This window comes from Cellulosimicrobium sp. SH8, assembly GCF_025818875.1.
GTDB classification, from domain to species: domain Bacteria; phylum Actinomycetota; class Actinomycetes; order Actinomycetales; family Cellulomonadaceae; genus Cellulosimicrobium; species Cellulosimicrobium cellulans_D.
Map to the genome: position 1 here is coordinate 57,672 of NZ_JAMXMH010000005.1, position 113,631 is coordinate 171,302.

At 74.2% G+C, this 113,631-nt stretch carries 105 protein-coding genes, 7 tRNA genes and 1 riboswitch (2 of these 113 running past the window's edge); of the genes, 66 read left to right on the forward strand and 46 right to left on the reverse strand.

Annotation, left to right across the window (positions count from 1 at the left end):
* A protein-coding gene (sepH, locus tag NF338_RS08345; protein ID WP_264030345.1) for a septation protein SepH crosses the window boundary here: on the reverse strand, positions 1-637 show its 5' portion. The gene continues 506 nt to the left of window position 1, outside the view; only the first 637 of its 1,143 coding nucleotides appear in the window; its start codon is at positions 635-637; its stop codon lies off the left edge, out of view.
* A 257-nt stretch (positions 638-894) separates the two neighbouring features.
* Between sepH and NF338_RS08350 the strand changes: the two genes are divergently transcribed.
* The 3 genes from NF338_RS08350 (at position 895) to NF338_RS08360 (ending at position 3,026) form a co-directional block, all read left to right on the forward strand.
* A complete protein-coding gene (locus NF338_RS08350) occupies positions 895-1,548 on the forward strand; it encodes a trimeric intracellular cation channel family protein (protein WP_255318895.1) in 654 nt (217 codons plus the stop codon).
* A gap of 3 nt (positions 1,549-1,551) precedes the next feature.
* Positions 1,552-2,403, forward strand: coding sequence for an inositol monophosphatase family protein (locus NF338_RS08355; RefSeq protein ID WP_264030346.1), 852 nt, complete (start codon positions 1,552-1,554; stop codon positions 2,401-2,403).
* A 323-nt stretch (positions 2,404-2,726) separates the two neighbouring features.
* Complete coding sequence (locus NF338_RS08360) at positions 2,727-3,026, forward strand: DUF4193 domain-containing protein (RefSeq protein ID WP_047234722.1); 300 nt, start codon at positions 2,727-2,729, stop codon at positions 3,024-3,026.
* Between the two features lie 93 nt (positions 3,027-3,119).
* On the opposite strand, the gene NF338_RS08365 is transcribed toward NF338_RS08360, so the two are convergent.
* On the reverse strand, positions 3,120-3,638 hold the full coding sequence (locus NF338_RS08365) for a DUF3093 domain-containing protein (RefSeq protein ID WP_264030347.1): 519 nt from the start codon (positions 3,636-3,638) through the stop codon (positions 3,120-3,122).
* Between the two features lie 76 nt (positions 3,639-3,714).
* Between NF338_RS08365 and dut the strand changes: the two genes are divergently transcribed.
* The 4 genes from dut to NF338_RS08385 all read left to right on the forward strand — a co-directional run bounded on the left by dut (position 3,715) and on the right by NF338_RS08385 (position 6,522).
* Entirely contained in the window at positions 3,715-4,191 is a 477-nt protein-coding gene (dut, locus tag NF338_RS08370) for a dUTP diphosphatase (protein WP_244286133.1), read from the forward strand.
* Positions 4,192-4,352: 161 nt separating this feature from the next.
* Entirely contained in the window at positions 4,353-5,102 is a 750-nt protein-coding gene (locus tag NF338_RS08375; RefSeq protein ID WP_264030348.1) for a DUF3710 domain-containing protein, read from the forward strand.
* A gap of 1 nt (position 5,103) precedes the next feature.
* Positions 5,104-5,478 (forward strand): OB-fold nucleic acid binding domain-containing protein, encoded by a 375-nt coding sequence (locus tag NF338_RS08380; protein ID WP_047234725.1) that lies wholly within the window; start codon positions 5,104-5,106, stop codon positions 5,476-5,478.
* A gap of 117 nt (positions 5,479-5,595) precedes the next feature.
* Entirely contained in the window at positions 5,596-6,522 is a 927-nt protein-coding gene (locus tag NF338_RS08385) for a DUF3159 domain-containing protein (protein ID WP_264030349.1), read from the forward strand.
* 27 nt (positions 6,523-6,549) lie between these two features.
* Here NF338_RS08385 and NF338_RS08390 read toward each other — a convergent pair whose 3' ends face one another.
* Positions 6,550-7,278 carry a potassium channel family protein gene (locus NF338_RS08390; RefSeq protein ID WP_264030350.1) on the reverse strand — a complete coding sequence of 243 codons (729 nt, stop codon included), beginning with the start codon at positions 7,276-7,278 and terminating at the stop codon, positions 6,550-6,552.
* Positions 7,278-7,931: a potassium channel family protein gene (locus NF338_RS08395; protein ID WP_264030530.1), complete on the reverse strand. Its 654-nt coding sequence runs from the start codon at positions 7,929-7,931 to the stop codon at positions 7,278-7,280. The genes NF338_RS08390 and NF338_RS08395 overlap by 1 nt, the downstream gene beginning before the upstream one ends.
* 94 nt (positions 7,932-8,025) lie before the next feature.
* Here NF338_RS08395 and NF338_RS08400 point away from each other — a divergent pair, with 94 nt between their 5' ends.
* The 6 genes from NF338_RS08400 to NF338_RS08425 all read left to right on the forward strand — a co-directional run bounded on the left by NF338_RS08400 (position 8,026) and on the right by NF338_RS08425 (position 16,031).
* On the forward strand, positions 8,026-10,029 hold the full coding sequence (locus tag NF338_RS08400) for an APC family permease (RefSeq protein WP_264030351.1): 2,004 nt from the start codon (positions 8,026-8,028) through the stop codon (positions 10,027-10,029).
* Between the two features lie 104 nt (positions 10,030-10,133).
* The gene (locus tag NF338_RS08405) at positions 10,134-11,522 is read left to right on the forward strand and encodes a class I SAM-dependent RNA methyltransferase (protein WP_264030352.1); all 1,389 of its coding nucleotides are present in this window, start codon (positions 10,134-10,136) and stop codon (positions 11,520-11,522) included.
* 100 nt (positions 11,523-11,622) lie between these two features.
* Positions 11,623-11,889 carry a hypothetical protein gene (locus NF338_RS08410; protein ID WP_264030353.1) on the forward strand — a complete coding sequence of 89 codons (267 nt, stop codon included), beginning with the start codon at positions 11,623-11,625 and terminating at the stop codon, positions 11,887-11,889.
* 208 nt (positions 11,890-12,097) lie between these two features.
* Positions 12,098-14,848, forward strand: coding sequence for an aconitate hydratase AcnA (gene acnA, locus NF338_RS08415; protein ID WP_264030354.1), 2,751 nt, complete (start codon positions 12,098-12,100; stop codon positions 14,846-14,848).
* A gap of 85 nt (positions 14,849-14,933) precedes the next feature.
* Complete coding sequence (locus tag NF338_RS08420; protein WP_264030355.1) at positions 14,934-15,551, forward strand: hypothetical protein; 618 nt, start codon at positions 14,934-14,936, stop codon at positions 15,549-15,551.
* A 21-nt stretch (positions 15,552-15,572) separates the two neighbouring features.
* Complete coding sequence (locus NF338_RS08425; RefSeq protein ID WP_264030356.1) at positions 15,573-16,031, forward strand: DUF1801 domain-containing protein; 459 nt, start codon at positions 15,573-15,575, stop codon at positions 16,029-16,031.
* A 35-nt stretch (positions 16,032-16,066) separates the two neighbouring features.
* On the opposite strand, the gene NF338_RS08430 is transcribed toward NF338_RS08425, so the two are convergent.
* Together NF338_RS08430 and NF338_RS08435 are read right to left on the reverse strand one after the other, a co-directional pair.
* Positions 16,067-16,777, reverse strand: coding sequence for an NUDIX hydrolase (locus NF338_RS08430; protein ID WP_412846496.1), 711 nt, complete (start codon positions 16,775-16,777; stop codon positions 16,067-16,069).
* A complete protein-coding gene (locus NF338_RS08435; protein ID WP_264030358.1) occupies positions 16,771-18,222 on the reverse strand; it encodes a GuaB1 family IMP dehydrogenase-related protein in 1,452 nt (483 codons plus the stop codon). The genes NF338_RS08430 and NF338_RS08435 overlap by 7 nt, the downstream gene beginning before the upstream one ends.
* A 203-nt stretch (positions 18,223-18,425) precedes the next feature.
* Here NF338_RS08435 and dxs point away from each other — a divergent pair, with 203 nt between their 5' ends.
* Both dxs and NF338_RS08445 read left to right on the forward strand, forming a co-directional pair.
* Positions 18,426-20,339 carry a 1-deoxy-D-xylulose-5-phosphate synthase gene (gene dxs / locus NF338_RS08440; protein ID WP_264030359.1) on the forward strand — a complete coding sequence of 638 codons (1,914 nt, stop codon included), beginning with the start codon at positions 18,426-18,428 and terminating at the stop codon, positions 20,337-20,339.
* 64 nt (positions 20,340-20,403) lie between these two features.
* Positions 20,404-21,066, forward strand: a complete 663-nt coding sequence (locus tag NF338_RS08445; RefSeq protein ID WP_264030360.1) for an HAD family hydrolase — start codon at positions 20,404-20,406, stop codon at positions 21,064-21,066.
* Between the two features lie 42 nt (positions 21,067-21,108).
* Here the strand turns inward: NF338_RS08445 and NF338_RS08450 are convergent, their stop codons facing one another.
* Positions 21,109-22,206, reverse strand: a complete 1,098-nt coding sequence (locus NF338_RS08450) for a glutamate--cysteine ligase (protein ID WP_264030361.1) — start codon at positions 22,204-22,206, stop codon at positions 21,109-21,111.
* A gap of 380 nt (positions 22,207-22,586) precedes the next feature.
* Between NF338_RS08450 and pflB the strand changes: the two genes are divergently transcribed.
* The 6 genes from pflB (at position 22,587) to NF338_RS08480 (ending at position 30,163) form a co-directional block, all read left to right on the forward strand.
* Entirely contained in the window at positions 22,587-24,899 is a 2,313-nt protein-coding gene (gene pflB / locus NF338_RS08455; RefSeq protein WP_264030362.1) for a formate C-acetyltransferase, read from the forward strand.
* Between the two features lie 20 nt (positions 24,900-24,919).
* The gene (gene pflA / locus NF338_RS08460) at positions 24,920-25,921 is read left to right on the forward strand and encodes a pyruvate formate-lyase-activating protein (protein ID WP_264030363.1); all 1,002 of its coding nucleotides are present in this window, start codon (positions 24,920-24,922) and stop codon (positions 25,919-25,921) included.
* 132 nt (positions 25,922-26,053) lie between these two features.
* On the forward strand, positions 26,054-26,686 hold the full coding sequence (locus NF338_RS08465; RefSeq protein WP_264030364.1) for a GrpB family protein: 633 nt from the start codon (positions 26,054-26,056) through the stop codon (positions 26,684-26,686).
* Positions 26,683-27,093: a hypothetical protein gene (locus NF338_RS08470; protein WP_264030365.1), complete on the forward strand. Its 411-nt coding sequence runs from the start codon at positions 26,683-26,685 to the stop codon at positions 27,091-27,093. The genes NF338_RS08465 and NF338_RS08470 overlap by 4 nt, the downstream gene beginning before the upstream one ends.
* A complete protein-coding gene (locus NF338_RS08475; RefSeq protein ID WP_264030366.1) occupies positions 27,090-29,348 on the forward strand; it encodes a DEAD/DEAH box helicase in 2,259 nt (752 codons plus the stop codon). The genes NF338_RS08470 and NF338_RS08475 overlap by 4 nt, the downstream gene beginning before the upstream one ends.
* Positions 29,349-29,407: 59 nt before the next feature.
* On the forward strand, positions 29,408-30,163 hold the full coding sequence (locus NF338_RS08480) for a PIG-L deacetylase family protein (RefSeq protein WP_264030367.1): 756 nt from the start codon (positions 29,408-29,410) through the stop codon (positions 30,161-30,163).
* Between the two features lies 1 nt (position 30,164).
* On the opposite strand, the gene NF338_RS08485 is transcribed toward NF338_RS08480, so the two are convergent.
* The 6 genes from NF338_RS08485 to NF338_RS08510 all read right to left on the reverse strand — a co-directional run bounded on the left by NF338_RS08485 (position 30,165) and on the right by NF338_RS08510 (position 37,459).
* Positions 30,165-30,728, reverse strand: coding sequence for a hypothetical protein (locus NF338_RS08485; protein WP_264030368.1), 564 nt, complete (start codon positions 30,726-30,728; stop codon positions 30,165-30,167).
* A 116-nt stretch (positions 30,729-30,844) separates the two neighbouring features.
* Positions 30,845-33,010 (reverse strand): 3-hydroxyacyl-CoA dehydrogenase NAD-binding domain-containing protein, encoded by a 2,166-nt coding sequence (locus tag NF338_RS08490; RefSeq protein WP_264030369.1) that lies wholly within the window; start codon positions 33,008-33,010, stop codon positions 30,845-30,847.
* Between the two features lie 2 nt (positions 33,011-33,012).
* A complete protein-coding gene (locus tag NF338_RS08495) occupies positions 33,013-34,308 on the reverse strand; it encodes a thiolase family protein (protein WP_264030370.1) in 1,296 nt (431 codons plus the stop codon).
* Between the two features lie 191 nt (positions 34,309-34,499).
* Positions 34,500-35,543, reverse strand: a complete 1,044-nt coding sequence (locus tag NF338_RS08500) for a lipid II:glycine glycyltransferase FemX (protein ID WP_264030371.1) — start codon at positions 35,541-35,543, stop codon at positions 34,500-34,502.
* A 21-nt stretch (positions 35,544-35,564) separates the two neighbouring features.
* Entirely contained in the window at positions 35,565-36,839 is a 1,275-nt protein-coding gene (locus tag NF338_RS08505) for a ribonuclease D (protein WP_264030372.1), read from the reverse strand.
* Complete coding sequence (locus NF338_RS08510; protein WP_264030373.1) at positions 36,836-37,459, reverse strand: DUF3000 domain-containing protein; 624 nt, start codon at positions 37,457-37,459, stop codon at positions 36,836-36,838. The genes NF338_RS08505 and NF338_RS08510 overlap by 4 nt, the downstream gene beginning before the upstream one ends.
* Before the next feature lie 265 nt (positions 37,460-37,724).
* On the opposite strand from NF338_RS08510, the gene gndA reads away from it, so the two are divergent.
* Together gndA and NF338_RS08520 are read left to right on the forward strand one after the other, a co-directional pair.
* Positions 37,725-39,161, forward strand: coding sequence for an NADP-dependent phosphogluconate dehydrogenase (gene gndA, locus NF338_RS08515; protein ID WP_264030374.1), 1,437 nt, complete (start codon positions 37,725-37,727; stop codon positions 39,159-39,161).
* A 153-nt stretch (positions 39,162-39,314) separates the two neighbouring features.
* Positions 39,315-40,484 (forward strand): DegT/DnrJ/EryC1/StrS family aminotransferase, encoded by a 1,170-nt coding sequence (locus tag NF338_RS08520; protein WP_264030375.1) that lies wholly within the window; start codon positions 39,315-39,317, stop codon positions 40,482-40,484.
* Between the two features lie 93 nt (positions 40,485-40,577).
* On the opposite strand, the gene NF338_RS08525 is transcribed toward NF338_RS08520, so the two are convergent.
* The 3 genes from NF338_RS08525 to NF338_RS08535 are packed head-to-tail and all read right to left on the reverse strand — an operon-like array spanning position 40,578 to position 43,135.
* A complete protein-coding gene (locus NF338_RS08525; RefSeq protein ID WP_264030376.1) occupies positions 40,578-41,810 on the reverse strand; it encodes an ATP-grasp domain-containing protein in 1,233 nt (410 codons plus the stop codon).
* Positions 41,811-41,858: 48 nt separating this feature from the next.
* Complete coding sequence (locus NF338_RS08530) at positions 41,859-42,542, reverse strand: HAD family hydrolase (RefSeq protein WP_264030377.1); 684 nt, start codon at positions 42,540-42,542, stop codon at positions 41,859-41,861.
* The gene (locus NF338_RS08535) at positions 42,539-43,135 is read right to left on the reverse strand and encodes a GNAT family N-acetyltransferase (protein WP_264030378.1); all 597 of its coding nucleotides are present in this window, start codon (positions 43,133-43,135) and stop codon (positions 42,539-42,541) included. Before NF338_RS08535 ends, NF338_RS08530 begins: the two co-directional genes overlap by 4 nt.
* A 72-nt stretch (positions 43,136-43,207) precedes the next feature.
* Between NF338_RS08535 and NF338_RS08540 the strand changes: the two genes are divergently transcribed.
* Positions 43,208-43,948: an aspartate/glutamate racemase family protein gene (locus NF338_RS08540; protein WP_264030379.1), complete on the forward strand. Its 741-nt coding sequence runs from the start codon at positions 43,208-43,210 to the stop codon at positions 43,946-43,948.
* A gap of 58 nt (positions 43,949-44,006) precedes the next feature.
* Here the strand turns inward: NF338_RS08540 and NF338_RS08545 are convergent, their stop codons facing one another.
* Positions 44,007-44,492, reverse strand: coding sequence for a hypothetical protein (locus NF338_RS08545; protein ID WP_087471929.1), 486 nt, complete (start codon positions 44,490-44,492; stop codon positions 44,007-44,009).
* Positions 44,493-44,497: 5 nt separating this feature from the next.
* A complete protein-coding gene (locus NF338_RS08550; RefSeq protein ID WP_264030380.1) occupies positions 44,498-45,361 on the reverse strand; it encodes a dihydrofolate reductase family protein in 864 nt (287 codons plus the stop codon).
* A 124-nt stretch (positions 45,362-45,485) separates the two neighbouring features.
* Between NF338_RS08550 and zapE the strand changes: the two genes are divergently transcribed.
* Entirely contained in the window at positions 45,486-46,526 is a 1,041-nt protein-coding gene (zapE, locus tag NF338_RS08555) for a cell division protein ZapE (protein ID WP_264030531.1), read from the forward strand.
* A 31-nt stretch (positions 46,527-46,557) separates the two neighbouring features.
* Here zapE and NF338_RS08560 read toward each other — a convergent pair whose 3' ends face one another.
* The 4 genes from NF338_RS08560 to glgX are packed head-to-tail and all read right to left on the reverse strand — an operon-like array spanning position 46,558 to position 54,243.
* Positions 46,558-47,484 carry a PPK2 family polyphosphate kinase gene (locus tag NF338_RS08560; RefSeq protein WP_264030381.1) on the reverse strand — a complete coding sequence of 309 codons (927 nt, stop codon included), beginning with the start codon at positions 47,482-47,484 and terminating at the stop codon, positions 46,558-46,560.
* A 14-nt stretch (positions 47,485-47,498) separates the two neighbouring features.
* A complete protein-coding gene (treZ, locus tag NF338_RS08565; protein ID WP_412846424.1) occupies positions 47,499-49,397 on the reverse strand; it encodes a malto-oligosyltrehalose trehalohydrolase in 1,899 nt (632 codons plus the stop codon).
* Positions 49,394-52,051, reverse strand: a complete 2,658-nt coding sequence (gene treY, locus NF338_RS08570; RefSeq protein WP_264030383.1) for a malto-oligosyltrehalose synthase — start codon at positions 52,049-52,051, stop codon at positions 49,394-49,396. The genes treZ and treY overlap by 4 nt, the downstream gene beginning before the upstream one ends.
* Positions 52,048-54,243 carry a glycogen debranching protein GlgX gene (glgX, locus tag NF338_RS08575; protein WP_264030384.1) on the reverse strand — a complete coding sequence of 732 codons (2,196 nt, stop codon included), beginning with the start codon at positions 54,241-54,243 and terminating at the stop codon, positions 52,048-52,050. The genes treY and glgX overlap by 4 nt, the downstream gene beginning before the upstream one ends.
* Positions 54,244-54,473: 230 nt before the next feature.
* Between glgX and NF338_RS08580 the strand changes: the two genes are divergently transcribed.
* A complete protein-coding gene (locus NF338_RS08580; protein ID WP_087471935.1) occupies positions 54,474-54,689 on the forward strand; it encodes a hypothetical protein in 216 nt (71 codons plus the stop codon).
* Between the two features lies 1 nt (position 54,690).
* Here NF338_RS08580 and NF338_RS08585 read toward each other — a convergent pair whose 3' ends face one another.
* From NF338_RS08585 to NF338_RS08625, 9 genes are all read right to left on the reverse strand, one after another.
* Positions 54,691-55,008, reverse strand: a complete 318-nt coding sequence (locus NF338_RS08585; RefSeq protein WP_318783010.1) for a hypothetical protein — start codon at positions 55,006-55,008, stop codon at positions 54,691-54,693.
* Between the two features lie 86 nt (positions 55,009-55,094).
* A complete protein-coding gene (locus NF338_RS08590; RefSeq protein ID WP_264030385.1) occupies positions 55,095-55,418 on the reverse strand; it encodes a DUF2277 domain-containing protein in 324 nt (107 codons plus the stop codon).
* A gap of 53 nt (positions 55,419-55,471) precedes the next feature.
* Positions 55,472-56,371 carry a hypothetical protein gene (locus NF338_RS08595; RefSeq protein ID WP_264030386.1) on the reverse strand — a complete coding sequence of 300 codons (900 nt, stop codon included), beginning with the start codon at positions 56,369-56,371 and terminating at the stop codon, positions 55,472-55,474.
* 57 nt (positions 56,372-56,428) lie between these two features.
* Positions 56,429-56,503: transfer RNA gene (locus NF338_RS08600), tRNA-Val, on the reverse strand.
* A gap of 19 nt (positions 56,504-56,522) precedes the next feature.
* Positions 56,523-56,593 (reverse strand) — tRNA-Cys (locus NF338_RS08605).
* A gap of 56 nt (positions 56,594-56,649) precedes the next feature.
* Positions 56,650-56,722 (reverse strand) — tRNA-Gly (locus NF338_RS08610).
* A 159-nt stretch (positions 56,723-56,881) separates the two neighbouring features.
* Positions 56,882-56,953, reverse strand: a tRNA-Val gene (locus tag NF338_RS08615).
* Positions 56,954-56,974: 21 nt separating this feature from the next.
* Positions 56,975-57,045: transfer RNA gene (locus NF338_RS08620), tRNA-Cys, on the reverse strand.
* A 48-nt stretch (positions 57,046-57,093) separates the two neighbouring features.
* Positions 57,094-57,166 (reverse strand) — tRNA-Gly (locus tag NF338_RS08625).
* A gap of 176 nt (positions 57,167-57,342) precedes the next feature.
* Between NF338_RS08625 and NF338_RS08630 the strand changes: the two genes are divergently transcribed.
* From NF338_RS08630 to NF338_RS08660, 7 genes are all read left to right on the forward strand, one after another.
* The gene (locus NF338_RS08630; protein WP_264030387.1) at positions 57,343-58,446 is read left to right on the forward strand and encodes a chorismate-binding protein; all 1,104 of its coding nucleotides are present in this window, start codon (positions 57,343-57,345) and stop codon (positions 58,444-58,446) included.
* Positions 58,443-59,363, forward strand: coding sequence for an aminotransferase class IV (locus NF338_RS08635; protein WP_264030388.1), 921 nt, complete (start codon positions 58,443-58,445; stop codon positions 59,361-59,363). Before NF338_RS08630 ends, NF338_RS08635 begins: the two co-directional genes overlap by 4 nt.
* Positions 59,364-59,417: 54 nt before the next feature.
* Positions 59,418-59,489, forward strand: a tRNA-Val gene (locus tag NF338_RS08640).
* A 204-nt stretch (positions 59,490-59,693) separates the two neighbouring features.
* Complete coding sequence (locus tag NF338_RS08645; RefSeq protein ID WP_264030389.1) at positions 59,694-60,212, forward strand: TrmH family RNA methyltransferase; 519 nt, start codon at positions 59,694-59,696, stop codon at positions 60,210-60,212.
* A 131-nt stretch (positions 60,213-60,343) separates the two neighbouring features.
* On the forward strand, positions 60,344-61,438 hold the full coding sequence (locus NF338_RS08650) for an ABC transporter permease (protein WP_264030533.1): 1,095 nt from the start codon (positions 60,344-60,346) through the stop codon (positions 61,436-61,438).
* Positions 61,435-63,237 (forward strand): ATP-binding cassette domain-containing protein, encoded by a 1,803-nt coding sequence (locus NF338_RS08655; RefSeq protein ID WP_264030390.1) that lies wholly within the window; start codon positions 61,435-61,437, stop codon positions 63,235-63,237. Before NF338_RS08650 ends, NF338_RS08655 begins: the two co-directional genes overlap by 4 nt.
* Positions 63,234-63,896, forward strand: a complete 663-nt coding sequence (locus NF338_RS08660) for a TetR/AcrR family transcriptional regulator (protein ID WP_264030392.1) — start codon at positions 63,234-63,236, stop codon at positions 63,894-63,896. Before NF338_RS08655 ends, NF338_RS08660 begins: the two co-directional genes overlap by 4 nt.
* Positions 63,897-63,989: 93 nt before the next feature.
* Here NF338_RS08660 and NF338_RS08665 read toward each other — a convergent pair whose 3' ends face one another.
* The 3 genes from NF338_RS08665 to NF338_RS08675 are packed head-to-tail and all read right to left on the reverse strand — an operon-like array spanning position 63,990 to position 65,903.
* The gene (locus NF338_RS08665; protein WP_264030393.1) at positions 63,990-65,078 is read right to left on the reverse strand and encodes a hypothetical protein; all 1,089 of its coding nucleotides are present in this window, start codon (positions 65,076-65,078) and stop codon (positions 63,990-63,992) included.
* Positions 65,075-65,479, reverse strand: coding sequence for a hypothetical protein (locus tag NF338_RS08670; protein WP_264030394.1), 405 nt, complete (start codon positions 65,477-65,479; stop codon positions 65,075-65,077). The genes NF338_RS08665 and NF338_RS08670 overlap by 4 nt, the downstream gene beginning before the upstream one ends.
* On the reverse strand, positions 65,472-65,903 hold the full coding sequence (locus NF338_RS08675; RefSeq protein WP_087471973.1) for a hypothetical protein: 432 nt from the start codon (positions 65,901-65,903) through the stop codon (positions 65,472-65,474). Before NF338_RS08675 ends, NF338_RS08670 begins: the two co-directional genes overlap by 8 nt.
* A 172-nt stretch (positions 65,904-66,075) precedes the next feature.
* Here NF338_RS08675 and NF338_RS08680 point away from each other — a divergent pair, with 172 nt between their 5' ends.
* The 9 genes from NF338_RS08680 (at position 66,076) to NF338_RS08720 (ending at position 74,320) form a co-directional block, all read left to right on the forward strand.
* The gene (locus NF338_RS08680) at positions 66,076-66,255 is read left to right on the forward strand and encodes a hypothetical protein (RefSeq protein ID WP_087471974.1); all 180 of its coding nucleotides are present in this window, start codon (positions 66,076-66,078) and stop codon (positions 66,253-66,255) included.
* Between the two features lie 129 nt (positions 66,256-66,384).
* Positions 66,385-68,412: a threonine--tRNA ligase gene (thrS, locus tag NF338_RS08685; RefSeq protein ID WP_412846432.1), complete on the forward strand. Its 2,028-nt coding sequence runs from the start codon at positions 66,385-66,387 to the stop codon at positions 68,410-68,412.
* 96 nt (positions 68,413-68,508) lie between these two features.
* Positions 68,509-69,063 carry an HIT family protein gene (locus NF338_RS08690; RefSeq protein ID WP_264030535.1) on the forward strand — a complete coding sequence of 185 codons (555 nt, stop codon included), beginning with the start codon at positions 68,509-68,511 and terminating at the stop codon, positions 69,061-69,063.
* On the forward strand, positions 69,063-69,725 hold the full coding sequence (pgsA, locus tag NF338_RS08695) for a phosphatidylinositol phosphate synthase (protein ID WP_264030395.1): 663 nt from the start codon (positions 69,063-69,065) through the stop codon (positions 69,723-69,725). The genes NF338_RS08690 and pgsA overlap by 1 nt, the downstream gene beginning before the upstream one ends.
* Complete coding sequence (locus NF338_RS08700) at positions 69,725-70,699, forward strand: phosphatidylinositol mannoside acyltransferase (RefSeq protein WP_264030396.1); 975 nt, start codon at positions 69,725-69,727, stop codon at positions 70,697-70,699. The genes pgsA and NF338_RS08700 overlap by 1 nt, the downstream gene beginning before the upstream one ends.
* 2 nt (positions 70,700-70,701) lie before the next feature.
* On the forward strand, positions 70,702-71,907 hold the full coding sequence (locus tag NF338_RS08705; RefSeq protein ID WP_264030536.1) for a glycosyltransferase family 4 protein: 1,206 nt from the start codon (positions 70,702-70,704) through the stop codon (positions 71,905-71,907).
* Positions 71,904-72,566: a hypothetical protein gene (locus tag NF338_RS08710; RefSeq protein WP_264030397.1), complete on the forward strand. Its 663-nt coding sequence runs from the start codon at positions 71,904-71,906 to the stop codon at positions 72,564-72,566. The genes NF338_RS08705 and NF338_RS08710 overlap by 4 nt, the downstream gene beginning before the upstream one ends.
* Before the next feature lie 189 nt (positions 72,567-72,755).
* A complete protein-coding gene (pdxS, locus tag NF338_RS08715) occupies positions 72,756-73,697 on the forward strand; it encodes a pyridoxal 5'-phosphate synthase lyase subunit PdxS (RefSeq protein WP_087472941.1) in 942 nt (313 codons plus the stop codon).
* A gap of 59 nt (positions 73,698-73,756) precedes the next feature.
* Complete coding sequence (locus NF338_RS08720; RefSeq protein WP_264030398.1) at positions 73,757-74,320, forward strand: NUDIX hydrolase; 564 nt, start codon at positions 73,757-73,759, stop codon at positions 74,318-74,320.
* Positions 74,321-74,364: 44 nt separating this feature from the next.
* Here the strand turns inward: NF338_RS08720 and NF338_RS08725 are convergent, their stop codons facing one another.
* On the reverse strand, positions 74,365-75,078 hold the full coding sequence (locus tag NF338_RS08725; protein WP_264030399.1) for a hypothetical protein: 714 nt from the start codon (positions 75,076-75,078) through the stop codon (positions 74,365-74,367).
* A gap of 65 nt (positions 75,079-75,143) precedes the next feature.
* On the opposite strand from NF338_RS08725, the gene pdxT reads away from it, so the two are divergent.
* The 11 genes from pdxT to NF338_RS08780 all read left to right on the forward strand — a co-directional run bounded on the left by pdxT (position 75,144) and on the right by NF338_RS08780 (position 87,298).
* Positions 75,144-75,806, forward strand: a complete 663-nt coding sequence (gene pdxT / locus NF338_RS08730) for a pyridoxal 5'-phosphate synthase glutaminase subunit PdxT (protein WP_264030400.1) — start codon at positions 75,144-75,146, stop codon at positions 75,804-75,806.
* Positions 75,807-75,812: 6 nt separating this feature from the next.
* Positions 75,813-76,571, forward strand: coding sequence for a YebC/PmpR family DNA-binding transcriptional regulator (locus tag NF338_RS08735; protein WP_264030401.1), 759 nt, complete (start codon positions 75,813-75,815; stop codon positions 76,569-76,571).
* A gap of 207 nt (positions 76,572-76,778) precedes the next feature.
* Entirely contained in the window at positions 76,779-77,348 is a 570-nt protein-coding gene (ruvC, locus tag NF338_RS08740; protein WP_087471981.1) for a crossover junction endodeoxyribonuclease RuvC, read from the forward strand.
* 163 nt (positions 77,349-77,511) lie between these two features.
* Positions 77,512-78,150: a Holliday junction branch migration protein RuvA gene (ruvA, locus tag NF338_RS08745; protein WP_264030402.1), complete on the forward strand. Its 639-nt coding sequence runs from the start codon at positions 77,512-77,514 to the stop codon at positions 78,148-78,150.
* Positions 78,151-78,176: 26 nt separating this feature from the next.
* A complete protein-coding gene (gene ruvB / locus NF338_RS08750; protein WP_412846500.1) occupies positions 78,177-79,229 on the forward strand; it encodes a Holliday junction branch migration DNA helicase RuvB in 1,053 nt (350 codons plus the stop codon).
* A 197-nt stretch (positions 79,230-79,426) separates the two neighbouring features.
* The gene (gene yajC, locus NF338_RS08755) at positions 79,427-79,876 is read left to right on the forward strand and encodes a preprotein translocase subunit YajC (protein ID WP_264030404.1); all 450 of its coding nucleotides are present in this window, start codon (positions 79,427-79,429) and stop codon (positions 79,874-79,876) included.
* 78 nt (positions 79,877-79,954) lie between these two features.
* Positions 79,955-81,961, forward strand: coding sequence for a protein translocase subunit SecD (gene secD, locus NF338_RS08760; protein ID WP_264030405.1), 2,007 nt, complete (start codon positions 79,955-79,957; stop codon positions 81,959-81,961).
* On the forward strand, positions 81,961-83,076 hold the full coding sequence (secF, locus tag NF338_RS08765; protein ID WP_264030406.1) for a protein translocase subunit SecF: 1,116 nt from the start codon (positions 81,961-81,963) through the stop codon (positions 83,074-83,076). The genes secD and secF overlap by 1 nt, the downstream gene beginning before the upstream one ends.
* On the forward strand, positions 83,073-83,678 hold the full coding sequence (locus NF338_RS08770; RefSeq protein ID WP_264030407.1) for an adenine phosphoribosyltransferase: 606 nt from the start codon (positions 83,073-83,075) through the stop codon (positions 83,676-83,678). The genes secF and NF338_RS08770 overlap by 4 nt, the downstream gene beginning before the upstream one ends.
* Positions 83,679-83,752: 74 nt before the next feature.
* The gene (locus tag NF338_RS08775) at positions 83,753-86,098 is read left to right on the forward strand and encodes a RelA/SpoT family protein (RefSeq protein ID WP_087472942.1); all 2,346 of its coding nucleotides are present in this window, start codon (positions 83,753-83,755) and stop codon (positions 86,096-86,098) included.
* 93 nt (positions 86,099-86,191) lie between these two features.
* Complete coding sequence (locus tag NF338_RS08780; RefSeq protein ID WP_264030408.1) at positions 86,192-87,298, forward strand: ATP-dependent DNA ligase; 1,107 nt, start codon at positions 86,192-86,194, stop codon at positions 87,296-87,298.
* A gap of 24 nt (positions 87,299-87,322) precedes the next feature.
* Here NF338_RS08780 and ligD read toward each other — a convergent pair whose 3' ends face one another.
* From ligD to NF338_RS08800, 4 genes are all read right to left on the reverse strand, one after another.
* Positions 87,323-88,399, reverse strand: coding sequence for a non-homologous end-joining DNA ligase (ligD, locus tag NF338_RS08785; protein WP_264030409.1), 1,077 nt, complete (start codon positions 88,397-88,399; stop codon positions 87,323-87,325).
* Positions 88,400-88,409: 10 nt separating this feature from the next.
* Positions 88,410-89,054: a hypothetical protein gene (locus tag NF338_RS08790; protein WP_264030410.1), complete on the reverse strand. Its 645-nt coding sequence runs from the start codon at positions 89,052-89,054 to the stop codon at positions 88,410-88,412.
* A gap of 102 nt (positions 89,055-89,156) precedes the next feature.
* The gene (locus NF338_RS08795) at positions 89,157-90,881 is read right to left on the reverse strand and encodes a DUF349 domain-containing protein (RefSeq protein WP_412846502.1); all 1,725 of its coding nucleotides are present in this window, start codon (positions 90,879-90,881) and stop codon (positions 89,157-89,159) included.
* A gap of 236 nt (positions 90,882-91,117) precedes the next feature.
* Entirely contained in the window at positions 91,118-91,876 is a 759-nt protein-coding gene (locus NF338_RS08800; protein ID WP_264030412.1) for a peptidylprolyl isomerase, read from the reverse strand.
* Between the two features lie 211 nt (positions 91,877-92,087).
* Between NF338_RS08800 and NF338_RS08805 the strand changes: the two genes are divergently transcribed.
* From NF338_RS08805 to NF338_RS08815, 3 genes are all read left to right on the forward strand, one after another.
* On the forward strand, positions 92,088-92,897 hold the full coding sequence (locus tag NF338_RS08805) for an MBL fold metallo-hydrolase (protein ID WP_318783011.1): 810 nt from the start codon (positions 92,088-92,090) through the stop codon (positions 92,895-92,897).
* A gap of 73 nt (positions 92,898-92,970) precedes the next feature.
* Complete coding sequence (gene hisS / locus NF338_RS08810; RefSeq protein ID WP_264030413.1) at positions 92,971-94,365, forward strand: histidine--tRNA ligase; 1,395 nt, start codon at positions 92,971-92,973, stop codon at positions 94,363-94,365.
* 39 nt (positions 94,366-94,404) lie between these two features.
* On the forward strand, positions 94,405-95,073 hold the full coding sequence (locus tag NF338_RS08815) for a M23 family metallopeptidase (protein ID WP_264030414.1): 669 nt from the start codon (positions 94,405-94,407) through the stop codon (positions 95,071-95,073).
* A gap of 62 nt (positions 95,074-95,135) precedes the next feature.
* Here the strand turns inward: NF338_RS08815 and NF338_RS08820 are convergent, their stop codons facing one another.
* From NF338_RS08820 to NF338_RS08830, 3 genes are read right to left on the reverse strand one after another with little or no spacing between them, the layout of a single operon-like run.
* Positions 95,136-95,924: an energy-coupling factor transporter transmembrane component T family protein gene (locus NF338_RS08820; protein WP_264030415.1), complete on the reverse strand. Its 789-nt coding sequence runs from the start codon at positions 95,922-95,924 to the stop codon at positions 95,136-95,138.
* Positions 95,921-97,774, reverse strand: coding sequence for an ABC transporter ATP-binding protein (locus NF338_RS08825; protein WP_264030416.1), 1,854 nt, complete (start codon positions 97,772-97,774; stop codon positions 95,921-95,923). The genes NF338_RS08820 and NF338_RS08825 overlap by 4 nt, the downstream gene beginning before the upstream one ends.
* Positions 97,767-98,429, reverse strand: a complete 663-nt coding sequence (locus tag NF338_RS08830) for an ECF transporter S component (protein WP_264030417.1) — start codon at positions 98,427-98,429, stop codon at positions 97,767-97,769. The genes NF338_RS08825 and NF338_RS08830 overlap by 8 nt, the downstream gene beginning before the upstream one ends.
* A 107-nt stretch (positions 98,430-98,536) precedes the next feature.
* Positions 98,537-98,656, reverse strand: a riboswitch (TPP riboswitch).
* An 87-nt stretch (positions 98,657-98,743) separates the two neighbouring features.
* Between NF338_RS08830 and NF338_RS08835 the strand changes: the two genes are divergently transcribed.
* Positions 98,744-99,184, forward strand: a complete 441-nt coding sequence (locus tag NF338_RS08835) for a hypothetical protein (protein WP_264030418.1) — start codon at positions 98,744-98,746, stop codon at positions 99,182-99,184.
* Between the two features lie 63 nt (positions 99,185-99,247).
* The gene (locus tag NF338_RS08840; RefSeq protein WP_264030419.1) at positions 99,248-100,912 is read left to right on the forward strand and encodes an Rv2578c family radical SAM protein; all 1,665 of its coding nucleotides are present in this window, start codon (positions 99,248-99,250) and stop codon (positions 100,910-100,912) included.
* 27 nt (positions 100,913-100,939) lie between these two features.
* Here NF338_RS08840 and NF338_RS08845 read toward each other — a convergent pair whose 3' ends face one another.
* Positions 100,940-101,263, reverse strand: coding sequence for a DUF1330 domain-containing protein (locus NF338_RS08845; RefSeq protein WP_264030420.1), 324 nt, complete (start codon positions 101,261-101,263; stop codon positions 100,940-100,942).
* Between the two features lie 23 nt (positions 101,264-101,286).
* Here NF338_RS08845 and NF338_RS08850 point away from each other — a divergent pair, with 23 nt between their 5' ends.
* A complete protein-coding gene (locus NF338_RS08850; RefSeq protein WP_264030421.1) occupies positions 101,287-102,030 on the forward strand; it encodes a hypothetical protein in 744 nt (247 codons plus the stop codon).
* On the opposite strand, the gene NF338_RS08855 is transcribed toward NF338_RS08850, so the two are convergent.
* Both NF338_RS08855 and NF338_RS08860 read right to left on the reverse strand, forming a co-directional pair.
* Positions 101,993-102,460, reverse strand: coding sequence for a PPOX class F420-dependent oxidoreductase (locus NF338_RS08855; RefSeq protein WP_264030422.1), 468 nt, complete (start codon positions 102,458-102,460; stop codon positions 101,993-101,995). The two genes, NF338_RS08850 and NF338_RS08855, sit on opposite strands and share 38 nt — an antisense overlap.
* An 85-nt stretch (positions 102,461-102,545) precedes the next feature.
* Positions 102,546-104,477 (reverse strand): sigma-70 family RNA polymerase sigma factor, encoded by a 1,932-nt coding sequence (locus NF338_RS08860; RefSeq protein ID WP_264030423.1) that lies wholly within the window; start codon positions 104,475-104,477, stop codon positions 102,546-102,548.
* 213 nt (positions 104,478-104,690) lie between these two features.
* Here NF338_RS08860 and aspS point away from each other — a divergent pair, with 213 nt between their 5' ends.
* Positions 104,691-106,484: an aspartate--tRNA ligase gene (gene aspS / locus NF338_RS08865; RefSeq protein ID WP_264030424.1), complete on the forward strand. Its 1,794-nt coding sequence runs from the start codon at positions 104,691-104,693 to the stop codon at positions 106,482-106,484.
* Between the two features lie 68 nt (positions 106,485-106,552).
* Here aspS and NF338_RS08870 read toward each other — a convergent pair whose 3' ends face one another.
* On the reverse strand, positions 106,553-108,799 hold the full coding sequence (locus NF338_RS08870; protein WP_318783012.1) for an MMPL family transporter: 2,247 nt from the start codon (positions 108,797-108,799) through the stop codon (positions 106,553-106,555).
* Positions 108,800-108,925: 126 nt separating this feature from the next.
* Between NF338_RS08870 and NF338_RS08875 the strand changes: the two genes are divergently transcribed.
* The 6 genes from NF338_RS08875 to alaS all read left to right on the forward strand — a co-directional run.
* Positions 108,926-110,431 (forward strand): replication-associated recombination protein A, encoded by a 1,506-nt coding sequence (locus NF338_RS08875; protein WP_264030426.1) that lies wholly within the window; start codon positions 108,926-108,928, stop codon positions 110,429-110,431.
* A gap of 381 nt (positions 110,432-110,812) precedes the next feature.
* On the forward strand, positions 110,813-111,583 hold the full coding sequence (locus NF338_RS08880) for a hypothetical protein (RefSeq protein ID WP_264030427.1): 771 nt from the start codon (positions 110,813-110,815) through the stop codon (positions 111,581-111,583).
* A gap of 244 nt (positions 111,584-111,827) precedes the next feature.
* Positions 111,828-112,454, forward strand: coding sequence for a 30S ribosomal protein S4 (gene rpsD, locus NF338_RS08885; RefSeq protein ID WP_047234514.1), 627 nt, complete (start codon positions 111,828-111,830; stop codon positions 112,452-112,454).
* Positions 112,455-112,632: 178 nt separating this feature from the next.
* On the forward strand, positions 112,633-113,028 hold the full coding sequence (locus tag NF338_RS08890) for a DUF948 domain-containing protein (protein WP_264030428.1): 396 nt from the start codon (positions 112,633-112,635) through the stop codon (positions 113,026-113,028).
* Positions 113,028-113,387, forward strand: a complete 360-nt coding sequence (locus NF338_RS08895) for a hypothetical protein (RefSeq protein WP_053370881.1) — start codon at positions 113,028-113,030, stop codon at positions 113,385-113,387. Before NF338_RS08890 ends, NF338_RS08895 begins: the two co-directional genes overlap by 1 nt.
* Before the next feature lie 70 nt (positions 113,388-113,457).
* Positions 113,458-113,631: the 5' portion of an alanine--tRNA ligase gene (gene alaS, locus NF338_RS08900; RefSeq protein ID WP_264030429.1), read on the forward strand. It continues 2,514 nt past the right edge of the window; the window shows 174 of its 2,688 coding nt (coding positions 1-174); the start codon lies at positions 113,458-113,460; its stop codon lies off the right edge, out of view.

Consider the following 113,631-nt stretch of genomic DNA (forward strand, 5'->3'; position numbering starts at 1 on the left):
GGAGCCCGCGGCCGCCGCGCGCCGTCGCGTCGACGTCGAACACCGCGACGGCCCCGGGCGTCGGGTCGCGCGGGGCGTCCGTCCCCGAGAGCCAGCGGGCCTCGTCGTCGAGCGCGTGCAGCGCCCGCGTCCCCGCGTCGTAGGTCCACCGGGCCGTCCGGCTGCCCGTCCCGACCTCGAACGCGGCCGTCACGACCCACGACGCCCCGGGCTGGCGTGCGGCGCTCCACTCCACGGCGTCGGGCTCGACGTCGCGCGCGGCGAGGCGTTGCGCGACGAGCTCCCCGACGGTCGGCGAGTCCTCGTCGTGCCCCTGGCGGGAGGCACGGACCCGGTCGACGACGTACTCCTGCTCCGCGACCACAGGGCCCGCGAAGCGCCGCACGTGCTCGACGCCGAGGCCGGCGGCCTCGGCGACCGTCTCGACCGACTCGCCGGCGCGCAGCCGGGCCTGGATCTCGCGCGGGGCGAGGTTGCGCTCGCCCTCCGCGCGCAGGTGCTCCAGGTGCGGGCGGTCGCGGCGCACGGCCGCGCGCAGCGCCTCGGAGATCGGCAGCGTGAACTGCGCGCCGCCCGTCGCGCGCAGGACGAGGTGCTCCCCGTCCTCGTGCAGTCTCACCAGCTCCAGCTCGTCCATGGACCCTCCCGTGTCGCCGCGCCCGGTGGCGCTCGCGGTGCCGCTCCCGATGCCGTCCCGGTCGCCCGATGCCGCTCGAGTCGCCCGGTGCCGCCACGAGCCCGGTCTCCCGGGCCGGCGGACCGCGACGCCCGCGTCACCGCTCCCTCGAGGGTGCCATCGTCCCACCCGCGAGCCGCGCAGCACGCGCGGTGTGCCGCGGACTCGGCGCACGCTCGTCCGCGCCCCGAGGGCGGTCGGCTGGGATGATGCCGGGTGTGATCCTCGACCTCGTGCCCGGCGACGCCCTCGAGCTCGGCGGCGTGTTCTTCGCGGCGCTCTCGGGCGGGCTCGCCGCCGTGCGCAAGCGGTTCGACCTCGTGGGTGTCCTGGTGCTCGCCTGGGTCGCGGGGCTCGGCGGCGGTCTGCTGCGCGACGTCCTGATCGGTGCGATCCCCCCGGTCGGGATCTCCGACTGGCGCCTCGTCGCGGTCGCGGTCCTCGCGGGCGTCGTGACCTTCTTCTGGCACCCGCGCCTCGAGCGGCTCCGGCGGAGCATCATCGTCCTCGACGCGGGCGCGCTCGCGCTCTTCGTGCTCTCCGGCACGATGAAGGGCCTCGACTACGGCGTCGGCCCGCTCGCGGCGATCTTCGCGGGCGTCATCACCGGCGTGGGCGGCGGGATCCTGCGCGACCTGCTGACCAACGAGGCGCCGCTCCTGTTCCAGGACAAGCAGCTCTACGCGATCCCGGCGCTCGCGGGCGCCGCGCTCACCGCCGGGCTCGCGGAGGCCGGCGCGCTCGGGCTGCTGTCCCAGGCGGCGGTCCTCGCGCTCGTGTTCGGCTTCCGCCTCCTCTCCCTCCGTCTCGGCTGGTCTGCCCCCGGTCCGTGGGAGGGTCGCACCGCACGCCGCGGGTCGGGCAGGATGTGAGCCGTGCGCCTCTTCATCGACGACCCCCGACAGCCCGACGACGTGACCGTGGCCGACCTGCGCGACCTTGCCGAGCACCTCGCTCGCGAGGCCGGCGACCTCGTCCGCTCCGGTCGCCCCGACCGTGTCGAGGTGGCCGCCACCAAGTCGACGGCCACGGACGTCGTGACGCGCATGGACGCCGACTCCGAGGCGCTCCTGCGACGCGGCATCGGCGCGGCCCGCCCGGACGACGCGATCCTCGGCGAGGAGGAGGGCGCGTCGTCCGGCACGTCCGGCATCACCTGGGTGATCGACCCCGTCGACGGCACGGTCAACTACCTGTACGGGATCGCGTCGTACGCGGTGTCCGTCGCCGCCGTGGTCGGCCCGCCGGACCCGCTCGAGTGGACGGTCCTCGCCGGCGCGGTGCACTCCGTCGTCGACGGGCGCACCTGGACCGCGGGACTGGGGGCGGGCGCGACGGTCGACGGCCGCCCCGTGCGCGTCAACGCCGAGACGGACCTGGGACAGTGCCTCGTGGGCACGGGCTTCGGGTACGACGCGGAGCGGCGCCGCGCGCAGGCGCGCGTGCTGGTCGACGTGCTGCCGCAGGTCCGGGACATCCGCCGCCTCGGCTCCGCCGCGATCGACCTGTGCCTCGTCGCCTCGGGCGAGCTCGACCTGTACTACGAGCGCGGCCTCAACCCCTGGGACATGGCCGCGGGGGCCCTCGTCGCGCACGAGGCGGGTGCGCGCGTGACGGGCCTGCGCGGGCGCGCCGCCGACCGCGAGATGACCGTCGCGGGGCCGCCCGAGGCGGTCGCGCGGCTCGTCCGGATCCTCGAGGACGCGGACGCCGACACCGACTCCTGACCGCACCGGGGTGGCCTGGGAGCGTTCCCGTGCCCGCGGTCCGGGCGACCCGGTGTTCGCCCGTGACGAACGACACCGGGCGGGCGGGGCGCCACAGGGTGCATCCCTCCCGGAAATGGTGCAGAATCCGGTGGCCCGCCGGGAACAATTCCGGTGCGCCGTGCATTGTTCAGCGTGCAACGCCTCGACGACCTCGGGGCACGACACGTCACGGGGTGCCCCCCGCGCCCCGCACCCGTGCCGCCCGGCACGACCGGCCATCGCCGGTGGTTCCGGACGGGCACTGTCGCGATCGACGAATACTCCGGAGAGTGACCCCACAGATGGCAACAGACTACGACGCCCCCCGCAAGAGTGAAGAGGAGCTCAGCGAGGACTCGCTCCAGGAGCTCCAGGCTCGTCGCTCCGACAAGAGCTCGGGCGTCGTTGACGAGGACGAGACCGAGGCGGCCGAAGGATTCGAGCTGCCCGGTGCCGACCTGTCCGGCGAGGAGCTCTCCGTCCGGGTCCTGCCTCGTCAGGCCGACGAGTTCACGTGCTCGAGCTGCTTCCTCGTGCACCACCGCAGCCAGCTCGCGTACGAGAAGAACGGGCAGCAGATCTGCTCGGAGTGCGCCGCCTGACCTGCATGACGCCCGAAGGCCGTCGTCCCCTCCCCGGGGCGGCGGCCTTCGTCGTCGGCGGAACCGCCGTGCGGACCTCCTGTCGGGGTGCCGTCAGGAGGTGCGTGCGGCCGCCCGGAGCGCGTCCGCGAGGCGCTGCGGGTGCCGCGTGGAGACGAGCCAGTACGGCGTCGGGTCCTGCGGGTCGTCGAGCGTGACGTGCACGCCGGTGCGGGCCCACGCGCGCAGGCACACGTAGGCGCGGGCGTCGAGGCGCGGGCCGAGCTGCACGCGCATCGCCTCCGCGTCGAGGGTCGTGACCTGGCCGAGCAGGGACACCGGGATGTGCGCCCGCCCGGCCCGGAGCTCGCCGTCCGCCACCGCGACGACCGGCGAGGTCCACCAGAGACCGGCGACGCCCGCCACCGCGGCGAGCGTGCCCACGCCGAGCGCGATCGCGTGGCTCGCGGGCCACAGCGCGATCCCGAGGACCAGCGCGAACCCGAGGGCCGCGGCCCAGCCGCCGACGCCCGGGACGAGCCGCTCGCGGTACGGCGTCAGGCCCTCGGGTCCGGGTGCCCCGGCGGCTCCCGGGGTCGAGGAGGGCGTGCTGCGGTCGGCGGGGTCCGTCATGGGTCCATCATCCCAGCAGTCGGGGCGTCGCCCGACGTGCTCGCAGGGCCCGCCCGCGACCACTAGGCTCTGCCGGGTGCCGAACCACCACCAGCCCGAGACCGGGGACGTCGACGTCCTCATCACGCTCCTCGACGACGTCCCCCTGCCGTCGTACGCCCACCCGGGCGACGCGGGCGCGGACCTCGTGACGACCGTCGACGTCGAGCTGGCGCCGGGGGAGCGCGTCGTCGTCCCGACCGGCGTCTCGATCGCGCTGCCCGACGGCTACGCGGCGTTCGTGCACCCGCGCTCGGGCCTCGCCGCGAAGCACGGCCTCACGGTCGTCAACGCGCCGGGCACCGTCGACGCCGGCTACCGCGGCGAGATCAAGGTGACGCTGCTCAACACCGACGCCCGCGAGGCCGTCGTCCTGCGGCGCGGCGACCGGGTCGCGCAGCTCGTCGTGCAGAAGGTCGAGCGGGCGCGGTTCGTCCAGGCCGAGCGGCTGCCCGGCTCGCACCGCGGCGAGGGCGGGTTCGGGTCGAGCGGCGGGTGGGCCGCGGCGACCTGACCTGTCGCGGACGGGCGGTCGCCGCGGAAGCCGCGCGCCCGTCGTCGCGCAGCGAACGTCGCACCACGACCGTCGCTGCGCGGGCTAGTGTGGAAGCAGTGCGGGGCGAGCGCCCCGTCAGGAGTCCCGGCCGAGGGCCGGGCAGGTGAAGGAGTTCCTCCGTGGGTCTGTTCCGTCGCTCCAGGTCGTCCGAGCCGACCGAGTCGCCCGAGCCGTCGGCGCCGTCGGGCACGACGTCCGAGCAGGTCGACGACGGCGCTCCCGCCGCCGAGGCGACCGACGCGAAGCCGGCCCGCGGCCCGTACGACTCCTCCCAGGTGCCCGAGCGCGGGCCCCGTCTCGACCTGGGTGCCGTGTGGCTGCCCGGCGTGCCCGGCATGGAGCTGCGCATGGAGGTCGACAAGAAGACCCAGCGCATCACCGGCGTCGCGTGCGCGGTCGCGGGCTCCGGGCTGCAGGTGCAGGCGTTCGCGGCGCCCCGCACGGACGGCATCTGGGACGAGATCCGCGGCGAGATCGCCGCGTCGGTGACCAAGCAGGGCGGCACGGTCGACGACCTTCCCGGCCCGTTCGGTCGCGAGCTGCTCGCCCGCATCCCCGCGCAGACGCCGGACGGGCGCCCGGGCGTGCGCCCCGCGCGCTTCGTGGGGGTCGACGGCCCGCGCTGGTTCCTCCGCGGCGTCCTCACGGGCAAGGCGGCGGTCGACCCGGCCGAGGCCCGGCTGCTGGAGTCCGTGTTCGCCAACATCGTCGTCGTGCGCGACCAGAGCCCGCGCCCGCCGCGCGACCTCCTCACCCTGCACCTGCCGGGCAAGGGCCCGGCCGCGACGGCCCCGGCTCCCGCCGGCGCGCCCGAGACGCCCTCGTTCGACCCGCTGACGCGTGGGCCGGAGATCACGGAGATCCGCTGACATGGCCCCCACCCTGCGGGAAGCCTGGCGCACGGCCCTCGCCTCCCAGGAGGAGCTCGCGGCCGACGAGGAGCGCTCCGAGGCGGCGCGGCAGAAGGGTTGTCGTGCCGTGTCCGAGCTGCCCAACCGGCGTCGGGCCAAGATCTCCGGCGTCCTGCGGTCGGTGGTGCTGCGTCCGCGCGAGGGCGTCCCGACGGTCGAGGTCGAGCTGTTCGACGGGTCCGGCGTCGTGGACCTCGTGTGGCTCGGTCGTCGTCGCATCGCGGGGATCGAGCCCGGGCGTCGCGCCCTCGTCGAGGGCCTGGTGTGCGACGTCGACGGGCGCCGCACGATCTTCAACCCGCGCTACGAGCTCCTCGCCAAGCCGGGGGAGTGACCTCGCTCCCGCCGACGCGCGGCGGTGCCGTACGATCCTGCGGACGTGCAGCGGCCGACCTGGGACCCGCGCCCGGACCGTGACCGACCGACCCCGAGCCACCGAGGACGCCACGAGATGACGAGCAGCAGCGACGCGAGCGGCGGCCCCGTGGACGGGCGTCCCGGGCCCGGGCACGCCCCGGAGGGTCTCGCGCACGACGCGAAGGTCGCGGAGACCGTCGTCGACGACGTCGCCGCGCCCGAGGACGGTCGCGCGCGCGGGGTCCGCGCGCTCGCCGGGCAGGACTTCTCCGTGGCCGACGCCATCGGGGGCGTGCGCGGGCTCGTCGAGTCGGTCGCCCCGGGTCTCGTGTTCGTCGTCGTCTACGTGGCCACGACGAACCTGCAGTGGGCGCTCGTGACCTCGGTCGCGGCGGCGCTCGTCGCGGTCGCGGCGCGGCTGATCCAGCGCACCCCGGTGACGCAGGCGTTCGGCGGCCTCCTGGGCGTCGGCATCGGCGTGATCTGGGCGTGGCGGTCGGGCGAGGCGCAGGACTACTTCGCGTGGGGCCTGTGGACCAACGCCGCGTACCTCGTCGCGCTCCTCGTCTCGGTCCTGGCCCGCTGGCCGCTCGTCGGACTCGTGGTCGAGGGCTTCCGCAGCGGCTTCGGCGCGGGGGCCGCGTCGGGGTCGGCCGGGGCGACGACGGACCCGTCCCCGGACGCGGTCGACGCCGCGGAGGCCTCGACCGAGCAGCCGGCGGCGGCCGCGACGCCTGCCGACGCGCACGCCGTCGCGCCCGGCGCGTTCGCCCGCTGGGCGCGCACCTGGCGGTCCGACCGCACGCTGATGCGCCGGTACACCGCCGCGACGTGGCTCTGGATCGGGCTGTTTGCCGCCCGGCTCGCGGTCCAGGTCCCGCTCTACCTCGACGGCGACGTCGGCTGGCTCGGCACCGCACGCCTCGTCATGGGCATCCCGCTGTGGGCGCTCGTCCTGTGGCTCACGTGGATCCTGGTGCGGCGACCGCACGGCGCTGCGGCCCCGCAGCCGACGGCGTAGTCCGGGCGGTCGCCGGGACGAGCCCCGTCAGAGGACGGCGTCGCCCGCCTCGGGCGCCTCGACGGGCGCGTCCGACGCGGTCGGCTCCGCCTCGGGCGTCCCGGCGAGGAGCCGGGCGAGAGCACCCTCGTCCGACTCGTCACCCGTGACGAGCAGGAGCTCGTCCCCGGCCTCGAGGGTGTCGTCCTGGCTGGGCGCGATCGGGCGCGTGCCGCGGACGATCGCCGCGAGGACCGTGTCCGCGGGCCAGCTCACCTCGCCGACGCGGTGGCCGACGAGCGGGGAGGTCGGCGGCAGGGTGACCTCGAGGATGTCCGCGCCGGACTGGTGGAACGTGAAGATGCGGACGAGGTCGCCGACGGCGACGGCCTCCTCGACCATCGCGGTCATGATGCGCGGCGTCGAGACGGCGACGTCCACGCCCCACGACTCGTCGAACATCCACTCGTTCTTCGGGTTGTTCACGCGCGCGACCGTGCGCGGCACCCCGAACTCGGTCTTGGCGAGCAGCGACACGACGAGGTTCACCTTGTCGTCGCCCGTCGCGGCGACGATGACGTCGCACTCGTCGACCTTGGCCTCGGCGAGCGACGAGAGCTCGCACGCGTCGGCGAGCAGCCAGTCCGCCTCGGCCACCTGGGCGACGCGCATCGCGGCGGGCTGCTTGTCGACGAGCATGACCTCGTGGTCGTGGCTGAGGAGCTCGCGGGCGATCGAGCGGCCGACCGACCCCGCTCCGGCGATGACGACGCGCATCACTCGGCCTCGACCTTCGGTACGTGGGTGAGCTTGCGTTCGACGACGGCGGCCTGCTCGTCGTCCATGAGCACGTGCAGCACGTCGTTCTCCTGCAGGACGGTGCGGTCGGTGACGAGGACCCCGTCGCCGAAGCGGCTGACGAACGCCACGCGCGCGCCCGTGGCGTCCTCGATGGCGCGGACGGTGCGCCCGACCCAGTCGGGATGGAAGTCGACCTGCGCGAGCCGCACGCGGCCGGACGGGTCGCGGTACTCGTCGGTCGCGCCGAACGGGAGCATGCGGCGCAGCACCTGGTCCGCGGTCCAGCGCACGGTCGCGACCGTGGGGATGCCGAGGCGCTGGTAGATCTCCGCGCGCTGGGGGTCGTAGATGCGGGCCACGACCTTCTCGACGCCGAACGTCTCCCGCACGACGCGCGCGGAGAGGATGTTCGAGTTGTCGCCGTCGGAGACCGCGGCGAACGCGTACGCCTCCTCGATGCCCGCCTGCACGAGCGTGTCGCGGTCGAAGCCGACCCCGGTCACCTTCTTGCCCGTGAACTCGGCCGGGAGGCGCCGGAACGCGTCGGGGTTCTGGTCGACGACGGCGACCGAGTGGCCGCTCGACTCGAGCGACTGCGCGAGCGTCGCGCCGACGCGGCCGCAGCCCATGATGACGAAGTGCACGCACCGAACGCTACCGCTCGCGGGGCCGCCGGGCGCGCACCAGCGCGACCGGGCGCCGTCGGGCATAGCATGAGGCCTCGTGTCGGAGATCGCTGATGCCGCGAAGCGGCTGCTGCTCGGGCGGCCCGTCCGCAGCGAGCACCTGGGGCACACGCTGCTCCCCAAGCGTGTGGCCCTGCCCGTGTTCGCGTCCGACGCCCTGTCGTCGGTCGCGTACGCCCCGGACGAGATCCTCCTGACGCTCGCTCTCGCGGGCCTCAGCGCGACGATGATCTCGCCGTGGGTGGGCCTCGCGGTCGTGGTCGTGCTGCTGACGGTCGTCGCGTCGTACCGCCAGAACGTGCGCGCCTATCCGTCGGGCGGCGGCGACTACGAGGTCGCCACGGTCAACCTGGGTCCGTCGGCGGGCGTCGGCGTCGCGTCGGCGCTCATGGTCGACTACGTGCTCACGGTCGCGGTCTCGATCTCCTCGGGCGCGCAGTACGCGGCCAGCGCGATCCCGGCGCTGCGCGACCACGAGGCCGCGTTCGCCATCGGGCTCGTCGTCGTCCTCACGCTCGTCAACCTGCGCGGGGTCAAGGAGTCGGGGACGTTCTTCGCGATCCCCGTCTACCTCTTCATGCTCGCCATCGGGACGACGGCGGTCGTCGGGTTCTTCCAGTACGTGACCGGCAACCTCGGCCCGGCGGAGAGCGCGGAGTTCGAGCTCACGGCGCAGAGCGGGTTCGACCAGGGACTCATGGGCATCGCGGGCGCCTTCCTCGTGGCGCGGGCGTTCGCGTCCGGCTGCGCCGCACTCACCGGCGTCGAGGCCATCAGCAACGGCGTCCCGGCGTTCCGCAAGCCCAAGTCGCGCAACGCCGCCACGACGCTCGCCCTGCTGGGCGGCATCTCGGCCGTCATGATGCTGTCGATCCTCTTCCTCGCGCGCGCGACCGGCGTGCACTACGCCGAGGACCCGCACACGCAGCTCTCGCTGAACGGGGAGCCGCTGCCCGTGGACTACGTGCAGCACCCGGTGATCGGGCAGCTCGCCGAGACGGTGTTCAGCGGGGCGCCCGTGCTCTTCTACGTGGTGTCCGCGGTGACGGGGCTCATCCTCGTGCTCGCCGCGAACACCGCGTTCAACGGCTTCCCGGTCCTCGGCTCGATCCTCGCCAAGGACGGCTACCTGCCGCGCCAGCTCCACACGCGGGGCGACCGGCTCGCGTTCTCCAACGGCATCGTCACGCTGGCCGTCGCCGCGATCGTGCTCATCTGGGCGTTCGACGCGGAGGTCACGCGCCTCATCCAGCTCTACATCGTGGGCGTGTTCGTGTCGTTCACGCTGTCCCAGCTCGGCATGGTGCGGCACTGGACGCGGGCGCTGCGCACGGAGCACCAGCCCCGCGAGCGGGCACGCATGCGTCGCTCGCGCGTGGTCAACACGGTGGGGCTGGCGATGACCGGGACGGTGCTCGTCATCGTCCTCATCACGAAGTTCACGCACGGCGCGTGGATCGCGATCCTCGCGATGGCCCTCGTCTTCGTGCTCATGAAGTCGATCCGCAAGCACTACGACCGGGTACGCGACGAGCTCGCGCTCGGTGACGAGGCCGCCGCGGCCCGCGCCCTGCCCAGCCGCGTGCACGCGATCGTCCTCGTCTCCAAGATCCACCGGCCGACGATGCGGGCGCTCGCGTACGCGCGCGCCTCGCGCCCGTCCGTCCTGGAGGCCGTCACGGTCGGCGTGGACTCCGAGGACGTCGAGGACCTCATGCGCCAGTGGGAGGCGCTCGACCTCCCCGTCCCGCTGCGCGTCCTGGACTCGCCCTTCCGCGAGATCACGCGGCCGGTGCTGTCGTATGTCCGTTCTGTCCGCCGCGAGTCGCCGCGCGACCTGGTGGTCGTCTACATCCCCGAGTACGTCGTGGGCCACTGGTGGGAGCAGCTCCTGCACAACCAGAGCGCGCTGCGGCTCAAGGGCCGCCTGCTCTTCACGCCGGGCGTCGTCGTGGCGTCCGTGCCCTGGCAGCTCTCCTCGACCGAGGGGCAGACCGGCCTCGAGGGCGAGGGGTTCCGCCAGCGCTTCACGGGGTACTGACCGGCAGTCGTCGTGGCGTGAGAAGGGCCTGGTTCCGGCGTCGGGACCAGGCCCTTCGCACGCCCACGGCGGGTGGGCCGGGCCGTGTCCGGGATACTAGAGGGATGCCGTCCTCCTCGCGTGGTCCCGCCGTGCCCTCCGACCGACCGTCCGACCCCTTCGCGGACGGTCGCGCCGCACGCGGCGGGCGCCGCACGACCCGCCGCCAGGGCGGACGCCCGACCCGTCAGTCCGCCCGTGTCGACCCTCGACCTGAGGTCGAGGTCGAGCTCGAGGTCGGCCCGGTCGCGCACGGCGGCCACTGCGTCGCGCGGTACGACGGGCGCGTCGTCTTCGTGCGGCACACCCTGCCTGGGGAGCGGGTGCGCGCCCGTGTCACGGAGGGCGGGGACGCCGCGAAGTTCTGGCGTGCGGACGCCGTCGAGATCCTCGAGGCGTCGCCCGACCGGGTCCAGTCCGTGTGGCCGGAAGCCGGTCCCGGGGGCGTCGGCGGCGGCGAGCTCGCGCACGTCGCGCTCGACGCACAGCGTCGCTGGAAGCGGGACGTGCTGGCCGAGCAGCTCCGCCGGCTCGGGAAGGTCGACCTCGACGACCTTGACCCTCAAGTAGAGGTCGAAGGTCTGCCCGGCGACGCCGAGCGCGGCGGCCTCGGCTACCGGACGCGCGTCGACCTCGTCGCCGACGGTACGGGCCGCGCGGGCATGCACCGCTTCCGGTCGCACGACGTCGTCGCGCTGGACGGCATGCCGCTCGCCACCGAGGACGTCGCGGAGCTCGCGGCGCGCGAGAAGGTCTTCACGCGCACCTGGCGTCCGGGCACGCGGATCGAGCTCGTCGCCCCCGTCGGCACGGCGCCGGTGCTCCTCGTGGACGGTGAGCCGTGGCGGTCGGGGTCGCCCGACCAGCGCCCCAACGCGCGCCGCAGCGTGACGGAGCGCGTCGTCCTCGGCGACCAGCAGCACGAGTACCGCGTCGCGGCGGGCGGGTTCTGGCAGGTGCACCGCGAGGCGCCGGCGACGCTGACGCGGGCGGTGCTCGACGGCGTGGGGGACGTCGACGGCGCGCGCGTCCTCGACCTCTACGCGGGTGCCGGGCTGTTCACCTCGCCCCTGGCGGCGGCCGTCGGGGCGACCGGCTCGGTGGTCGCCGTGGAGGGCGACGAGCGGGCCGTGCGCGACGCGCGCCGCAACGCGCACGGGCTCGACCGGGTGGAGCTGCACCACGGCCCCGTCGAGCAGGTGCTCGCCGACGACCCGACCGGCGCGGACGTCGTCGTCCTCGACCCGCCGCGCGTCGGTGCCGGACGCGCCGTGGTCGAGGCGATCGCGTCCCGGCAGCCGTCCCGGGTCGTGTACGTCGCGTGCGACCCGGCCGCGCTCGCGCGCGACGTCTCCTACCTCGCCGGCCACGGCTACGGGCTCGCGTCCCTGCGCGCGTTCGATCTCTTCCCGATGACGCACCACGTCGAGGCGGTCGCCGTCCTCACGCGTTGACGCCCGCGGGCGCGCTCGGCCTTGCGCGAGCCCGGGTGCGCCCCGGCGCGTGCCGGGAGGACGATGGGGGAGACGGTCGGACGGGCGGGACGGTGGGGACGTGACGAGCACCAGCACGACGAGCGGGACCACGACGGACGGGACCACGGCGAGCGAGACAGCGGCGAGCGGGACGGTGACGGTGGTGGAACAGGCGTTCCCCGCGTCCGACGACGTGCGTGACGTCGTCGGCGTCGGCGTCCTGCTGCCGAACGGGCGGCTCGCCGGGCGGAGCTTCGCGTCGCGCGCCGAGGCGGAGGCGTGGGCGCGCCCCGCCGAGGGGGAGCAGGTCGTCGAGCTCAACCTGCTGTGCGACTGCGACCTCTGACGGTCGGGACGGCCATATATCTTGACGTCAAGATATATGGGGTATGCTGGTCGCGGTGCAGGTCGCAGCGGGTCGTGGACGAGCCGCCGACCACCGCCAGGGCGGTCCTCCGGACCCGTCCTGAGCGGCGCGCCGGCCCGGCGTAGGCTGGGCGAAGCCCCCTGAACCATGGCATCCGTGCCACCGTCTCGCCACGAAGGAGCTACGAGTGAGCAGCGTCGACACGTTCGGGTCGAAGGGAACGCTGGAGGTCGGTGAGAACTCGTACGAGATCTTCCGCCTGTCCGCCGTCGAGGGTGTCGAGCGCCTCCCGTACAGCCTGAAGATCCTCGCCGAGAACCTCCTGCGCACGGAGGACGGCGCCAACATCACCGCGGACCACGTCCGCGCGCTCGCGTCCTGGGACCCGGACGCGCAGCCCGACACCGAGATCCAGTTCACGCCCGCGCGCGTGATCATGCAGGACTTCACGGGCGTGCCGTGCGTCGTCGACCTCGCCACCATGCGTGAGGCCGTCGCGGAGCTCGGCGGCGACCCGTCGCGCATCAACCCGCTCGCGCCGGCCGAGATGGTCATCGACCACTCGGTGCAGATCGACGTCGCGGGCCGCGCGGACGCGTTCGAGCGCAACGTCGAGTTCGAGTACCAGCGCAACCACGAGCGCTACCAGTTCCTGCGCTGGGGCCAGACGGCGTTCGACGACTTCAAGGTCGTCCCCCCGGGCACCGGCATCGTGCACCAGGTGAACATCGAGTTCCTGGCGCGCACGATCATGACGCGCGAGGTGGGTGGCACCCTGCGCGCGTACCCCGACACGTGCGTCGGCACCGACTCGCACACGACGATGGTCAACGGCCTCGGCGTGCTCGGCTGGGGCGTCGGCGGCATCGAGGCCGAGGCGGCCATGCTCGGCCAGCCCGTCTCGATGCTCATCCCGCGCGTCGTCGGCTTCAAGCTCAACGGCTCGATCCCCGCGGGCGTCACCGCGACCGACGTCGTGCTCACCATCACCCAGATGCTGCGCCAGCACGGCGTCGTCGGGAAGTTCGTCGAGTTCTACGGCGCGGGCGTGGCCCAGGTGCCGCTCGCGAACCGCGCCACGATCGGCAACATGAGCCCCGAGTTCGGCTCGACGGCCGCGATCTTCCCGATCGACGGCGTGACGATCGACTACCTGCGCCTCACGGGCCGCAGCGACGAGCAGCTCGCGCTCGTCGAGGCGTACGCCAAGGAGCAGGGCCTGTGGCTCGACCCGGAGTCGGACAGCTACGTCGAGCCGGTGTTCTCGGAGTACCTCGAGCTCGACCTCTCGACGGTGGTCCCGTCGATCGCCGGCCCCAAGCGCCCGCAGGACCGCATCGAGCTGTCGAACGCCAAGTCGGCGTTCGAGCGCGACCTGCCGACCTACGCGCCCGAGGTTCGCGACCTCGTCGACGAGGCGGAGAAGGAGTCGTTCCCGGCGTCCGACTCGCCCGCGATCACGCCCAACGGCCGCAAGACCGTGAGCGTGACGGACACGGACGGCAAGACCTTCGACCTGTTCCACGGCGCCGTCGCGATCGCCTCGATCACGAGCTGCACCAACACGTCGAACCCGTCGGTCATGCTCGCCGCCGCGCTCCTCGCGAAGAAGGCGGTCGAGAAGGGCCTCGCAGCCAAGCCGTGGGTCAAGACCTCGATGGCCCCGGGCTCGCAGGTCGTGACGAACTACTACGAGAAGGCCGGCCTGTGGCCGTACCTCGAGAAGCTCGGCTTCCACCTCGTGGGCTACGGCTGCGCGACGTGCATCGGCAACTCGGGCCCGCTCGACGAGAAGATCTCCGAGGCGGTCAACGAGCACGACCTCGCCGTGGTGTCGGTCCTGTCCGGCAACCGCAACTTCGAGGGCCGCATCAACCCCGACGTGAAGATGAACTACCTCGCGTCCCCGCCGCTGGTCATCGCGTACGCGCTCGCGGGCACCATGGAGTTCGACTTCGACCACGACCCGCTGGGCCGTGACGAGGCGGGCCACCCGATCTTCCTGCGCGACATCTGGCCCACGCCGGACGAGGTCCAGGCGACGATCGACGCGTCGATCGACCGCGACATGTTCACCAAGGACTACGCGGACGTCTTCACCGGCGACGACCGGTGGCGCGCGCTCGAGACGCCCGAGGGCGACACGTTCGCGTGGGACGCCGAGTCGACCTACGTGCGCAAGCCCCCGTACTTCGAGGGCATGGGCATGGAGCCGTCGCCGGTCACGGACATCTCCGGTGCGCGCGTGCTCGCGAAGCTCGGCGACTCGGTCACGACCGACCACATCAGCCCCGCGGGCGCCATCAAGGTGGACTCGCCGGCCGGGAAGTACCTCGCCGAGCACGGCGTCGCGCGTCGCGACTTCAACTCCTACGGCTCGCGCCGCGGGAACCACGAGGTCATGATCCGCGGAACGTTCGCGAACATCCGCCTGCGCAACCAGCTCCTCGAGAACGTCGAGGGTGGCTACACCTTCAACTTCGTCAAGGGCGCGCAGGACACGATCTACGACGCCGCGCAGGACTACGCCGCGCAGGGCACGCCGCTCGTCATCCTGGGCGGCAAGGAGTACGGCTCCGGCTCGTCGCGCGACTGGGCGGCCAAGGGCACGGCGCTCCTGGGCGTCAAGGCCGTCATCACCGAGAGCTTCGAGCGCATCCACCGCTCGAACCTCATCGGCATGGGCGTCCTGCCGCTGCAGTTCCCGGCGGGCGAGAGCGCCGGGTCGCTCGGCCTCGACGGGACCGAGACCTTCGACATCGCCGGCATCACGGCGCTGAACGACGGCTCCACGCCCTCGACCGTGCAGGTCGCGGCGACCAAGGCCGACGGCACGAGCGTCGAGTTCGACGCGGTCGTCCGCATCGACACCCCCGGCGAGGCGGACTACTACCGCAACGGCGGCATCCTGCAGTACGTGCTGCGCTCGCTCGTCTGAGCACCGCGCGAGGGACGGCGCCCCGTCCGGCTCCGGCCGGACGGGGCGTTGGCGTTCTCGGCACCGGGCTCGCTATCGTGCGCTCATGCCGACACGGACGGCGCCGGCCCCCGCAGCGCTCATCGTCGTGCTCACGTGCGCAGCGCTCACCGGCTGCACCGCCCCGGCACCGGATGCTGCCGAGACCCCCGGCACGACGCAGTCGAGCGTCGATCCGGAGCCGAGCGTCGCGTCCGCTCCCGCGACGGAACCGAGCACTGCGCCCCCTCCCGCTACGGCGAGCGCCGAGCCCCCTTCCGGCACGGCGCCGGAGTGTCGGAGCGCGAGCGACATCGTGAACAACGATGAGCCGCTCGACGTCAGCATGTACGAGGGCATGGTCGACCACGGGCCTCGAGCGGGCGCGAACGGGACGGTGAGCCTGGCCGCTGACGGCACCCCCGCGTCGTACGTCGTGGCGGCCGGGGACTTCCGGGACGCGATCGCCGGACGGCTCTGCCTCGGCCCGTACGCCCTCGAGGCGCTGAACGCCGTCCGCCGGGGAAGCGTGCACTCGGTCGACCCGACGAACGAGGCGTACCTGACGCCGCTCTACGCGGGTGACACGCTGAACCTCAGCCCTTACACGATCACGAGCGTCGGTGATGTGAACGGCGTGGTCCACTCGTACGAGACGGTCTACGTCCTGCCGCCGCAGGGCTGAGGGCTGCCCCACACTGGTTCCATGGTGGAGAACAAGACCGGACCTACGGAGGACTACGTCGAGGCGTTCGTCGCGTCGGTCGAGAATCCGGTCCGGCGACGTGACGCGCAACGACTCGTCGAGCTGATGGGTCGGGTCACAGGGGAGCCGCCGCGGATGTGGGGCCCGTCGATCGTCGGGTTCGGCACGTACCACTACCGCTACGCGAGCGGTCGCGAGGGCGACATGGCTGCGGCGGGCTTCTCGCCGCGCAAGGCGGCGACGACCGTGTACCTCATGGACGGCGTCGACGCCCACGCCGCGCTGCTGGACCGCCTGGGCCCGCACGCCGTCGGCAAGGGCTGCGTCTACGTCAAGGACCTCGACGCCGTCGACCTCGGCGTCCTGGAGGAGGTCGTGCACCGCTCCTACGCGACCCTCACGGGCGACCGCGAGTTCGGCCGCAGGCTCTCCGGCCCGTCGGCGCAGGATCCCTCCTGACCGCGACCGCACCGTGACGCGACCGCGCGGTGGGGTCAGAGCGGGGCGTCGAGCGTGCGGGTCCGGTCCCAGGGCTCCGTCCAGCCGAGCCGGTCGAACAACGCGTCGAGGATCCCGCCCGTGAACCCCCAGACGAGGTGCTCGCGCCCGTCCGCCTCGACGAGGAACCCGGGGCTCTTGTGCACCCGGCGGTCGCGCCGGACCGTCACCGTGCGCCGCCGCTCGGGGTCGAGGAGGTCGGCGACGGGGACGCGGAAGACGTGCGCGGACTCGGCCGCGTCGACCGCGCGGACGGGCGTGGGGCGCGACCACCACGCGAGGACCGGGGTCACGAGGTGGTTGCTCACCGGCACGGGCAGCTCGCCGAGCGTGCCGAGCACGTCGACGCCGTCGGGCTCGAGCCCCGTCTCCTCCTCGGCCTCGCGCAGCGCGGCGCCGACCGGGCCGTCGTCCTCGGGCTCGAGCCGCCCTCCGGGGAAGGCGACCTGACCGGGGTGGTGGCCGAGCGTCGCGGCCCGCGCGAGGAGGAGCACGTCGAGGTCTCGCGGCACCGAGACCGCCGCGTGCTCGGCGGGGACGCGGTCGAGCGCGCCGAAGAGCAGGAGCACGGCGGCCCCGCGGGCGTCGTCACGCAGGGCACCGACGGCGTGCCGCCACGGTTCGGGCCAGGCGCCGCCGTCGCGCGCGAGCGCGGCGAGCTGCTCGCGCGCGGGCCCGTGAGGGCCCTGCGGTGCCGTGGTCACCAGCTCACCGGGAGCGGGCGGCCCTCCTCGTAGCCCGCGGCGGACTGGATCCCGACGACGGCGCGGTCGGCGAACTCCGCGAGGCTCGACGCCCCCGCGTAGGTCGCGGAGCTGCGCAGCCCCGACGTGATCTGGTCGAGGAGGTCCTCGACGCCCGGGCGCTGCGGGTCGAGGAACATGCGCCCCGAGCTGATGCCCTCCTCGTAGAGCGCCTTGCGCGCGCGGTCGAACGGGGAGCCGCCCGCGGTGCGCGCGGCCACGGCGCGTGCCGACGCCATGCCGAAGCTCTCCTTGTAGAGCCGGCCGGTGCCGTCGTCGTGCAGGTCGCCGGGGGACTCGTACGTGCCCGCGAACCACGAGCCGATCATCACCTGCGAGGCACCCGCGGCGAGCGCGAGGGCGACGTCGCGGGGGTGGCGCACACCGCCGTCGGCCCACACGTGCTTGCCGAGCTCGCGCGCTGCGGCGGCGCACTCGAGGACGGCGGAGAACTGCGGGCGCCCGACGGCGGTCATCATGCGGGTCGTGCACATCGCGCCCGGGCCGACGCCCACCTTGACGATGTCGGCGCCCGCGGCGACGAGGTCGCGCACGCCGTCGGCTGTGACGACGTTGCCCGCGACCACGGGGACGTCCGGGCCGACCGAGCGGACGGCGTCGAGCGCCTGGAGCATCTTGGCCTGGTGGCCGTGCGCCGTGTCGACGACGAGCACGTCGACGCCGGCCGCCAGGAGCTCCTTGGCCTTGGCCGCGACGTCGCCGTTGATGCCGACCGCGGCACCGACCCGCAGGCGGCCCGCTGCGTCGAGCGCGGGCGCGTAGACGGACGAGCGCAGGGCGCCCTTGCGCGTGAGGACGCCGACGAGGGCCCCGTCGCGCGTCACGGGCGCGACCTTGAGGCGCGCGGTGTGGAGCTGGTCGTAGGCCGCCTCGAGCCCGGCGCGGCCGCCGTCGAGGACGGACGCGTCGAGGACCAGGGGGTGGGTCGTCATGACCTGGTGGACCTGGGTGAACCGGTCGACGTCGGCGCAGTCGGCCTCCGTGACCACGCCCACGGGCCGCCCGTCGTCCACGACCACCGCGGCGCCGTGCGAGCGCTTGCCGATGAGGGTGAGGGCCGTGTGGACCGTGTCGTGCGGGCCGACGACCACGGGCGTCTCGATGACGGGGTCCTTGGACTTCACGTCGGCGACCACGTCGGCGACGACGTCGGTCGGCACGTCCTGCGGGATGATCGCGACGCCGCCGCGGCGCGAGACCGTCTCCGCCATGCGGCGGCCCGCGACGGCGGTCATGTTCGCGACGACGACGGGGATCGTGGTCCCCGTCCCGTCCGCGGAGGAGAGGTCGACGTCGAAGCGCGAGGCGACCTCGGAACGCGACGGCACGAGGAAGACGTCGCCGTACGTGAGGTCGGTCGCAGGGGTCTGTCCGGGCAGGAAGCGCATGCCCCCATCCTACGAGGTCGCGCCCCTCCGATGTCCGCAGGGCGGAAGTGACCTTCCACGCCCGGGTGGTCCGTGCGTCCGGCGCCGGAGTGTGCGTCAATGACGTGAAGGTCCCGTCGCCCCGCGCACCGCTGCGCAGGTCACCTGCCCGGACGGCCTAGAGTTGTCGGGCTGGTCGCACGGGAACGGAACGGAGCATCTGCATGAGCCTGCTTGGCACGATCACCTCGCCCGAGGACGTGCAACGGCTGACCCTCGAGCAGGCGCGGGAGCTCGCCGGCGAGATCCGTGCGTTCCTCGTCGACTCGGTCTCGCGCACCGGCGGGCACCTCGGCCCGAACCTCGGGGTCGTCGAGCTCACGATCGCGATGCACCGCGTGTTCTCGTCGCCGACCGACACGTTCGTGTTCGACACGGGCCACCAGTCCTACGTGCACAAGCTCCTCACGGGGCGCCAGGACTTCTCGGCGCTGCGCAAGCAGGGCGGCCTGTCCGGCTACCCGTCGCGCGCCGAGTCCGACCACGACGTCGTCGAGAACTCGCACGCGTCGACCGCGCTCTCCTGGGGCGACGGCATCGCGAAGGCGAACGTCGTGCGCGGCCTCACCGACCGGCACGTCGTCGCGGTCATCGGCGACGGTGCCCTCACGGGCGGCATGGCCTGGGAGGCACTGAACAACATCGCGGAGAGCCAGGACCGGCGCCTCGTCGTCGTCGTCAACGACAACGGCCGCTCCTACTCGCCGACCATCGGCGGGCTCGCGCACCACCTGTCGACGCTGCGCACCACGCACGGCTACGAGAGCTTCCTGCAGTGGGGCAAGCGCACGCTCAACCGGTCCGGCGCGCCGGGTCGGTTCGCCTACGAGTGGCTGCACGGCCTGAAGAAGGGGCTCAAGGACGTCGTCGCCCCGCAGGGGATGTTCGAGGACCTCGGCATCAAGTACGTCGGCCCGGTCGACGGGCACGACGTCGAGGCCATGGAGCACGCGCTGCGCCGGGCCAAGGCGTACGGCGCGCCCGTGATCGTGCACACCATCACCGAGAAGGGCCGCGGGTACACGCCCGCCGAGCAGGACGTCGCCGACCGCTTCCACGCCGTCGGGAAGATCCACCCCGAGACCGGTCTGCCGGTCGCGCCGTCGCGGTTCGGCTGGACGAGCGTCTTCGCGGACGAGATCGTGCAGATCGGGCGCCGCCGGTCCGACGTCGTCGCGATCACCGCGGCGATGCTCGAGCCCGTGGGGCTCAAGCCGTTCGCGCAGGCGTTCCCCGAGCGCACGTTCGACGTCGGGATCGCCGAGCAGCACGCCGCCACGTCCGCCGCGGGCATGGCGTTCGCGGGCCTGCACCCCGTCGTCGCCGTCTACGCGACGTTCCTCAACCGCGCGTTCGACCAGGTCCTCATGGACGTCGCCCTGCACAAGGCCGGCGTGACGTTCGTGCTCGACCGTGCCGGCATCACGGGCGACGACGGCGCGAGCCACAACGGCATGTGGGACATGGCGATGCTGCGCATCGTGCCCGGCCTGCGGCTCGCCGCGCCGCGCGACGAGGAGACGCTGCGGACGGCGCTGCGCGAGGCCGTGGACGTGGACGACGCGCCGACGGTCGTGCGCTACCCCAAGGGGGCGCTCGGGGACCCGCTGCCCGCCGTCGACACCGTGGACGGCGTGGACCTGCTCGCCGTGCCGGGCGAGGCGCCGAGGACCGCCCCGCAGGGCGCGGCACCCCGCGCTCGGGTCCTGCTCGTCGGCCCCGGGTCCATGGCGCGCGTCGCGCTCGACGCGGCGGAGTCGCTCACGGCCCACGGCGTCGACGTGACCGTCGCGTCCCCGACGTGGGTCCTGCCGATGCCGAGCGCGCTCGTCAAGCTCGCGGGCGAGCACGACCTCGTCGTGAGCGTCGAGGACGGCGTCGCGGACGGCGGCGTGGGCGCGCTCCTCGCGCAGCGCTCGCTCGAGGGCGGCGTCCGCACACCGGTGCACGCGCTCGGCCTGCCCGCGCAGTTCCTCGACCACGCGACCCGGGACCAGGTGGCCTCGGCGTACCGGCTCACACCGGCCGACGTCGCGCGCGACGTGCTGGACGCGCTCGCGGCGCTCGCGCGCGGCTGACCGTCCCGGACGCCCGCCGCGGACGCCTCGGCGCCGCGCGGGTCGTCCGGGCTAGGGTCCAGGCGTGATCTGGCTCCTCGACCTCGACAACACGCTCGTCGGCCGCGACGCCGCGTTCGCCGCCTGGGCGGCCGACGCCGTCGCGCGCGCCGGGCGTGACGCCTCCGACCTCGCCGCGATCGTCGCCGCCGACCAGGGCGGGTTCGCGGTCAAGACGGAGGTGGCACGCGTCATCGTCGACCGCCTCGGCTGGGACGAGGACCTGCCCGCCGCGGTCGACCGCTTCCGCGCCGGCATCCTCGACCACGTCCGCGCGTACGACGGCGTGCTCGACCTGCTCGACGCGCTGCGCGCCGACGGCGACGTGGTCGTCGTTGTGACGAACGGGACGTCCGCGCAGCAGCGCGGCAAGCTCGCCCGCTGCGGGGTCGGGGCGCACGTCGACGCCGTCGTCGTGTCCGGCGAGGAGGGCGTCGACAAGCCGGACCCGCGGCTCCTCGAGATCGCGCTGGAGCGCGTCGGTGCGACCGACGTGGACCGTGCCGAGGTCTGGATGATCGGAGACGCGGCGCACGCCGACGTCGCTGCGGGCCGGGCCGCCGGCACCCGCACCGGATGGGTCTCCCACGGGCGCGCGTGGGCGGACGGTCCGCGGCCGGACGTCCTGGGACCGACCGTGCACGACGTCGTCGCCCGCGCCCGCGAGGCGGCCCTCACCGCGCCGTAGCGCGCAGCGCGTCCTGTCAGCGGTGCGCCGGTGCCCGGGGCGTCAGGAGTGCGTGACCTCCACGGCCTGCTCGACGACGGCCCGCAGGTCTCCGCCGGACGCCGCGTGCCAGGCGCGCTGGCGCTGGGCACCGTTCCCGCCGGACCAGAGGCGTCCGAGCAGCTCCGTCACGGCGTCGAGGTCGCCCGCGTCGACGAGCGCGTCCCGCACGTGCGCGACGAGCAGCCCGACGACGTCGTGCGCCGGGGCGGGGCGCCACGTGAGCGGCGAGACCAGGTCCTCCTCGAGGCCCGAGCGCCCGGCGCGCCATGACGCGGTCCGCAGGATCTCCGGGCGGAGCTCCGGGGGCGCGGCGCCGTCCGCGGCCTCGCGCGCCGCCGTCTCGACGAGGCCGCGGCTGAGGGCCGCGAGGAGCGTCGCCGTGTCGGGGTCGAGGCACACGTCGGCGACGCGGATCTCGACCGTGGGGTAGCGCGAGGACAGCCGGGCGTCGAAGTAGACCATGTTCTCGTCGAGGATCGTGCCGGTCGCGACGAGCCCGTCGACCGCCTCCCGGTACGCCTCGGGCGTGCCGAACGCCCGGGTCGGCCCCGATGTCGGCCAGCGGGACCAGACCTGGGACCGAAAGCTCGCGTACCCGCTGTCCTGGCCCTGCCAGAACGGGGAGTTGGTGCTCAGCGCGAGGAGCGTGGAGAGCCACGGCCCGATGCGGTCGAGGACGGCGACCCCCTCGGTGTCGTCCGCGACGGCGACGTGCACGTGGCACCCGCTCGTGAGCTGCTCGCGCGCCGTGAGCCCGAACGCGGCGCGGGCCTCGAGGTAGCGCAGGCGGGAGACGGTGGTGCCCTCGAAGGGCAGGGGCGAGGTGGAGAGCGCGGCGACCCGGGCGCCGACGCGGTCCGCCGCCTCCTGGGCGCGCTGCCGGCCCGCGCGGATCTCCGTCGCGAGGTCGTCGAGCTCGCGCCGCGGGTGGGTCGCGGTCTCGAGCTGCTCCTCCATGAACTCCGACTCGAGCGAGCCGGTCCCGCCGCCCTTCTCGTCGGTGCCCGACGCCTCCAGGGCCTCCGCGGCCCGGGCGACCGGGTGGCCGTCGTCGCCGACGAGCAAGAACTCTTCCTCGACCCCTACGGTGCGCTTCACCCGGGCAGTCTCACACGGAAGCCGGAAGCACGTCCGGCGAGGGTGTGACATGCGTCCGTGTCGTGCGTCACGGGCGCGCGCTGCCGTGGCCATCACCGGCTTCTAAGGGCTTGTGAAGGTCATCACAAGAGATGGTCGCGGTGGGTGGTGGGAGGCGAGAAAGCCGCGGGATGTCGCGGTTCCCGCGGGGTCCCGCCCGGGTCGGGACCTAGGTCCCCGGGCGGCCCGAAACCCCTCCGCGCGGCGCCCCGTGAACCTAGCCTGGAGGTGGCGAAGGAGCCCGTCGGAACCTCGACCGAGGGCCTCCACCCGAGGCCCCCACGAGACCGACGGGTCCGGCCGGCGCGCGGACCCGCGCGTCAGGCACGAGGGAGGTCCAGATGACCAGCGTTTCCGAGGCACCCGGCACGACGAGCGGCGGCCGTGCGGTGGAGGGCGGCGTCGACTCGCAGCACGACACCGCGCACGTCCCCGCGTGGGAGGGCTTCACCGACGGCCCGTGGCGCGACACGGTCGACGTGCGCGACTTCATCCAGCGCAACTACCGCCCGTACACGGGCGACGCGTCGTTCCTCGCCGGGCCCACGGAGCGCACGACGGGGATCTGGGACACGCTGTCCGCGATGTTCCCCGAGGAGCGCGAGATGGGGATCTACGACGTCGACCCCCACACGCCCGCGGGGATCACGGCGCACGCGCCCGGCTACATCGACAAGGCGCACGAGGTCATCGTCGGACTCCAGACCGACGCGCCGCTCAAGCGCGCGATCATGCCGAACGGCGGCTGGCGCATGGTCGAGGGCGCGCTGCAGACCTACGGCTACGAGGTCGACGAGACCCTGAAGAAGGTCTTCACCGAGTACCGCAAGACCCACAACCAGGGCGTGTTCGACGTCTACCCGCCGAACGTGCGCGCGGCCCGCAGCTCGCACATCATCACGGGCCTGCCCGACGCCTACGGCCGCGGCCGGATCATCGGCGACTACCGCCGCGTCGCGCTCTACGGGGTGGACGCGCTGATCGCCGCGAAGAAGCTCGACAAGCTCGGTCTCGACACGCAGCCGTTCAGCGAGAAGGTCGTGCGCGAGCGCGAGGAGCACGCAGAGCAGATCCGCGCGCTCGGCGAGCTCAAGGAGATGGCGGCCGAGTACGGCTACGACATCTCCGGCCCGGCGACGTCGGCGCGCGAGGCCGTGCAGTGGCTCTACTTCGCCTACCTCGCCGCGGTGAAGGAGCAGAACGGCGCCGCGATGTCGCTCGGGCGCACCTCGACGTTCCTCGACGTGTTCATCGACCGCGACCTCGAGGCGGGCCGCATCACGGAGTCCGAGGCGCAGGAGATCATCGACGACTTCGTCATCAAGCTGCGCATCGTGCGGTTCCTGCGCACGCCCGAGTACGACGCGCTGTTCTCCGGCGACCCGACCTGGGTCACCGAGACGATCGGCGGCATGGGCGAGGACGGGCGCCCGCTCGTCACGAAGAACTCGTTCCGGTTCCTCCAGACGCTCTACAACCTCGGCCCGGCCCCCGAGCCGAACATGACGGTCTTCTGGAGCCCCGAGCTGCCGCAGGGGTTCAAGGACTACTGCGCGCAGGTCTCGATCGACACCTCGGCCGTCCAGTACGAGTCGGACGAGCTCATCCGCCAGCACTGGGGCGACGACGCGGCGATCGCGTGCTGCGTGTCCCCGATGCGCGTCGGCAAGCAGATGCAGTTCTTCGGCGCGCGCGTGAACCTCGCCAAGACGCTGCTCTACGCGATCAACGGCGGGCGCGACGAGATCTCGGGCAAGCAGGTCTCGCCCGTGGCGGCGCCCGTCGAGGGCGACGTGCTCGACTTCGACGACGTCATGGCGAAGTTCGACGCGACGATGGACTGGCTGGCCGAGACCTATGTCGAGGCGCTCAACTGCATCCACTGGTCGCACGACAAGTACGCGTACGAGCGCATCGAGATGGCGCTGCACGACAAGGACGTGCTGCGGACCATGGCGTGCGGCATCGCCGGCCTGTCCGTCGCGGCGGACTCGCTGTCGGCGATCAAGCACGCGAAGGTCTCCGTCGTGCGCGACGAGCGCGGCCTCGTCGTCGACTACGTGACCGAGGGCGAGTACCCCACGTACGGCAACGACGACGACCGGGCCGACGCGATCGCCGTCGACCTCGTCGAGCGGTTCATGGCGAAGGTGCGCACGCACCCGACCTACCGCGACGCGGTGCCGACGCAGTCGGTCCTGACGATCACGTCGAACGTCGTGTACGGCAAGGCGACGGGCAACACGCCCGACGGCCGCCGCGCCGGCGAGCCGTTCGCCCCGGGCGCCAACCCGATGAACGGGCGCGACACGCACGGCATGCTCGCCTCCGCGCTCTCGGTGGCCAAGCTGCCGTACGACGAGGCGCAGGACGGCATCTCGCTGACCAACACGGTCGTGCCGAGCGGCCTCGGGCGCACCAAGGAGGAGCAGGTCACGAACCTCGCCGGCCTCCTGGACGCCTACATCGGGTCCGAGGGCTACCACATGAACGTCAACGTGCTGAACCGCGAGACGCTCCTGGACGCCATGGACCACCCGGAGAACTACCCGCAGCTGACGATCCGCGTGTCCGGGTACGCGGTGAACTTCGTCCGCCTCACGCGCGAGCAGCAGCTCGACGTGCTCTCGCGCACCTTCCACGGCGCGCTCTGACGAGCGCTGAGGAGCCAGCCATGACCGTCACCCTTCCCGGCCCCACCGCCCGCCGACCCGGCGCGGCGCGCGGGTGCGGCGTCGCCGGGGGCACCCTGCCCGACGACGCCACGCGCCTCGACGTCCCGGGCGTCCCGACCTCCGCGGCCGAGCCCGCGGCGTCGGGCACGCCCGTGGGCCACGCCCGTCGGGCGGGCGCGGGCCTGGACGGGCTGACGGTCGTGGACGTGGACCGGGCCGACAAGCTCGCGGCGATGCGCGCGGGCGAGCTCGGCTCGGTCCACTCCTGGGAGCTCGTCACCGCCGTGGACGGCCCGGGGACCCGGCTCACGGTGTTCCTCAACGGGTGCCCGCTGCGGTGCCTGTACTGCCACAACCCCGACACGTTCGCCATGAAGGACGGTCGGCCCGTCACGGCGGACGAGCTCCTGGGGCGGGTCAAGCGCTACCTGCCGGTCTTCCGGGCCACGCACGGGGGCCTCACGCTCTCCGGCGGCGAGGTGCTCATGCAGCCCGCGTTCGCGGCCCGCGTGCTGCGCGGCGCCAAGGCGATGGACGTGCACACCGCGCTCGACACGTCGGGCTTCCTCGGCGCGAACGCGACCGACGCGATGCTCGACGACACGGATCTCGTGCTGCTCGACGTGAAGTCGGGCGACCCCGACACCTACAAGAAGGTCACGAGCCGCGACCTCGAGCCGACCCTGAGGTTCGGACGACGGATCGCCGAGCGCGGCCTCACCGGCCACGCGCCCGAGGTGTGGGTGCGCTTCGTCCTCGTCCCGGGCCTCACCGACGACGTGGACAACGTGGAGAAGGTCGCGGAATACGCGGCCTCGCTCAACGCGATCCGCCCCGGCACGGTGACACGCGTCGAGGTGCTGCCCTTCCACCAGATGGGCCGCGACAAGTGGGACGCCCTCGGGCGCACCTACGAGCTCGACGACACGCCCGCTCCGTCAGCCGAGCTCACCGAGCGCGTGCGCGACCAGTTCCGCGCCCACGGCCTGACGACGTACTGACCCCGACCTGCCGACGAGCGCCCGCTCGCCGAGACCCGAGAAGTGGCCCCGGACCGCCGTGGTCCCGGGGCCACTTCTCACGTCTCGGTGGGCCTGCGCTCCCGAGGCGGGGCCGGGTCGTAGGGTTCACGGGTGCCCGCAGCGACCGTCGACATCCACGACCCCCGATGGACCGACGCCGGGAGGCGGTGGACGGAGCGCGTCGCCGGCGCGCTCGCCGACCTCGCGAGCCCCGACGGCACAGGCCCGGTCGTCGTCGAGCACATCGGGTCCACGGCAGTGCCCGGGCTCGCGGCGAAGCCGATCATCGACCTCCAGGTGCGCGTCGCACCGCTGCCCTCCGAGGCGGTGCTGGAGGCGGCGCTCGGGCCGCTCGGGTTCTCGATCGAGCGCGGGGCGCGCCCCGACTCGCCCGGCGTGTACCGGGACATCCCGCGCCCGGGCGCCGACCCCGCCCCGGAGCTCTACGCCAAGCGCCTGCTCACCCGCGCCGGTGGCGAGGGCGATCCGCCCGTCATCCTGCACGTCCGACGCCTCGACTCGCCGTTCGCCGCGTACGTCGTCGCGTTCCGCGACTGGCTGCGCGCCGTCCCTACCGAGGCCGCGGCCTACGAGGCGACCAAGCGGAGCCTCGCCGCGCGGCACGCAGACGCCGACGACTACGACGACTACACGCGCGACAAGACGGCGTTCCTCGACGCGGCGCAGGGCCGGATGGAGCATTGGTTCGCCGAGCGCGCCGACGCGGAGAAAGGTCACCGATGACCAGCGCCTCCCTTCTCGGTGGGCTCTCGGCCTACCTGCACCACGGTGTGCTCGTCGTCGAGGACCCTGCCAGCGAGGCGAGCCACCAGGAGTGGGACCCGGAGCGGCAGGCGTACGACATCGAGGACGGTTCCGTCCTCGTGCGGGTCCGTCCCGCGGTCGACGGGCCTGTCGAGGTGGAGGTCCACGACGTCCATGACGCGGACGGCGACCCGACCTCCGGACTCGTGCGCCTCGTCGGGACGAGCATCGACACGCCCGACGACAGGGTGCGCGTCCACGACCCGGAGGATCGTGTCTCTCTGGTCGTGCAGTCCGAGCGCGAGGGTTCCCCGACACCGCTCCCGGTCGGGGTGTTCGTCGACGACGTCGAGCACACCGCGCGCGTCGTCATCCTGCTGGGATGACAGCTCCCGACGCACGGCCCGACGTCGCTTCCGCACGGGCGGTCGTCGCGGAGGCGGACGCCCTCGCCGCGCTGCTCGCGGCGCTCTCCGCCGCGCCGGGGACGGCTCGTGAGCAGGTGCGCGCGGCGTTCGGCGACAGTCGCGAGGAGAAGGTCCTCGCGCGGCTCGACACGGTGGACGTCGCGTCGCTGCGCGACGTCACGCGCGAGCGGCTGCGGCTCGGGGCGCTCGCGGACGCGGGCGTGCGGACGGTCGGGGAGGTCGCGCGGCTCGGGCGCGACGGCCTGGAGAAGCTCCCCGACATCGGGCCGCAGACCGCGACGCACCTGCTCGCCGCCGCCGAGCAGGTCGCGCGCGCGGCGCGCGAGAGCCTGCGCTTCCGGATCGACCTCACGCCGACGGACCCGGTCGCGACCGCGCTCGTCCAGGCGCTGCACACGCTCGACCAGGCCGACGACGCCCTCGCCCGGTACGGCGACCAGGTGCGCGCCGCGCTCGCGGAGCACGAACGCGTGCGCGACGACGCGCTCATCGCGGCGAGCGGGCCGCGCCGCCTGCTCGCGTGGGGCGAGCGGCGCCGTCGGGCGTTCGCGGCGGTGGCGACGCTCGCCGGGATCGCGGAGCAGGCCCGGGAGACGGGGCTGGTCGAGGAGGCCCGCCGCGTCACCGCGCTCCTCGCGGAGCCTGCGCGCCCCTACGACGCCTGGGCGGACTTCCGGCGCCGGTCCGCGGCGTACTACGCGCTGCTCGACGGCGTCGCCCCCACCGGGCGCGACGTCGCCGCCGCGGCGGGCCACCTGCCCGCGGAGCTCGTGGACCGCGTGCAGACGCAGGCGCTCGACGAGACCCTGCTGCGGGTGTCGCTGCGCGGGTACCAGGCGTTCGGGGCGCGCTTCGCGCTCGCGCAGCGGCGCGTCGTCCTCGGCGATGAGATGGGGCTCGGCAAGACCGTGCAGGCGATCGCCGTCGTCGCGCACCTCCTCGCGCGCGGCGCGACGCACGCGCTCGTCGTGTGCCCCGCGAGCGTCCTGGAGAACTGGGTGCGCGAGCTGCGCGCGCACGCGGGCCTCCCGGTCCACGCCGTGCACGGCGAGGATCGCGACGAGGCCGCCGAGGCGTGGCGCGCGACCGGCGGCGTCGCGGTCGTGACGTTCGCGGGCCTGCGTCGCGTCGGGACCGAGGCCTTCGCGACGGCCGGGTCCGTCGGCCCCGCGGTGCTCGTCGTGGACGAGGCGCACTACGTGAAGAACCCGCTCGCGAAGCGCTCGGTCGCCGTCGCGGCGCTCGCGGACAGGTCGCAGCACGTCCTGCTCCTCACCGGGACGCCGATGGAGAACCGGGTCGACGAGTTCCGCACCCTGCTCGGCTACCTCCAGCCCGAGCTCGCCGGGAGTCTCGACGCCGCGCACGGCGCGGCGGGCCCCGACGCGTTCCGGCACGCCGTGGCGCCCGCCTACCTGCGGCGCAACGCCGAGGACGTGCTCGAGGAGTTGCCCGAGCTCGTGCAGGTCGACGAGTGGGAGCGGCTCGGTGTGGTCGACGGCGCGGCGTACCGCGAGGCCGTCGCGGCAGGGTCGTTCATGGCGATGCGGCGGGCGGCGTTCGCGGTCGACCACCCCGAGGACTCGGCGAAGCTGCGCCGGCTCGTGGAGCTCGCGCGCGAGGCGGCCGACAACGGGCGCAAGGTCGTGGTGTTCTCGTACTTCCGGGACGTGGTCGACGCCGTCGTGCGCGCGCTCGGCGACCTCGCGCTCGCTCCGCTGACCGGCTCGGTGCCCGCCCGGACGCGCCAGACGATCGTCGACGACTTCACGGCGGCCGAGACCCCGCGCGTGCTCGTGAGCCAGATCGATGTCGGGGGAGTGGGCCTCAACATCCAGGCCGCCTCCGTCGTGATCCTGTGCGAGCCCCAGACCAAGCCCACGACCGAGGCGCAGGCCGTCGCCCGCGCCCACCGCATGGGTCAGGTCGAGACGGTCCAGGTGCACCGCCTGCTCACGGTCGACAGCGTCGACGAGCACCTCGTGCGCCTGCTCGGGACGAAGGCGCGGCTGTTCGACGCGTACGCGCGCCGCAGCGCGCTCGCCGAGGAGGTCGCGGGCGCGGTCGACGTGTCCGAGGCGTCGCTCGCGCGCGCGGTCGTCGACGCCGAGCGTGCCCGGCTGTTCGTCGACCCGGCAGTCACGTCCGTCGAGGATGCGCCCGCCGTCGACGCCGGCGACGCCGTCGGGGAGGACGAACCGGTCGAGCGATGACGCGGCGCCGTGCACCCGGTCGGCGCGCCCGCTGGCGTGGCGCGGCATAGCGTGGCGTCATGACCGCTCCGGACGCCCTGCCCCCGCTCACCCCGCTGCCCGAGGACTGGTCCACGGCGCTCGCCGTCGTCGCCCATCCCGACGACATGGAGTTCGGCGCCGCCGCGGCGGTCGCCCGGTGGACGGGCCAGGGCAAGCGGGTCGTGTACTGCATGGTCACGAGCGGCGAGGCCGGCATCGACGGCATGGACCCCGACGAGGCACGACGCGTCCGCGAGGCGGAGCAGGTCGAGTCCGGGCGGATCGTCGGCGTCGAGGAGGTCGAGTTCCTCGGGCTGCCCGACGGCGTGCTCGAGTACGGCCTGCCGCTGCGGCGGGCGATCGCGGGCGCGATCCGGCGCCACCGGCCGGACGTCGTGATCACCGGGAACTACCGCGAGACGTTCCCGGGCGGGATGCTCAACCAGGCGGACCACATCGCGACGGGACGGGCCGTCGTGGACGCCGTGCGCGACGCGGGGAACCGGTGGGTGTTCCGCGAGCAGGTCGAGACGGACGGGGTCGAGCCCTGGGGTGGCGTGCGCCAGGTCTGGGTCGCGGCCTCGCCCGACGGCGCGCACGGCGTCGACGTGAGCGCGACGTTCGACGCGGGGGTCGCGTCCCTGCGCGCGCACGCCGCCTATCTCGACGGCCTCGGCTGGGCGGACTTCGACCCGGCCGCGTTCCTCGCGTCCATGAGCGTGCCCACGGGCGACCGCATGGGTGTCACTCACGCGGTCGCCTTCGAGGTCCTGCGCATGGGCTGGGAGGACTGACTCAGGCCGGGTCCGGCTGCTCCTCGACCTCGACGACCTTGAGCTCGGGCGCGAACCCGTAGAGCCTGCCGTCCCGCGCGCCGACCCACCACTTCCCGCACATCGCGGTGGCGCCCTGCTCCGTGCCCTCCTCCCACCACGACGCCCTGAGCGTCGCCGCCGTGCGGAAGTCCGCCGCGGTCAGGTCGCCGCGCTCGGGTCGAGGCTCCAGCGGGTGCTCCGCCGAGACCGGCGTGCAGCTCTCGGGCAGGGCGCCGAGGTCGGCCGTCATCGTGAGGATCCGCTCGTCGCCCGTCGTGCGGACCACCTCGCGCACGTCGGTGGCGGAGTCGGGCACCCAGTCGGGCAGGACGCCCTCGGCCTTGCCGGTCTCGCCCGTCGCGAACTCGTAGGTCTTGGTGTGGCCGGCCCGATTCTCCGCGACCGCCTCGCCGATGCTGCCGCACGCAGAGAGCAGGAGCGCGGCACCGGCGGCCAGCGTGAGGGCGCCGAGCATCCGGCGCTCGGTCGTGCCGCGCGGGGTCGTGGTCAGGGGGAGGTCGGTGGCGGGGGTGCTGTTCGTCATGCCCACGACGCTACGGAGCAGGCGAGGGCGACGGATCGGGCCGCGAGCGGAACCTCCGCGCGGTCGTCGTACGACCACGGGAGGGCGCTCGCGGCCCGAGATCCGACCGCGGTCGGTCAGACGCGCGCCGCCGCCGGGACGTTCGCGACGCCGTCGGGCAGGAACCGGCGGCCCAGGACCTTCTCGCTGTAGCCCGTGCGGTCGAGGTACGGCGTGATGCCGCCGAGGTGGAAGCCCCACCCGGCACCGAGGATCATGCACAGGTCGATCTGCGACGGGCTCGCGACCACGCCCTCGTCGAGCATGAGCCCGATCTCGTGCGTGAGCGCCGTGAGCACGGAGTCGAGGACGCCCGCCTCGTCGAGCGCCCCCGGACCGCCAGCCTCGCCCGAGCCGAACACGGCCTGGATCGCCGGGTCGACGGGCTTGGGCAGGCTCTTTGGCGCGTCGAGGACGACGGGGATCTGCTCGTCGACGATGCGCTGGAGACCGGGGGACTCGGGGAACCGCTCGCCCAGGTCCTCGCGCAACGACGTGAGGACGTGCAGGCCGACGGCCGGGCCGACGAGGTCGAACAGCGCGAACGGCGGCATCGGTAGCCCGAGCGGTGCGCCGGCGCGGTCCGCGACCTCGACCGACGTGCCGTTCTCGACCGCCTCGACGATCTTGCCCATGAGCAGGATGAGCAGGCGGTTGACGACGAAGCCGGGGCGGTCGGCGACGAGCACCGCCGTCTTGCGGAGCTTCTTCGTCATGGCGAACGCCGTGGCGAGCGCGGCGTCGTCGGTCTTCGCCGCCTGGATGATCTCGACGAGCGGCATCTGGGCGACGGGGTTGAAGAAGTGCATCCCGACGACGCGCTCGGGGTGCCGGAGGTCGGCCGCCATCTCGGTGATCGACAGCGCGGACGTGTTGGTCAGCAGCACGGCCTCGGGCGACAGGACGCCCTCGAGCTCGGCGAAGACCTTCTTCTTGAGCCCGAGGATCTCCGTGACCGCCTCGATGACGACGTCGCAGCCCGCGAAGTCGCCGAGCTCGGTCGTGCCGTGGACCGAGCCGACGATGCGCGCGCCCGTGTCCGCGGACATGCGGCCCGAGCCGACGAGCTTCTCGACCGTCGCGCGGACGTAGCCGAGGCCCTTGTCGACGCGCTCCTGGTCGAGGTCGCGCATGACGACCGGCACCTGGAGGCGCTGGGCGAACAGCAGCGCGATCTGCGCCGCCATGAGCCCGGCGCCGACGATCCCCACGCGGGTGACCGGGCGGGCGAGCTTCGCGTCGGGCGCGCCCTGGGGCCGCTTGCCCTTCGAGACGAGCTGGAACGCGTAGACGCTCGCGCGCATCTCGTCGCTCATGATGAGGTCCGCGAGGGCCTCGTCCTCGGCGGCGAACGCCTCCTCGCGCGACGCGGTGCGCGCGGCCGCGACGAGGTCGAGCGCGCGGTACGGCGCGGGACGCGAGCCGGCGACCACGGCGTCGAGGCGCTGGCGCGTCCCGGCGACGACGGCGTCCCACACGGGCTGCGGGTCGAGCTCGCGCCGCTCGACGACGATCTCGCCGCGCAGCACGGCCTCGGCCCAGCGCAGCGAGGACTCGAGGAAGTCGGGCGCCTCGAAGAGCGCGTCGACGAGCCCGATCTCGTGCGCCTCCTTCGCCTTGAACGGCTTGTTCGCGGCCGGGCGGGCGAGGATGACGTCCATCGCCTTCTCGACGCCGAGCAGGCGCGGTACGAGGTAGGCGCCGCCCCAGCCGGGGACCAGGCCCAGGCCGACCTCGGGCAGCGCGAGCGCGCCCGCGTCGGACGCCACGGTGCGGTACGTGCAGTTCAGCGCGACCTCGAGGCCGCCGCCGAGCGCGACCCCGTTGACGAACGCGAACGTCGGCACGCCCATGTCCTGGAGCAGCGTGTACGCGGCGTGCCCGGCCCGCCCGAGGGCGAGCGCGTCGTCGCGCACCTGCACGGCCGCGGCCTGCGTGAGGTCCGCGCCCGCGGCGAGGAAGTACGGCTTGCCCGTGATCGCGACGGCGATGATCTCGCCGTCCGCGGCCCGGCGCCGCAGGGTCTCGAGGGCCGCGTGCAGCTCGGCGAGGCCCTCGGGGCCGAGCGTCGTCGGCTTGGTGTGGTCGAGCCCGTTGTCGAGCGTGACGAGGGCGAGCGTGCCCGTCCCGCCGGGGAGCGCGACGTCACGCACCAGCGAGTGCGTGACGCGCTCGCCGCGGGAGGCGTCCTTCGTCGCGTCCTGGGAGGCCGCGGGGGTCTGGGTGTCGGTGGGTGCGCTCATCGTCAGTTCTCCGCGGTCTCGAAGGTGTGGCCGGAGTAGTCGGCGTGGTGCGGGTTCTCCCAGATCACGGTGCCGCCCATGCCGAGGCCGACGCACATGGTCGTCAGGCCGTAGCGCACCTCGGGGTGCTGCTCGAACTGGCGCGCGAGCTGCGTCATGAGGCGCACGCCCGACGACGCGAGCGGGTGGCCCATGGCGATGGCGCCGCCGTACTGGTTGACGCGCTCGTCGTCGTCCGCGATGCCGAAGTGGTCGAGGAACGCGAGCACCTGGACCGCGAACGCCTCGTTGATCTCGAACAGGCCGATGTCGTCGATCGTCAGGCCCGCGGACGCGAGCGCGCGCTCGGTCGCGGGGACCGGGCCGGTGCCCATGACCTCGGGGTCGACGCCCGCGTACGCGTACGCGACGAGGCGCATGCGCGCCGGCAGCCCGAGCTCGTCGGCGACGTCGCCCGCGGCGAGCAGGCACGCCGTCGCGCCGTCGGTCAGCGGCGACGCGTTGCCCGCGGTGACCTTGCCGCCGGGGCGGAACGGGGTCTTGAGGTCGCGGATCGAGTCGACCGTGGTGCCGGGGCGCGGCAGCTCGTCGGCCGTGGCCAGGCCCCATCCGAGCTCGGTCGACCGGGTCGCGACCGGCACGAGGTCGGGGGAGATGTCGCCGTTCGCGAGGGCCTTGGCGTACTTGGCCTGGCTCGCGACGGCGTACGCGTCGGCACGCTCCTTGGTGAGGTGCGGGTACCGGTCGTGCAGGTTCTCGGCCGTCGCGCCCATGACGAGCGCGGAGGAGTCGACGAGGCGCTCGGCGACGAACCGCGGGTTCGGGTCCGACCCCTCGCCCATGGGGTGGTGGCCCATGTGCTCGACGCCGCCCGCGACGACGACGTCCTGCGCGCCCACGGCGACGTTCGCCGCGGTGGTCGTGACCGCCGTCATCGCGCCCGCGCACATGCGGTCGATCGCGAAGCCGGGCACCGACTTCGGCAGCCCCGCGAGCACCGCGACGCTGCGGCCGAGGGTGAGGCCCTGGTCGCCGGTCTGCGTCGTCGCGGCGAGCGCGAGCTCGTCGATGCGCTCGGCGGGCAGCTCGGGGCGGCGACGCAGGAGCTCGCGGATCGTCTTCACGGCGAGGTCGTCCGCGCGGGTCTCGGCGTAGATCCCGTCGGGGCGCGCCTTGCCGAACGGGCTGCGAACCCCCTCGACGAAGACGACGTCGCGCACGGGGCGGTGACGCGAGCGCTGGCTGGCCGCCTGGGTGGGTGCCGAGGTGGGAGAGGGGGCCTCGTTGGCCACGGTCATGGCATCTCCATCCGATGCAGATGGTCGGGACGGCGGTGTCCGGGAGCGGCACCGCTCGGGGGTCGTGCGTGCGATACACGCTACCGCGAGTATCGGTAAAGCACGAGACCGATGCTACGACATGAAGAGACCCGGTATCGCATCGCGCGATACCGGGTCTCTCCGAGGTTCGGGGTGGTCGGAAGTCCGCGTCAGCGGCTCCCGCGGAGCTTGCGCACGACCTTCTTCGCGGTCGGCAGGCCCTTGTTCCACGCCGAGTACCACATCGAGAACGGCACGTCGACGCTGTGCACGAGCTCGTCGTCGTGCTGGGCGAAGCTGCGCTTGAACTCGCTGATCCCGTCGTTGAGCAGCCCGTTCATGTCGTAGCGGACCAGCCCGGCCTCCTGCGCGAGCGTGATCGCGTGCCACTTCACCGGGGCGTTCGCGCGCAGCTTGCGGCCCGCGTCGTTGATCCCGCCGTAGAGCTCGAACGACGTCGTCGCGGACGACACGCACCACACGAACGACACCGGCGCGCCCTCGGAGAACGCCGCGACGAGCACCGAGTGCTCGGCGAGCTCGCGGTGGATCGCGAGGTAGTACTCGTCGTCGTGCAGCGCGAAGCCCGCGCGCTCGGCCGTCTCGTGGTAGACGTCGAGGACCTGGCGCACCTCGGCCTCGTCCGTCACGCGGCGCACCTCGAGCCCGGTGCGCGCGGCCTTGCGGATGTCGTACCGCGTCGACTTGCCCATGGCCTTCGTCAGCTCGTCCTCGGACTTCGTCAGGTCGAGGATCAGGGTCACCGGGTAGAGGATCGGGTTCGCCGCGGGCCGGGCGTCCGGGAGCGCGAGGTGCGTCCCGACCGGCCAGTCGGGCTCGATCGTGACGCCCACGCCACCGACCGTCGACTTGCACCACGCGACGACCGCCCGGGTCACGGCGTCGCGCGTCGCGTCGTCGCCCACGCCCGGTCCGGCGCCCCAACCGTCTCCCGCGGGTGCGATCACAGGCCCGCGCGGCACGTGGCACAGCGCCTTGAACTGCGCCGGGAGCGACCGCACGAGCACCTGCGCCAGGCCGCGGACGCGGCCGTCGGCGTCCACCGCCTCCACGCGGTGCGGGGTCCACGCCCCCGTGGCCTTGACCTCGCCCCAGCCCCAGAGCTGGAGGGGGTGGCCGCCGAGCTCGTTCACCCGGGCGTCCCAGGAGGCGCGGTCGGTGACTGTCCGGATCGTCAGGTTCGCGTCGTGCACGCGGACGACCCTACCCGTTCGCTACGCCCGGTCGATGCTCCCGAACGCGTCCGCGAGGGGCTGCGCGACGAGCGCCACCTGCCAGTCACGGGCGCCCCGCCCGTGCAGGAACGCGGAGATCCGCGCCGCGTCCAGCGCCTCCGGCGGCGTCCAGCACAGGCGCCGCAGCGCGTCGGGCTGGAGCACGTTCTCCACGGGGATCGCGAACCGCTCCGAGATCCCCTGGATGACGCCGCGCGCCGCCTCCAGACGGGCCGCGGCGCCGGGGTCGCGGTCGGCCCACGCGCGCGGCGGCGGCGGGGCGTCGGTGCGTGGTCCCCGCGTCGTCGGGAGAGCGCTCGCGGGCAGCGCGAGCGCGGTGTCGATCGCGCGCTGCCAGTAGGCGGCCCGGCGGCGCGTGCCCTTGCCCGCGAACGGGGCGAGCTCGACGAGCTGGCCGGCCGTGCGGGGCAGCGCCTCCGCCGCGGCGACGATCGCGCGGTCGGGCAGCACCCGGCCCGGAGCGATGTCCCGCGCGCGAGCGGTCGCGTCGCGGGCCTCCCACAGGCTCCGCACGACCGCCAGCCGACGCGGGTCGCGCAGCGTGTGCGTGCCGGACGTGCGCCGCCACGGCTCGGGGCGCGGCGGGGGCGGTCCCGCGGTGCGCACGGCCTCGAACTCCTCCGCCGCCCAGCCGGCCTTGCCCGCGTCCTCGAGCCGCTCGCCGAGGGCCCGGCGCAGCGGGACGAGCACCTCGACGTCGAGCGCGGCGTACCGCAGCCAGTCGTCCGGGAGCGGGCGGGTCGACCAGTCGACCGCCGAGTGCTCCTTCGCGAGGCCGAGGCCGAGCACGTCCGCGACGACGGCCGCGAGGCCGACGCGCTCCATGCCGAGCAGCCGTGCGGCGAGCTCGGTGTCGAACACGCTCGCCGGGACCACGCCGTGCTCCGCGAGGCCCGGCAGGTCCTGCGACGCGGCGTGCAGCACCCACTCGGCGTCGCCGACCGCCTCGCGCAGCGGCGACAGGTCGGGCACCGCGACCGGGTCGACGAGCGCCGTCCCCGCGCCCTCGCGGCGGACCTGGACGAGGTAGGTGCGCTGACCGTAGCGATAGCCCGACGCGCGCTCCGCGTCGGCGGCGACCGGGCCGCTCGCGGCGGCGAACGCGTCGACGACGCGTGCGAAGGCCGCCGGGGTGTCGACGACGCGGCCGAGCCCGTCGGACGGCTCGGTGAGCGGCGTGACGACGGCCTGCTGCGTGCCGGTCGCGGGGGTCGGGTCGAGCGGCGGGGGAGCGGGTGCTGCGGTCGAGCTCATGGGTTCACGGTATTGCGTCGGGCGGGGGGTCGAGCACCGAGCGGCGTCACGCCGTCGGGCAGGGGAGGCAGCCCGGCGGCCGTGCACAGCAGCTGCGCCCAGGCCGCGAGGTGGTCGCCGAGGTCCGCCGCAGCGGCGCTCCCCGCGGGCACCGGGGTCCACGACGCGCGCATCTCCAGCTCGACGTCGTTGTGCTTGCCGGCGAGCGCGCCGAAGCTCTGCGACAGGACGCGCGTCACCGTGCCGCCCTCCGCGCGCACGGCCGCGCCGGTGTCGTGGAGCGCGTCCTCGAGCCACGTCCACGCGACCTCGGCGAGCATCTCCTCGGACGCCATCTCCGGCTCGAGCGTGGCACGCACCATCGTCACCACGCGGAACGTGCCCTGCCACGCCTCCTGGCCGTCGGGGTCGTGGAGCACGATGAACCGCCCCGACGCGAGGTCGGGGTCCTCGGCGCGCGGTGCCTCGACCTCGCCCGTGAGCGCGACGGACCAGGGCGCGATCCGGCGGGGGGCGGGGACCTCGCGCAGCGTCACCTCGGGTCGCAGCCGCCGCGCGCCGAGGGCGTCGAGGACGGCACGGAACTCCGGGGGAGCGTCGGTCCCGTGAGCGGTGATCACTCTCGGCACACTACGAGCCGACCGGACGAACCGGACGCACGCCGCGCGGCTGTCATCGAATCGTGATCCCGACTTCGTCAAGAACGCTGCGGGTGACCGGATCGTGGCCCCTCGGGAGCGGTCCGGCGCACGAGGACTAGGCTGGCCGCGTATCCATCACCGGTGCACCCGGCCGCGCGCCCGCGCCCGGCCCGGACCGGCTCCGCGCCCTCCCCGCGCGCAGCCGTCGTGCGCCGGGACCGACCCTCGAGGAGCAGGGAAGCAGATGTCAGCACGCGCACAGATCGGTGTGACCGGACTCGCCGTCATGGGTCGCAACCTGGCCCGCAACTTCGCCCGGCACGGCTACACGGTCGCGGTGCACAACCGCTCGTACGCCAAGACCGAGTCCCTGATCGCCGAGGCGGGCAGCGAGGGCGACTTCGTCCCGTCCGAGGCGATGGCCGACTTCGTGGCGTCGCTCGAGCGCCCCCGCAAGGTCGTCATCATGGTCAAGGCGGGCGCGGCCACCGACGCCGTCATCGACGAGCTCGTGCCGCTGCTGGAGGAGGGCGACATCGTCGTCGACGCCGGCAACGCGCACTTCCCGGACACGATCCGCCGGGAGAAGGCGCTCGCGGCCCAGGGCCTGCACTTCGTCGGCACCGGCGTCTCGGGCGGCGAGGAGGGCGCGCTCAACGGCCCGTCGATCATGCCCGGCGGCACGCGCGAGTCCTACCAGAGCCTGGGCCCGATCCTCGAGGACATCTCGGCGAAGGTCGACGGCACGCCGTGCTGCACCTACGTCGGGCCCGACGGCGCCGGCCACTTCGTCAAGATGGTGCACAACGGCATCGAGTACGCCGACATGCAGCTCATCGCCGAGGCGTACGACCTGCTCAAGCAGGGGCTCGGCGCGTCCGCGCAGGAGATCGGCGAGATCTTCGCGCAGTGGAACACGGGCGACCTCGAGTCGTTCCTCATCGAGATCACCGCGGACGTGCTCCAGCATGTGGACGCGGAGACCGGCAAGGCGTTCGTCGACGTCGTGCTCGACCAGGCGGAGCAGAAGGGCACCGGCCGCTGGACGGTGCAGAACGGCCTCGACCTCGGCGTGCCGATCACCGGCATCGCCGAGGCGACGTTCGCCCGCGCGCTGTCCGGCTCGGTCCCGCAGCGCGAGGCGGGCCGTGCGGCGCTGCCGGCCGACGCCGCGGCGTGGGACGTGCAGGACCGCGACGCGTTCGTCGAGGACGTGCGCCTCGCGCTCTACGCGTCCAAGGTCGTCGCGTACTCGCAGGGCTTCGACCAGATCGCGGCGGCGTCCGCCGAGTACGGCTGGGACATCGACCGCGGCGCGATGGCCCGCATCTGGCGTGGCGGCTGCATCATCCGCGCGCGCTTCCTCAACCGCATCACCGAGGCGTACGAGCGCGACGCGCAGCTCCCGCTGCTCCTCGCCGACGAGTACTTCACCGGCGCGGTGGGCAACGGTCTCGCCGCGTGGCGTCGCGTCGTCGCGCAGGCCGCCCTCAACGGCGTCCCGACGCCGGCCTTCTCCTCGTCGCTCGCCTACTACGACGGCGTCCGGGCCGAGCGCCTGCCCGCCGCGCTCATCCAGGCGCAGCGCGACTTCTTCGGCGCGCACACCTACCGCCGCGTCGACAAGGCGGGCACGTTCCACACCGAGTGGTCGGGCGACCGGACCGAGTCCGACGCCTGACGGCTCGCCCCGCACGCACCGACGGCGGTCGTCGCGCTCCGGCGCGGCGGCCGCCGTCGGCGCGTACACCCAGGTCTCGCGACGTGGCAGGCTAGGCCGGGCGGTCCGCAGCACGGGGCCGTCGACCCGCCGCCGGACACGACACGGAGAACGATGAGCCGCCACCCGCAGGACGCGACCGCGACGAGGATGCTCGCCGACCGGACGGGCACCGACCCGGCCGACTGGTTCCTCGTCTTCAAGGCCCGCTACGGGATGGAGGTCGTGTTCCGGGCGCTCGCCGAGGCGCGCGGCGCGGGCGACGTGGTCACCCAGGTGTTCACGTGCTCGACGGCCGTCGACCCCGTCCTCGTCGCCGGTCTGCGGCCCGTCTACGCCGAGGTCTCCCCGGCGACCGTCGCGATCGACCCCGACCGGCTCGCGGTCGGGCCGGACACGCGCGCCGTCGTGCTGCAGAACACGTTCGGCATCGTCGACGACGCGACCGCGCTCCGGCTGCGCGCCGCCGCGCGCTCCGTCGGCGCGCTGCTCGTCGAGGACAGCGCGCACTGCGTGACGCGCCTCGCGCGCGACGCCGACGGGTCGCCCGTCGCGGACGTGTCGTTCCACTCGTTCGGCGTCGAGAAGATGCTCCCCACGCGATTCGGGGGAGCCGTCTGGGTGAACCCGGCGCTCGACCCGGCGCTGCGCGCCGCGATCGTGTCCGCGCTCGACGCGCTGCCGGTCGTCGGGGCCCGGCTCGACCTCGCCGCGCGCAGCTTCCGGACGCAGGTGCGCGTGCTCAACCGGCTCCCGGGCGGCGCGGCGGGGACAGTGCGTGGCGCGCTCACCGCCGTCGGCGCGTACGAGCCGGCGATCGCCCCCGTCGAGAACCGGGGCGGCCTCGCGCACCCGCCGCAGCGGCCGTCGCCGTGGGTCACCGGCCGGATGGTCGACGCGCTGCGGTCGAGCGGCGACGTCGAGGCGCGCCGCGCGGACACCGTCGCGGAGTACGTGCGCGGGCTGTCCGACGTCGTCGAGGTGCCGGCGGGCATCGGCGAGCGCGCGCCGCTGGTCCGGTTCCCCTTCTTCGCGCCCGACGCGCCGACCGCCGACCGGCTCGTGCGCGAGCTGACGGCCGCCGGGTTCTACGTCGGCAAGTGGTACCGGCCCGCGCTGTTCCCCGGCCCGGACGACCCGACGGTCTACGGCTACACGCCCGGCGACCCCGCGCTCGCGACGACCGAGGACCTCGTGGCGCGCGTCGTCAACCTGCCGACGACGGTGGGTGTCGCGACGGCGCGCCGCATCGTCGAGGCCGTGCGGTCGGCACTGGGCGCCTGAGCCCCTCGACCAGGCGATCCCCGCCGGCCGAGCAGGCGATCGCCGCGCGTCGGTGACGCGGCACGCGCCGGGACCGCCTGGTCGGCGGGAGGGTCACGCCGACGGGCGCGAGCGCGCGAACTTCACGTAGTCGAGCGTGTGGCGCAGGTCGACGCGCCACACGTCGACCCGGCGGCGCAGGCTCCTGTCGGGCGCGTAGCGCAGCGTGTGCCACACCCCGTGCTTGCGCGCCTTCTTCACGCGGTGGCGCAGCGACACGGGCACGAGGGCGCGCACGACGGGGTAGGGCACGTTGACCCACAGCCGAGCCTCCGACGTGACCTGCTCCGGCAGCTCGCGCCCGTGCACGAGGTCCTCGACGTAGCAGCGCGCGAGGTTGCCGCCCGCCGCCATCGTGTAGAAGCTCGCGGCGCCCTGGCGCAGGTTGACCTCGAGGATCTTGCTCGTGCCGGTGCGGCGGTCGTACATGACGTCGAGGTTCGCGGCGCCGACGTAGCCGAGGCTGTCGAGCAGGTGCCGGACCGACTCGGTGAGCTTGTCGTCCTTCATCGTCACGACGGCGTTGTAGTTCCCGACGAGCTTCGGGTCGTACTCGCCGAGCACGATCTGCGCCGCGGAGAGGAACCGCAGACGGCCGTGCCGGTCGGAGTACGTGTTGACCACGCGCATCACCGACTCGTCGCCCGCGAGGTACTCCTGGACGATGAGGTCGTCCGTGTACCCCGCGGCGTAGACGCGGCGCGCGACGTCGCGCAGCTCGGCCGCGTCCTGCACGAGGTAGACCTTCTTCTTGCCCTCGAACTGCAGGCGCGGGTACGTGTCCGTGTCCGACGGCTTGAGGATGAGCGGGTACGGGAACGGCAGGTTCTCGCCGAAGCCCGGGGCGTCGACGTCCGCCGCCGTCGCGATCACCGTCTCCGGGTGCGGCACGCCCAGCTCCGCGCAGGTGCGGTAGAAGTCCGTCTTGTTCATGAGGCGCGCGGCCAGCTCCTGGCCGACGAGCGGGATGACGTACAGGTCCTCGAGCTCGGCGCGGTGCGCGATCACGACGTTCGTGTAGAACTCGATGTTCGCGATGAGCAGGCGCTTGCGGCCCGGGAACTCCTCGGCCAGCTCGCGCAGGACCGCGACGATGCGCTCCGGGTCGTCGAAGTCGCGGTAGGTGCGCACGTCGACGATGCGGGAGTCCGCCGTCTCCCGCAGCGGGAAGCGGCCCAGGGCCAGCGTGCGGACGCCGTACGCCTCGTGCAACGACCTCGCGATGTTGTAGGTGTTGAGGTTGGTCCCCAGGACGATGGGGAGGAACTCGGCGTTGCCGTACGTCATCGCGGAGGGTCGTCCGTTTCTCTGTGTGGTCGGCGGGCGTCCGCCATCCTACGGGCCGGGTACGGCCGCGCCCGGGCTGCCGTCGCTCGTGACGCCCTCAGCCGCGGTGCCCTGACCTGCCCGGACGGCGACGCCGTGCCCGGCCAGCACGCGCACGAGCTCGTCGTGTCCCCGCGAGACGTCCCAGTGCACCCCGACCATGCCCGCGGCGCGCGCGCCCTCGACGTTGCGCGCGGTGTCGTCGACGAACAGCACCTCGCCCGGTTCCGCACCGATGCGTCGGGCCGCCTCGACGAAGAACCGCGGGTCGGGCTTGGCGAGCCCGAGCTCGCACGAGTACCAGCTCGTGTCGAACTCGGCGTCGTAGCCGAGGGTCTGGCGCATGAACGGCACGCGCCGGCTCTCCTGGTTGGTGCCGAGGTGCACGCCGTAGCCGCTCGCGCGCAACCCGCGCACGAGGTCGAACGACTCCTCGACGACCTCGAGCGCGTCGAACCAGATCGCGCGGTAGACGTCCTCCGCCGGCTCCGCCACGCCGTAGCGCTCCAGACCCGCGGCGAGCACGGGGAGGTAGTCGCCGTCGCCCACGAGCATGGGCAGGTCCTCGCTCCACGTGTCGCGGACGAAGTCGTGCGCCCGGTCGCCCAGGTAGCGCGCGACCGCCCCGTACCAGCCGTCGGGGATGTGCTGGAGCACGCCGTCGGCGTCGAACAGGACGTGGCGCACGGTCATGGCCGCCACCCTAGCGACGGGCCCGGGGCGATCCGGGCATGGGTGTGCATGTCGTGCCACCCGTCGGCGTGCAGCACGGCCGAGCGCCGGACCCCTTCCGCGTCGAAGCCCGCCGAGGCGGCCGCGCGGCACGACGGTGCGTTGTCGACCGAGTGCTCGAGCCACAGCCGGTGGAAGCCGGCGCCGAAGGCCCATCGCGTCGCGGTGCGCAGCGCGCGCGGCGCGACCCCCTCGCCGCGGGCCGCGGGCACCGTCCAGTAGGCGACCTCGGCGCTCCCGTCCTGCAGCGACACGTCGCGCAGCGCGACGCGCCCGCAGAGCGTGCCCTCCTGGTCGACGACGGCCCACGAGGCCCCGACCGCCTCGCCCCAGCGCGCCGCCCACCCGAGCGCGACGTCGCGCGCCTCGTCGTCGGTCGTGAGCGACCGGACGTGCCACCGCCGGACCGCCGGGTCGTCGTACACGGCACGCAGCGCGGGGGCGTCGTCACCGGTCCACGGGCGCAGCCGCAGGCCGTCGCCGGTGTCGAGCACGGGCTGCGGCACGGCGAAGGCGCGCGGGTCGACCGCCGGTCCGGCGAGCATCGGAGCCATGGGCACAGCATGGCGGGGTCGGCGCGGGGGCCGAGGGGGTGTCCGGGACGTGGGCCGCCGTAGGATCCACGGGTGACGTCGCGACCGGACCAGGACCACGCCCAGCCCCTCGTCGGAGTGCTCGGAGGTGTCGGACCGCTCGCCACGGCGTACTTCCTCCAGCTCCTCGTCGAGCTCACGGAGGCGGAGCGCGACCAGGACCACGTGGACGCCGTCGTGCTCAACCACGCCACGATCCCCGACCGCACGGCGTTCATCCTCGGCCGCTCGGACGCGGACCCGGGCCCGGTGCTCGCTCGCGACGCGCAGCGGCTCGAGCGCTTCGGGGCGGACTTCCTCGTCATGCCGTGCAACACCGCGCACTACTTCACCCAGCAAGTGCTCGACGCGATCAGCGTCCCGTTCGTGTCCATCATCGACACGACGGTCGACGCGGCCCGCTCACGGGTCGCGGACCTGCGCGCCGTGGGGCTGCTCGCGACGGCGGGGACCGCGACGTCGGGCGTCTACCAGGACGCGTTCGCGCGCCACGGCGTCGACGCGCTCGTCCCGGACGAGGCGGACCAGGCCCACGTCTCGCAGATCATCTACGAGCAGGTCAAGGCCGGCCGGCCGGTCGACATCGAGACGTTCCGCGCCGTCGCCGGCCGGCTCGTCGAGCGCGGTGCCCAGGTGATCGTGCTGGGCTGCACGGAGCTGTCCGTCGTCGCCGTCGACCACGACCTGCTCGCCGACCCGCTCTACCTCGACTCGACCGACCAGCTCGCGCGCGCGACCATCCGCCGCGCGGGGCACCGCGTCCGCGAGGCCTGACCGGGCCGCTCCCTCGACGGGCCGGGCCACTGCCTCGGCAGAGAGGTCCGACGCCGGGTCAGCCCAGCTCGCTCGTGCCCGAGTAGAGGTGCAGCACGGGGACGTGGAGCTCCTCGCGCGCGCGGGAGGCCCAGTCCGTGTGGAACGTGTCCTCGACCGCGTGCGGGTAGGTCACCACGACGATCTCGCGCACGCCGTCCGCGGCGACGGCCTTGCGCAGCGCGGGCAGCGGGTCGTCGTCGACGACGGAGCCGTCGGCCTCGCGGCCCGCCGCGCGCAGCTCGGCGACGCTGCGCTCGAGCTGCTCGCCCGCCGTCGCCGTGGCCTGGACGGGCGAGGGCTCGCGACCGAGGACCTCGTCCCACGCCTCCTTGAGCTCGCCCACGCTGAGGTGGTCGATGATCCCGGAGATCACGTTGCGCTCGGTGTCCGCGGGCACGAGCACCCGGTAGGCGAGCTGCTCGTCCTCGTGCAGCGACAGGATGTGCTGCACGTCGGCCGGGTTCAGCGTGTCTTCGGTCAGGACGAGGATCGTGTCGGTCACGCGGGTCAGCCTATCGGCAGGAGCCAGCGCGCGGCGGTCGTACCGGCGGGGGAGCCGGGACGGTCCTCGGGGCTGTGCAGCAGGTGGGCGAGGCGCGCGCCCCGGGGCGGGAGCGCGGTCGTGCCCGACGGCGCCGCCCCGGCCACGATCCGGCCGGGCCCCTGCCCGACGACGGTCGGCGTCGTGGTGACGCACAGCTCGTCGACCAGGTCCGCCGCGAGCAGGTCGCCCAGGAGCGTCGGCCCGCCCTCGGTGAGCACGCGGGCCAGGCCGCGGTCGGCGAGCGCGGCGAGCCCCGCGGCGAGGTCGACGGCGGCGTCCGGCCCGGGCGAGGTGCCCTCCGCGTCGTGCCCGACGACGAGCACCCGGTCCGCGGGCACGGCGCCCCTCGCCGCGGCCGCCCCGGCGGGGCCGGTGAGCACGAAGGGCGCACGGTCGCCGCGGGCGAGCGCCTCGGGGACGCGGCCGGTCCGGGTGACGATCGCGAGCTCGAGCGGCGCGTCGTGCAGGTGTCGTAGACCGCGCGGCCGGTCGAGCGCGGTGTACCCCTCGGCGCGGGCGGTCCCCGCACCGACCAGGACGACGTCGGCCAGCGCGCGCAGGACGCGGAAGACGCGCCAGTCCGCGTCGTCGTTGATCGACCCCGAGCGGTGGTCCGGGCCCCACGCCGCGCCGTCGACGCTCGCGACCATGTTGGCGCGCACGACGTGCGCTCCGCGGGCGGGCGGGCCGTACGCGTAGAGGGCCGCGAGGCGTTCCTCGCGCGGGTCGGGCGGCAGGTGCTCCGCGGCGGGGAGCAGGACGTCGAGCGGGGGCAGGTCCGTGCGCCCGCCGGCGGACTCGGGCGGGGGTGCCGTGGTGGAGGTCACAGCGGCCAGGTTAGCCGCGGGCGTAGGCTGGATCCTCGTGACTGCGCCCGTCGCCGGCGGCTCCTCGGCCCCGGCAGCCCTCCCCGGCACCGCCCGCGCGTCGGCCCCCGACGCTGCTCCCGACGTGCCCGGACGCACGCGCGCCCTGGCCGACGTCCGTCCGTCCGTCCCGCCCGCGCGCCTGCTGGCCGACCTCCTGCCGCCGCGGCACTTCGCCGACGCCCGCTTCTCGACCTACCGCGCGAACGCGGCGTACCCGAGCCAGGCGCGCACCGTCGCGCGGCTCGAGGAGGTCGCGGCCGCCGTCGTGAAGCCCGCGCGCAAGGGGCTCTTCGGCGCTCGGAAGCAGACCGCGCCCGCGGTGTACATGGACGGCGGCTTCGGCGTCGGCAAGACCCACCTCCTGACCTCCCTCGCGCACGCCGTGGGCCTCGACGCGAGCGCCTACGGCACGTTCGTCGAGTACACGAACCTGGTGGGCGCGCTCGGCTTCCAGGCGACGGTGGACGCGCTCGCGACGAAGAAGCTCGTGTGCATCGACGAGTTCGAGCTCGACGACCCGGGCGACACCGTGCTCATGTCCCGGCTCCTGCGCGAGCTCGCCGACCGCGGCGTCGCGCTCGCGGCGACGTCGAACACGCTGCCCGAGGCGCTCGGCGAGGGCCGCTTCGCTGCCGAGGACTTCCTGCGCGAGATCCAGGCGCTCGCGGCCCGGTTCGAGGTGCTGCGCGTCGACGGCGAGGACTACCGCCACCGTGCGGTCGTCACCGACTCGGCCCCGCTGCCCGAGGATGCGGTGCGGGCCGCGGCCGTGGGCCGCCCCGGCACGACGCTCGACGCGTTCGACGACCTGCTGGCGCACCTCTCGCACGTGCACCCCAGCCGCTACCGCGCGCTGCTCGACGGCGTCGAGGTCGTCGCGCTCACCGGCGTGCACACCGTGACCGAGCAGGCCGCCGCCCTGCGGCTCGTCGTCCTCGTCGACCGCCTCTACGACCGCGACGTGCCCGTGCTGCTCGCCGGGTCGGGCGAGTACACGGGGGAGCGGAGCCTGTTCACGGACGAGATGCTGCGCGGCGGGTACCGCAAGAAGTACTACCGCGCGCTCTCACGCCTCGGCGCGCTCGCCGAGGACGGTCGCGAGGTCGCGCGCGCGTCGGCCTGACGCCGGGCACGAGCGAGCACGGTGCCGCGGCTCACGTCGCGGCGAGGCGCTCCTTCTCGACCTCGATGTCGAAGTCGGCCGGGGGCCAGCCGAGGTCGAGGCGGCGCAGCGCGTCGAGCAGGAGCTCGCTCACCGCGAGGCGTGCGAACCACTTGCGGTCGGCCGGGACGACGTGCCAGGGCGCGGCCTCGGTGCTCGTCCGGTCGAGGACGGCCTGGTAGGCCTCTTGGTACGCGGGCCACTTCTGGCGCGAGTCGACGTCGTTCGGGTTGTACTTCCAGAACTTGTCCGGGCGCTCGAGGCGCTCCATGAGCCGGGCCCGCTGCTCCTCGTAGGACACGAGCAGCGCGACCTTGACGATCGTCGTGCCCGAGGCGACGACCTCCTCCTCGAAACGGTTGATCTCGTCGTACCGCGCCTCCCAGACCTCGGGCGGCACGAGGCCGTCGACGCGCGCTACCAGGACGTCCTCGTAGTGCGAGCGGTCGAAGACGCCGATGTAGCCGGGCTCCGGGAGAGCCTTGCGGATCCGCCACAGGTAGTCGTGCTCGCGCTCCTCGGGCGTCGGGACGCCGAACGACCGGTGCGCGACGCCCTGCGGGTCGACGAGGCCGACGACGTGCCGCACGATGCCGCCCTTGCCGGCCGTGTCCATGCCCTGGAGCACGAGCAGGACCGAGCGCGACCCGCCCGAGCGGCCCTCGGCGAACAGGCGTTCCTGGAGCTCGGAGAGCTCGTCCGCGTGCCGTGCGACGAGCGCCTGGCCGGCCGCCTTGTCGCCGGCGAACCCTGGCGTCGACCCCCGGTCGAACGCCGCGAGGTCGAAGCCCGCGGGAACGCGCAGCGACTCCGTGGGGGCGACCTCCCAGTCGGCGTCGAGCGCCGGCGCGGAGCCGGACGCCGAGCCGGACCCCGAACCCTTGCCGTGCTTCTTCTTCGCCTTCTTCGTCGTCGACATGGGCGTGAGCGTAGTCACACCCAGGACAGGACGGCGACCGAACGCGCGGGCAGGTCGACGTGGCGCCGGTGCACGCTCGTCGCCGGGTCCCACGCGGCGAGGACGCGCGGCGTGCCGCCGAGCGCGAGCCGGAGCCGCCGGGGCTCGTGCCCGAGGTTCACGGCGACGGCGACGGTGCGCCGGTCCACGACGAACGCCGGCCCGTCGAGCGCGGCCCCGTCCGTCTGCGTCCTCTCCCCGGACGCGTCGTCGTCCACGCCCCCGGGCCCGTGCACCCGCACGACCGAGAGGTCGCCCGAGCGGACGTCCGGGCGCGACCGCAGCGCCACCAGCGACCGGTACCAGGCGAGCAGCCGCGCGTGCTCGCCCCGGTCGCGCTCGTCCCAGTCGAGGACGCTCGCGTCACGCGTCTCCGGGTTCTGCGGGTCGGGCACGGGCGCGCTGTCGCCCCACCCGTGGTCGGCGAACTCGGCGGCCCGCCCGCGCCGGACCGCCTCGGCGAGCTCCGGCTCGGCGTGGTCGGTGAAGAACTGCCACGGCGTGGACGCGCCCCACTCCTCGCCCATGAAGAGCAGCGGCGTGAACGGGGAGACCAGCACGAGCGCGGCGGCCGCGGCGAGCCCGCCGCCGTCGAGCGTGGCCGACGTCCGGTCCCCGAACGCGCGGTTGCCGACCTGGTCGTGGTTCTGCGCGCTCACGACGAAGGCGTGCCCGTCGGTCCCCGCGGGCACCGGGTGGCCCCACGTGCGGCCGCGGAAGGTGGAGAACGTGCCGTCGTGCACGAACACGCCCGTGAGGGCCTTGCGCAGCACGGCGACCGAGCCGAAGTCGACGTAGTAGCCCTGCCTCTCGCCCGTGAGGAGCGCGTGCACGGCGTGGTGGACGTCGTCGGCCCACTGGGCGCGCATGCCGCGCCCGCCCTGCTCGACGCCCGTGACCGTGGCCGGGTCGTTCTCGTCCGACTCCGCCACGAGGGTGAGCGGCCGCCCGAGCTCCTGCTCGACCCGGTCGACGCGTCGCGCGAGCTCGGACAGCAGGTGGGTGGGGGAGTCGTCGACGAGCGCGTGCACGGCGTCGAGGCGCAGCGCGTCGACGTGGAACTCGACGAACCATCGCTCGGCGTTGTCGATCACCCATTCGCGCACCTCCCGGCTGCCCGGCCGGTCGAGGTTCACGGCCGAGCCCCACGGTGTCGTGTGCGCGTCGGTGAAGTACGGGCCGAACTCCGGCAGGTAGTTCCCGGACGGCCCGAGGTGGTTGTAGACGACGTCGAGCACGACCGCGAGCCCGCGCGCGTGCGCGGCGTCCACGAACCGCTGGAGCGCGCGGGGACCGCCGTACGGCTCGTGCACCGCGTACAGGTGCACGCCGTCGTAGCCCCAGCCGCGCTCGCCGCCGAACGCCGCGACCGGCAGGAGCTCGACCGCGCCGACGCCCAGGTCCACGAGGTGGTCGAGCCGATCGACCGCGGCGTCGAGCGTGCCCTGCGGCGTGAACGTGCCCACGTGCAGCTCGTAGAGGACCTCGCCGCGCACGTCGCGGCCCTCCCACGCGCCGTCGGTCCACGCGAACGCGGCGTCGAACGTGCGGCTCGGCCCGTGCACGCCGTACGGCTGCCACGGGCTGCGCGGGTCCGGGCGCCCCGGGCCGCCGTCGACTGCGAAGCCGTAGTCCGTGCCCCACGGCAGCTCGTGGTCGTAGCCCCACCACCCGGGGACGTGCGCGCCCACGAGCCGCAGAGGAAGGCGCTCCGCGCCTGCGAACGTCCCGGAGCCGGGCTCGGGCAGGAGCAGCTCGACGCGGCGCGCGGTCGGAGCCCAGACGACCGGCCGCGGCCCGGGCACCGAGAGGAGCGGGGTCGCGCGGGGCGCTGGGACACGTGGGGCCGGGGGCGGTGGCTCCGGCGCCGTCATGCCGCACCCCCGGCCGGGGCGGCGCTCGCGGCCGCCGCGGTGCCCGCGTCCACGAGGAGGGCGACGGGAAGGTCGGCGAGGAGGTCCGCGACCCGCACGGTGCCCGCCGGGTGCGCGCGCCCCGTGAGCACGTCGACCCACCTGCCCGTCCCCCCGGGGAGCGCGACGACGTGGTCCCGCCACCCGCCGAGCCGGTCGACCGTCCCGGCGAGCCGCGTCGCGACCGTCACGACGCGCGCGACCGGGTCCGCGCCGGTTCCTGTGCCTGCGTCAGTGCCCGAGCCGACGCCCGGGGCGCCCGGCGTCGTGCGCGCGAACGCCAGCGCGCACGGCGTCGACGACGCGACGGGGGCGTAACCGGCGCCCGCGCCCACGAACGTGTCGGCGAGGGCGCGGCGCAACCGCAGCGCGCGCGCCGTGACGAGCAGCTTCTCGTCCGCGAGGGTGCGCGGGGGCGCGCCGCCGTCGAGCCGTGCGAGCCGCTCGGTCAGCGCCTCGACGTCCACGGGGCGGCGGTTGTCCGGGTCCACCAGGGTCGGCACGTAGGACTCCGCTCCCTGGTACACGTCCGCGACGCCGGGCGCCGTGAGCCGGACGAGCGTGATCCCGAGGCTCGCGGCGCGCAGCTCCTCACGGTGCTCCCGGGACCACCGGGCGAAGGCGCCGGTCACGGCCGGGTCGGCGAGCGCGCGCCGCGCGAGGTCCGCGACGGCCTCCTCGTAGGCGTCGTCCGGGCTCGTCCAGGACGTCGCGACCTTGGCCTCGCGCAGCGCCTTGCGCAGGTAGTCGACGAGGCGGCCGGGCGCGATCGCCGCGCCGGACGTGCCGCCGGTCGTGACCTCGGCAAGGTCGGCTCCGGCACCTGCGTCGGGCAGCCACGTCCCCGCGACCGTCTGCCACAGGAGGTTCTCCGCGAGCCCGTCCACGAGGACCCCGCGGTAGGGCGCGGTCGCCGCGCGGACCTCGTCGACGAGCCGTGACCATCCCGCCGTGTCCTCGGAGAGCACCCCGAGCGCGGCGCGCGTGTCCTCGCCGCGCTTGGTGTCGTGCGTCGACCCTGCCGTGAGGGCGTGCGGGGTGAGCGCGGCGAACCGCTGCGCGAAGGCGTGCCAGTCGTGCACGCCGAGGCTGAACCGGTCCGGCTCGCCCCCGACCTCGCACAGGCTCACGAGCTCGGTCCACCGGTAGAACGCGGTGTCCTCCACGCCCTTCGCGGTCACCGCGCCGCAGACCTGCTGGAACCGCACCACGAGCTCGTCGCGGCGCGCCTCGCGGCGCCGGCCCGCGCTCCCGACCTCCCGGCCCAGCACGAGGTCGACCACGACGTCGAGCGTCTCCGCGCGCTGCGGGTCGAGCCGCGCCCGGGCGCGCGCGGCGGCCTCCTCGACCGCGCGCACCGCCTCGTGCCGCGGCGGGGTGCCTGGCACGACGTACGCCCGGTAGCGGTCGAACGCGACGAGCAGCTCGCGCAGGCACTGGTGCAGGCCGCGCCACGTGTGGTCGCGCAGGCGCGGGTCGTCGTGGCAGACGGCGGCCGCGAGGTCGGTCAGGCGGTGCAGCTCCGCATAGAGCGGGCCCGCGACGACCTCGCGCTTCGCCTCCTCGACGAGCGCGCCCAGCCCGCCCGGAACGGCGCCCGTGAGGCGCGTCATCACCGCGTCCAGACCCGACCGGCCGCCCGGGTCGACGAAGAGCTGCTGCAGCCGCCACGCGACGTCGTAGCCCGTCGTCCCGACCGTCGCCCAGTCCGGGGGCACCTGCTCCTCGCCCGCGAGGATCTTCTCCACGACGACCCACGCGCCGTCGGTGCGGTCGGCGAGGCGCTGGAGGTACTGCGCGGGGTCGGCGAGGCCGTCCGGATGGTCGATGCGCAGGCCGTCGACCGTGCCGTCGGCGACGAGGTCGAGGATGAGCGCGTGCGTCGCGTCGAACACCTCCTCGTCCTCGACCCGGACGGCGACGAGCGACCCGACGTCGAAGAAGCGCCGGTAGTTGAGCTCCTCGTCGCCCACGCGCCAGTACGCGAGGCGGTAGTGCTGGCGCTCCACCAGCTCGGTGAGCGGCAGGTCCTCCGTGCCCGCCCGCACGGGGAAGACGTGGTCGTAGTACCGCAGCACGCGGCGCGACCCCGGCGACCCGGGGACCTCGACCTCGTCGAGAGCGATCTCGCCCGCCGCGAGCACGTCGCCCAGGCGCGCGCCGAGGACCGGCATGAGCACCGCACCCTCGCCCGCCGACCAGTCGACGTCGAACCACCGGGCGTACGGCGAGTCGGCACCGTCCTCGAGCACCGACCACAGCGCGTGGTTGTGCCACGCGGGCGTCGGGACCGCCATGTGGTTCGGCACGACGTCGAGCACCAGGCCCAGGCCTGCCGCGCGCGCGCTCGCGGCCAGGCGATCGAGCCCGTCGCGGCCGCCGAGCTCGGCGCTGACGCGAGAGTGGTCGACGACGTCGTACCCGTGCGTCGAGCCGGGCGCGGCCTGGAGCACGGGGGAGAGGTAGAGGTGCGTGACCCCGAGCGACGCGAGGTAGGGCACCTGGCGCGCGGCGTCGTCGAACGTGAGGTCGGGGCCGAGCTGCAGCCGGTACGTCGAGACCGGGACGCGCGGCGGCGCGCCGGTCGCGCGGACGTCGGGGGAGGCGGCCGTCATCGCAGCGGCGGGCGGGTCAGGACGATGACGCTGCGGCCCGTCACGGAGACCGTGTCGCCCGGGCGCAGGGCGTCGCCGACGTCCACCGTGCCGTCGGTGTCCAGCACGACGTCCCACGCCTCCCCGTACATCGCGGGCGGCACGGTGAACTCGAGCGCGTCGGAGTGGGCGTTGAGCAGCAGGAGGAACGAGTCGTCGACGATCGGCTCGCCGCGCCGGTCCTGCTCGGGGATCGCGTCGCCGTTGAGGAACACCATGACGGTGCGCGCGTACGCGTGGTCCCAGTCCTGCTGGTCCATGCGCGACCCCGTGATGTCGAGCCACTCGATGTCCGGCAGCTCGTCGTCGGCCGTCCCGGCGCCGCCGCGGCCCAGGAAGAAGCGCCGCCGGTGCAGCACGGGGTGGTCGCGGCGCAGCCACACGACGCGGCGGGCGAAGTCGAGGAGCGCGGCCCGCTCGTCGTCGAGGCCCTCCTCGCCGCCCCAGTCCATCCACGTGATCGCGTTGTCCTGGCAGTAGCCGTTGTTGTTGCCGCCCTGCGTGCGCGCGATCTCGTCGCCGTGCGCGAGCATCGGCACGCCCTGGGAGAGCAGCAGCGTGGCGAGGAAGTTGCGGCGCTGGCGCGCCCGCAGCGCCCGCACGTCCGGGTCGTCCGTCGGCCCCTCGACCCCGCAGTTCCACGACCGGTTGTGGCTCTCGCCGTCGTTGTTGCCCTCGCCGTTGGCCTCGTTGTGCTTCTCGTCGTAGGAGACGAGGTCGTTCAGCGTGAAGCCGTCGTGCGCCGTGACGAAGTTGATCGACGCGATGGGCTTGCGACCGCTGTGCTCGTAGAGGTCGGACGAGCCCGTGAGCCGGCTCGCGAGCTCGGGCAGGGTCGAGGGCTCGCCGCGCCAGAAGTCGCGCACGGTGTCCCGGTACTGCCCGTTCCACTCCGTCCACAGCGGCGGGAACCCGCCGACCTGGTAGCCGCCGTCGCCGAGGTCCCACGGCTCGGCGATGAGCTTGACCTGGGAGATCACCGGGTCCTGCTGCACGATGTCGAAGAACGCGGAGAGGCGGTCGACCTCGTGGAACTGCCGGGCCAGCGTCGCCGCGAGGTCGAAGCGGAACCCGTCCACGTGCATCTCGGTCACCCAGTACCGCAGCGAGTCCATGATGAGCTGGAGCACGTGGGGCGAGCGCATGAGCAGCGAGTTCCCCGTGCCCGTGGTGTCGAAGTAGTGGGCCTCGTCGCCGTCGACGAGCCGGTAGTACGCCTTGTTGTCGATACCGCGGAAGCTCAGCGTCGGGCCGAGGTGGTTGCCCTCCGCGGTGTGGTTGTAGACGACGTCGAGGATGACCTCGATGCCCGCCTCGTGCAGCGCCTTGACCATGGTCTTGAACTCCATGACCTGCTGCCCGCGCGTCCCGTACGCCGCGTACCCGTTGTGGGGCGCGAAGAAGCCGATGGTGTTGTAGCCCCAGTAGTTCGACAGCCCCTTCTCGACGAGCGTGGGGTCGTTGACGAACTGGTGCACCGGCATGAGCTCCACGGCGGTGACGCCGAGCGTCACGAGGTGCTCGATCACGGCCGGGTGGGCCATCCCGGCGTACGTGCCGCGCAGCTCGTCGGGCACGTCGGGGTGGAGCATCGTCATGCCCTTGACGTGCGCCTCGTAGATCACGCTGTCGTGGTAGTCCCGGTTCGGCGGGCGGTCGTGCCCCCAGTCGAAGTACGGGTTGATGACGACCGAGACCATCGTGTGCCCCGCGGAGTCGTCGTCGTTGAGCGGGGGAGCGGGCGGCGGGGCGTCCTCGGGCTCCTCGCCGTCGGCGACGGCGTCCGACGGGGCGACCTCGCCGCCGTCGCCGAACCGGTAGGAGAAGAGGGACTCGTCGCCGTCCACCCGGCCCTCGATCGCCTTCGCGTACGGGTCCAGGAGGAGCTTGGCCGGGTTGCAGCGGTGGCCGTTCGCCGGGTCGTACGGGCCGTGCACCCGGTAGCCGTAGCGCGTGCCGGGACCCTTGCCGGGCAGGTAGACGTGCCAGACGTGCGCGTCGACCTCCTCGAGGTCGACGCGTGTCTCGGTGCCGTCGTCGCCGAGGAGGCACAGCTCCACGCGCTCCGCGACCTCGGAGAACAGGGCGAAGTTCGTCCCCGTCCCGTCATAGGTGGCACCGAGCGGGTAGGGGTGGCCGGGCCAGGTCTGCATGCCCCTGAGGATTCCACGCACCCCGGGTCGCTGTCGTCGCAGACGGCGCTCGGGCCCGAGTGACGACGAACACCGTGGACTAAATAGTGTGCCAAGCGATGTCGACCGTCCGGCTCGGCGACGCGGTCGCCTCACCACCACGAGCCCCGAACGAGCCAGTGACACGACGGCGCAGGCGACTCTGGGCGGACGGTCGTGCATCGCGGCGTCGGACCTGGTAGACCCGTGCCATGAGCACCCACGCAGATCACCGCGACGACCTCAACGAGTCGGACGTCGCCTCCGCACGCCTGTCCCCGCGCCGCGAGGAGGAGGGCGAGGCCGTGGGCGACGTGCTGACCGGAGGGGACGCGACCAAGGCCCCGCAGTCGCTGTCGGAGAACGAGCGCCGGCCGATCGACGGCGCGTCGTCGGGCACGTCCTGGGACGACCCCGACGAGCTCTGACTCAGTCGACGCGCGGCAGCCGGTCGGCGTCGACCGGGATGAGGCGCGGCATCCCCGCGGGGGCCACCGCGCTCAGCGCGAGGTAGCGCGCCTCCGCGCGGTGGAGGCGGATGTGCTCGTCGACGGTCCAGTCCGGCCCGTTCGTGAGCGACATGCCGCACGAGCAGTCGATCGTCACGCGACCCGCCCCGTCCTCACGGACCTGCCCGATCGTCACGTGCGCGGAGCGCGCGTCCGCCTTCGCGCGGCGCATGCTCGCGCTGACGGGTTCGGGGCGCATGGCGTCCGGCGACGGGTTCGGGTCGGGTGCGGCACTCACGGGTCCCGAGCCTAGACGGCGTCGCCGCGGAAGGGCGCACGCGATGCACGCTCCGCCCGGCGGCGCGCCGGACCCGGGGACCAGTCTCAGTGGGTGTGGGCGATCCCCAGGGCGTGCGCCCGCTCGTGCTCGAGCTCCGCGGCCTCGCGCGCGGCGATGCGAGCCCGGATCTCCTCGCGGCGGAGCGGGGGGACGGTCGTCGGCGGGTTGCGGCGCTCCGGCAGCTCGTCGAGCAGCCGCGCGACGATGGTCGCGACCTCGTCGACCGCCCGCTCGAACGGCTCCTGGGTCGTGGCGCTCGTGCGCTGGATCCCCGTGACCTTCCGGACGAACTGGCGCGCTGCCGCCTCGATCTCCTCGTCGGTGGCGGGGGGCTCGAGGCCGCGCAGGGTCGTGATGTTCCGGCACATGCCCTCGACGCTACGTGCGCACGCGGGCCGCCACAAGGGCGCCCCCCGCCAGGTCAGGCGAAGCGGGCGGTGACGGCGAGCGTCTCGCCGACCTCGACGCGCACGTCCGCGAGACGCACGCCGGGAGGCAGGTCGGACACGAGGTCGACCTGGTGCCCCTCGGCCTTGGCCAGCTCGCCGCGCGCGGCCAGGAGCAGGGCCGCGACGACGGGGTTGCGGCTCGACAGCTCGAGGTCCCGGACGGTGAGCACCATGTGCGCGTCGACCTCGGCGGTCGCCGTCGCGCGCACGCTCGCGGAGAGGATCCCCTTGCGCACCCGGGCGAACCCGCGGAGCGTGACGCTGCGGGGTCCGCCGGCCGCGAGCTCGACGTCGAGCGACGCCAGCGTGAGACCGAGGTTCTGGAGCTCCGTCGCCACGAGGCGCCGGGCGGTCTCGACGACGGCGTCGCGCGGCGCGGCGACGCGGACGTGGCCGCTGAGAGGAGCGGCGTCGTCCGGCTCGACAGGCTCGATCCCCAGCGCGCCGGTGGTGTCCTCGACCCAGCGGAACCGCAAGCCCTCGGCCTCGGCGACGACGTCCACCGGCACGTCCTCCACCAGGAGCGGGTGCGCGTCGACGCGGAGCCGACGCAGCACCGCGTCCTCGCGCGAGAGCACGTCCTCGACGTCCCGGGTCTCGGGCGCGTCCGCCGTGCCGTGCTCCGTGCCGTGGACCGAGCCCTGACCCGATCCGCCGACGCGCACGCGCACCCCGGTCAGGTCGACGTCCAGCCGGGCGACGTCGGGCCCGTCGAGGTCGGCGTCGAACCGGGCCCGGTCGGCACCCTCGACGGTCGGCCCGAGCAGGTCGAGCAGGACGGGCCGCAGCCGGGCGAGGAGCTCGGCGGAGGTCGTGGGTCGCGGCGCGGTGCCGAACGGCAGCACGTCGTGGGCGGGGCGCAGGTCGGGCATGGGCCGAGGGTAGTGGACGACGAAGGCCGCCCCGGGGAACCGGGACGGCCTTCGTGCTGGTGGGCGATACTGGGATCGAACCAGTGACCTCTTCCGTGTCAGGGAAGCGCGCTACCGCTGCGCCAATCGCCCGGGGTGCTGCACTGCTGCGAGGTGGAGATGGGATTCGAACCCACGTATACGGCTTTGCAGGCCGCTGCCTCGCCTCTCGGCCACTCCACCTTGAGACGCGTCCTCTCTCACGCTCCCGGAGGAGCAGGCCAGAGAGTGGGCCTCCGAGCGGATGACGGGACTCGAACCCGCGACCCTCACCTTGGCAAGGTGATGCTCTACCAACTGAGCCACATCCGCGCGGCCGGTCCTGCGAGAGCTCTGGTGAGCCCTCCGGTGTTCCGGCGCGAAGCACATACTAGCCGACTTCCGACCTGAACCGTGCATCCGGTCCGGGTGATGGTCGGCACGCGAGAGGCCGCTCCGGACGTAGCCGGAGCGGCCTCTCGCAGGTGCTCGTGGGCGATACTGGGATCGAACCAGTGACCTCTTCCGTGTCAGGGAAGCGCGCTACCGCTGCGCCAATCGCCCCAAAAGGGTGGTGCTGTTGCGAGGTGGAGATGGGATTCGAACCCACGTATACGGCTTTGCAGGCCGCTGCCTCGCCTCTCGGCCACTCCACCGCGACCTGCCCTCCGCCGCCGCGAGAGCGGACGGAGAGTGGGCCTCCGAGCGGATGACGGGATTCGAACCCGCGACCCTCACCTTGGCAAGGTGATGCTCTACCAACTGAGCCACATCCGCGCGGCCGGACCCTGGAAGGTGTCGAGGAATCGCTTCCCGCTGCCCTCCGGCGTTCCGGCGCGTCCCAGACATTAGTCCACGTTCGCGCCCGGAGTCCAACCGGCACCGTCCCGTGCGCGTCGTGCGCGTCCCGGACCCCTGCCGGCTGGTGCGCACGCGGTCGGTAGCGTGGTCCCGTGCCAGGACCTGGGAGAACGTCGTCGAGGCCGGGGCTCGCTCACTTCGCGGACCGCGCCGCCACGGGTGTGGTGGAGGTCGTCGACCTGTGGCGCGACCCGGAGCGGCTCGCCGACGACGGGCCCTGGTTCGTCGTGGCGGACTTCGACGCACCCGCTCGCGGCGGGCGGGCGCGCGCGTGGCGGTTCGCCGAGCGCATCGACCCGGCCGAGCTCACCCGGAGCGACACGGGCGCGGACGCGTGGCGCGGCCCCGCGCCGTCGGGCTGGACGAGCTCGATGGACCGGGCCGCGTACGAGGCGGCGGTCGCCCGCGTGCGCGACGAGGTCCTCGAGGGCGAGGTCTACCAGGCCAACGTCTGTCGCGTGCTGTCCGCCCCGCTCGTCGGCCCGGACGGGGGCGAGCCGGACGCCCTGGCCCTCGGCCGTCGGCTGGCCCGGGGGAACCCGGCACCGTACGGGGGCGTCCTGCACGTCCCGGCCGGCTCCGGCGTCGATCCGGTGTGGGTCGTGAGCGCGTCGCCCGAGCTCTATCTCCACGTCGCGGACGCGGCGATCACCTCCGGCCCCATCAAGGGCACCGCGCCCACCCCGGACGGGCTCACCCCCAAAGACCGGGCGGAGAACGTCATGATCACCGACCTCGTGCGCAACGACCTCCAGCGCGTGTGCGACCCGGGGACCGTCGAGGTCACGGACCTGCTCGCGGTCGAGCCGCACCCCGGCCTCGTGCACCTCGTGAGCACGGTCACCGGCCGTCTGCGTCCCGGGCTGCGCGACAGCGCGGCGCTGTGGCCGGCGCTGCTCGACGCGACGTTCCCGCCCGCGTCCGTGTCCGGCGCCCCCAAGTCGTCCGCGCTCCGGATCATCGACGCGCTCGAGCCCGTCCCGCGCGGCCCGTACTGCGGCGCGATCGGCTGGGTGGACGGCGACGAGGCGGTGCTCGCCGTCGGGATCCGGACCTTCTGGTGGGCCGACGGCGTGCTCCGGTTCGGCACCGGGGCCGGGATCACGTGGGGGAGCGACCCGGCGCGCGAGTGGGAGGAGACCGAGCTCAAGGCGCGACGCCTCGTCGGCCTCGCCTCCGGCACACTGGAGCCATGAGCACCCCTGCGGCCACGACGCCGACGTCCGACCGTCCGTCCGAGAACCTCGTGATCTGGGCCGACGGGCGCCTGGTCCGCCCGGGCGAGGAGGCGCTGAGCGCGGTGGACCACGGACTCACGGTCGGGGACGGCGTGTTCGAGACGTGCGCCGTGTTCGACGGGCAGGCGTTCGCCCTCACGCGGCACCTGCGCCGGCTCGCGCGGTCCGCCGCCGGCCTCGGGCTCGACGCGCCGGACGAGCACCGCGTGCTCGACGGCGTCGCGGCCGTCCTCGCGGAGGCGGACGCCCGGACGCGGTCAGGGGCGGGCGACGTCGGGCGCCTGCGCATCACCGTGACCGCCGGTGTCGGCCCCCTCGGGTCCGGCCGCACGCCCGGCGCGCAGACGGTCGTCGTCGCCGCGGGACCCGCGAGCATCAGCCCCGCCGGCCGAGCCGTGCGCTCGCCGTGGACGCGCAACGAGCGGTCCGCCGTCGCCGGGCTGAAGACGACGTCGTATGCCGAGAACGTCGTCGCCCTTGCTGACGCCGTCGCGAAGGGCGGCGACGAGGCGCTCCTCGCCAACACCGCGGGCGACCTCTGCGAGGGCACAGGGGCGAACGTGTTCGTCGAGCGTGGCGGCGAGCTCGTCACGCCGCTCCTGGCGTCAGGCTGCCTCGCCGGCATCACGCGCGAGCTGCTGCTCGAGTGGGCCGCGGAGGACGGGCTGCCCGTGCGCGAGGCCCGCCCCGGAGAGCTGCCGTTCGCGGTGCTCGACGAGGTGACCGCGGGGGAGGCCGCTCTGCTGCTGACCGGCTCGGTCCGCAACGTCCAGCCCGTGACCTGGATCGACGGCGTCGAGGTCGCGGCCGGGGAGCTGTCGCTCGCCGCGCGCGAGCTCTTCGAGCGGCGTCGTCGCGAGCGTCTCGACCCCTGATCCGGGCCGGTTTTTCGATCCGGTCCGTTTCAGGCTAGTATCGACCTCGCACTCGGGCGATTGGCGCAGTGGTAGCGCGCTTCGTTCACACCGAAGAGGTCACTGGTTCGAACCCAGTATCGCCCACCCGAGATCGAGGCCCGGAACCGCATGGTTCCGGGCCTTTGTCGTGTCGAGGACATGCGTCGTGACGGCCGGTGGACAGGCCGACGCGATAGCCTGGCGCTCCGCACGACGACGCACCGTCGTCGTCCGACGATGGCCCGGCGCCGCCGCTGAAAGGCGCCTCACGATGAACGACCACTCCTGGGGAGTCCCCGCGCCGCGCCGATGAGCGAGGCCAGGTCGAAGCCGCGCGAGCTGCGTCGCGCCCGTCGGTCGTCCCGGCACGGCTGCTGGGGACACCTGGTCGTCGCCCCGTTGTGGGTCGCGTACGACGCCAACCTCGGCACCCTCCTGCGCACGTGCGACGCCGTGGGGGCGTGCCTCGCCGTGCCGAGCACCCCGCACTACCGGCGGGCGCTCGCCGTCGGCGACACCCTCAAGGGGCGCCGTCCGTGCCTCCACTGGGTGGCGCCGTCGAAGGAGGGGTGGCTCGACGCCGAGCGGGCCGCCGGGAAGCGGCTCGTCGCCGTCGAGCTCGCCGAGGGGGCGACGCCCCTGCCGCGGCTCAGTGCCGCGCGGGAGCCGACAGTGCTGCTGCTCGGGCACGAGCGGCACGGCGTGCCGGACGACGTCCTCGCGCGTGTCGACGAATGTGTCGAGATCCCGATGGCGGGCTGGGGCGCGAGCCTCAACGTCGCGGTCGCGGGCAGCCTGGTGCTGTACCGCCTGGCGGGCCTGGCCTGACGAGCGGGCCGTCCGCCGTCGTCGGCTGTTGACCTCGCGGGGGACCGGCTCTAGCGTGGAGTTCAACAGTCGTTGAATTCCGCCTCCGGGCTCCCGGGACGGTCGCTCCCCAGGAGGTCACCGTGCGCGCGATGGTCGTCAAGGAGTTCCGTGAGCTGCGCCGGGACCGGCGCACGGTCGCGATGCTCGTCGGGATGCCGCTGCTGCTGCTCGTCGTCTTCGGGTTCGCGGCGAACTTCACGGTCGAGACGCTGACCGTCACGGCCGTGGGGCCGGGTGCCGAGCAGGCGGTCGGCGCGATCGAGGCGAACCCGGCTGCCGCGGACGCGCTCGACGTCGTGAGCGTCGACCCCGCGGGCACGGACGCCGATGCCCGCGCGGCGCTGCGCGACGACCGCAGCGACGTCGCGGTCGTCGCGCCGGCGCCGGGGGAGGACCGGCCGACGGTCTACATCGACGGGTCCAACCTGTTCGCCGCGCAGTCGGCGAAGGTGCTCGTCGCGTCCCTCGGGGACGCCGTCGACTCGGAGATCCTCTTCAACCCCGACCTCGACACCTCGTGGGTGATGGTGCCGGCGCTGATCGGCCTCATCCTCACGTTCATCGGGACGATCATCACGTCGATCGGGCTCGTCAAGGAGCGCGAGGCGGGGACGTTCGAGCAGCTCGCGGTGATGCCGCTCGGCCCGGCCGCGGTGATCCTCGGCAAGATCACGCCCTACTTCCTGCTCGCCTGCCTGGACATGGTCGCCGTGACGCTGCTCGGCATGTGGATCTTCGACGTGCCGTTCGCGGGACCGGTGGCCCCGTTCGTGGTGGGCGCCGCGCTGTTCCTCTTCGTGGTGCTCGGCATCGGCGCGCTGATCTCGACCGTGTCGCAGACGACCGGCCAGGCGGTGCAGGTCGCGCTCATGACGATGCTCCCGCAGGTCCTGCTCTCGGGCATGATCTTCCCGCTCGACGCCATGGCGGCGGGGGTGCGCTGGATCGGGTACCTCCTGCCCCTGACGTGGTTCACCGAGGTCTCGCAGGGCGTGATGGTCCGCGGGGCGTCGTGGTCCGCGCTGTGGCTGCCGCTCGTCGTGCTCGCGGTGATGGCGGTGGTCGTGTTCGGGCTGGCCGTCCTGCGGCTCTCGCGGGAACTCTCGCCCGCGCGGGAGCACCGCCGACGCCGCGCGGCCGCACCCGCGGCCGCGGCCCCCGCGACGAGCGGAGCGCTCCGGTGACCTGGGGCGTGCGCGGGCTGGACGTCTCCTTCGGTGCCGGGCACGGGCACGTGGTCCAGGCGCTCGCGGGCGTGGACCTCGACCTCCCGCGCGGGCAGGTCACCTCGGTCGTGGGCGGCGACGGGGCGGGCAAGACGACTCTCGTGCGCGCGCTGCTCGGGCAGGTACCGGTCGCCGGCGGGGCCGTGGACGCCCCGCCCCGCGAGCGGGTCGGCTACCAGCCGTCGTCGAGCGGGGTGTGGCCCGGGCTGACCGTGGCAGAGAACGTCGAGCTCGTCGGCGACGCGTACCGCATGTCGGCGGGGCGCCGGGAACGTCGCGCGGACGAGCTGCTCGACCGCGCGGGGCTCGCCGGCGCGCGCGACCGGCTCGGGTCGCAGCTCTCCGGGGGCATGCGGCAGAAGCTCGGCGTGTGCCTCGCGATGCTGCACGAGCCCGACGTCCTGCTCCTCGACGAGCCGAGCACCGGCGTCGACCCCGTGAGTCGTGTCGAGCTGTGGCGGCTCGTCGCGGAGTCGGCCGCGTCCGGCGCGGCGGTCCTCGTCACGACGACGTACCTCGACGAGGCCGAGCGGGCCGCCGACGTCGTCGTCCTCGACTCGGGCACCGTCCTCGCGTCCGGGACGCCCGACGACGTGCGCGCCGCCGCCCCGGGCCGGATCACGGTCGCGCCCGTCCCGCCTGCGGGCCGGGACGGGCGGACGTGGCGCCGCGGGCCGGCTTTCCACACCTGGTGGCCCGACGGCGCTCCCTCGCCGTCCGGGGACGCCGTGGACCCCGACCTGGAGGACGCCGTCGTCGCCCTCACGCTCGGTCGTGGCGCGGACGGGACTGACGGCAGGGACGGTGCCGGGAACGGCGCGGCGGGTGCGGTGACCGCGCCCGCGGCCCCGCGGGAGGTCGGCGCGGTCGCGGCGGGCGCGACCCTCGTCCGGGTCGAGGGGGCCGAGCGGCGGTTCGGGGACGTCGTGGCCGTCGACGACGTCTCGCTCGTCGTGCGCCCCGGCGAGGTGGTGGGGCTGCTCGGCGCGAACGGGGCGGGCAAGACGACGCTCCTGCGCATGATCCTCGGCCTCGACCGGCTCGACGGCGGTCGGGTCGAGGTCCTCGGTGCGCCACCGGACCGTGCGGGCCGCCGGTCGGTCGGCTACGTCCCGCAGGGCCTCGGGCTCTCCGGCGACCTGAGCGTCGAGGAGAACGTCGAGTTCGTGGCGGCGGTGTACGGGGTGCGGGACGTGCCCGCGCTCCCGCAGGCGCTCGCGGCCGTCCGCCGTCGCCTAGTCGCGGAGATCGGGCTGGGGCGTCGGCGGCAGCTCGCGTTCCACTGCGCCCTGCTGCACGCGCCGCGCCTCCTCGTCCTCGACGAGCCGACGTCCGGCGTCGACCCGCTCGCGCGTGCCCGCGCCTGGGACGCGATCCACGAGCAGGCCGACGCGGGCGTCGGCGTCCTGGTGACGACGCACTACCTGCAGGAGGCCGAGCAGTGCGACCGCCTGCACGTCCTGTCGCACGGGCGGTCCGTGGCGTCGGGCACGGTCGCCGACGTCGTGGGCGGACGCGAGGCGGTCGTCGTGCGGTCCCGGGACTGGCAGGCGGCGTTCGCGGCGCTCGACGCCGCGGGCCTGCCCGTCATGCTCGACGGCCGGGCCGCGCGCGTCGCGGGGACGACGCTCGCGACGGTCCGGGACGCGCTCGCCGCGGCGGGCGTCGTCGCGACGTGCGACGTCGTCCCGGCGACGCTCGAGGAGACCATGGTGCTCGTGGACCGCGCGGCCGCCACCCGGGCGGGAGCGGCGTGACCGGGCGGCGAGGGCGGCGCCCGGGCACGTCCGACACGCGGTCCGACATCCTGTCCGCCGCGCGGGACGCCTTCGCGGAGCACGGCTACGATCGCGCGACCGTCCGCGACATCGCCGCCCGGGCGGGCGTCGACGCCGCGATGGTGCACCACTGGTTCGGGACGAAGGAGAAGCTCTTCCAGGCAGCCGTCGACGTGCCCTTCGACCCGCAGGAGCTCCTCCTCGACGGCGCGCCCGACGACGTGGCGCGACTGGGCGAGCACGTGGTCCGCACGCTCCTGCGCGCCTGGGACTCGCCGCGCGGACGGGTCGCGCTCGCGCTCCTGCGCTCGGCGACGAGCTCCGAGCGGGCGGCGCGGATGCTGCGCGAGTTCGTGCTGGCCAGGGTCGTGCGGCCGACGGTGGCGCGGTGCGAGCCGGACCCGCACCGGGCCGCGTGGCGGGGGGCGCTCATGGCGAGCCAGCTCGCCGGGCTGGTCGTCGCGCGGTACGTGCTCCGGGTCGAGCCGCTCGCGGGGTCCTCCGCGGAGACCGTGGTCGGGGCGGTCGGACCGACGATCCAGGGCTACCTCACCGATCCGCTCCCGGGCGCCGTCGTCGAACGCGCGCACGGTGCCGGAAACGTTGAGATTTCAACTGAGAGGCATGTTGCGCCGTAGGTCGTCTGTCTGTAGGTTGAGCCCCGCCGGCCGAGGCTCGGCGCGGGGCCAAGCGCGCAGGGGGAGCTTGGCGTCGAGCCACGGCGGCCCGTCTCAGACGCCCGCGAGGACGCGGGTCGTCCCCTCCCGGTTCGTCCGGTCGCGCAGCGCGCGGCCCAGCCGACGCAGCGCGTCGTCGTCGGCGAGGAGGCCGGACCAGTCGTCGGGGTCGACGCTCGGTGCGTCGCCCCGGGTCTTGCGGATCGCGGCGACCTGGAGCTGGTACGCGAGGATCACCTCGCGCGGACTCCCGGGCACGGCGATCCGCACGTGGTCCACGTCGTCGCGTCGCGAGTGGAGGGCGAGCGTGGTGAGCCCGTCGAAGATCTCGATGGTCCGGTGGTACTCGTCCACCGCGGCGCTCGACCCGCGCAGACCGCCGTCGCCCACGACGGCGCGGAGGAACGTGTGGAGGTGGCCCAGGTCGCGGCGGCGCTCGCGCGCGAACGCGGCGGAGGACACGAGCTGGCCCACGATCCCGCTGGTGAGCAGGACCGTCGCCGCGAGCACGAGGTACCGCGTCCGCAGGCCGAGGACCAGGTACGGCTCGGTGCTGCCCGGCTCGTGCTGCACCATCGCCACGAAGCTCACGACGGCCCACGCGACGGCGACGACGGCGCCCGCCCCGGCCACGTCCATGCCCCAGCGCAGCCGCAACGGTCGGCAGGAGCGCGTGCGCAGGCAGGAGACGGCGAAGGTCGCGGTCGCCGTCAGGAACGTCCCGTAGTAGAGCGCCCAGTAGCCCCACATGAGGGGGCGGTCGTGGACCTGCGCGTCGAGGTCGTGGGTCGTCCAGGGGCCGCTCGCTGCGGCGAGCGCGACCAGGGCGGCCCCGACGGCGGTGGCCGCGAGCGCCACGTGCCGGGTGCGCGGTGCCCGCCCGGTGGTGGCGCTGTACGCCCACACGCCGACGAAGAGGCAGCCGGTGACGAGCGCGACGTGCTTGGCGACCTCGTGCGTCCCGGCGGGTGCGTGCTCCTTGAGCACGTCGGCCACCACCGGGAGCCGCAGCGCGGAGGCGACCGCGACGAAGCCCAGGCCGACGGGGAGGGTCGCGTCGGCGCGCGTGCGGGCGCGCAGGCCGGTCCACGCCGCCGCGGTGGCGAAGAGCGCCACGGCGAGGAGGCCGAGGGCGTGGCTCACCGGTACAGCTCCAGGGACGTGAGCCGGGTCGCGGAGCTCCCGTGGGACGCGATCGAGATCATGAGCTCGCTCGCGAGGCGCTCGACGCGCAGCTCGTCGGGGTCGTCGTACCCGTCGCGGCACGCGCCGACGCGCGGGGCGCCCGCGGTGGCGGCCGCATCGAGGACGTGGACGAGCTCGTGTGCGACGACGTGGTCGCGGTGCGGCCCCGCCAGGGTCTGGCGGGCGTCGACGAGGACGAGGTCGCGCTCGGGGAAGGCGAGCCAGAGTCCGGTCACGCCGGGGCCGAGGTCGCCCTCGACGACCTCGAGGGGACGGCCGCGCACCGCCGCGACGAGTCTGCACGCCTCCTCGACGCTGCGGGCGCGGTCCAGGCCCGCGGAGCGCAGGAGGTCATCCACGGTCGTCGTCCGGCACGGGCGGAAGCTGCTCCAGGCGCCGCACGCGGTCGACGATCTCGATGATCGCCCGGACGTTCTCGGGAGAGAGGCCCTGGGCGCGCAGCGCGAACTGCTCGACGCCCTCGTCGGCGAGGGCGGCCCGGAGGCGGTCGTCGGGGTTCTCCTCGGGGTCGACGAGGCTGCCCGTGCTCACGTGGAAGAACGCGGCGATGCCCTCGACGACGCGCAGGCTGGGCGAGGAGCGGTGCCCGCCGCGCAGCGCGCTGAGGTAGGCCTCGTTGATCGAGTACCCGCGTTCGGTCATCCACTGGGCAGCCTCGCGGTTGGTCACGGGCCGCCCGCCGCGCCCGCGTGCGAAGAGCTCGTTGAGCCGGCGCCGGAAGACCCTCGCCGTCCGCTCGCCGGGAGCCACGTCGTCGTCCATGGCGACGATTGTGACAGGCCGCGGCACGTGGCGGCGCGGCGCGGCGCGGGCGCCCGACGGCGCGGCTCCCGTCGCGGGGCACCGTGGGGGCAGGTAGCGTTCCCGACGGGCGCGGGAACGGCCCGGCGCCTCGCGCGGGACGCGCGCACCGACCACCCTCGAGGGAGCCGACATGAGCGAGCAGACACCGAAGGGCCAGGGGGGACTCGACGACCTCCTCGGCAAGGCGAAGGAGTTCCTCACCGACGACCGGATCGACGACGTTGCGGAGAAGATCAAGTCCGTCGCGCCCGACTCGGTCGACCAGCACGTCGACACCCTGGCCGAGAAGGCCAAGGAGGCGAACGACTGACCTGCGGGTCGGTACGATCGAGGGGCGCCGTCCACGACGGCGCCCTTCGTGCTGTCGGGCAGGGCCCGCCGGCCGCAGGACTTGACCGGGCGCGCCACGCGCCTCCCGCCAGCAGATCGGAGCACGGACGTGTCTGACGTCGTCTCGTCACCCCTCACCATCACCCTCGACGCCGAGGAGACCACGGTGACGACGGGCACGACGGGCACGGACCTGTTCGCCGCTCGTCGCGACGTCGTCGTGATCCGCGTCAACGGCGTCCTCAAGGACCTCGACACGCCGGTCGCCGACGGCGACGTGGTCGAGGGCGTGACCATCGACTCGCCCGACGGCCTCGCGGTGCTCCGGCACTCGGCCGCGCACGTGCTCGCCCAGGCCGTCCAGCAGGTGAACCCCGACGCGAAGCTGGGCATCGGCCCGCCCATCACGGACGGCTTCTACTACGACTTCGACGTCGAGACGCCGTTCACGCCCGAGGACCTCAAGGCCCTCGACAAGGCGATGTCCCGGATCGTCCGGGAGGGCCAGACCTTCCGCCGCCGGGTCGTGACGGAGGACGAGGCACGCGCCGAGCTGGCCCACGAGCCGTACAAGCTCGAGCTCATCGGGCTCAAGGGGGGCGCGGCCGACGACACCGAGGGTGCGAGCGTCGAGGTCGGCGGCGGCGAGCTGACGATCTACGACAACGTGCGCGGCGCCGGGCGCGAGAGCGAGACGGTGGTCTGGAAGGACCTGTGCCGCGGCCCGCACCTGCCGAGCACGCGCCTGGTCGGCAACGGCTACCAGCTCATGCGCTCGGCCGCGGCCTACTGGCGCGGCAGCGAGAAGAACCCGCAGCTCCAGCGCATCTACGGCACGGCGTGGCCGACCAAGGACGAGCTCAAGGCGTACCTCGACCGCCTCGCGGAGGCCGAGCGTCGCGACCACCGCCGCCTCGGCAACGAGCTCGACCTGTTCTCGTTCCCGGAGGAGATCGGCTCCGGCCTGCCGGTGTTCCACCCCAACGGCGCGACGATCCGCATGGAGATGGAGGAGTACTCGCGCAAGCGGCACGTGGAGGCGGGCTACTCGTTCGTCAGCACGCCCCACATCACCAAGGCGAACCTCTTCCAGACGTCGCGCCACCTCGACTGGTACGCGGACGGCATGTACCCGCCCATGCACCTCGACGAGGAGCTCGACGACGAGGGCAACGTCAAGCGCGCCGGCCAGGACTACTACCTCAAGCCGATGAACTGCCCGATGCACAACCTCGTGTTCAACTCGCGGGGCCGCTCGTACCGCGAGCTGCCGCTGCGGCTGTTCGAGTTCGGCACGGTGTACCGGTACGAGAAGTCGGGCGTCGTGCACGGCCTGACCCGCGCGCGCGGCTTCACGCAGGACGACGCGCACATCTACTGCACGCGCGAGCAGATGAAGGACGAGCTGTCGTCGACGCTCACGTTCGTCCTCGACCTCCTGCGCGACTACGGCCTCGAGGACTTCTACCTCGAGCTGTCGACGCGGGACCCGGAGAAGTCGGTCGGGGACGACGCCACGTGGGAGGAGGCGACCGAGATCCTGCGCCAGGTCGCGACGGAGTCGGGGCTCGAGCTCGTCGCCGACCCGGGCGGCGCGGCGTTCTACGGCCCGAAGATCTCGGTCCAGGCGAAGGACGCGATCGGCCGCACGTGGCAGCTCTCGACGATCCAGCTCGACTTCTTCGAGCCGGAGCTGTTCGAGCTCGAGTACACGGCGTCCGACGGCACGCGCCAGCGCCCGGTCATGATCCACCGCGCGCTGTTCGGCTCGATCGAGCGGTTCTTCGGCATCCTCGTCGAGCACTACGCCGGCGCGTTCCCGGCGTGGCTCGCGCCCGTCCAGGTCGTCGCCGTCCCGGTCGCGGAGCCGTTCAACGACTACGTGGCCGACGTCGTCGCGCAGCTCAAGACCCAGGGGATCCGCGCGGAGGTCGACTACTCGGACGACCGGTTCGGCAAGAAGATCCGCAACGCGAGCACGCGGAAGGTGCCGTTCGTCCTCATCGCGGGCGGCGAGGACGCCGAGGCGGGCGCGGTGTCGTTCCGCTACCGCGACGGCCGTCAGGACAACGGCGTGCCCGTCGCCGAGGCCGTCGAGCGCATCGTCACCGCCGTCCGCGACCGCGTCCAGGTCTGACGGCGCGTGAGCGACGAGCGCACGGGGTCGCCCGGCGCGGCCGACGCGGCCGCGCCGGGCGGCGCCCCTGACCCCGGGTCCGGGGCGACGGTCGAGCTGCCGGGAGACCACCCGCGGTTCGACGACGGCCTCGACCGGCTCTGGACGCCGCACCGCATGGTGTACATCGGCGGGCAGGACAAGCCCGCGGACGACTCGCGCGGGCAGTGCCCCTTCTGCCGCATCCCGGACCGGTCGGACGAGGAAGGCCTGATCGTCGCGCGCGGCGAGACCGCGTACGTCGTGCTCAACCTCTACCCGTACAACCCGGGCCACCTCATGGTCGTGCCCTACCGCCACGTGTCGGACTACACGGACCTCACCGAGACCGAGACGGTCGAGGTCGCGCACCTCACGCAGACCGCGATGCGGGTCGTGCGCGCGGTGTCGGCGCCGGACGGGTTCAACCTCGGCATGAACCAGGGCGCCGTCGCCGGCGCCGGCATCGCCGCGCACCTGCACCAGCACGTGGTGCCGCGCTGGGCGGGCGACGCCAACTTCCTGCCGATCGTCGCGCAGACCAAGGCCGTGCCCGAGCTCCTGGGCGACACGCGTGCGCGGCTGGCCGCCGCCTGGCCCGGCGCACCGATCACGGACGGGGAGGGCGCCTGATGTTCGGCCGCCTGCGCGCGCTCACGACGCGCCTGTTCACGCCGCTCGCCGCGCTCCTGCTCCGCATCGGCGTGAGCCCGGACGCGGTGACGATCACCGGGACCCTGGGCGTCGTCGTCGGCGCCCTGTGGCTCTTCCCGACGGGACACCTGTTCGCCGGGGTCATGGTTGTCATGGTCTGCGCCTTCGCCGACGTGCTCGACGGCGTCATGGCGCGCCGCGCGGGCCGGTCCGGCCCGTGGGGCGCGTTCCTCGACTCGACGCTCGACCGCCTCGCGGACGCGGCCGTGTTCGTCGGCCTCACGCTGTGGTTCGTCCGGGCGGACGACGCGCGCCTGACCCCCGACCTCGCCGCCTGGGGGACCGGCGTCGCGCTCGCGTGCCTCGCGCTCGGCGCGGTCGTGCCCTATGCGCGCGCCCGGGCCGAGAGCGTCGGCATGACCGCGCAGGTTGGGATCGCGGAGCGCGCCGACCGGCTCGTCGCCGCGCTCGTCGCGGCGGGGATCGTCGGCCTGGGCGTCCCGCCCGTCGTGCTCGTCGTCGTCCTGGGGCTGCTCGCGCTCGCGAGCGCGGTCACGGTCGTGCAGCGCGTCGCCACCGTGCGCAGCCAGGCCCTCGCGCTGGCGGCCGCGCGCCCCGAGGAGAAGGAGGACGGTCGCTGATGGCCCTCGACGCCGGCAAGGCGTTCACGTTCGCCTGGCGCAACGCGCGCAAGGTTCCCGAACCGGTCCTGCGCGGGCTGTTCACCGTGATCGCCGACGTGACCTGGCTCCTGCGCGGCGGGGGAGTGCGCCAGCTCGAGCGCAACCTCGCGCGCGTGCGCCCGGAGCTCTCGCCGCGTGCCCTGCGCACGCTCTCGCGCGCGGGCATGCGCTCCTACATGCGCTACTACCGCGAGGCGTTCACCCTGCCCGCCTGGAGCCCGGAGCTGGTCCGGGCGCGGGTGCGGGTGGTCGGGCTCGACAACGTCGGGCGGCACCTCGACGGTGACCGGAGCCCGGTGCTGGCGCTGTCGCACCAGGGGAACTGGGACCTGGCGGGCGCCTACGCGACGCCGAACATCGCGCCCGTGCTCACCGTCGCGGAACGGCTGAAGCCCGACGAGCTGTTCGAGGAGTTCCTCGCGTTCCGCACCTCGATCGGCCTCGAGATCCTCGCCCTCGGCGACGGGGACGTCTTCCGTGACCTCGTGCGCGGTGCGAGCAGGCCCGGACGGATCATCCCGCTGCTCGCCGACCGCGACCTCACCCACCGCGGCGTGGAGGTCGACCTGTTCGGTCACCGGGCGCGCGTCGCCGCCGGGCCAGCGGCGCTCGCCGTCACGACCGGCGCCCCGTTGGTCCCCGCGGGCATCTACTACGAGCGCCTGCGCGGTGCGCGCCGACGGGCCGCCCGTTCGCCGTGGGGCCTGGTCATCCGCTTCTTCCCGCAGGTCGAGGTCGCGCGGGACGTCCCGCGCGCCGAGCGCGTCGCCGCGGCCACCCAGGGCTGGGTCGACGCCCTGAGCGTCGCGATCCACGAGCACCCCGAGGACTGGCACATGCTCCAGAAGGTGTTCGTCGACGACCTCGACCCCGCGCGCTACGCCCAGACCCGGGCCGCCGCGGGCGAGCAGGAGACGGACCGGGTCGCATGAGCCTGCGCGTGGGGATCGTGTGCCCCTACTCCTTCGACGCCCCGGGCGGGGTCCAGTTCCACGTCCGCGACCTCGCCGAGGCGCTCATGGCCCAGGGCCACGAGGTCTCCGTGCTCGCCCCCGCCGACGACGACACACCGGTCCCGGAGTACGTGACGCCCGCCGGGGGCGCGGTCCCGGTCCGGTACAACGGGTCGGTCGCGCGCGTGACGTTCGGCCCCCGGAGCGCGAGCCGGGTCCGGCGCTGGCTCGAGGCGGGCCGGTTCGACGTGCTCCACATCCACGAGCCCGTGAACCCGTCGCTGAGCATGGTCGCGCTGTGGATCGCCCAGGGCCCGATCGTCGGGACCTTCCACACCTCGATCGTGCGCTCGCGCGCGCTCCAGGTCGCGTACCCGCTCGTCCGGCAGAGCCTGGAGAAGATCGACGCGCGCATCGCCGTCTCGGAGGACGCGCGGCGCACGCTCGTCGACCACCTCGGCGGGGACGCCGTCGTCATCCCCAACGGGGTGTACGTCGACACGTTCGAGTCCGCGCCCGCGAACCCCGCCTGGCAGGGCACGCCCGACGCGCCGACCATCGGCTTCCTCGGCCGCCTGGACGAGCCCCGCAAGGGCCTGCCCGTGCTGGCCGCCGCCATCCCGGCGATCCTCGCGAAGGTCCCCGGCGCACGGTTCCTCGTCGCGGGCCGCGGCGACGACGGCCGCGAGGCCGCGATCGAGGCGCTGGGGGAGCACGCCGCGTCGGTCGAGTTCCTCGGCGGCGTGAGCGACGAGGACAAGGCGAGCATGCTCGCGTCCGTCGACCTGTACATCGCACCGCAGACCGGGGGCGAGAGCTTCGGCATCGTGCTCGTCGAGGCGATGAGCGCCGGCGCGTGCGTCGTCGCGAGCGACCTCGGCGCGTTCCGGCGCGTGCTCGACGACGGCGCCGCGGGCGCGCTGTTCTCCGTGGGCGACCCGGAGGCGCTCGCCGCCGCGGTGCTCGACGTGCTCGCCGACCCGCCGCGGCGCGACGCCTACCGGGCCCGCGCGAGCGAGTTCGTCCGGCGCTTCGACTGGTCCGCGGTGACCGCGCAGGTGCTGGCCGTCTACGAGACGGTGCTCGCGGCGTCCGAGGCGGTCATCCCGGTCCACGAGGACCCGCGCTCTCGCCGGGGCGGACGCCTCCTGGGCCGGGCGCGCGACGACGAGGGAGGTCGCTCATGACCTGGTCCGAGATCACCGTCCTCGTCCTCGTGGTCGCTGCGCTGGTGGCGTGGGTCCTGTGGGTCGCCGCGTCGCGGCTCGACCGGCTGCACCGCAAGGTGATGGCCTCGCGACTGGCGCTCGACGCGCAGCTCGTGCGCCGCGCGTCGGCCGCGGTCGACCTGGCGGCGTCGGGCGAGCTCGACCCGGCCAGCTCGATGCTCGTCGCCGAGGCCGCGCACGCCGTCCTGGACGACGACGACGACACCCGTCGGCTCGCCGACCAGGTGCCCGGCCTGGGGGGCGGCGGGGGGGCCGACGAGGGGACACGGCCACGGCGCCTCCTCGGGGGAATGGCCGAGTCCCGCGCCCTCGCCGAGAGCGACCTCACGGCCACGCTGCGCTCGGCCCTCGAGGACGCCGACGACGTCGCCGAGCTCCGGTCCGGTCCCTCCGGCGACGAGCTCCTCGGCTCGCTCTCCGCCGCCTGGTATCGCGCGCAGCTCGCGCGCCGGTTCCACAACGAGGCCGTCGCCCAGGCGCAGCGCGTGCGGCGCAAGTGGTGGGTGCGGCTGTTCCACCTCGCCGGGCACGCGCCGATGCCGGCGACCGTCGAGCTCGACGACGCCGCGCCCGACGTCCTCGTGCGCCCCGCCGCGTCGGCGGGCACGCCCGACTGACCCCTCCGCGGGCTGCCGGCGGCGCTCTGCGCGCGTGCCGGGGGCAGGCTCGGGGCGGGGTCGGGTGGACGCCCCGGCGATAGGATGGGAGGGCGTGGGAGCATGTGCCGTCGAGCCTGTTCGACGGCGTCCCGTGCGCGTGCGCGCGACGTTCCCCTGACCTGAAGGTGTGAGGTACCGGTGACCAACGTGGCCGACCAGAACGTCCCTGCCGAGAGCGCCCCGGGCGCCGCGACCGCGGAGGGCGCCGGCGCCGTCGGCACCGCCAAGGTCAAGCGCGGGATGGCCGAGATGCTCAAGGGCGGCGTCATCATGGACGTCGTCACGCCCGAGCAGGCGAAGATCGCCGAGGACGCCGGCGCGGTCGCGGTCATGGCCCTCGAGCGCGTCCCCGCGGACATCCGCGCGCAGGGCGGCGTCTCGCGCATGTCCGACCCCGACATGATCGACGGCATCATCGAGGCCGTCTCGATCCCGGTCATGGCGAAGGCCCGCATCGGCCACTTCGTCGAGGCGCAGGTCCTCCAGTCGCTCGGCGTGGACTACGTCGACGAGTCCGAGGTGCTCACGCCCGCCGACTACGCCAACCACATCGACAAGTGGCAGTTCACCGTCCCGTTCGTGTGCGGTGCGACGAACCTCGGCGAGGCGCTGCGCCGCATCACCGAGGGCGCGGCGATGATCCGCTCGAAGGGTGAGGCCGGCACGGGCGACGTCTCCAACGCGACGACGCACATGCGCACCATCCGCGCCGAGATCCGCCGCCTCACCTCGCTCCCGGAGGACGAGCTGTTCGTCGCGGCCAAGGAGCTCCAGGCGCCGTACGAGCTCGTCAAGGAGGTCGCCGCCACGGGCAAGCTGCCCGTCGTCATGTTCACCGCGGGCGGCATCGCGACGCCGGCCGACGCCGCGATGATGATGCAGCTCGGCGCCGAGGGCGTGTTCGTCGGCTCCGGCATCTTCAAGTCCGGCAACCCGGAGCAGCGCGCCGCCGCGATCGTCAAGGCGACGACGTTCCACGACGACCCGGACGTGATCGCCAAGGTCTCGCGCGGTCTGGGCGAGGCCATGGTCGGCATCAACGTCGACGAGCCGGCGCGGTCGATCCAGTTCGCCGAGCGCGGCTGGTGACGGAGCGTCCCCCGGCCCGGCCGTCCGTCGTCGTACCGGCGACGGACGGCTGAGCCGTCGTGGCCGAGGCCGCCGGAGCGCCGTCGTCCCTGGGCCCCGACTGGGTTCTCGGGGACGACGGGCTCTACTTCCGTCGGGGCGCGCGCGTCCTGCTCCTCGACGACGCCGACCGGATCCTCCTGGCCCGCGGGCACGACGTCGACCAGCCCGAGCGCTCGTGGTGGTTCACCATCGGCGGGGGCGTCGACCCCGGTGAGAGCGACCGCGACGCCGCGCTGCGCGAGGTTCGCGAGGAGACCGGGATCCGGCTCGACCCGGGCGCGCTCGTCGGCCCGGTCTACACGCGCAGCGCGATCTTCGACTTCTATCGCCAGCACTGCCGCCAGGACGAGGTGCTCTACCTCGCGCGCGTGGCCGGGGCAGCCGGTGGCGGCGAGCTGAGCCGGGACGGGTGGACCGACGTCGAGCACGACGTCGTGGACGAGATGCGCTGGTGGTCGCTCGACGACCTGCGCGGCGTCGAGATCGAGGTCTTCCCCGAGGGCCTGGCCGACCTCGTCGCCCCCCTGCTGGGCGGGTGGGACGGCGTGACGCACCACCTCGGGATCGCGCGCGAGGACTGAGCCGGGCGCCGGCGACCTCAGGGCACCCGCCGTGCGCGGGTCGGCTACCGCCGGCGGGCGACGACCCGCCACACGATCCCGCCGACGAGGAGCCCCAGGCCCAGCAGCACCCCACCGATGGCGACGAACCACAGCAGGACGGTGCCACCGACCGTCGCGAAGAACTCGCCGAACTGCCAGCCCTCGGTGACGACGAAGGTCGCCCCGGGCGAGGCGTCGCCCTGCGCGACGGCCACCGTGCAGGTCTGGGTCGACGGCGAGGTGACCTCGGCGACCGTCGTCGCCTCGTGCGAGCCGAAGCCGGAGCTCCCCGAGACGGAGGGGTGCCGCACCGCCAGGTCGCCGTCGGGGCACGTCACCGTGACGTCCTCCACGTCGAAGCCGTCGGCGCCGATCGGGACGACCGCCCAGACGCTGTACGGCTGCCCGCCCGACAGCTCGATCTCCGCCTCGCCCGGGACGTCGCCGGAGCCGAGGGCGGCGGAGCCGGGCGCGCCCGCGCCGTCGACCACGCCCGTCGGCAGCGCCCGCAGGAAGGTCGTGACGCCGAGGACCCCCGCGACGAGCGCGACCACGAGCAGGACCGCACCGACCACGATCAGGATCGTCGCGCCGCGCGTGCTCCGCGGCGGGCGCGGCGGGAGGCCGGGGTACGGGGTCGAGGGGCCGGGGTACCCGGACGGAGGCTGCGCGGGGTACCCGGACGGCTGCTGCGGGGGGTACGGCGGTGTCGGTCCGGGGCCGGGCGGAGTGGTCACGACGGCGAGGCTAGCAACAGCCCCGTGGCCGGGCTCGGGCGCCGACGGACGTATCATTCCCGTTCGTGACGATCACGATCGGAGTCCTGGCACTGCAGGGCGACGTGCGCGAGCACCGCGCCGCGCTCGAGGCCGCCGGCGCGCGCACGGTCGGCGTGCGCCGCCCCGAGGAGCTCGCCGCGGTCGACGGGCTGGTGCTCCCCGGGGGCGAGTCGACGACGATCGACAAGCTCCTGCGCATCTTCGAGCTCGACGAGCCGCTGCGCGCCCGCATCGCCGAGGGCCTGCCGGTCTACGGCTCGTGCGCCGGCATGATCCTGCTCGCCGACCGCATCCTCGGTGGCACCGAGGACCAGCGGACCATCGGCGGGCTGGACGTGACGGTCCGGCGCAACGCGTTCGGCCGGCAGGTCGACTCGTTCGAGACCGACCTCGCGTTCGAGGGCCTGGCGCCGCGGGACGGCGCTCGCGACGGCGGCGCCGTGGCGCGCGCGGAGCAGGGCACGGTGCACGCGGTCTTCATCCGCGCGCCGTGGGTCGAGGAGGTCGGTCCGGGCGTCGAGGTTCTCGCCCGGATCCCCGACCACGAGGCGCCCGGCATCCCGGCGGCCGCCGCCGGTAGGATCGTCGCAGTCCAGCAGGGATCGCTGCTCGCCACCTCGTTCCACCCGGAGATCTCCGGGGACGCGCGCGTGCACGAGCTGTTCGTCAGAATCGCGAAGGGGTAGGAACGCATGTCAGGGCATTCCAAGTGGGCCACGACCAAGCACAAGAAGGCGGCCATCGACGCCAAGCGCGGCAAGCTCTTCGCGAAGCTCATCAAGAACATCGAGGTCGCGGCGCGCACGGGCGGCGGTGACCCCGCGGGCAACCCGACGCTGTTCGACGCCATCCAGAAGGCGAAGAAGTCGTCGGTCCCCAACGACAACATCGACCGCGCCGTCAAGCGCGGGTCCGGCACCGGCGCCGACGCCGTCGACTACCAGACGATCATGTACGAGGGCTACGGTCCCAACGGCATCGCCGTCCTGGTCGAGTGCCTCACCGACAACAAGAACCGGGCGGCCTCCGAGGTCCGCCTCGCGTTCAGCCGCAACGGCGGCAACCTCGCCGACCCGGGCTCCGTGTCCTACCTCTTCTCGCGCAAGGGCCTCGTCGTCGTGCCGAAGGCGGACGGCGTGACCGAGGACGACGTCATGCTCGCCGCGCTCGAGGCGGGCGCCGAGGAGGTCACCGACTCCGGCGAGGTCATCGAGGTGCTGTCCGAGGCGAGCGACCTCGTCGCCGTGCGCAGCGCGATCCAGGAGGCGGGGATCGAGTACGACTCCGCCGACTCGATCTGGCACCCGTCCATGGAGGTCGAGGTCGACGCCGAGGGCGCGCGCAAGATCCTGCGCCTCATCGACGCGCTCGAGGACAGCGACGACGTGCAGAACGTCTACGCCAACTTCGACGCGTCGGACGAGGTCATGGCGGAGCTCGAGAACGACTGATCCGGCGCAGCTCGCGTCCCGGTGATCGGGTCGCGGTGGGGCCGGGAGGTCGGTGCGCGGTCTACCATCCGCGGCGCTCGTGCCTCGCGCCGCTCCCGCCAGGCCCGCCACGACCGCGCACCGACCTCCCGGCCCCACCGCTGGCTGGTCCGTCGCCGACCCGCGTGGCACGGCCGGTCCGTGCCGTTCACATGAAAGGGTCGAGGGGTGCGCGTTCTCGGAGTGGATCCTGGTCTGACTCGGTGCGGTGTCGGGGTGGTGGACTCCGCGCGCGGGCGGCGGGCCGAGCTCGTGGCCGTCGGCGTGATCCGGACGGACCCGGACCTCAGCGTGGACCTGCGGCTCCTGCGGATCGCGGAGCGGCTCGACGCGTGGTTCGACGAGCACGTCCCGGACGTCGTCGCGGTCGAGCGCGTGTTCGCCCAGCACAACGTCGGGACCGTGATGGGCACGGCCCAGGCCGCGGGTCTCGCGATGGTCGGCGCGGCGAAGCGGGGCGTCCCCGTCGCGCTGCACACCCCGTCCGAGGTCAAGGCCGCGGTCACCGGGAGCGGGCGCGCGGGCAAGGAGCAGGTCCAGCGCATGGTCGCGAGCATCCTGGGGCTCGCGGAGCCGCCGAGGCCCGCGGACGCCGCCGACGCGCTCGCGCTCGCGATCTGCCACCTGTGGAGGCCGTCGGGTGCGCTCCAGGGCGGCGAGCGGCACGAGCTGACGCCGGCGCAGCGCGCCTGGGCCGCGGCGGAGCACGCGGCGAAGGGACGGCGGGCACCGCGCTGACGGCTGCTGACGCCTCCCGTGTCGGTCGGTCGGGGCGTGGGCGCACCTTGCTAGAGTGACCGCGGTCGTACGGGTGTTCGACGCACTCCTCGGGCCGCGAGAGGTCGTCGGGCCGGCGGACCATCGGACCAGGTCGGCGCTGCCGACCGGGAGAGGAGCCTGGGTGATCGCGTCGCTGAGCGGAGTCGTGGCGAGCGTCCAGCTCGACCGCACCGTGCTCGAGGTCGGGGGAGTGGGGTACCTCGTGCACGCCACTCCGGCCACGCTCGCGGGCCTGCGCGTCGGCGAGGACGCCCGGCTCGCGACGAGCCTCGTGGTCCGCGAGGACTCCTTCACGCTCTACGGGTTCGCCGACGACGACGAGCGGACCGTCTTCGAGACCGTCCAGACCGTCAGCGGCGTCGGGCCGCGGCTCGCGCTCGCGATGCTCGCGGTGCACACGCCCGACGCCCTGCGCCGCGCCGTGGGGGGTGGCGACATCGCCGCCCTCGTGCGTGTCCCCGGCATCGGGAACAAGGGTGCGCAGCGGATCGCGCTCGAGCTGGGCGACAAGCTCGGGCCGCCCACCGGTGCCGACGCCCCCGAGGCCGGCGCGACCGCCGTCGGGACCGGGCCGCGTCGGGTCGACGACCGCCGTGACCAGGTGGTCGAGGCGCTCGTGGGCCTCGGCTGGAACCTCAAGGCCGCGGACGACGCGGTCTCCACCGTGCTCGCCGAGGCCGGGGTCGACGTCGTCGAGGCGCCCGACGTGGCCGGCGCGCTGCGCGCGGCGCTGCGCGTCCTCGGCGGACCGAGGGGCTGACCGTGGCGAGCTTCGACCAGGTGGGCGTGGACGGCTTCGGCGGGGACGGGACGTTCTCGTCCGAGCGGATCGTCGCGGCGGGGGCCGACGACCTCGAGCGCGCCGCCGAGGCGGCGCTGCGCCCACGCCGGCTCGACGAGTTCGTCGGGCAGGCCGTCGTGCGCGACCAGCTCTCGCTCGTGCTCCAGGCCGCTCTCGCCCGCGGGAGCTCGCCGGACCACGTGCTCCTGTCCGGTCCGCCCGGGCTCGGCAAGACGACGCTCGCCATGATCATCGCGGCCGAGCTCGGGACGTCGCTGCGCGTGACGTCCGGTCCGGCGATCCAGCACGCGGGCGACCTGGCGGCCGTGCTCTCCTCGCTCGAGGAGGGCGAGGTCCTCTTCATCGACGAGATCCACCGTCTCGCACGGCCCGCGGAGGAGCTCCTCTACATGGCGATGGAGGACTTCCGGGTCGACGTCGTCGTGGGCAAGGGCGCGGGTGCCAGCGCGATCCCGCTCTCGCTGCCACCGTTCACGGCGGTCGGCGCCACGACGCGCGCGGGGCTGCTGCCCGCGCCCCTGCGTGACCGGTTCGGCTTCACCGGGCACCTCGACTTCTACTCGAGCGACGAGCTGGAGCGCGTGCTCTCCCGGTCCGCCGGGCTGCTCGGCGTGGCGCTCGACCCGGAGGCCGCGCGAGAGATCGCCGGCCGCTCGCGCGGCACGCCCCGCATCGCCAACCGCCTGCTGCGACGCGTGCGCGACTGGGCGCAGGTCCGCGGCGACGGGAGCATGGACCTCGCCGCCGCGCGAGCGGCGCTCGAGGTCTACGAGGTGGACCCCATCGGCCTCGACCGCCTCGACCGGGCGGTCCTCACGGCGCTGTGCACGCGGTTCAACGGCGGGCCGGTCGGCCTGACGACGCTCGCCGTGACGGTCGGCGAGGAGGCCGAGACGGTGGAGACGGTCGCCGAGCCGTACCTGGTGCGCGAGGGCCTGATCGGGCGGACCCCCCGCGGGCGCGTCGCGACCCCGGCCGCGTGGGCGCACCTCGGGCTCACCCCGCCGCGCGAGGGCGGCACCCTGTTCGACGCCTGACGGCAGTCCTGCCCGAGACCCGTCGCGGGCGACGACGAGGGCCCCGTGACGGCGGTCACAGGCGCGCCGAACGTGGTCCTAGAATGGTCGGGACCCGAGCGGGCGGAACTCCGCGGCGAGACGGCTCGTTGGTGAACCGTGCGCGCACGCCTAGACTGCGCGCAGATCCCGCACAGAACAGGACACGAGACTCCGTCATGGATATCAGCTTCATCCTCATCCTCGCCCTCGCGGCGGGTGCGATGTTCCTCATGACCAGCCGCACCCGCAAGCAGCAGCGCGAGGCCCAGAACTTCCGGGCGACCCTCGCCCCCGGGCAGGAGGTGATGACGGGCTCGGGCATGTTCGGCACGATCGTCGACGTCGACGAGGACGCCGACGTCATCACGATCGAGTCCACGCCGGGCAACCAGTCCCGGTGGCTGCGGGCGGCCATCGCGAAGCTGGTCGACCCGCCGGTCGAGGCCGAGGAGGGGGAGTCGGAGTCCGACGAGGCGACCGACGGTGACGCGCTCTACGGAAGTGCGTCGTCCACGTCCAAGGAGGACGTCGACGATCTCGTCGTCCCCGACGACCTGTCCGGCCTGACCGGCGAGGCCACGGACAAGGACCGTGACCGACGCGACGAGGGCACCGAGAGCAAGTGACCGTGCGCCGGTCGCCTCGTGCGACCGGCGCCTGACCTGGTCGGCCCCCGGGCCGACCGCACGAGAAGAGACAGACAGTTGGCCAACTCCAGCACGCGCCGTTCCCGGCCCGTCCGGACGATCGTCCTGTTCCTGCTCCTGAGCGTCGTCCTTTTCGGCGCGCTCTTCGCGGGGACCAAGGTGGACGGTCGGTCGGCGGACAACCCGGGCGGTGCCTCTTTCGCCCCTGCGCTCGCGCTCGACCTCGAGGGCGGGACGCAGATCGTCCTGCAGCCCGTGACGGAGGACGCGTCCGCGGTCACGCCCGAGACGATCAACCAGGCGATCAACGTCATCCGCCAGCGCATCGACGCGCAGGGCGTCTCCGAGACGGAGATCACGAGCCAGGGCCGCGACAAGATCGTCGTCGGGATCCCGGGCCAGCCGTCCCAGGAGACGATCGACCTCGTCAGCGCGTCGGCGCAGATGCGGTTCCGGCCGGTCCTCACGGTCGGCATGCCGACCGCGACGCCCGCCGAGGACGCGACGGGTGACGAGGCCGCGACGGAGGAGAGCGCGGACCCCGCGACCGAGTCCGCGGACCCTGCGACCGACGACGCGACGGATCCCGCTGCTGACGAGGCCACGGACCCCGCGGCCGACGCGGCCACCGACGCCCCTGCCGACGACGCGACGCCGGGGACCGACACGGAGACGACCCGCCCGGAGAACCCCAGCGACCTGGCGCAGATCACGCCGGAGCTGCAGGCGGAGTTCGACGCGCTGGACTGCACCCTGCCGGAGAACCAGGTGGGTGGCGACAGCGGCCCGACCGACGCGGCGTTCGTCTCGTGCGCGGACGACGGCTCGGCCAAGTACATCCTCGGCCCGGTCGAGATCGAGGGCACCGACATCTCGAACGCGAACTCCGGACTGCGCGTCGGGCAGAACGGCGTCGTCACGAACGAGTGGGTCGTCAACCTCGAGTTCGACTCCGAGGGCACCAAGGAGTTCCGTGAGGTCACCACGCGCCTCACGTCGCTGCCGGCCCCGCAGAACCAGTTCGCGATGGTCCTCGACGGGCTCGTCATCTCCGCGCCGGTCTCGCAGGCCGTCATCCCCGACGGCAAGGCCGAGATCTCCGGGAGCTTCACGCGAGACTCTGCGGCGACGCTCGCCAACCAGCTGAACTTCGGTGCTCTTCCCCTGACGTTCGAGGTGCAGAGCCAGGAGCAGATCTCGGCGACCCTGGGGAGCGAGCAGCTCCAGAAGGGGCTCATCGCCGGCGTCATCGGTCTGCTGCTCGTGTTCATCTACTCGCTCTTCCAGTACCGGATGCTCGGGTTCCTCACCATCGCGTCGCTCCTGGTGGCGGGCGTGGTCACCTACCTGACCATCGCGCTCATGTCGTGGGGTATCGGTTACCGCCTCTCCCTCGCGGGCGTCGCGGGCCTCATCGTCGCGATCGGCTTCACCGCGGACTCGTTCATCGTGTACTTCGAACGCATCCGCGACGAGCTGCGCGACGGGCGCACGCTCCAGCAGGCCGTGTCCAAGGGCTGGGCGCGAGCCCGCCGGACGATCCTCGCCGCGAAGGCCGTCAACCTCATCTCCGCGGTCGTGCTCTACTTCCTCGCGGTGGGTGGCGTCCAGGGCTTCGCCGTCACGCTCGGTCTCACGACGATCATCGACGTCGCCGTGGTCTTCTGGTTCACGCACCCGGTGATGGAGCTCGTGGCCCGCGTCCCGTTCTTCCGCGACGGGCACAAGTGGTCCGGCCTTTCGCCGGACCGGCTGCAGACGCGCGGCCCGCGCTACGTGGGTGCCGGCAAGGTGGTCGGGCCGGGGCAGCCCGCCGACCGCCGCGACGCCCCCGTGGCCGAGCAGGAGCCCGCAGGTGCGAAGGGCGAGGACGAGCTCGTTCTCGCCGGCTCCGCGCCGCGGACGCCGGCGCACGCCGAGGACGGGCGACGACTGACGATCGCCGAGCGCCGCGCGGCGGAGCGTCGCGCCGCCGCCGCACAGGAACCGGCACCCGGTGGGACGGACGGGCCGGCTGACGCCGCGCCGTCCGCCATCGACGGTGAGAACGAGGAGAACCGCTGATGGCCGCCCGTAGCTTTGCCCAGTGGGGCAACGACCTCTACACGGGGCGCAAGTCCTACCCGATCGTCCAGCAGCGCAAGCGCTGGTTCATCGTCGTGGGCGTGCTCAGCCTGCTCTCCGTCATCGTGATCGCCGTCCAGGGGCTCAACCTGGGTCTCGACTTCCGCGGTGGCTCGGAGTTCACGGTCACGAGCATCACGGACAAGTCGCAGGAGCCGGCCGTCGACGCCGTGCACTCGATCGCGCCCGACGCCGAGCCCCGCGTGTCGAGCGTCGGCGAGAGCGCGCTGCGGGTCCAGACCGCGGAGCTCGCCGACGAGGACCAGGTCAACGCGGTGCGGCAGGCCCTGGCGGACGCCTACGGCGTCGACGTGAACGAGGTGGCGAGCGCGTTCGTCGGCCCGACCTGGGGCGCCGACGTGTCGTCGCGCGCGCTGTGGGGCGTCGTCGTGTTCATCGGCCTCGTCGCGGTCTTCATGGCGATCTACTTCCGCGCCTGGCGCATGTCGCTCGCCGCGATCATCGCGCTGCTCGCCGACCTGCTCATCTCCGCGGGCGTCTACGCCGCGGTGGGCTGGGAGGTCACGCCGTCGACCATCATCGGGTTCCTCACGATCCTGGGCTACTCGCTGTACGACAAGGTCGTGGTGTTCGACAAGGTCCGCGAGAACACGGCGGGCATCCTCGACCAGACCCGCAGCACCTACGCCGAGCGGGCCAACCTCGGTGTGAACCAGACGCTCGTCCGGTCGATCAACACCGGAGTGGTCGCGCTGCTCCCGGTCGCGGGCATCCTCTTCATCGGTGCCTTCGCCCTCGGCGCCGGCACGCTGCGGGACATCTCGCTGTCGCTCTTCGTCGGTATCGCCGTCGGCACCGCGTCGTCGATCTTCCTCGCGACGCCGCTCGAGGTGTGGCTCCGCACGCGGGAGCCGGCGATCGCCGCGCACACGCGCAAGGTCGAGGCGCTGCGCGCCGAGCGGCTCGCGGACGCCGGCGAGGAGTCGGACGACGACGCCGTGCTCGCGGCGGCGGGCGTGTCGGGCCACCGTCAGCTCCAGCCGGGTGAGCACCTGGGCAACAAGGCGCAGCCGCGTCGCCGTCGTCCCCGATGACGGACCCGCACCACACGCCGACCGGCGAGGTGGACGGCCTGCGGGCCGTCGGCCTCGCCGGTCTCGGCGCGCAGCGGTCCTCCCGCGTGCTCGAGCTCGTGCGTGCCGTGCCCGACTACCCGGGGCCCGGCATCACGTTCCGCGACATCACGGGTCTCCTCGCCGACGGCGCGGCCTTCGGTCACGTCGTCGAGGCGCTCGGGGACGTGGCGCGCGCCGCGGGCGGCATCGATCTCGTCGCGGGCATGGAGGCGCGGGGCTTCCTGATCGGCGCGCCGCTCGCGACGCACCTGGGCGTCGGCTTCGTGCCGCTGCGCAAGGCGGGCAAGCTGCCGCCGCCCACCGACGCCGTGACGTACGACCTCGAGTACGGGACCGCCACGATCGAGCTCCGGTCGGGAACACTGCCGCCCGGTGCGCGTGTTCTGGTGGTGGACGACGTGCTCGCGACCGGGGGCACGGCGGCCGCGGGCGCCGAGCTCGTCGAGCGCGGGGGAGGCGTCGTCGTCGGCCTCGCGTTCCTCCTGGAGCTCGAGGGACTGGGTGGCCGGGAGCGGCTCGCGGGCCGCGACGTGACCACGCTGGTCCACGTCGAGTCGTAGGATTGCCACTCCGGTCGTCTCGGCTGGTCGTCGACACCGTGTCGGCGATCGCCGCTCTGCGGAAGGAGGCGCGCATGAGCGAGAACACCAGGACGTCGCGCGCCCCGGAGAAGGCGGGCGCGCAGCCCGCTCCCGGCGCGGGCGGCTCGGGCGGGCGCGGGGTACGGTCGCGCCTCGTCCGCTTCGGTGCCCGGCCCAACGCGGGCAGCCCCGCGCTCGAGCCCGTCCTCCAGGCCGTCCGCACGAACCACCCCCGCACCGACCTCACGGTCATCGAGCGTGCCTACGAGACCGCGGAGCGCGCGCACCGGGGGCAGCTGCGCAAGAGCGGCGACCCGTACATCACGCACCCCGTCGCCGTCGCGACGATCCTCGCCGAGCTCGGCTTCGACGGGTCGACCCTCGCCGCCGCGCTGCTGCACGACACGGTGGAGGACACCGACTACTCCCTCGCGCAGCTCACCGAGGAGTACGGCGAGGAGATCGCCATGCTCGTCGACGGCGTGACCAAGCTCGACAAGGTGACGTACGGCGACGCCGCGCAGGCCGAGACGGTGCGCAAGATGGTCGTCGCCATGGCGCGCGACATCCGCGTGCTCGTCATCAAGCTCGCCGACCGCCTCCACAACGCGCGCACCTGGAAGTACGTCTCGTCCTCGTCGGCGGGCCGCAAGGCGCGCGAGACGCTCGAGATCTACGCGCCGCTCGCGCACCGCCTCGGCATGAACACGATCAAGTGGGAGCTCGAGGACCTGTCGTTCCAGGCTCTGTACCCCAAGGTCTACGACGAGATCGTGCACCTCGTGGCCGAGCGGGCGCCCGCACGCGAGGAGTACCTCGCGGTCGTGCGCGAGCAGGTCACGGCGGACCTGCGCAGCGCGAAGATCAAGGCGACCGTGACCGGGCGGCCCAAGCACTACTACTCGATCTACCAGAAGATGATCGTGCGCGGGCACGACTTCGCGGAGATCTACGACCTCGTCGGTGCGCGCGTCCTCGTGGACAGCGTCCGGGACTGCTACGCGGCGCTCGGTGCGCTGCACGCGCGGTGGAACCCCGTGCCCGGGCGGTTCAAGGACTACATCGCGATGCCGAAGTTCAACATGTACCAGTCGTTGCACACGACGGTCATCGGCCCCGGCGGAAAGCCGGTCGAGATCCAGATCCGCACGCACGAGATGCACCGACGCGCGGAGTACGGCGTCGCGGCGCACTGGAAGTACAAGGAGACCGCCAAGTCGGGCGGGAAGACCGCGAAGGACGACACCGCGGCGAACGACATGCGCTGGCTGCGCCAGCTCGTCGACTGGCAGCGCGAGACGGCGGACCCCGCGGAGTTCCTCGACTCGCTGCGCTTCGAGATCGGCGGCGCGGAGGTCTACGTCTTCACGCCCAAGGGCGACGTCATGGCCTTGCCCGCGGGGTCCACCCCGGTGGACTTCGCCTATGCGGTGCACACCGAGGTCGGCCACCGGACCATGGGCGCGCGCGTCAACGGGCGCCTCGTGCCGCTCGACTCGACGCTCGAGAACGGCGACTCGGTCGACGTCCTCACCTCCAAGTCCGAGAACGCGGGCCCGAGCCGGGACTGGCTCGCGTTCGTCAAGAGCCCCCGCGCGCGCAACAAGATCCGGCAGTGGTTCTCCAAGGAGCGTCGCGAGGAGGCGGTCGAGCACGGCAAGGACGCGATCGCCAAGGCGATGCGCAAGCAGAACCTGCCGATCCAGCGCCTGCTCTCGCACGAGTCGCTCGTCGCGCTCGCCAACGAGCTCCGCTTCGCCGACGTCACGGCGCTGTACGCCGCGATCGGCGAGGGCCAGGTGTCGGCGGCCAACGTCGTCTCCAAGCTCGTCCAGGCGATGGGCGGCGAGGAGGGCACGGTCGAGGACGTCGCGGAGACCGCGCGCCCGGGTCACACCGCGCGCCGCGTGCGCACGGGCGACCCCGGCGTCATGGTCAAGGGCGTCGACGACATCTGGGTCAAGCTCGCCAAGTGCTGCACCCCCGTCCCCGGCGACGAGATCATCGGCTTCATCACACGCGGCCAGGGCGTCAGCGTGCACCGCGCGGACTGCGCGAACGTCGTCGGGCTGCGCAACCAGCCCGAGCGCATCGTGGACGTCTCGTGGACCACGGGCAGCAACGCGATGTTCCTCGTCCAGATCCAGGTCGAGGCGCTCGACCGTGCCCGCCTGCTCTCCGACGTCACGCGCGTCCTGTCGGACAACCACGTGAACATCCTCTCGGCGACCGTGTCGACGTCGAACGACCGCGTCGCGATGTCCCGCTTCGTCTTCGAGATGGCGGAGCCGGCACACCTCGCGCAGGTGCTCAGCGCGGTCCGCAAGGTCGACGGCGTGTTCGACGTCTACCGCATCACGGGGACGAAGGCCGCCGAGGCGACGCAGCTCCCCGCCTGACCCCTCGCGCTCGCGCCGCACGAGCAGCCGTGCTTGACGCGACCCGGACGGTGTCGTCGTGCCGCACGCCGCGGCCGGTGGCAGCATCGGCACATGGACCTGCCCGTCATGCCTCCCGTGCTGCCCATGCTCGCGAAGTCCGTGCCCGACGTGCCCGAGCCCGACGCCGTGGAGGGCGGGTACGTGTACGAGCCCAAGTGGGACGGGTTCCGCGCGATCGTGTACCGCGACGGCGACGAGGTGCGGCTCGACAGCCGCAACGCACGCCCGATGGAGCGTTACTTCCCGGAGGTCGTCGAGGCGGTGCGCGCGGCGCTCCCGCCCCGTTGCGTGGTCGACGGCGAGATCGTCGTCGCCCAGGACGGGCGCCTCGAGTTCGAGGTGCTCCAGCAGCGGATCCACCCCGCCGCCTCGCGGGTGCGTCTGCTCGCCGAGCAGACGCCCGCCGCGCTGGTCGTGTTCGACGTGCTCGCGCTCGGTGACGACGATCTCACGGGCGAGCCGCTGGCACGCCGCCACGAGGTGCTGGACTCGCTCGGGCTCGACGGCCCCGCCGTGCACGCCACCCCCCGCACCCGTGACGTCGCGGTCGCGCGCGAGTGGTTCGACACCTTCGAGGGGGCGGGTCTGGACGGCGTCGTCGCGAAGCCGCTCGACGGCACGTACCAGCCGAACAAGCGCGCGATGCTGAAGATCAAGCACGGGCGCGAGGCGGACGTCGTGCTCGCGGGGTACCGGCTGCACAAGACGTCGACGCCCGCGAAGCCGCTGCTCGGGTCGCTCCTGCTCGGGCTGTACGACGACGGCGGTCAGCTCCAGTTCGTGGGTGTCGCCGCGTCCTTCCCGACGGCGCGCCGGGCCGCGCTCGTGGCCGAGCTCGCCCCGCTGGTCGTCGAGCCGGGCACGCCGGAAGCCGACGCGCACCCCTGGTCCGGCTGGGAGAACCCCGCGGGCGAGCGGATGCCGGGCGCCGTGTCGCGGTGGAGCTCCGGCAAGGACCTCTCCTTCACGCCGCTGCGCGTCGAGCGCGTGCTCGAGGTGGCGTACGACCACATGGAGGGCACGCGGTTCCGGCACACGGCGCAGTTCCGGCGCTGGCGGGACGACCGCGACCCGTCGTCGTGCACGTACGAGCAGCTCGAGGAGCCGGTGCGCTACGACCTGACGGGCATCCTCCCCGGCGCGCCCGGCGTGGCCTAGCCACTCGCGCGCTCGCGCCGACGGTTACCCGCGCGGCCGGTCGCGGTCCTTGCTCGGCTGCACGCGCTTGGGCTCGCCCGGCATCTTGGGGTACTCCGGGGGATAGGGGAGGTCGCCGAGCCCGTGCTCCGCCTCGTCGCGCCGGGACAGCTCCAGCGCGGCCTCGAGCGAGGACCCCGGGTCGTCCCGGTCGGCGCGCAGCGGCGCGAACAGGTCGCCGACCTCGGCGAACCGGGCCGGCACGGTCAGCACGTCGAAGTCGTCCGGGTGGACGTCGCCGAGCTCCTCCCAGCGCAGCGGCGCCGAGACGATGGCGCGCTGGTTGGAGCGGATCGAGTACGCCGAGGCGATGGTGCGGTCGCGCGCCATCTGGTTGTAGTCGACGAAGATCTTGGCGCCGCGCTCCTCCTTCCACCACTTGGTGGTGACCTGCTCGGGGAGGCGGCGCTCGAGCTCGCGACCGATCGCGATCGTCGCGCGGCGTGCCGCGACGAAGTCCCACTCGGGCGCGATCGGCACGAACACGTGGACGCCGCGCCCGCCCGACGTCTTCGGGTACCCGGGGAGGCCCAGCTCGTCGAGCACCTCGCGCAGGTGCGGCGCGACGCGCACGGCGTCGTCGAAGTCGGTCCCGGGCTGGGGGTCGAGGTCGATGCGGAGCTGGTCCACGGCCTCGACGTCCTCGCCCCGCACGGGCCACGGGTGGAACGTCAGGGTCCCGAGGTTCGCCGCCCACGCGACGACGGCGAGCTCGGTCGGGCACACCTCGTCGGCGGTCCGCCCGCTCGGGAAGGCGATGCGCGCGGTGCGCACGTAGTCGGGCGCGCCCTTGGGGATGCGCTTCTGGTAGAAGGCGTCGCCCGTGTTGTCGGTGCGGGTGCTCATCCGCGCCCCCTCGAACACGCCCTTGGGCCAGCGTTCGAGCGTGGTCGGACGGTCGACCAAGGCGCCGAGGATCCCGTCACCGACGCTGAGGAAGTACTGCACGACGTCGAGCTTGGTCACCCCGCGCGCGGGGAAGACGACGCGGTCCGGGCTCGTGACGCGCACGGTCCGGCCACGGACGTCGAGCTCCACGGGAGGTGTCGTGGCTGCGGCCATGCCGACCAACCTAGACCGGGTCGTCCTCCCCGGCGAGCAGGAGCGCAAGGGTGCGTCGCGCCCGCGGCCGCTCGGCCCACCGGTGCCGCAGCTCGAGCGACCGGGCGGCGACCCGGGGCTCGAGCCCGCACACGTCGCGCAGCCGGCGGAGGGTCGCGAGCGCCTCGTCGGGATCGCACCGCGTCGCGACGTCCAGGGCGGTCCGCACGACCGACGTCACCGCCACCCCGGCGACGAGGGCCCGGTCGTCGCGCAGCACGTGCGACTGGCGCGGCGCGCGCCCCGCGAGCGGTGCGGGACGGTGCCGACCGGGCGGGTACACGACGTCGAGCACGCGCGGTGCGGGCGAGCCGCACAGCACCCACGCCGCGGCGCTCCCGCCGAGGACGGTCCCCTGCGGGACGAGGTCGCGGACCGCGAGCGCGCGGAGCGTCGGCGTGTCCGGCACGCGCGCGGGCGCGGCGACGTCGGCCCAGAGGCGGCGGAGCGACCCGGACCGCACGAGGTCCTGGAAGGCGGCGTGCCCGCCGACGTCGGCCGGTACGACCAGGAGCCCCACGTCCACGGCGCGAGGCGTGAGGAGACGTACCAGGGTCTCGGCGAGTCCGGCGGCGGGACCGCCGGCGGGCCTGACGGTACGGGTGGCGGGCAGCATGCGCACACCGTGCACCATCGGCCCGTGCAGGCGGAAGGGGCCGGCGCTCGCCTGTGGACGAGTGCCGGCCCCTCCGGGTGCAGCAGATGCTGACGGACGACGTCAGCCGCGCGAGTCCTCCGCCGCGCGCACGACCTGCTCGAGCCAGGCACGGCGCGCGGTCAGCGCCGTCTCGAGGTCCTTGACCGCACGGGCGTCCCCGCGGCTCTGCGCGGCCGCGAGGTCCGCCTCGAGGCCCTCGATCGCGGACTCGAGCTGCGCCGCGGCGCCCTCGGCGCGCGCCCGCGTCTCGGGGTTGGTCCGCGTCCACTGCGCCTGCTCGGCGTCGCGGACGGCGTTCTCGACCGCGCGCAGGCGACCCTCGACGCGCTGCAGGTCGCCGCGCGGCACGCGGCCGGCCTCCTCCCAACGCTCCTGGAGGTCACGCAACGCCGCCTTCGCCGCGCCGAGGTTCTTCACCGGGACGAGCTTCTCCGCCTCCGCGAGCAGCGCCTCCTTGACCTCGAGGTTGGCCGCGTACTCGGCGTCGGTCGCCGAGTTGGCCGCGTCGCGGGCCTGGAAGAACGTGTCCTGCGCGGCGCGGAACCGGGCCCACAGCGCGTCGTCGTCCTTGCGGCTCGCCCGGCCGGCGGCCTTCCACCGCGCCATGAGGTCGCGGTACGCGCCGGCCGTCGGACCCCAGTCCGTGCTGGACGACAGCGCCTCGGCCTCGGCGACGAGCTTCTCCTTGGCCGTCTTGGCGGAGGCGTTGCGCTGCTCGAGCTCGGCGAAGTAGTGCCGACGCTCGCGGTCAAACGCGGTCCGCGCGTGGCTGAACCGCTTCCAGAGCGCCTCCTCGCTCGTCCGGTCGATCCGCGGGCCGGAGCGCTGCGCCTCCTTCCAGCGGTCGAGCAGGCCGCGCAGCTCCTCGCCGGCGGGCCGCCACTGCATGCGGCTCGGGTCGGTCGCAGCGATCTTCTCGGCCGCCTCGATGATCTCGGTCCGCGCCTCGAGAGCGGCCGCCTTGGCGGTGGCGCGCTCCGCCTCGAGCTGGCCGCGGCGCTCGGCCGCGGCACCGCGCAGCGCCTCGACCTGCGCGCGCAGGCCGTCGAGGTCGCCGACGGCGGACGGCTCGGCGGTCTCCTCGGTGAGGCGGGTGATCGTCTGGTCGATCTCCTTGACCGACAGGTCGGTGCTCGTCAGGCGCGCCTCGAAGAGCGCGACCTTCGCCTGGAGGTCGAGGTAGCGCCGCACGTACAGCGCGAGCGCCTCCTCGGTGTCGACGCCGGGGAACTGGCCGACGGAACGCTCGCCGGCGCTCTCGCGGACGTAGACGGTGCCGTCCTCGTCGACGCGACCGAACTCGGCCGCCGCCTTCGCAGCCGCCGAGTCGTCGGCGAGCGCCGGGACCGTCGGCACCTCGGGCACGGCGGCCGACGCGGCCGGGGCGCCCGCCGCGGCGGGCGCAGGCTTGCGCGGCGGGTGGGGCACGGCGGAGGGCTTGGGACGCGGGCCCGGCCGCGGGGCGGCGGGCTTCGCCGCAGCCGCATCCGGAGCCGCGGCCGCGGTCTCGGCCGCAGTTTCGGCCTCGGCCTCGGCCTCGGTCTCGGCCGCAGGCGCGGTCTCGGCGGCGGGTGCCGCGTTCTCGGCCGTGGGGGTCTCGGCGTCCTGCGCGGCGGTGGTCGACGCGTCGGTGGGCTCGGCCCCCGCGACGGGCTCGTCGGCCGGCCCGGCGTCGGCGACGGGAGCGTCAGCAGGCTCGCTCACGGGCTCGGTGACGGCCGGAGCAGTCTCCTCGGCGCTCGCCGCGGTGTCCGCCACGCCTGCTGCCGCCTCGTTCGAGGCCACGTCGGGCTCCTGCTCGGTAGCGGGCTCCTCGGCGGGCTGCTCGGCCGTGGGCTCCTCGACCGCGGGAGCCGGGGTCTCGGTCGTCGAGGCCTCGGTCGCGTCGGCGGCCCCGTCGGCCGCGTCGGCGACGGCGGGGGCGTCCGTCGGCTCCACGTCTGTCGCGTCGACCCGTCCGGTCTCGCTCGCCTCCGCGGGCTCCGGTGCCGGTGCGCTCGCCTGGTCCTTGGCGGGATCGCTCACTGGGTCTCAACTCCTTCGATGGTGACCGGGGTGGCGGGGGACCCGTCGCCGGATCCGTCCTGCGTCCCCGCGTCAGCGACTGCCTGGACGACGTCCAGGCCGGACGTGATGGTGCCGAACACCGTGTAACCACCCGCCGCGTCGGACGGGATGGTCGAGTCCTCGTACACGAGGAAGAACTGGGAGCCCATCGACTCGGCGTTCCCGCCCTGGCGCGCCATGGCGACGGTCCCCGCGGGGTACACGTCGTCGGACGGGGGGTTCTCGATGGGGCCGAACGAGTAGCCCGGGCCGCCGGTTCCCGTGCCGGTCGGGTCGCCGCACTGGAGCACGTAGATGCCCGACGTGGTGAGGCGGTGGCACGACGTGCCGTCGAAGTACCCGGACTCGGCGAGAGACACGAAGCTCGCGACGGCCTGCGGAGCGTCGGCGCCGTCGAGCGTGAGGGTGATGTCGCCCGCGCTCGTGGTGAGCGTCGAGGTCCAGTCGCGGCCCTCCGCGGCAGAGGCGGGGGGCAGCGTGTGCTCGCCGGAGGCCGCCGGAGCGGTCCCGTCGCCGTCGCCGCCGGGGTCGGTGCCCGGTGCCTGGGTGGCCGACAGCGCCCACCACACGGCGACGCCGATCACCACGAGCGCCGCGACGACGCCGACGATCGACCAGGTCCGCTGGCGCCTCGCGCGGAGCTGGGCCACGTGCTGGTCCCACTTCTCCTCACGACGGCGCGCCTGCTCGCGCTCGCGACTCTTCGTCGACACCCCAGCTCCTTCGTCCGGCGCCGTCGTGGCGCGCACGGTCGACCCCGGTGCGGCCGCGGTCGGTAGGGGACAGTCTAGGCACCGAGCGCCCTGGTGGCGGGTGGATTTGCCGCGCGCAGGTCACGGTCCGATATCGACCGCTCCGGCCCTCGACCCGGTGCGACCCTGTCGTCGGAGACCTCACGAGGCGTCGCGGGCTACCCTCGGCCGCGTGGACCGACCCCGCGGCCTCCCGCCGACGCCCCCGTCCGACGCCCCGTCCGACACAGTGTCCGGCGACGGCTCCGGCGAGCCCGCCGTGACGGTGCGCGTCGTCGTCGCCCCCGTCTTCGGGACCAACTGCACGGTGCTGAGCGCAGCGGGCGGTGACTGCGTCGTGGTCGACGCCGGCGCGGGGGTGGCGGACGCGGTCGTCGCCCTGGTCGAGTCCGTGGGGCTCGTCCCGCGCGCCGTGCTCGCGACGCACGGGCACGTGGACCACACATGGGACGCGGCGGCGCTCGCGGACCGGTTCGACGTGCCCGTCGTCCTTCACGCGGCCGACGCCTACCGGCTCGCGGACCCGTTCGGCAGCCTCGAGCACGCCTCGCCCGGCAGGGGCCAGCTCGCTCGCTCGCTCGTCTCCGGCCCGCTCGGCGCGGCGCTCGCGGACGCCGGCGCCCGGCCGGAGGACTACCGCGAGCCGACCCGTGTGGAGACGCTCGACGTCGCCGCGGGCGAAGACCTGGCGCTCCGCTGGGGTGACCTCGTGCTGCGCGCGGTCGGTGCTCCGGGGCACACCGAGGGGTCGACCCTCTACGTCGTGGGGGAGCCCGGCGCGGGGGTCGTGCTGAGCGGCGACGTGCTCTTCGCCGGGTCGGTCGGCCGCACGGACCTGCCGGGCGGCGACGGCGCGACGATGGCCCGCACGCTGCGTGACGTCGTCGGGCGCCTCGACCCGGCGTGGAGCGTGCTGCCGGGGCACGGTCCCGCGACCACGGTCGCGCGCGAGCTCGCGACCAACCCCTTCCTCGCGGGCTGAGCCGCTCGGCCGCGCCCGTCCGGCGGCCGGGACGGTGCGGACGACCGTGCCGGCGTCTGGGAAGATCTGACCCATGGCCAGGCCCACACCCCTCTCCGGTTTCCCCGAATGGCTCCCCGACGGTCGGATCGTCGAGCAGCACGTCCTCGACACCCTGCGCCGGGTGTTCGAGCTGCACGGCTTCGGCGGGATCGAGACGCGCGCGGTCGAGCCGCTCGACCAGCTCCTGCGCAAGGGCGAGACGTCCAAGGAGGTCTACGTCCTGCGCCGCCTGCAGGAGGAGGCCGGGGACGCCGACGACGCCCGCCGGGACAAGGGCGACAAGCAGCTCGGCCTGCACTTCGACCTCACGGTCCCGTTCGCGCGCTACGTGCTGGAGAACGCCGGGCACCTCGCCTTCCCGTTCAAGCGCTACCAGATCCAGAAGGTGTGGCGCGGTGAGCGCCCCCAGGACGGGCGCTTCCGCGAGTTCACCCAGGCTGACATCGACGTCGTCGGCGCGGGCGAGCTGCCGTACCACTACGAGGTCGAGCTGCCGCTCGTCATGGCGGAGGCGCTCGGCGCGCTGCGCGACATCGGCGTGCCCGAGGTCCGCGTCCTGGTCAACAACCGCCGGGTCGCCGAGGGCTTCTACCGCGGTCTCGGGATCGACGCCGTGGACGAGGTCCTGCGCCAGATCGACAAGCTCGACAAGATCGGTCCCGAGAAGGTGGCCGCGCTGCTGGTCTCCGAGGCCGGGGTCACGCCCGAGCAGGCCGAGGCGTGCCTCGCGCTCGCGGCGATCAGCGGGAGCGACACGGGCGTCGTCGACCGCGTGCGGGCGCTCGCGGCCGAGCACGGCGTGGAGGGCGACCTGCTCGAGACGGGTCTCGGCGAGCTCGGCGCGCTGGTCGAGGCGGCGAGCGTGCGCGCACCCGGCGTCGTCGTCGCGGACCTGAAGATCGCGCGCGGGCTCGACTACTACACGGGCTCGGTCTACGAGACCGTGCTCGTCGGGCACGAGCAGCTCGGGTCGATCTGCTCGGGCGGCCGGTACGACACGCTCGCGTCCGACGGCGCGAACACCTACCCCGGGGTCGGCCTGTCGATCGGCGTGTCCCGCCTCGTCTCGCGCCTGCTCTCGGCGGGCCTGGTCCGGGCGACGCGCTCCGTGCCGAGCGCCGTCGTCGTCGCGGTGACGAGCGAGGAGACGCGCGGTGCGTCCGACGGCGTCGCGACCGCCCTGCGGTCGCGGGGCGTCCCGGTCGAGGTCGCGCCCGCCGCCGCCAAGTTCGGCAAGCAGATCCGCTACGCCGACCGGCGCGGGATCCCGTTCGTCTGGTTCCCGGGGCGCGTCGAGGACGACGGGACGCGCTCGCCCGACCAGGTGAAGGACATCCGCTCGGGCGAGCAGGTGGACGCCGACGCCGCGACGTGGGCGCCGCCCGCCGAGGACCTGCACCCTCGGGTGGTGCCGGCGGGCGCCTGACGGACCGACCGGACGGCGTGCAGGGCGAGGGGAGACGACGTGGCGGACGCGGTCGAGCTCGCCCTGCCGTTCGCGGGCACGTGGCTCGTGCAGAACAGCCCGGCGCGGCGCGTCCCGAGCCACGGGACGCACCTGTTCGCCACCACCTACGCGATCGACTTCGTCGCGGTCCGCGGGCGCCGCACCGCGGACGTGCGCGACTGGCGCACCGCGCTCGGCACCGAGCCGCCCGAACGGTTCCTCGGCTTCGGCATGCCCGTCCTCGCGCCCGGCGCGGGTACGGTCGTCGCGGCGCACGACGGCGAGCCCGACCACGAGGCCCGGCGCTCGCCGTTCGCGCTGCTCGGGTACGCGCTCACGCAGGCGTCCCGGGCGCGTGCCGGCCGCGCGGCGCTCGCGGGGAACCACGTGGTGGTCGCGCTCGACGTCCCGGGCGCGTTCGTGGTCCTGGCCCACCTGCGTCGGGGGTCGGTCGAGGTGCGCCCCGGGCAGCGGGTGACGACGGGCGACGTGGTGGGTCGGTGCGGGAACTCGGGGAACTCGACGCAGCCGCACGTGCACGTGCAGGCCATGGACGGTCCCGACGCGCACGTCGCGCGGGGCGTGCCGCTCGCGTTCCGCAGGTACCGCGAGCACGGGCGCGACGCGGGCGTCCGCGGGGTCGCGCTCGGGGTCCCGGGCGAGGGGACGGTCGTCGAGCCCGTGTGAGGCGGCTCAGCCGGTAGGTCGGCCCGGCGGGCTTGCCCGGGCGCGTCGACGGCGGTGTCGCCTCACGCGGTGAGCGCGCCGATCCCGGTCACCCACCCCCCGAGGACGCCCGCCGCGACCACCGCGCCGGCGACGGCCAGGACGGCGCCCGCCGCGACGACGTCGGGCACGCCGAGCGGGACGGGCCGCGAGGACGTCCGGGGGCCGCAGCCCAGCCCGCGCGACTCGAGCGCGACCGTCAGCCGCTCGGACCGGCGCACCGCACCGACGAGGAGCGCGAAGGCGGCCGCGCCGAGCGACCGTGGCGACCGGGGGAGCCGGCCGGGCCGACGCCGGGGGTCGCGGACCGCCTGGGCGCAGCGGATCGTGTGCCACGCGTCCGGGAGCTCGACGAGGAGGCGGTGCGCGGCGAGCACGGCGAACGTCCAGGTCGCCGGCAGGCGCGCGTGCTGGTGCAGGCTCGTCATGAGGCGGACGGGGTCGGTCGTGAGGACGAGCGCGAGGGACAGCGCGCCCACGAACAGCGTGCGCACCGCGAGCGCCGCGCCGATCGTCAGCCCGTCCGCGCCGACGGTGAGCGGACCCAGCGGGAGGGCGTCGCCGCCGGGCCGGGTGACGACGTTGACGACGAGCAGGCTCGTCGCGAACACCACGAAGGGGACGTGGCCGAGCGCGAGCGTGCGGCCGGGCACCCGGCCGAGCACCAGCAGCGCGGCGACGGTGAGCACCCAGCCGATCGCCGGGGTCGCCGGGTCGGTGACGAGCAGCGCGGCCGTCGACAGGACGAGCACCGTCGCGAGCTTCACCGTGGGGTTCCACCGTTCGAGGACCGTCGGGCGGGGTGCGGTCACGGGATCACCTCCGCGGGGACGGTCGCGGCGGGCGTCGGTGCGCTCACGGGCCCGGTGCCCGGGGCGTTGCGGGCCGCGACCTCGTACCCGGCGTCGCACGCGGTGTCGAGCGCGCGGACGAGCACGCCCGGGTCGACGCCGCGACCGCGGCCCACGCGTGCCCACCAGTCGAGCAGCGGGGGCCGGCGCAGGCCCGCGAGCGCGCACAGCGCGTCGTCGGCGAGCACGGTCGACGGCTCGGCGACCGTGGCGAGCGCGCCGTCCACGACCACGGCGACCCGGTCGGCGACGGCCGCGACGAGCGACAGGTCGTGCGAGACGACGACCACCGCACCGCCCGCGTCGGCGCGCTCCCGCAGCACGCGGGCGGCCGCTGCGGTCTGGGCCCGGTCCAGCCCGAAGGTGGGCTCGTCGGCGAGGAGGACCGGCGGGTCGAGGACGGTCGCGGTCGCCAGGGACAGGCGCCGCTGCTCGCCGCCCGAGAGCCGGTACGGGTTCGCGTCGGCGAGATGCTCGAGCCCGTACGCGGCGAGCGCCCGGTCGACGCGCGCGTCGACGTCGGCGAGCCGCGCGAGCCGGGCCGACCAGGCGACCTCCTCGCGCACCGTGCGGGCCACGAGCTGGTGCTCGGGGTCCTGGAACACCATCGTGGCCGGCTCGCCGGTCGCGGTCGCGACGTCGCCCGTGGTGCGCTCGAGCCCGGCCAGGCCGCGCAGGAGCGTCGACTTGCCGCCCCCGTTGGGCCCGACGACGGCGAGCAGCTCGCCCGCGCGGACGTCGAGGTCCACGCCGCGCACGACGGCCGGGCCGACGTGCCGGGACCGCCCCGCGCGGAGTCCGCCGCGGTGGACGGCGAGGTCACGAGCCCGGAGCGCGACCGGGCGCGCTGCACCGCCCGGGGTCGCGGCCGGGGGCCGGTCCGAGGTCCCCGGGCGCGCCGGCGACGACCGCGCGAGGTGGACCAGCCAGTCGTCGGTCTCGGGGGAGCCGATCGGTCCCGGGGCGCCGGCTTGTTCGAGACGGACCGCGAGCGGCAGCCAGCACCCCCGGTCGGCGAGGTCGCGCGCGTGCTCGCGCAGGACGCGGTCGGTGGGGCCGTGCGCGACGACCCGACCCTCGCGGCCGAGCACCAGGACCGTGTCCGGCAGCGCGCCCAGGTCGTCCAGGCGGTGCTCGACGAGCACGACCGAGCGGTGCCGCGGCGCCGCGTCGTGACCGTCGTCGGGCCCGGGGCGGCGCGCGAGGCCGGTGACGAGCGCCCCGACGTCGTGGGCGGAGGCGGGGTCCAGCAGCGCGGTGGGCTCGTCGAGGACGACGAGCTCCGGGTCGGCGACGAGCGCCGCGGCGACGGCGACGCGCTGCGCCTCACCGCCCGACAGCGCGTGGGTCGGGCGGTCGTGCAGGTGCGCGGCCCCGACGGCGGTGAGCGCCGCGGTCGCGCGGGCGTCCATGGTGCGGGGGTCGGCGCCGCGGTTCTCGAGCGCGAACCGCAGCTCCTCGTCCACGCGCGCCAGGCAGAGCTGGTCACCGGGCCGCTGCTGGACGAGGCCCACGCGCGCGGCGAGTGCGGGCGGCGGCACCTCGCGCGGGTCGAGCCCGGTCACCCGCAGCCGGCCCGCGACGGTACCCGGGAGCGTGTGCGGGACGACGCCGACGAGCGCGCGCAGGAAGGTCGACTTGCCGCACCCCGACGGGCCGAGGACCAGCAGGCTCGTCCCGGCGGGGACGGTGACGTCGACGCCGTCGAGCACGCGGGCGCCGTGGTGCCCGAGGCGCACGGTCAGGCCGTCGGCTGCGACCGCGTCGGGGGCGACGGCGTCGGGCGTGCCCGTGACAGCGTGCTCAGCCACGGCGGGCCGCGCCGATCGCGAACGCGTCGAGGGCGCCTGTGCGGGCGAGCGCGTCGCCGAGGAGGCGGGCCGCGAGGCCGCACAGCACGACGCACGACACGACCTGGACCCCGAGCCGGAGCATCGCGTAGTCCTGCCCGAGCCAGCCGAAGCGCACGGCGTTGAAGGCGAACGTGACGAGCGCGGCGCTCACGCCGGACGCGACGAACACCCACCAGCCGAACCGGCGGTACCTCGTGAGCGCGAACGGCAGCTCGGCACCGACGCCCTGGACCAGGCCCACGACGAGCAGCAGCGGCCCCGCGGGGGAGGTGAGGAAGACGACCTCGACGAGCGCGGCGAGGGTCTCGGCGAGGATGCCGACCCCCGGCTTGCGCACGATGTACGTGGCCAGGGGACCGACGACGATCCACGCGCCCGCGAGGACGTTCGCGGCGAGGTCCGCGAGGGGGCCCATCGCGAGCTGGAGCGGGGCCCAGAGCTGGACGAACGCCCAGTACACGAACCCGAAGACCACGCCCAGGACGGCGATCAGCACCGTCTCGTGCAGCGTCAGCCCGCGACGCCGCGCGAGGCGCCCGTTCGGCGGCTGGTCGGTGGGTACGGCGGCGGCGCTCGGAGTCGCCTGCTGCGGGGTGGTGCGGGGCTCGGCCATGCGGGTTCCCTCCGTCGGGCCCCCGGGGCGAGGGGTGCACGACGGCGCGCCACCGCCGGCCTGCGCGCACGGCCGGGCGCGGGCGCACGGGCACGAGCGCGCAGGGGACGGTGACGTCGGCCCTGCTCCCTTCGCTGGTACGAACCAGATCAGGTTCCACGGGTCTGCAGGAGGGACGGGTGTCCGGCCTGCACTCTCAGCGCTCGTGCGCTCCCCGGGGGCGTTCGGCCCGACCCTAGGCCCTCGGCGCGGCCCGGACAATCCCGGCGTCTCAGCCAGCGGGATGCGTCGCCGGGGCGTGAGAGCGTGGCGGGATGACCACGGACAACGACCCTGCGGCGGTCACGGAGCTCGACCGCCTCGACGAGGCCGTCCGGTCGGCGCCCGCCGGAGACACGACGGCGCAGATCGCCCTCTGGCGGCAGGCGGCCCGGCTCGACACCTGGTTCTTCATCGCGCGCGGCCCCGAGGACCGGCCCCGCCCGTACGCGGTGGCCGCCGCCCAGGGGCCGATGATCTGCCTCTACAGCAGCGCCGGCCGCGCGAAGGAGGCCGCGCTGGCCCTCGGGCTCGCCGCAGAGGGCGACGCCGTGCCGCTCCTCGGGGTCCCGGTGCCGGCCGCGATCGACTACCTCGCCTCCTTCGGTGCGGCCGGCGTCGTCGGGGTGGCGCTGGACCACCCCCGGATCGGGCACCACGTGCCGCTCGCGAACCTGTCCCTGCTCAAGCCGTGGGTCGCAGGGGACGCGGGGTAGGCGTCGTGCGGGCGGCCGTCCCCGGGGCTTGACGTCGAATCGAACACCTGTTCGAATGTGCGGGTGAGGTGGGACGGACAGGCGCTTGGCGCGGACGACGGCGCTCTCCCGGGGCTGGAGCGGGCGGGCCTCGTGCGCAGCGTGCGCACGCCCGACTTCGCGGGCATCACGTTCCACGAGGTGACGGCCAAGAGCGCGCTGTCGAAGGTCCCGGCGATGTCGCGCATGCCGTTCCGCTGGACGGTCAACCCGTACCGCGGCTGCAGCCACGCCTGCTCCTACTGCCTCGCGCCGTCGACGCCGGTGCTGCTCGCCGACGGCACGCAGCGGCCGATCGGGGAGCTGCGCGTCGGCGACGAGATCGTGGGGACCGCACCGCACGGCGCCTACCGGCGCTACGTGCGCACGCGCGTGCTCGACCGTTGGACCACGCGCAAGCGCGCGTACCGAGTGACCCTCGCGGACGGCACGCGCCTCGTCGCGAGCGGCGACCACCGGTTCCTCACCGAACGGGGCTGGCGACACGTCGTCGGCGGGGCCGGTCGCCGCGCCCACCTGGCGCTGGGCGACGCCCTCGTCGGCCCGGGGGCGGCCGCGCTCGCGGACGGGCGGGTCGCGCTCGAGGGCCGCGACGTCACGGGCGACGAGGCGCTGCGCGTCGACTCGCTCGAGGCGCTCGACGGGCCGGGGGAGGAGACCGAGCTCGTCGACATCACGACCGGGACGCGGGACTTCGTCGCCGCCGGGGTCGTGAGCCACAACTGCTTCGCCCGGCCCACCCACCAGTACCTCGACCTCGACGCGGGCGAGGACTTCGACCGCGAGGTCGTGGTCAAGGTGAACGTCGACGAGGTGCTGCGCGCCGAGCTCGCCCGCGCGTCGTGGAGCCGCGAGCCCGTCGCGCTCGGCACGAACACGGACCCCTACCAGCGGGCCGAGGGGCGCTACCGCCTCATGCCGGGCATCATCGACGCGCTCGCGGGCTCCGGCACACCCCTGTCGGTCCTCACCAAGGGCACGCTCCTGCGCCGCGACCTGCCGCTGCTCGTCGACGCCGCGTCGCGCGTCGAGGTCGGGATCGGCGTCTCGCTCGCGCTGCTCGACCCGGCGCTCCAGGCGAGCGTCGAACCCGGGACACCGTCGCCGCGTGCCCGCCTCGACCTGATCCGCGCGGTCCGCGAGGCGGGCCTGCCGTGCGGTGTCATGGTCGCGCCCGTGCTGCCGTGGCTCACCGACTCCACGCGCGCGCTGACCGACCTGCTCGACGCGGTGCAGGACGCCGGGGCTACGGGGGTCACCGTGCTGCCCCTGCACCTCAAGCCCGGAACGCGCGAGTGGTACCTGGGCTGGCTCGCGCGCGAGCACCCGCAGCTCGTCCCCGGCTACGAGCGGGTCTACGCCCGTGGCGCGTACGCCTCGAAGGCGTACCGGTCGTGGCTGTGGGACCGCGTGCGCCCGATGCTCGAGGCGCGCGGCTTCGCGGTGTCCGGACACCGCGGTCCCGCCGGCGTCGAGGGGCGGTACCGCCGGGGCGAGCTCGGGGGCCTCGGCACCGCGGTGCACGACCTCGACCCGCCGACCGACGGCGTCTACCCGACGGGAAGCCTCGCACGGGTCGCCCACGAGCCGGGGGCCCGCCGTGGGCACGACGGGGCGCTCGCGGGCATGCCGGTCGACGGAGGTGGGCTCGACGTCGTCGGTGGGGGAGTCGAGCAGGTCCTGTTCTGACGCCTGCGCGAAGCGGCCGTCGCGGCGTCAGACCGACTGTTCGGTGCCCACCGCGCCGACCCGGACGATGTCCGTCCGGGCCACCGCCCGGTCGCGGACGTCCGCCAGCGCCCTGCGCGCGGGGTCGGCCAGGTATGCGGCGAGCGCGTCGTCGTCCGGCATCTCGATGACCTGGACCTCGGTCGGCAGCGCCGCGTCCTGACCGGGCAGCGCCCGCACGCGCGACAGGACGCGTCCACCGTGCACGGGGACCAGTGCAAGGACGTCGTCCTCGTACCGGCTCAGCAGGTCGGCGTTGCCCTCGGTCGGCCACAGCAGGACGCACAGGGTCACCGGGTCGGTCACAGTCACGCGACGCACCTTACGCTCGTGCGATGAGGCACCCGAGCGACAGTCCGCGCGACGAGCCCGGCGGCCGGTCGCCGTCCTGGATGCCGACGGCGGCGACCCCCTTCGGGACCGTCCGGTCCCGCGGCGTCGGGCTGCCTCGCGGCGAGGTGCGCGCGGAGCCGGGGCCGCTGCCCTCGGGTGCTCGCCGCGTCCGTGTCGTCGGTGAGGACGCTGAGGTCGACGTCGTCCACGGCACCTTCGACGGGTCGGTCCCGGAGGGCTACCCACCCCTGATCGCGGCTTGGGGAGTCGTCTGGACGGTGAGGGCGCACCGGAACCTTCCTGCCTTCGGCGTCGGTGTCGGGGTGGACCGGGTCCCGTCCCGGTGCGAGGCGGCTCCCGACGAGGGCCAGGACCTCTGCGCGGTGTCGATGGACGACGGCATGACGGAGCTGACGATCGGCGGAGAGGACGACGACGCCCTGTGGCGGCGGGCGTACTCCGGCGACCTGTTCCCACGACGGTGGGCGCGGGAGGCACCGGTGCCCGAGCTGGGGTGCGAGGACCCCCGCCTGCCCTCGTCTCGGGTGCTCGAAGGCGCGCGTGGGGTGCGGTGGCGGCTGCCCGGGCTGGACGCCGGGGAGGAGTGCGTCGTGCACGCCGCCGTGGCGTGGTCGACGCTGGACCCCGAGCGCCCGTCCACGTGGTTCGCGGTCGACGTCGGGACGCGATGGCTGCTCGACGAGCTTGTCAGCCCTCGGCGAGACGCGCCGGGAAGCCGCCGGTAGCGACCGGGCCCCAGCGCGTGATCGTCAGGCGCACGAGCGACTTGCCCTGCGTGACCATCGCCGCGCGGTACTCGTCCCAGTCCGGGTGCTCACCGCTGATGGAGCGGTAGTAGTCGACGAGCGGCTCGACGGACTCCGGAAGGTCGATCACCTCGGCGTCGCCGTCGACCTGGACCCACGGGTCGGAGAAGCGCTCGCCCAGCGAGAGCAGCGACGCGCGCGGGTCGCGGCGTGCGTTGACCGCCTTCGCGCGCTCCGGGTACGTCGACACGACGACCCGGCCCGCGTCGTCGACCCCGTACGTCACCGGGCTGAGCTGCGGCCGCCCGTCGGCGCGCGTCGTGACGAGGACGCCGTCGTGCCGGGACCGCAGGAACTCCTCGAGCTCCTGGCGCTCGACCCTGCGGTTGGTGGCGATGGTGCGGGCCACGGGAGGCCTCCTCGTACGGTGCGGTAGGGATACCGCACGACCCTATCTCCGCGCGGAACCGCGACCGGTTCGACGAGCGCCGACGTCAGGGCGCGGCCTCGAACGCCCTGCCGACCGGGGTCGCGACACCGCCCGGACCGTAGAGCCCGGAGCGCAGCGGACCGTCCTCGGCGGGCAGCCCGAACCACGCGTACCGGTGGACGTAGTCGAGCCCGGCGAGCATCCGTGCCGCCTGCGCGAGGAACTCCGCCTGCTCGTCCTCGCTCGCGTGCCGCACGCCCTGGGAGAAGTCGATGAGCGCCACCTCGGTGAGCCAGATCGGCTTGCCGTACCGCGCGTGGACCGCCTCGAGGTACCGCCGGAGCTGGTCGGTCGCCCGCGAGGCGTCGAAGTCGCCGCCGTACCAGTGCAGCGTCACGAAGTCGACGCGGTACCCGCGCTCGTCGGCGCCGCGCAGGAAGCGGTCGAGCCACCCGTCGGGCGCGTCGCCTCCCCACGCGACCGCGGGGCTGCCGAGCACCTGTCCCGTGGCCTCGAGCCGCGGCCACAGCGCGAGCGCCTCCTCGACGCTCATCTCGGCCTGCCCGGCGAGGTCCGGTTCGTTGAACCCGAGCAGGTAGCGTCCCTGGGCCGCGGCGCGCGCGAGGTTCTCGTCCGTCACGTGGTCGCGGCCCCAGATCATCGGGACGAACTCCACCCCCGACGCGGCTCCCGGCCCGGGGTCGGTGCCCCAGGTGTAGTACCAGGCCGCCCCCGAGGCGGTCAGCGCCGCGGCGGCGTCGTCGAACGCCCACACGGCCGCCCCCTTCTTGCCCGACGGCGGCGCGGCCGGGCCGGGGTCCGCCGCGGCGCCCGAGACCTCGCCCGGGGCCGACGACGGCGCCTCGGACGAGGCCGGTGCCGGCTCGACGGTCGGAGGCTCGACCGGCGTCTCGGCGGGCTCGGGAGACGGGTCGGGCGCTGCCTCGCGCGGCGGCGTCGTGGTCGCCGTGACCGCCGTCGGGACCGGCGCCGCGACCGGCGGCGCGGGGCCGCCCCCGAGGGCGAGCACCGCGACGACCCCGACAGCCGCCACAGCGGCGCCCGTGCCGAGCGCGGTCCGCAAGGGCGAGCGCACCCAGGAGAGTCGACCGGTCCGGGTCTGCGGGTGCGTGACGGGGAGCATCTCGGTCGCCGAGCCTCCCGCGAGCCCCTCGATCGTCGGTGCACCCGCGAGCCCCTCGGCGGCGAGACGGGAGGCCTCGCCCGCGAGGGCTGCCGGCGGCACGAGGAGCGGGAGACCGGCGAGCAGCCGCTCGGGCGACCGCGCCTCGAGGCCGCCGCAGCGCGGACAGTCCAGCACGTGCCGCGCCATCCGCTTGCGCCACAGCGGGCTCGGGAGCCCGTCCCAGCGCCGCGCGACGTCCGCGAGTCCCGCGCACGGCGGGGTGCGGTCGAGCGCCACGACGATCGCGCGCCCCGTCGCGAGACGCTCACGCATCCGTTGGACGCGCACCGCAGCGTGCCGGCGCTCGACGCCGAGGGACTCGGCGAGCTCGGCCCGCGTCAGCTCGCCGGTCGACTCGAGCCACCACAGCGCGAGCACGTCCCGGTCGCGCGGGTCCAGCCAGCGCGTCGCCCGCGCGAGGACCCGTCGCTCCCCGTCGAGGAACAGCCGGTCGATCGTCGTCGCGACGAAGTCCGTCGCCGGGTCCACCGCGAGCTCAGCCGCCGACAGGTCCGCATGGCGCTCGCGGTCGACCCGACGTCGACGCATCCAGTCCCGCACCTGTCGCACCGTGATCGCGAGCAGCCACGAGCGGAACGACTGCGGGCGCTCGAGCGAGCCGAGCCCGCGCACCACCCGCAGGACCGACTCCTGGACCACGTCGTCGGTGTCCGGGTGCCCGTCGAGAGCGCGCCCGACGACGTTGTAGACCAGCGGCAGCGACTGCGCGACGAGGCGGTCGAGCGCCTCCGGGTCGCCGGAGCGCGCGGCGAGGACCACCTCGACGGGCACGTCCTGGGTCGGTCGCATCGGATTCGTCTCCTTCGTTCGCACGGACGTGAGTCCCCCGGGGACGGCCGCAGCGGACGGACCCTCCCGCAGCAGGAGACGCGCGGGCACGGCGGCGACAACACTATTCGGCGCACGACCCGGCAGACGGCCCGCACGCGGCCCACTAGACTCGTGCGGACGCGCACCCCTCGGGAGCGCGGACCCCCACCGCCCACCTGGAAGGAACCCTCCGTGCTGCGCACCCGAACGGCCGGCTCACTGCGGGCCGAGCACACCGGTCAGACCGTCACCCTCACGGGCTGGGTCGACCGTCGGCGCGATCACGGCGGCGTCGCCTTCATCGACCTGCGCGACGCCTCCGGCATCGCCCAGGTCGTCATCCGCGACGAGGCCGTCGCGCACCCGCTGCGCAACGAGTTCGTCCTCCAGGTCACCGGCGAGGTCTCGCGCCGTCCCGACGGCAACGAGAACGCGGCCCTGCCCACGGGCGAGATCGAGGTCGTCGCGAGCGACGTCGTCGTGCTCAACACGTCCGAGGCGCTGCCGTTCCAGGTCTCCACGGCGCTCGCGGACACCGAGACGATCGGCGAGGAGGCGCGCCTCAAGCACCGCTACCTCGACCTGCGCCGCCCCGCGCCCGCGCACGCGCTGCGCCTGCGCGCCAAGGTCAACCAGGCGGCGCGCCGCGTGCTCGACGCGGAGGAGTTCGTCGAGATCGAGACGCCGACCCTCACGCGCTCGACGCCCGAGGGGGCGCGCGACTTCCTCGTGCCGGCGCGCCTCGCGCCCGGGTCCTGGTACGCGCTGCCGCAGTCGCCGCAGCTCTTCAAGCAGCTCCTCATGGTCGCGGGCATGGAGCGCTACTACCAGATCGCGCGCTGCTACCGCGACGAGGACTTCCGCGCCGACCGCCAGCCCGAGTTCACGCAGCTCGACGTCGAGATGAGCTTCGTCGAGCAGGACGACGTCATCGCGCTCGCCGAGAAGATCCTCGTCGCGCTGTGGGAGCTGATCGGGTACACGATCCCGACCCCGATCCCGCGGATGACGTTCCACGACGCGATGCGCCTGTACGGGTCGGACAAGCCGGACCTGCGCTTCGGCAACCCGCTCGTCGAGCTCACGGACTACTTCAAGGACACGCCGTTCCGCGTGTTCCAGGCCGAGTACGTGGGCGCCGTCGTCATGGCAGGCGGGGCGTCGCAGCCGCGCCGCCAGTTCGACGCGTGGCAGGAGTGGGCCAAGCAGCGCGGCGCCCGCGGGCTCGCGTACGTCACGTTCCAGGAGGACGGGACGCTCGCCGGCCCGGTCGCCAAGAACCTGTCCGACGCCGAGCGGGAGGGCCTGCGCGACGCGACCGGCGCGCAGCCGGGCGACGCGGTGTTCTTCGCCGCGGGCAAGACGTCGGACTCGCGCGCGCTGCTCGGCGCTGCGCGCCAGGAGATCGCGAAGCGCACGGGTCAGATCGACGAGGACGCGTGGGCGTTCGTCTGGGTCGTCGACGCGCCGCTCTTCAAGCCGACAGGCGAGGACGACGACGTCGATCTCGGCAACTCCGCCTGGACCGCCGTGCACCACGCGTTCACGTCGCCCACGCCCGACTGGGTCGACACGTTCGAGCAGAACCCGGGCGAGGCGCTCGCGTACGCGTACGACATCGTCTGCAACGGGAACGAGATCGGCGGCGGCTCGATCCGTATCCACCGCCGCGACGTGCAGGAGCGCGTGTTCGAGGTCATGGGCATCGGGCCCGAGGAAGCGCAGGAGAAGTTCGGCTTCCTCCTCGACGCGTTCAAGTTCGGCGCGCCCCCGCACGGCGGGATCGCGTTCGGCTGGGACCGCATCGTCGCGCTGCTGACGAGGTCGGACTCGATCCGCGACGTCATCGCGTTCCCGAAGTCCGGCGGCGGGTTCGACCCGCTGACGCAGGCGCCCGCACCGATCACGCCCGAGCAGCGCAAGGAGGCGGGCGTCGACGCGAAGCCCGCCAGCCCCAAGGACGAGGCGGGCGAGGTCGAGGCGTAGCCCACACCTGCCCGCGCCAACAACGAAGGGCGCTCCACCCGCGCGGGTGGAGCGCCCTTCGTGCCTGCTCAGTGCGTGATCGCGAGCTTGCGGTGCACCCAGCGCAGCGGTCGCGGCGCCCACCAGTTGAACCGGCCGAGCAGCGTCATCGTCGCGGGCACGAGGAGGAGGCGGACGATCGTCGCGTCGATGAGCACGGCGACGGCGAGCGCGAACCCGACCTCCTTGATGACGAGGAGGTCGCCGAAGACGAAGCCCGCGAAGACGACGATGATGATCGCCGCCGCGGACGTGATGATCCGGCCGGAGCGCTGGAGCCCCAGGCGCACGGCCTCGTCGTTGGGGTGGCCCGCGTCGTAGAGCTCCTTGACGCGCGCGAGCAGGAACACCTCGTAGTCCATGGCGAGGCCGAACGCGAACGCGACGACGAGCGCGACGACGTACGTCTCGATGCCGCCGACGGAGGAGAAGTCGAGCAGGCCCTCCAGGTGCCCGTCCTGGAACACCCACACGAGCACGCCGAGCGAGGCCGCGAGCGAGAGCGCGTTCGTGAGCAGGGCCTTGACCGGCACGACGACCGAGCCCGTCATGAGGAACAGGAGCACGAGCGTCGCGCCGACGACGATCCCGACGGCCCACCACACGCGCTCGCCGAGGGCGTCGAGGAAGTCGACCTGGCCGGCCGCCTGCCCCGTGACCCACACCTCGAACCCCGGGTCGGTGGCGCGGACCTCGCGCACGACCGACACCGCCTCCGGCCCGCCGGCGTCGTCCGCGTCGACGTGCACGCCCACGACGGCGTAGTCGCCGAGCGGGGCGGCCGGGTCGACGCTCGCGACGCCGTCGAGCCCCGCGACCTCGTCGGCCCACGCCTGGGCGTCCTCGACGCTCGCGTCGACCACCGCCACGACCTGGGCGCTCTCGCTCGACGGGTACTGCGCGGCGAGCTCGTCGACGAACTCCCGCTGCGGGGACCCCTGCGGGAGCAGCTCGATGCCCGAGTTGCGCATGTGCAGGCCGAGCACGGGCAGCGCGAGGACGACGAGCACGACGACCGTCGTCAGCAGCACCCACACCGGGTGGCGCTGCACGCGCGCGGCGAGGCGGGAGAACACGCCCTCGTCGGACTGCACGTCCGCGGTCCGGGCGAGCACGCGGCGCAGGCCGGGGATCCGGCCGAGGATCCCCGGCTTCGCGAGGCGGCGACCGGAGAACGCGAGGAGCGCGGGGACGAGCGTGAGCGCCGTCGCCACCGCGACGAGGACGACGCCGAGGCCGCCCGCGCCGACCGACCGCAGGATGTCCGGGCGGAACACCATGAGCCCCGCGATCGAGATCGCGACCGTGAGCGCCGAGAACGCGACGGTGCGGCCCGCCGTCTCCATCGTGCGGATCAGCGCGGCGTGCACGACGCCGTCCCCGCGCCGTCGCCGCAGCGACGGGTCGTCGCCCGCGGCGATCAGCCGGTGCAGCTCCTCCCGGAACCGTGACACGACGAGCAGCCCGTAGTCGATCGAGAGTCCGAGCCCGAGCAGGGTGACGACGTTGACCACCGACGCGTCGACGTCGAGCACGTACGTGAGGCCGAGCAGCACGCCCAGCCCCGTCCCGATGGACGCGACGGCCCCCGCCATGGGCATCGCGGCCGCGAGGAACCCGCCGAAGACCAGCACCATGATGAGCAGGGCGATCGGCAGGGCGACCTTCTCGCCGGTCGTGAGGTCCTCCTCGACCTGGCCGGTGATGGCGTCGACGATGAGCGCGTTGGAGCCCACGAGCCCCGTCGCGTCCCCGGCCGCGTCGGGCGCGGCCTCCGCGAGGACGCCGGGCACCGCCTCGAGCTGCTCGACGACGCGCTCGGCCACGGCGTCCGTGCGCTCCGCGTCGAGGTCGGTGCGCAGCGTCACCACGGTGAGGAACCCGTCCCCGTCGTTCGCGACGAGCGACTGCGCGGCCGGGTCCTCGACCCCGCCGGGGATGACGTACGGGTTGATGACCGTGTCCACGCCCTCGATCGCCACGAGGTCCGCGTTGACCTCCGTCATGGCCTCCACGACCTGCGCGTCCGCCGGGTCGACCTCGCTCACGAGCAGCGTGATCTCCGGCCCGCCCTCGTCGTTCTCGGCGAGGATCTCCGTCGCGCGCTCGCTGTCCGAGCCGGGGATGGAGGGCGCCCCCGTCGTCACCCTGTCGAACACGCTCTCGCCGTGCACGCCGAACAGCGCGAGCGCGAACCCGAGCCCGGTGAGGAGGACCCACGCGACGACCGTGAGACGGGGGTGGCGGGCGACACGACGACCGAGGCTCGAGAACACGAGCGCCAGCATCCCATCCGGCCGCTCCGCGTGTCAGATCGCCCGCGCCGCTGTGGACGACGTTCACCCGACCTCCTCAGGCCGGCGGCGCGGAGGAGCGTGGGTGGCGGTGCGTAGGCTCGGGGCATGTCCACCGGTGATCTGTTCGGCGGCGACCTCTTCGGCGCCGCCACCTCCGGCGCGCAGGGCACGCCGCGACCTGGACCGGGGGCCCCGCTCGCCGTGCGCATGCGCCCTGCCGCCCTCGACGAGGTCGCGGGCCAGGCGCACCTGCTCGTCCCGGGCTCGCCCCTGCGGCGGCTCATCGAGTCGGACGCGTCCGGCGGCCGAGCCGCGCCCGGCTCCGTCATCCTCTGGGGCCCGCCCGGCACCGGCAAGACGACGCTCGCCTACCTCATCGCGACCGCGTCCGGTCGGCGCTTCGTCGAGCTCTCCGCCGTCACCGCGGGCGTCAAGGACGTGCGCACCGTCGTCGAGGACGCCCGCCGCCGCCTCGCGACCGGGGGCGAGGAGACCGTCCTGTTCATCGACGAGGTGCACCGCTTCTCCAAGTCCCAGCAGGACGCGCTCCTGCCGAGCGTCGAGAACCGCTGGGTCACCCTCGTCGCGGCGACCACGGAGAACCCGAGCTTCTCCGTGAACTCGCCCTTGCTCTCCCGCTCGCTCCTGCTCACGCTCCAGCCCCTCGGGGACGACGACGTCCGCGCCCTCGTGCGCCGCGCCGTCGCCGACGACCGGGGGCTGGGCGGTCTCGTCGCGCTCACGGACGAGGCGGAGGGTCACCTCGTGCGGCTCGCCGGCGGCGACGCGCGCAAGGCCCTCACGGTGCTCGAGGCCGCAGCCGGCGCCGCGCTCTCGGACGCCCCGGTGCCCCTGCGCGTGGCGGCGTCCGAGGACGTCGACGGCGACGCGGACGCCGACCCGCACGGGGACGGTACGCGCGGCGAGGCCGACGGCGCCCCGGCCCCCGTGCCGGTAGACCTCGAGGCCGTCGAGCGAGCCGTGGACGTCGCGGCCGTGCGCTACGACCGCGACGGCGACCAGCACTACGACGTCGTGTCCGCGTTCATCAAGTCGATGCGCGGCTCCGACGTCGACGCGTCCCTGCACTACCTCGCGCGCATGATCGCGGCGGGGGAGGACCCGCGCTTCATCGCCCGGCGCATCGTCATCGCGGCCGCGGAGGACGTCGGCATGGCCGACCCGTCCGCGCTCCAGACCGCCGTCGCCGCGGCCCAGGCCGTCCAGCTCATCGGCATGCCCGAGGGACGGATCGTCCTCGCGGAGGCCGTCGTGCACCTCGCGACCGCGCCCAAGTCCAACGCCGCCTACCTCGGGATCGACGCGGCGCTCGCGGACGTGCGCGCCGGGAAGGCCGGGTCCGTCCCGACGCACCTGCGCGACGCGCACTACCCGGGCGCCAAGCAGCTCGGGCACGGCACCGGGTACCGGTACGCGCACGACGCGCCCCACGGCGTCGCACCGCAGCAGTACCTGCCCGACACGCTCGTCGGGTCGCGGTACTACACGCCGACCGACCGCGGCTACGAGCGCCAGGTCACGGACCGGCTCGGCCGCATCCGCGACATCCTGGCTCAGGACGATGCTGACCCCGCCCGGACCGCGAGATAGCGATTCCCGGCCCAGATAGCGACCACCGACCTTGTCCGGGGCGGCGTGAAGTCGGGGGATCGCTATCTCGCGCCGCGCGGTTGCGCGACGACCGTCGTCGGTCGACCACAGGGCCGCCCCCACGGGCAGTCGTCCACAGGTGACGGCAGTGCGGGGTGCCGTCACTCGGCCGTCAGCGCTGAGATGGCTCCCATGCCGACGACACGTCCACCGTCCCGTCCAGGGAGCCCGATCCCGCGCCCGCGCAGCCTTCCCGCTGTCGTCCGCTCGACGCCCGAGCGCGAGGACGAGATCCGTGCGGCTCGGCGGCGTGGAGAGCTCCTCCGCCTGCGTCGCGGGGTGTACGTCGCGGCCGGTCCGCACGCAGAAGTCCCCGCGAGCGTGGCGCTCGAGCGAGAACGACAGCACCTCACCCATCTGGCCGCCGTGCTCGAGTCGCTCACCACGGACCTGTGGGTGAGTCACACGAGCGCCGCGCTGCTGTGGGGTTGCTGGACGTACGGGCTTCGGCCCGAGGCAGAGATCACTCAGCTCCGGCCGCCCGACGTCCGGGCGTCGGCCGGGCCCGTGCGTCGCCACTGGACGGCGCTGCCCATGCGTGACCGCACGACGCTCGCCGGTGTGCCCGTGACGACGCTCGAGCGCACGGTCGTCGACTGCGCGCTCACCCTGCCGGGCGAGCAAGCCGTCGTCGTCGCGGACTCGGCGTCGCGCATCGGGATCGATCGCTCGCTCGTCCGGCGGATCCTCGCGGAGTCGCTGGGCAAGCGGGGCGTGCGTTCGGCGCGCCGGGTGCTGGCGATCGCCGACGGCGCGGTGGAGTCCCCGGGGGAGGCCCGCCTACGCTGGGTTCTGGGCGAGGCGGGACTGCCTCCGCTGTCGGCCGCGATCGCGGTCTCGACGTGGGCAGGTCAGCGGTGGGTCGACCTCGGTTGGCAGGATCTCAAGGTCGGGCTCGAGTTCGACGGACGCCTCAAGTATCGGGGCACGACCGACGAGGTCGAGAGCGCTCTGTACGAGGAGAAACGGCGCCACGACGCGCTGGTCGAGGCGGGGTGGATCCTCCTCCGGGTCTCCTGGGAGGACCTGGACAACCTGGACGGGCTCGTCGCGCGCGTCCTCGCCGCCCGAGGACGAGCCGCCGCGAGATAGCGACGCCCGGCGCCACGGGTGCTAGGGCGACGGTCGGTAGCCGCTACCTCGGCGGGGGATCGCTATCTCGCGGGTGGGGTAGACTCCTCAGGTTGCCTTCACGGCGACCACCTGGGACCTCGGCCCCGACCTACCGTCTCTCCTCGGAGAGGCACGTGGTCCATCGGCTGGTCCCGCACCCGGACCCGACTCCTCGGGACCAGGTGTGACGTCAGTACCCACACGACAGGAATGAGATACCGCTGTGACGTCTGTCAAGCGCTCGCGCCGCCAGGTCCGCCTGAGCCGCGCCCTGGGCATCGCCCTCACCCCGAAGGCCGTCAAGCACTTCGAGAAGCGCCCGTACCCCCCGGGTGAGCACGGCCGCGCCCGCCGCCGCACCGAGTCCGACTACGCGGTCCGTCTCCGTGAGAAGCAGCGTCTGCGCGCCCAGTACATGCTCCGCGAGAAGCAGCTCGCGCGTGCGTACGAGGAGGCCCGCAAGGACAAGGGCCTGACCGGTGAGGCGCTCGTCGAGAACCTCGAGACCCGCCTCGACGCGCTCGTGCTGCGCGCCGGCTTCGCCCGCACCATCCTGCAGGCGCGCCAGGCGGTCACGCACCGCCACATCCTCGTCGACGGCAAGATCGTGGACCGCCCGTCGTTCCGCGTGAAGCCCGGCCAGACCCTCCAGGTCAAGCCGAAGAGCCAGGCGACGACGCCGTTCCAGGTCGCCGCCGCGGGCGCGCACCGCGACGTCCTCCCGGCCGTCCCGGGCTACCTTGACGTCCAGCTCGAGAAGCTGAGCGCGATCCTCACGCGTCGCCCCAAGCGCGCCGAGGTCCCCGTGCAGTGCGAGGTCCAGCTCGTCGTCGAGTACTACGCTCGCTGACCCCCGCTCCGGACGCCTCGCTCACCGCTTCGTCGGCGAGCGAGGCGTTCGTGCGTCCGGACCGCGGCGCCCGCGGCGACCCCGCCGTCGTGTCGCGCCCGACGACGGTCCCCGCCCTCGTGCGGGTAGTGTTTCGCGGAGCCGTGGACGCGGCACCGTGACTGGCACTGGAGGAAGAATGTCCCTGGGAGACGTGGCCGGCCTCATCGCAGCCATCGCGTTCGTGCTGCTCGTCGGCCTGCTCGCGGTGCCGCTCCTCAAGCTCGGCCGTGTGCTCGACGAGGCGCGGGCGAGCATCAAGGAGGTCACGGACCACTCGGTCCCCATCCTCGACGAGGCCGCGACGACCGTCGCCACGACCAACAGCCAGCTCGTCAAGGTCGACACGATCACGACGTCGGCCGCCCAGGTGAGCGAGAACGTGTCCGCGCTCACGGGGCTGTACGCCGCGACGTTCGGCGCCCCGCTGGTGAAGGTCGCCGCGTTCACCTACGGCGTGCGTCAGGCAGCCGCCCGCTCGTTCGGCCGACGCCGTGCGTCGGACGGCGCCGGGCGTGCCGAGGGGTCGCGCTGATGCGCCGCGTCTTCTGGGTCGGCGTCGGGGTCGCGATCACGGTCGTGGTCGTCGTCCGCGGCAAGAAGATCCTCGCGCGTTACGCACCCGCGTCGCTCGTGGACCAGGCCACCGAGCAGGTCAACGGGCTGGGCGAGAAGGTCGTCGGGATCGCCCGCGACTTCCGCACCGAGTTCACGCTCGCGCGCGACGCGCGCGAGCAGGAGCTCATGGCGGCGCTCCTCGCCGAGGGCCAGGAGGACCCGGACGTCGTCCGAGCGCGCCGCGCGGCCGGCCGCCACACGCGCCCGGCCGCGGGAGACCCCAGCCCGTTCGACGACACGGACGACGTCGAGGACCTCCTCGGTTACTCCTTCTAGGACGCGCGGCCCGGCCGCCGCGACCCACAGCTAGCACCCCGCACGACCCACCGACTGCCCGAAGGACATCATGCGCACCGCCGAGATCCGCAAGCGCTGGCTCGACTACTTCGCCGACCGCGACCACACCGTCGTGCCCTCGGCGTCGCTCGTCTCCCCGGACCCGTCCACGCTGTTCACCATCGCGGGCATGGTCCCGTTCATCCCGTACATGACGGGGGAGCAGACCCCGCCGTGGGACCGT

Excerpts from the sequence above, each read along its gene's own strand:
- NF338_RS08360 (WP_047234722.1), top strand. The coding sequence starts at position 2,727 with ATGGCAACAGACTACGACGCCCCCCGCAAGAGTGAAGAGGAGCTCAGC.
- NF338_RS08365 (WP_264030347.1), bottom strand. The coding sequence starts at position 3,638 with ATGACGGACCCCGCCGACCGCAGCACGCCCTCCTCGACCCCGGGAGCC.
- NF338_RS08380 (WP_047234725.1), top strand. The coding sequence starts at position 5,104 with ATGGCCCCCACCCTGCGGGAAGCCTGGCGCACGGCCCTCGCCTCCCAG.
- NF338_RS08385 (WP_264030349.1), top strand. The coding sequence starts at position 5,596 with ATGACGAGCAGCAGCGACGCGAGCGGCGGCCCCGTGGACGGGCGTCCC.
- NF338_RS08390 (WP_264030350.1), bottom strand. The coding sequence starts at position 7,278 with ATGCGCGTCGTCATCGCCGGAGCGGGGTCGGTCGGCCGCTCGATCGCC.
- NF338_RS08395 (WP_264030530.1), bottom strand. The coding sequence starts at position 7,931 with ATGGGCTGCGGCCGCGTCGGCGCGACGCTCGCGCAGTCGCTCGAGTCG.
- NF338_RS08405 (WP_264030352.1), top strand. The coding sequence starts at position 10,134 with ATGCCGTCCTCCTCGCGTGGTCCCGCCGTGCCCTCCGACCGACCGTCC.
- NF338_RS08420 (WP_264030355.1), top strand. The coding sequence starts at position 14,934 with ATGCCGACACGGACGGCGCCGGCCCCCGCAGCGCTCATCGTCGTGCTC.
- NF338_RS08425 (WP_264030356.1), top strand. The coding sequence starts at position 15,573 with ATGGTGGAGAACAAGACCGGACCTACGGAGGACTACGTCGAGGCGTTC.
- NF338_RS08435 (WP_264030358.1), bottom strand. The coding sequence starts at position 18,222 with ATGCGCTTCCTGCCCGGACAGACCCCTGCGACCGACCTCACGTACGGC.
- dxs (WP_264030359.1), top strand. The coding sequence starts at position 18,426 with ATGAGCCTGCTTGGCACGATCACCTCGCCCGAGGACGTGCAACGGCTG.
- pflB (WP_264030362.1), top strand. The coding sequence starts at position 22,587 with ATGACCAGCGTTTCCGAGGCACCCGGCACGACGAGCGGCGGCCGTGCG.
- pflA (WP_264030363.1), top strand. The coding sequence starts at position 24,920 with ATGACCGTCACCCTTCCCGGCCCCACCGCCCGCCGACCCGGCGCGGCG.
- NF338_RS08470 (WP_264030365.1), top strand. The coding sequence starts at position 26,683 with ATGACCAGCGCCTCCCTTCTCGGTGGGCTCTCGGCCTACCTGCACCAC.
- NF338_RS08475 (WP_264030366.1), top strand. The coding sequence starts at position 27,090 with ATGACAGCTCCCGACGCACGGCCCGACGTCGCTTCCGCACGGGCGGTC.
- NF338_RS08480 (WP_264030367.1), top strand. The coding sequence starts at position 29,408 with ATGACCGCTCCGGACGCCCTGCCCCCGCTCACCCCGCTGCCCGAGGAC.
- NF338_RS08485 (WP_264030368.1), bottom strand. The coding sequence starts at position 30,728 with ATGACGAACAGCACCCCCGCCACCGACCTCCCCCTGACCACGACCCCG.
- NF338_RS08490 (WP_264030369.1), bottom strand. The coding sequence starts at position 33,010 with ATGAGCGCACCCACCGACACCCAGACCCCCGCGGCCTCCCAGGACGCG.
- NF338_RS08495 (WP_264030370.1), bottom strand. The coding sequence starts at position 34,308 with ATGACCGTGGCCAACGAGGCCCCCTCTCCCACCTCGGCACCCACCCAG.
- NF338_RS08505 (WP_264030372.1), bottom strand. The coding sequence starts at position 36,839 with ATGAGCTCGACCGCAGCACCCGCTCCCCCGCCGCTCGACCCGACCCCC.
- gndA (WP_264030374.1), top strand. The coding sequence starts at position 37,725 with ATGTCAGCACGCGCACAGATCGGTGTGACCGGACTCGCCGTCATGGGT.
- NF338_RS08520 (WP_264030375.1), top strand. The coding sequence starts at position 39,315 with ATGAGCCGCCACCCGCAGGACGCGACCGCGACGAGGATGCTCGCCGAC.
- NF338_RS08525 (WP_264030376.1), bottom strand. The coding sequence starts at position 41,810 with ATGACGTACGGCAACGCCGAGTTCCTCCCCATCGTCCTGGGGACCAAC.
- NF338_RS08530 (WP_264030377.1), bottom strand. The coding sequence starts at position 42,542 with ATGACCGTGCGCCACGTCCTGTTCGACGCCGACGGCGTGCTCCAGCAC.
- NF338_RS08535 (WP_264030378.1), bottom strand. The coding sequence starts at position 43,135 with ATGGCTCCGATGCTCGCCGGACCGGCGGTCGACCCGCGCGCCTTCGCC.
- NF338_RS08560 (WP_264030381.1), bottom strand. The coding sequence starts at position 47,484 with ATGTCGACGACGAAGAAGGCGAAGAAGAAGCACGGCAAGGGTTCGGGG.
- treZ (WP_412846424.1), bottom strand. The coding sequence starts at position 49,397 with ATGACGGCGCCGGAGCCACCGCCCCCGGCCCCACGTGTCCCAGCGCCC.
- treY (WP_264030383.1), bottom strand. The coding sequence starts at position 52,051 with ATGACGGCCGCCTCCCCCGACGTCCGCGCGACCGGCGCGCCGCCGCGC.
- glgX (WP_264030384.1), bottom strand. The coding sequence starts at position 54,243 with ATGCAGACCTGGCCCGGCCACCCCTACCCGCTCGGTGCCACCTATGAC.
- NF338_RS08580 (WP_087471935.1), top strand. The coding sequence starts at position 54,474 with ATGAGCACCCACGCAGATCACCGCGACGACCTCAACGAGTCGGACGTC.
- NF338_RS08590 (WP_264030385.1), bottom strand. The coding sequence starts at position 55,418 with ATGTGCCGGAACATCACGACCCTGCGCGGCCTCGAGCCCCCCGCCACC.
- NF338_RS08595 (WP_264030386.1), bottom strand. The coding sequence starts at position 56,371 with ATGCCCGACCTGCGCCCCGCCCACGACGTGCTGCCGTTCGGCACCGCG.
- NF338_RS08635 (WP_264030388.1), top strand. The coding sequence starts at position 58,443 with ATGAGCACCCCTGCGGCCACGACGCCGACGTCCGACCGTCCGTCCGAG.
- NF338_RS08645 (WP_264030389.1), top strand. The coding sequence starts at position 59,694 with ATGAGCGAGGCCAGGTCGAAGCCGCGCGAGCTGCGTCGCGCCCGTCGG.
- NF338_RS08650 (WP_264030533.1), top strand. The coding sequence starts at position 60,344 with ATGGTCGTCAAGGAGTTCCGTGAGCTGCGCCGGGACCGGCGCACGGTC.
- NF338_RS08675 (WP_087471973.1), bottom strand. The coding sequence starts at position 65,903 with ATGGACGACGACGTGGCTCCCGGCGAGCGGACGGCGAGGGTCTTCCGG.
- NF338_RS08680 (WP_087471974.1), top strand. The coding sequence starts at position 66,076 with ATGAGCGAGCAGACACCGAAGGGCCAGGGGGGACTCGACGACCTCCTC.
- pgsA (WP_264030395.1), top strand. The coding sequence starts at position 69,063 with ATGTTCGGCCGCCTGCGCGCGCTCACGACGCGCCTGTTCACGCCGCTC.
- NF338_RS08700 (WP_264030396.1), top strand. The coding sequence starts at position 69,725 with ATGGCCCTCGACGCCGGCAAGGCGTTCACGTTCGCCTGGCGCAACGCG.
- NF338_RS08710 (WP_264030397.1), top strand. The coding sequence starts at position 71,904 with ATGACCTGGTCCGAGATCACCGTCCTCGTCCTCGTGGTCGCTGCGCTG.
- NF338_RS08735 (WP_264030401.1), top strand. The coding sequence starts at position 75,813 with ATGTCAGGGCATTCCAAGTGGGCCACGACCAAGCACAAGAAGGCGGCC.
- yajC (WP_264030404.1), top strand. The coding sequence starts at position 79,427 with ATGGATATCAGCTTCATCCTCATCCTCGCCCTCGCGGCGGGTGCGATG.
- secF (WP_264030406.1), top strand. The coding sequence starts at position 81,961 with ATGGCCGCCCGTAGCTTTGCCCAGTGGGGCAACGACCTCTACACGGGG.
- NF338_RS08770 (WP_264030407.1), top strand. The coding sequence starts at position 83,073 with ATGACGGACCCGCACCACACGCCGACCGGCGAGGTGGACGGCCTGCGG.
- NF338_RS08775 (WP_087472942.1), top strand. The coding sequence starts at position 83,753 with ATGAGCGAGAACACCAGGACGTCGCGCGCCCCGGAGAAGGCGGGCGCG.
- NF338_RS08780 (WP_264030408.1), top strand. The coding sequence starts at position 86,192 with ATGGACCTGCCCGTCATGCCTCCCGTGCTGCCCATGCTCGCGAAGTCC.
- ligD (WP_264030409.1), bottom strand. The coding sequence starts at position 88,399 with ATGGCCGCAGCCACGACACCTCCCGTGGAGCTCGACGTCCGTGGCCGG.
- NF338_RS08790 (WP_264030410.1), bottom strand. The coding sequence starts at position 89,054 with ATGCTGCCCGCCACCCGTACCGTCAGGCCCGCCGGCGGTCCCGCCGCC.
- hisS (WP_264030413.1), top strand. The coding sequence starts at position 92,971 with ATGGCCAGGCCCACACCCCTCTCCGGTTTCCCCGAATGGCTCCCCGAC.
- NF338_RS08830 (WP_264030417.1), bottom strand. The coding sequence starts at position 98,429 with ATGGCCGAGCCCCGCACCACCCCGCAGCAGGCGACTCCGAGCGCCGCC.
- NF338_RS08835 (WP_264030418.1), top strand. The coding sequence starts at position 98,744 with ATGACCACGGACAACGACCCTGCGGCGGTCACGGAGCTCGACCGCCTC.
- NF338_RS08850 (WP_264030421.1), top strand. The coding sequence starts at position 101,287 with ATGAGGCACCCGAGCGACAGTCCGCGCGACGAGCCCGGCGGCCGGTCG.
- NF338_RS08860 (WP_264030423.1), bottom strand. The coding sequence starts at position 104,477 with ATGCGACCGACCCAGGACGTGCCCGTCGAGGTGGTCCTCGCCGCGCGC.
- NF338_RS08875 (WP_264030426.1), top strand. The coding sequence starts at position 108,926 with ATGTCCACCGGTGATCTGTTCGGCGGCGACCTCTTCGGCGCCGCCACC.
- NF338_RS08890 (WP_264030428.1), top strand. The coding sequence starts at position 112,633 with ATGTCCCTGGGAGACGTGGCCGGCCTCATCGCAGCCATCGCGTTCGTG.
- NF338_RS08895 (WP_053370881.1), top strand. The coding sequence starts at position 113,028 with ATGCGCCGCGTCTTCTGGGTCGGCGTCGGGGTCGCGATCACGGTCGTG.